At 63.1% G+C, this 114,701-nt stretch carries 106 protein-coding genes, 1 tRNA gene and 1 riboswitch (1 of these 108 running past the window's edge); of the genes, 64 read left to right on the plus strand and 43 right to left on the minus strand.

Annotation, left to right across the window (positions count from 1 at the left end; genetic code table 11):
• From EKH49_RS13030 to EKH49_RS13040, 3 genes are all read left to right on the plus strand, one after another.
• Nucleotides 1-301, plus strand: a 301-nt coding sequence (locus EKH49_RS13030; RefSeq protein WP_128471174.1) for an LPXTG cell wall anchor domain-containing protein, incomplete at its 5' end; no start/stop codon positions are given.
• Nucleotides 302-372: 71 nt separating this feature from the next.
• Entirely contained in the window at nt 373-1,173 is an 801-nt protein-coding gene (locus EKH49_RS13035; protein WP_128471175.1) for a DUF5819 family protein, read from the plus strand.
• Nucleotides 1,164-2,240: an HTTM domain-containing protein gene (locus tag EKH49_RS13040; RefSeq protein ID WP_128471176.1), complete on the plus strand. Its 1,077-nt coding sequence runs from the start codon at nt 1,164-1,166 to the stop codon at nt 2,238-2,240. The genes EKH49_RS13035 and EKH49_RS13040 overlap by 10 nt, the downstream gene beginning before the upstream one ends.
• A gap of 88 nt (nt 2,241-2,328) precedes the next feature.
• Here the strand turns inward: EKH49_RS13040 and EKH49_RS13045 are convergent, their stop codons facing one another.
• The 3 genes from EKH49_RS13045 to EKH49_RS16725 all read right to left on the minus strand — a co-directional run bounded on the left by EKH49_RS13045 (nt 2,329) and on the right by EKH49_RS16725 (nt 5,502).
• A complete protein-coding gene (locus EKH49_RS13045; protein ID WP_038993725.1) occupies nt 2,329-3,711 on the minus strand; it encodes an NAD-dependent succinate-semialdehyde dehydrogenase in 1,383 nt (460 codons plus the stop codon).
• Nucleotides 3,712-3,984: 273 nt separating this feature from the next.
• On the minus strand, nt 3,985-5,046 hold the full coding sequence (mgrA, locus tag EKH49_RS13050) for an L-glyceraldehyde 3-phosphate reductase (protein WP_128471177.1): 1,062 nt from the start codon (nt 5,044-5,046) through the stop codon (nt 3,985-3,987).
• A 294-nt stretch (nt 5,047-5,340) separates the two neighbouring features.
• Nucleotides 5,341-5,502, minus strand: coding sequence for a hypothetical protein (locus EKH49_RS16725; RefSeq protein ID WP_162989337.1), 162 nt, complete (start codon nt 5,500-5,502; stop codon nt 5,341-5,343).
• 144 nt (nt 5,503-5,646) lie between these two features.
• On the opposite strand from EKH49_RS16725, the gene EKH49_RS13055 reads away from it, so the two are divergent.
• On the plus strand, nt 5,647-6,438 hold the full coding sequence (locus EKH49_RS13055) for an alpha/beta fold hydrolase (protein WP_236641156.1): 792 nt from the start codon (nt 5,647-5,649) through the stop codon (nt 6,436-6,438).
• Entirely contained in the window at nt 6,435-8,993 is a 2,559-nt protein-coding gene (gene hrpB / locus EKH49_RS13060) for an ATP-dependent helicase HrpB (RefSeq protein WP_128471178.1), read from the plus strand. The genes EKH49_RS13055 and hrpB overlap by 4 nt, the downstream gene beginning before the upstream one ends.
• Before the next feature lie 66 nt (nt 8,994-9,059).
• Here the strand turns inward: hrpB and EKH49_RS13065 are convergent, their stop codons facing one another.
• Nucleotides 9,060-10,292 (minus strand): acyl-CoA dehydrogenase family protein, encoded by a 1,233-nt coding sequence (locus tag EKH49_RS13065; protein ID WP_128471179.1) that lies wholly within the window; start codon nt 10,290-10,292, stop codon nt 9,060-9,062.
• Between the two features lie 100 nt (nt 10,293-10,392).
• Nucleotides 10,393-11,082 carry a TetR/AcrR family transcriptional regulator gene (locus EKH49_RS13070; protein WP_073707925.1) on the minus strand — a complete coding sequence of 230 codons (690 nt, stop codon included), beginning with the start codon at nt 11,080-11,082 and terminating at the stop codon, nt 10,393-10,395.
• A gap of 161 nt (nt 11,083-11,243) precedes the next feature.
• Here EKH49_RS13070 and EKH49_RS13075 point away from each other — a divergent pair, with 161 nt between their 5' ends.
• Entirely contained in the window at nt 11,244-11,675 is a 432-nt protein-coding gene (locus EKH49_RS13075; RefSeq protein ID WP_100339263.1) for a DoxX family membrane protein, read from the plus strand.
• Nucleotides 11,676-11,769: 94 nt separating this feature from the next.
• Nucleotides 11,770-11,952, plus strand: a complete 183-nt coding sequence (locus EKH49_RS13080; RefSeq protein WP_066141310.1) for a hypothetical protein — start codon at nt 11,770-11,772, stop codon at nt 11,950-11,952.
• Nucleotides 11,953-12,023: 71 nt separating this feature from the next.
• On the opposite strand, the gene EKH49_RS13085 is transcribed toward EKH49_RS13080, so the two are convergent.
• The 3 genes from EKH49_RS13085 to EKH49_RS13095 all read right to left on the minus strand — a co-directional run bounded on the left by EKH49_RS13085 (nt 12,024) and on the right by EKH49_RS13095 (nt 15,175).
• On the minus strand, nt 12,024-13,475 hold the full coding sequence (locus EKH49_RS13085) for a DHA2 family efflux MFS transporter permease subunit (RefSeq protein ID WP_128471180.1): 1,452 nt from the start codon (nt 13,473-13,475) through the stop codon (nt 12,024-12,026).
• A 60-nt stretch (nt 13,476-13,535) separates the two neighbouring features.
• Nucleotides 13,536-14,534 carry a PhzF family phenazine biosynthesis protein gene (locus EKH49_RS13090; RefSeq protein WP_236641157.1) on the minus strand — a complete coding sequence of 333 codons (999 nt, stop codon included), beginning with the start codon at nt 14,532-14,534 and terminating at the stop codon, nt 13,536-13,538.
• 95 nt (nt 14,535-14,629) lie between these two features.
• Nucleotides 14,630-15,175, minus strand: a complete 546-nt coding sequence (locus EKH49_RS13095; RefSeq protein ID WP_128471181.1) for an AMIN-like domain-containing (lipo)protein — start codon at nt 15,173-15,175, stop codon at nt 14,630-14,632.
• 211 nt (nt 15,176-15,386) lie between these two features.
• Between EKH49_RS13095 and EKH49_RS13100 the strand changes: the two genes are divergently transcribed.
• Nucleotides 15,387-16,481 carry a mechanosensitive ion channel family protein gene (locus tag EKH49_RS13100; RefSeq protein ID WP_128471182.1) on the plus strand — a complete coding sequence of 365 codons (1,095 nt, stop codon included), beginning with the start codon at nt 15,387-15,389 and terminating at the stop codon, nt 16,479-16,481.
• A 71-nt stretch (nt 16,482-16,552) separates the two neighbouring features.
• On the opposite strand, the gene EKH49_RS13105 is transcribed toward EKH49_RS13100, so the two are convergent.
• Nucleotides 16,553-17,197, minus strand: coding sequence for a YqaJ viral recombinase family protein (locus EKH49_RS13105; protein ID WP_233125401.1), 645 nt, complete (start codon nt 17,195-17,197; stop codon nt 16,553-16,555).
• 64 nt (nt 17,198-17,261) lie between these two features.
• A complete protein-coding gene (locus EKH49_RS13110; protein ID WP_128471183.1) occupies nt 17,262-17,522 on the minus strand; it encodes a glutaredoxin family protein in 261 nt (86 codons plus the stop codon).
• 132 nt (nt 17,523-17,654) lie between these two features.
• Here EKH49_RS13110 and EKH49_RS13115 point away from each other — a divergent pair, with 132 nt between their 5' ends.
• The 3 genes from EKH49_RS13115 to EKH49_RS13125 all read left to right on the plus strand — a co-directional run bounded on the left by EKH49_RS13115 (nt 17,655) and on the right by EKH49_RS13125 (nt 20,969).
• Nucleotides 17,655-18,398 carry an ABC transporter ATP-binding protein gene (locus EKH49_RS13115; RefSeq protein ID WP_128471184.1) on the plus strand — a complete coding sequence of 248 codons (744 nt, stop codon included), beginning with the start codon at nt 17,655-17,657 and terminating at the stop codon, nt 18,396-18,398.
• Nucleotides 18,395-19,720 (plus strand): FtsX-like permease family protein, encoded by a 1,326-nt coding sequence (locus tag EKH49_RS13120; protein ID WP_128471185.1) that lies wholly within the window; start codon nt 18,395-18,397, stop codon nt 19,718-19,720. Before EKH49_RS13115 ends, EKH49_RS13120 begins: the two co-directional genes overlap by 4 nt.
• A gap of 190 nt (nt 19,721-19,910) precedes the next feature.
• Nucleotides 19,911-20,969: an ABC transporter substrate-binding protein gene (locus tag EKH49_RS13125; protein ID WP_128471186.1), complete on the plus strand. Its 1,059-nt coding sequence runs from the start codon at nt 19,911-19,913 to the stop codon at nt 20,967-20,969.
• A 7-nt stretch (nt 20,970-20,976) separates the two neighbouring features.
• Here the strand turns inward: EKH49_RS13125 and EKH49_RS13130 are convergent, their stop codons facing one another.
• Nucleotides 20,977-21,777, minus strand: a complete 801-nt coding sequence (locus EKH49_RS13130; protein WP_128471187.1) for an MBL fold metallo-hydrolase — start codon at nt 21,775-21,777, stop codon at nt 20,977-20,979.
• Between the two features lie 20 nt (nt 21,778-21,797).
• Here EKH49_RS13130 and EKH49_RS13135 point away from each other — a divergent pair, with 20 nt between their 5' ends.
• Genes EKH49_RS13135 through EKH49_RS13145 form a run of 3 tightly spaced genes read left to right on the plus strand, consistent with a single transcriptional unit; the run spans nt 21,798 to nt 25,864 of the window.
• Nucleotides 21,798-22,847, plus strand: a complete 1,050-nt coding sequence (locus EKH49_RS13135; protein ID WP_128471188.1) for a FecCD family ABC transporter permease — start codon at nt 21,798-21,800, stop codon at nt 22,845-22,847.
• The gene (locus EKH49_RS13140) at nt 22,844-23,953 is read left to right on the plus strand and encodes a FecCD family ABC transporter permease (protein ID WP_236641158.1); all 1,110 of its coding nucleotides are present in this window, start codon (nt 22,844-22,846) and stop codon (nt 23,951-23,953) included. The genes EKH49_RS13135 and EKH49_RS13140 overlap by 4 nt, the downstream gene beginning before the upstream one ends.
• 3 nt (nt 23,954-23,956) lie before the next feature.
• Entirely contained in the window at nt 23,957-25,864 is a 1,908-nt protein-coding gene (locus tag EKH49_RS13145; RefSeq protein ID WP_128471189.1) for an SIP domain-containing protein, read from the plus strand.
• 72 nt (nt 25,865-25,936) lie between these two features.
• Here the strand turns inward: EKH49_RS13145 and EKH49_RS13150 are convergent, their stop codons facing one another.
• Nucleotides 25,937-26,413 carry a MarR family winged helix-turn-helix transcriptional regulator gene (locus EKH49_RS13150; RefSeq protein ID WP_073707932.1) on the minus strand — a complete coding sequence of 159 codons (477 nt, stop codon included), beginning with the start codon at nt 26,411-26,413 and terminating at the stop codon, nt 25,937-25,939.
• Nucleotides 26,414-26,519: 106 nt separating this feature from the next.
• Between EKH49_RS13150 and EKH49_RS13155 the strand changes: the two genes are divergently transcribed.
• Nucleotides 26,520-28,364 (plus strand): ABC transporter ATP-binding protein, encoded by a 1,845-nt coding sequence (locus EKH49_RS13155; RefSeq protein ID WP_128471190.1) that lies wholly within the window; start codon nt 26,520-26,522, stop codon nt 28,362-28,364.
• On the opposite strand, the gene EKH49_RS13160 is transcribed toward EKH49_RS13155, so the two are convergent.
• The gene (locus tag EKH49_RS13160) at nt 28,361-28,846 is read right to left on the minus strand and encodes a MarR family winged helix-turn-helix transcriptional regulator (protein WP_128471191.1); all 486 of its coding nucleotides are present in this window, start codon (nt 28,844-28,846) and stop codon (nt 28,361-28,363) included. The two genes, EKH49_RS13155 and EKH49_RS13160, sit on opposite strands and share 4 nt — an antisense overlap.
• A 140-nt stretch (nt 28,847-28,986) precedes the next feature.
• Here EKH49_RS13160 and EKH49_RS13165 point away from each other — a divergent pair, with 140 nt between their 5' ends.
• Nucleotides 28,987-29,562, plus strand: coding sequence for an NADPH-dependent FMN reductase (locus EKH49_RS13165; RefSeq protein ID WP_128471192.1), 576 nt, complete (start codon nt 28,987-28,989; stop codon nt 29,560-29,562).
• A 124-nt stretch (nt 29,563-29,686) separates the two neighbouring features.
• Nucleotides 29,687-30,796, plus strand: coding sequence for a glutathione S-transferase C-terminal domain-containing protein (locus EKH49_RS13170; RefSeq protein ID WP_128471193.1), 1,110 nt, complete (start codon nt 29,687-29,689; stop codon nt 30,794-30,796).
• A 71-nt stretch (nt 30,797-30,867) separates the two neighbouring features.
• Here EKH49_RS13170 and EKH49_RS13175 read toward each other — a convergent pair whose 3' ends face one another.
• Nucleotides 30,868-31,176 carry a hypothetical protein gene (locus tag EKH49_RS13175; RefSeq protein ID WP_128471194.1) on the minus strand — a complete coding sequence of 103 codons (309 nt, stop codon included), beginning with the start codon at nt 31,174-31,176 and terminating at the stop codon, nt 30,868-30,870.
• A gap of 117 nt (nt 31,177-31,293) precedes the next feature.
• Between EKH49_RS13175 and EKH49_RS13180 the strand changes: the two genes are divergently transcribed.
• On the plus strand, nt 31,294-32,202 hold the full coding sequence (locus EKH49_RS13180; protein WP_128471195.1) for an RNase H family protein: 909 nt from the start codon (nt 31,294-31,296) through the stop codon (nt 32,200-32,202).
• A 68-nt stretch (nt 32,203-32,270) separates the two neighbouring features.
• On the opposite strand, the gene EKH49_RS13185 is transcribed toward EKH49_RS13180, so the two are convergent.
• Nucleotides 32,271-33,554: an APC family permease gene (locus EKH49_RS13185; RefSeq protein ID WP_330857442.1), complete on the minus strand. Its 1,284-nt coding sequence runs from the start codon at nt 33,552-33,554 to the stop codon at nt 32,271-32,273.
• Entirely contained in the window at nt 33,555-33,719 is a 165-nt protein-coding gene (locus tag EKH49_RS17120; RefSeq protein WP_330857438.1) for a hypothetical protein, read from the minus strand.
• A gap of 263 nt (nt 33,720-33,982) precedes the next feature.
• On the opposite strand from EKH49_RS17120, the gene EKH49_RS13190 reads away from it, so the two are divergent.
• From EKH49_RS13190 to EKH49_RS13235, 10 genes are all read left to right on the plus strand, one after another.
• The gene (locus EKH49_RS13190) at nt 33,983-35,155 is read left to right on the plus strand and encodes a serine hydrolase domain-containing protein (protein WP_128471196.1); all 1,173 of its coding nucleotides are present in this window, start codon (nt 33,983-33,985) and stop codon (nt 35,153-35,155) included.
• A gap of 35 nt (nt 35,156-35,190) precedes the next feature.
• Nucleotides 35,191-35,979 (plus strand): SGNH/GDSL hydrolase family protein, encoded by a 789-nt coding sequence (locus EKH49_RS13195; RefSeq protein ID WP_223308767.1) that lies wholly within the window; start codon nt 35,191-35,193, stop codon nt 35,977-35,979.
• A gap of 102 nt (nt 35,980-36,081) precedes the next feature.
• Nucleotides 36,082-36,179, plus strand: a riboswitch (glycine riboswitch).
• 164 nt (nt 36,180-36,343) lie between these two features.
• A complete protein-coding gene (gene gcvP / locus EKH49_RS13200; RefSeq protein WP_128471197.1) occupies nt 36,344-39,190 on the plus strand; it encodes an aminomethyl-transferring glycine dehydrogenase in 2,847 nt (948 codons plus the stop codon).
• A 13-nt stretch (nt 39,191-39,203) separates the two neighbouring features.
• The gene (gene gcvT, locus EKH49_RS13205; RefSeq protein ID WP_128471198.1) at nt 39,204-40,331 is read left to right on the plus strand and encodes a glycine cleavage system aminomethyltransferase GcvT; all 1,128 of its coding nucleotides are present in this window, start codon (nt 39,204-39,206) and stop codon (nt 40,329-40,331) included.
• Between the two features lie 60 nt (nt 40,332-40,391).
• On the plus strand, nt 40,392-40,772 hold the full coding sequence (gene gcvH / locus EKH49_RS13210) for a glycine cleavage system protein GcvH (protein ID WP_128471199.1): 381 nt from the start codon (nt 40,392-40,394) through the stop codon (nt 40,770-40,772).
• Nucleotides 40,772-42,094, plus strand: a complete 1,323-nt coding sequence (glyA, locus tag EKH49_RS13215; protein ID WP_128471200.1) for a serine hydroxymethyltransferase — start codon at nt 40,772-40,774, stop codon at nt 42,092-42,094. Before gcvH ends, glyA begins: the two co-directional genes overlap by 1 nt.
• Nucleotides 42,095-42,281: 187 nt before the next feature.
• Nucleotides 42,282-43,691 (plus strand): L-serine ammonia-lyase, encoded by a 1,410-nt coding sequence (locus EKH49_RS13220; protein ID WP_128471201.1) that lies wholly within the window; start codon nt 42,282-42,284, stop codon nt 43,689-43,691.
• 416 nt (nt 43,692-44,107) lie between these two features.
• The gene (mgtE, locus tag EKH49_RS13225) at nt 44,108-45,463 is read left to right on the plus strand and encodes a magnesium transporter (protein WP_128471202.1); all 1,356 of its coding nucleotides are present in this window, start codon (nt 44,108-44,110) and stop codon (nt 45,461-45,463) included.
• Between the two features lie 59 nt (nt 45,464-45,522).
• On the plus strand, nt 45,523-46,632 hold the full coding sequence (locus EKH49_RS13230) for an NADH:flavin oxidoreductase/NADH oxidase (RefSeq protein WP_128471203.1): 1,110 nt from the start codon (nt 45,523-45,525) through the stop codon (nt 46,630-46,632).
• Nucleotides 46,633-46,772: 140 nt separating this feature from the next.
• A complete protein-coding gene (locus tag EKH49_RS13235; RefSeq protein WP_236641159.1) occupies nt 46,773-47,903 on the plus strand; it encodes a baeRF2 domain-containing protein in 1,131 nt (376 codons plus the stop codon).
• Nucleotides 47,904-47,993: 90 nt separating this feature from the next.
• Here the strand turns inward: EKH49_RS13235 and EKH49_RS13240 are convergent, their stop codons facing one another.
• Nucleotides 47,994-49,136 (minus strand): CPBP family intramembrane glutamic endopeptidase, encoded by a 1,143-nt coding sequence (locus EKH49_RS13240; RefSeq protein ID WP_128471204.1) that lies wholly within the window; start codon nt 49,134-49,136, stop codon nt 47,994-47,996.
• Nucleotides 49,137-49,320: 184 nt separating this feature from the next.
• Between EKH49_RS13240 and EKH49_RS13245 the strand changes: the two genes are divergently transcribed.
• The 3 genes from EKH49_RS13245 (at nt 49,321) to EKH49_RS13255 (ending at nt 52,836) form a co-directional block, all read left to right on the plus strand.
• Entirely contained in the window at nt 49,321-50,574 is a 1,254-nt protein-coding gene (locus tag EKH49_RS13245; protein ID WP_128471205.1) for a YibE/F family protein, read from the plus strand.
• Between the two features lie 68 nt (nt 50,575-50,642).
• Complete coding sequence (locus EKH49_RS13250; RefSeq protein ID WP_161567524.1) at nt 50,643-51,698, plus strand: metal ABC transporter solute-binding protein, Zn/Mn family; 1,056 nt, start codon at nt 50,643-50,645, stop codon at nt 51,696-51,698.
• 109 nt (nt 51,699-51,807) lie between these two features.
• The gene (locus EKH49_RS13255; RefSeq protein WP_161567525.1) at nt 51,808-52,836 is read left to right on the plus strand and encodes a CDP-glycerol glycerophosphotransferase family protein; all 1,029 of its coding nucleotides are present in this window, start codon (nt 51,808-51,810) and stop codon (nt 52,834-52,836) included.
• 10 nt (nt 52,837-52,846) lie between these two features.
• Here the strand turns inward: EKH49_RS13255 and EKH49_RS13260 are convergent, their stop codons facing one another.
• From EKH49_RS13260 to EKH49_RS13280, 5 genes are all read right to left on the minus strand, one after another.
• Nucleotides 52,847-54,337, minus strand: coding sequence for a gamma-aminobutyraldehyde dehydrogenase (locus EKH49_RS13260; protein ID WP_128471208.1), 1,491 nt, complete (start codon nt 54,335-54,337; stop codon nt 52,847-52,849).
• Between the two features lie 20 nt (nt 54,338-54,357).
• Nucleotides 54,358-54,726, minus strand: coding sequence for a cupin domain-containing protein (locus tag EKH49_RS13265; RefSeq protein WP_128471209.1), 369 nt, complete (start codon nt 54,724-54,726; stop codon nt 54,358-54,360).
• A complete protein-coding gene (locus EKH49_RS13270; RefSeq protein WP_128471210.1) occupies nt 54,726-56,171 on the minus strand; it encodes an NAD(P)/FAD-dependent oxidoreductase in 1,446 nt (481 codons plus the stop codon). The genes EKH49_RS13265 and EKH49_RS13270 overlap by 1 nt, the downstream gene beginning before the upstream one ends.
• A gap of 276 nt (nt 56,172-56,447) precedes the next feature.
• Complete coding sequence (locus EKH49_RS13275) at nt 56,448-56,900, minus strand: hypothetical protein (protein ID WP_128471211.1); 453 nt, start codon at nt 56,898-56,900, stop codon at nt 56,448-56,450.
• The gene (locus EKH49_RS13280) at nt 56,884-58,806 is read right to left on the minus strand and encodes a primary-amine oxidase (RefSeq protein ID WP_128471212.1); all 1,923 of its coding nucleotides are present in this window, start codon (nt 58,804-58,806) and stop codon (nt 56,884-56,886) included. Before EKH49_RS13280 ends, EKH49_RS13275 begins: the two co-directional genes overlap by 17 nt.
• 130 nt (nt 58,807-58,936) lie before the next feature.
• Between EKH49_RS13280 and EKH49_RS13285 the strand changes: the two genes are divergently transcribed.
• The 5 genes from EKH49_RS13285 to EKH49_RS13300 all read left to right on the plus strand — a co-directional run bounded on the left by EKH49_RS13285 (nt 58,937) and on the right by EKH49_RS13300 (nt 63,536).
• Entirely contained in the window at nt 58,937-59,530 is a 594-nt protein-coding gene (locus tag EKH49_RS13285) for a TetR/AcrR family transcriptional regulator (protein ID WP_038990269.1), read from the plus strand.
• A gap of 105 nt (nt 59,531-59,635) precedes the next feature.
• On the plus strand, nt 59,636-60,559 hold the full coding sequence (locus tag EKH49_RS13290) for a helix-turn-helix domain-containing protein (RefSeq protein ID WP_128471213.1): 924 nt from the start codon (nt 59,636-59,638) through the stop codon (nt 60,557-60,559).
• 108 nt (nt 60,560-60,667) lie between these two features.
• On the plus strand, nt 60,668-60,961 hold the full coding sequence (locus EKH49_RS16910) for a hypothetical protein (protein WP_236641160.1): 294 nt from the start codon (nt 60,668-60,670) through the stop codon (nt 60,959-60,961).
• Between the two features lie 6 nt (nt 60,962-60,967).
• Complete coding sequence (locus EKH49_RS13295) at nt 60,968-62,098, plus strand: APC family permease (protein WP_236641161.1); 1,131 nt, start codon at nt 60,968-60,970, stop codon at nt 62,096-62,098.
• A 25-nt stretch (nt 62,099-62,123) separates the two neighbouring features.
• A complete protein-coding gene (locus EKH49_RS13300; protein WP_128471214.1) occupies nt 62,124-63,536 on the plus strand; it encodes an aldehyde dehydrogenase family protein in 1,413 nt (470 codons plus the stop codon).
• Between the two features lie 74 nt (nt 63,537-63,610).
• On the opposite strand, the gene arr is transcribed toward EKH49_RS13300, so the two are convergent.
• The gene (gene arr / locus EKH49_RS13305) at nt 63,611-64,021 is read right to left on the minus strand and encodes an NAD(+)--rifampin ADP-ribosyltransferase (protein ID WP_128471215.1); all 411 of its coding nucleotides are present in this window, start codon (nt 64,019-64,021) and stop codon (nt 63,611-63,613) included.
• A gap of 141 nt (nt 64,022-64,162) precedes the next feature.
• Here arr and EKH49_RS13310 point away from each other — a divergent pair, with 141 nt between their 5' ends.
• Nucleotides 64,163-64,978 carry a shikimate 5-dehydrogenase gene (locus tag EKH49_RS13310; RefSeq protein ID WP_128471216.1) on the plus strand — a complete coding sequence of 272 codons (816 nt, stop codon included), beginning with the start codon at nt 64,163-64,165 and terminating at the stop codon, nt 64,976-64,978.
• A 92-nt stretch (nt 64,979-65,070) separates the two neighbouring features.
• On the opposite strand, the gene EKH49_RS13315 is transcribed toward EKH49_RS13310, so the two are convergent.
• The 5 genes from EKH49_RS13315 to EKH49_RS13335 form a co-directional block, all read right to left on the minus strand.
• Nucleotides 65,071-65,547 carry an HtaA domain-containing protein gene (locus tag EKH49_RS13315; RefSeq protein WP_066141200.1) on the minus strand — a complete coding sequence of 159 codons (477 nt, stop codon included), beginning with the start codon at nt 65,545-65,547 and terminating at the stop codon, nt 65,071-65,073.
• A 92-nt stretch (nt 65,548-65,639) separates the two neighbouring features.
• The gene (locus EKH49_RS13320; RefSeq protein WP_128471217.1) at nt 65,640-66,077 is read right to left on the minus strand and encodes a hypothetical protein; all 438 of its coding nucleotides are present in this window, start codon (nt 66,075-66,077) and stop codon (nt 65,640-65,642) included.
• A 38-nt stretch (nt 66,078-66,115) separates the two neighbouring features.
• Nucleotides 66,116-67,027, minus strand: coding sequence for an FAD-binding oxidoreductase (locus EKH49_RS13325; protein ID WP_201739615.1), 912 nt, complete (start codon nt 67,025-67,027; stop codon nt 66,116-66,118).
• 204 nt (nt 67,028-67,231) lie between these two features.
• Nucleotides 67,232-68,596, minus strand: coding sequence for an aspartate aminotransferase family protein (locus tag EKH49_RS13330; RefSeq protein WP_128471218.1), 1,365 nt, complete (start codon nt 68,594-68,596; stop codon nt 67,232-67,234).
• Between the two features lie 5 nt (nt 68,597-68,601).
• On the minus strand, nt 68,602-70,104 hold the full coding sequence (locus EKH49_RS13335) for a CoA-acylating methylmalonate-semialdehyde dehydrogenase (RefSeq protein ID WP_128471219.1): 1,503 nt from the start codon (nt 70,102-70,104) through the stop codon (nt 68,602-68,604).
• A 111-nt stretch (nt 70,105-70,215) separates the two neighbouring features.
• On the opposite strand from EKH49_RS13335, the gene EKH49_RS13340 reads away from it, so the two are divergent.
• Both EKH49_RS13340 and EKH49_RS13345 read left to right on the plus strand, forming a co-directional pair.
• Nucleotides 70,216-71,742, plus strand: coding sequence for a PucR family transcriptional regulator (locus tag EKH49_RS13340; protein ID WP_128471220.1), 1,527 nt, complete (start codon nt 70,216-70,218; stop codon nt 71,740-71,742).
• A gap of 62 nt (nt 71,743-71,804) precedes the next feature.
• Nucleotides 71,805-73,550, plus strand: coding sequence for an HNH endonuclease signature motif containing protein (locus EKH49_RS13345; RefSeq protein ID WP_128471221.1), 1,746 nt, complete (start codon nt 71,805-71,807; stop codon nt 73,548-73,550).
• On the opposite strand, the gene EKH49_RS13350 is transcribed toward EKH49_RS13345, so the two are convergent.
• From EKH49_RS13350 to EKH49_RS13365, 4 genes are all read right to left on the minus strand, one after another.
• Entirely contained in the window at nt 73,547-75,469 is a 1,923-nt protein-coding gene (locus EKH49_RS13350; RefSeq protein ID WP_128471222.1) for an acyl-CoA dehydrogenase family protein, read from the minus strand. The two genes, EKH49_RS13345 and EKH49_RS13350, sit on opposite strands and share 4 nt — an antisense overlap.
• Before the next feature lie 80 nt (nt 75,470-75,549).
• Complete coding sequence (locus tag EKH49_RS13355; protein ID WP_038990281.1) at nt 75,550-76,608, minus strand: ImmA/IrrE family metallo-endopeptidase; 1,059 nt, start codon at nt 76,606-76,608, stop codon at nt 75,550-75,552.
• Nucleotides 76,609-76,765: 157 nt separating this feature from the next.
• Entirely contained in the window at nt 76,766-78,145 is a 1,380-nt protein-coding gene (locus EKH49_RS13360; protein ID WP_128471223.1) for an aspartate aminotransferase family protein, read from the minus strand.
• On the minus strand, nt 78,142-78,609 hold the full coding sequence (locus tag EKH49_RS13365) for an Lrp/AsnC family transcriptional regulator (protein ID WP_038990283.1): 468 nt from the start codon (nt 78,607-78,609) through the stop codon (nt 78,142-78,144). Before EKH49_RS13365 ends, EKH49_RS13360 begins: the two co-directional genes overlap by 4 nt.
• Nucleotides 78,610-78,819: 210 nt before the next feature.
• Between EKH49_RS13365 and EKH49_RS13370 the strand changes: the two genes are divergently transcribed.
• The 8 genes from EKH49_RS13370 (at nt 78,820) to rpsN (ending at nt 84,899) form a co-directional block, all read left to right on the plus strand.
• Complete coding sequence (locus EKH49_RS13370) at nt 78,820-80,043, plus strand: ABC transporter substrate-binding protein (protein ID WP_128471224.1); 1,224 nt, start codon at nt 78,820-78,822, stop codon at nt 80,041-80,043.
• A 118-nt stretch (nt 80,044-80,161) separates the two neighbouring features.
• Complete coding sequence (locus EKH49_RS13375; RefSeq protein ID WP_128471225.1) at nt 80,162-81,295, plus strand: ABC transporter ATP-binding protein; 1,134 nt, start codon at nt 80,162-80,164, stop codon at nt 81,293-81,295.
• Complete coding sequence (locus EKH49_RS13380; RefSeq protein ID WP_128471226.1) at nt 81,292-82,212, plus strand: ABC transporter permease; 921 nt, start codon at nt 81,292-81,294, stop codon at nt 82,210-82,212. The genes EKH49_RS13375 and EKH49_RS13380 overlap by 4 nt, the downstream gene beginning before the upstream one ends.
• Before the next feature lies 1 nt (nt 82,213).
• Nucleotides 82,214-83,011 carry an ABC transporter permease gene (locus tag EKH49_RS13385; RefSeq protein ID WP_128471227.1) on the plus strand — a complete coding sequence of 266 codons (798 nt, stop codon included), beginning with the start codon at nt 82,214-82,216 and terminating at the stop codon, nt 83,009-83,011.
• Nucleotides 83,012-83,351: 340 nt separating this feature from the next.
• Nucleotides 83,352-83,852, plus strand: a complete 501-nt coding sequence (locus EKH49_RS13390) for a MarR family winged helix-turn-helix transcriptional regulator (protein ID WP_128471228.1) — start codon at nt 83,352-83,354, stop codon at nt 83,850-83,852.
• A gap of 328 nt (nt 83,853-84,180) precedes the next feature.
• Complete coding sequence (gene rpmB, locus EKH49_RS13395; RefSeq protein ID WP_013349911.1) at nt 84,181-84,417, plus strand: 50S ribosomal protein L28; 237 nt, start codon at nt 84,181-84,183, stop codon at nt 84,415-84,417.
• A gap of 2 nt (nt 84,418-84,419) precedes the next feature.
• A complete protein-coding gene (gene rpmG, locus EKH49_RS13400; RefSeq protein WP_013349910.1) occupies nt 84,420-84,590 on the plus strand; it encodes a 50S ribosomal protein L33 in 171 nt (56 codons plus the stop codon).
• Between the two features lie 3 nt (nt 84,591-84,593).
• On the plus strand, nt 84,594-84,899 hold the full coding sequence (gene rpsN / locus EKH49_RS13405; protein WP_038990287.1) for a 30S ribosomal protein S14: 306 nt from the start codon (nt 84,594-84,596) through the stop codon (nt 84,897-84,899).
• Between the two features lie 61 nt (nt 84,900-84,960).
• On the opposite strand, the gene EKH49_RS16600 is transcribed toward rpsN, so the two are convergent.
• The gene (locus EKH49_RS16600) at nt 84,961-85,539 is read right to left on the minus strand and encodes a J-domain-containing protein (protein WP_161567526.1); all 579 of its coding nucleotides are present in this window, start codon (nt 85,537-85,539) and stop codon (nt 84,961-84,963) included.
• A 219-nt stretch (nt 85,540-85,758) separates the two neighbouring features.
• Here EKH49_RS16600 and EKH49_RS13415 point away from each other — a divergent pair, with 219 nt between their 5' ends.
• The 11 genes from EKH49_RS13415 to EKH49_RS13465 all read left to right on the plus strand — a co-directional run bounded on the left by EKH49_RS13415 (nt 85,759) and on the right by EKH49_RS13465 (nt 97,178).
• Nucleotides 85,759-86,727, plus strand: a complete 969-nt coding sequence (locus tag EKH49_RS13415; RefSeq protein ID WP_128471230.1) for an SDR family NAD(P)-dependent oxidoreductase — start codon at nt 85,759-85,761, stop codon at nt 86,725-86,727.
• Nucleotides 86,728-86,901: 174 nt separating this feature from the next.
• Nucleotides 86,902-87,186 (plus strand): HU family DNA-binding protein, encoded by a 285-nt coding sequence (locus EKH49_RS13420; RefSeq protein WP_013349906.1) that lies wholly within the window; start codon nt 86,902-86,904, stop codon nt 87,184-87,186.
• Nucleotides 87,187-87,460: 274 nt separating this feature from the next.
• Entirely contained in the window at nt 87,461-87,745 is a 285-nt protein-coding gene (locus EKH49_RS13425) for an HU family DNA-binding protein (protein WP_013349906.1), read from the plus strand.
• 168 nt (nt 87,746-87,913) lie between these two features.
• Nucleotides 87,914-88,522: a hypothetical protein gene (locus tag EKH49_RS13430; protein WP_128471231.1), complete on the plus strand. Its 609-nt coding sequence runs from the start codon at nt 87,914-87,916 to the stop codon at nt 88,520-88,522.
• A 43-nt stretch (nt 88,523-88,565) separates the two neighbouring features.
• Nucleotides 88,566-89,156, plus strand: a complete 591-nt coding sequence (locus EKH49_RS13435) for a copper resistance CopC family protein (RefSeq protein ID WP_128471232.1) — start codon at nt 88,566-88,568, stop codon at nt 89,154-89,156.
• A gap of 77 nt (nt 89,157-89,233) precedes the next feature.
• Nucleotides 89,234-89,743, plus strand: a complete 510-nt coding sequence (locus EKH49_RS13440; protein WP_128471233.1) for a copper chaperone PCu(A)C — start codon at nt 89,234-89,236, stop codon at nt 89,741-89,743.
• Complete coding sequence (locus EKH49_RS13445; RefSeq protein WP_128471234.1) at nt 89,730-90,866, plus strand: Dyp-type peroxidase; 1,137 nt, start codon at nt 89,730-89,732, stop codon at nt 90,864-90,866. The genes EKH49_RS13440 and EKH49_RS13445 overlap by 14 nt, the downstream gene beginning before the upstream one ends.
• A gap of 65 nt (nt 90,867-90,931) precedes the next feature.
• Nucleotides 90,932-92,983 carry a cytochrome c oxidase assembly protein gene (locus tag EKH49_RS13450; RefSeq protein ID WP_128471235.1) on the plus strand — a complete coding sequence of 684 codons (2,052 nt, stop codon included), beginning with the start codon at nt 90,932-90,934 and terminating at the stop codon, nt 92,981-92,983.
• Nucleotides 92,976-93,731 (plus strand): hypothetical protein, encoded by a 756-nt coding sequence (locus tag EKH49_RS13455; protein ID WP_128471236.1) that lies wholly within the window; start codon nt 92,976-92,978, stop codon nt 93,729-93,731. The genes EKH49_RS13450 and EKH49_RS13455 overlap by 8 nt, the downstream gene beginning before the upstream one ends.
• A gap of 149 nt (nt 93,732-93,880) precedes the next feature.
• On the plus strand, nt 93,881-95,785 hold the full coding sequence (locus EKH49_RS13460; RefSeq protein WP_128471237.1) for an NHL domain-containing thioredoxin family protein: 1,905 nt from the start codon (nt 93,881-93,883) through the stop codon (nt 95,783-95,785).
• Between the two features lie 154 nt (nt 95,786-95,939).
• Nucleotides 95,940-97,178, plus strand: a complete 1,239-nt coding sequence (locus tag EKH49_RS13465) for an MFS transporter (protein ID WP_128471238.1) — start codon at nt 95,940-95,942, stop codon at nt 97,176-97,178.
• Here EKH49_RS13465 and EKH49_RS13470 read toward each other — a convergent pair.
• From EKH49_RS13470 to EKH49_RS13505, 8 genes are all read right to left on the minus strand, one after another.
• The gene (locus EKH49_RS13470) at nt 97,175-98,197 is read right to left on the minus strand and encodes a hypothetical protein (RefSeq protein WP_128471239.1); all 1,023 of its coding nucleotides are present in this window, start codon (nt 98,195-98,197) and stop codon (nt 97,175-97,177) included. The genes EKH49_RS13465 and EKH49_RS13470 overlap by 4 nt on opposite strands.
• Nucleotides 98,198-98,262: 65 nt before the next feature.
• Entirely contained in the window at nt 98,263-99,792 is a 1,530-nt protein-coding gene (locus tag EKH49_RS13475) for a helicase HerA-like domain-containing protein (RefSeq protein ID WP_128471240.1), read from the minus strand.
• A gap of 18 nt (nt 99,793-99,810) precedes the next feature.
• Nucleotides 99,811-100,578, minus strand: a complete 768-nt coding sequence (locus tag EKH49_RS13480; protein WP_128471241.1) for an amino acid ABC transporter ATP-binding protein — start codon at nt 100,576-100,578, stop codon at nt 99,811-99,813.
• Nucleotides 100,565-101,230, minus strand: coding sequence for an ABC transporter permease subunit (locus tag EKH49_RS13485; protein WP_128471242.1), 666 nt, complete (start codon nt 101,228-101,230; stop codon nt 100,565-100,567). The genes EKH49_RS13480 and EKH49_RS13485 overlap by 14 nt, the downstream gene beginning before the upstream one ends.
• A gap of 73 nt (nt 101,231-101,303) precedes the next feature.
• Nucleotides 101,304-102,125, minus strand: coding sequence for an amino acid ABC transporter substrate-binding protein (locus EKH49_RS13490; RefSeq protein WP_128471243.1), 822 nt, complete (start codon nt 102,123-102,125; stop codon nt 101,304-101,306).
• An 86-nt stretch (nt 102,126-102,211) separates the two neighbouring features.
• Entirely contained in the window at nt 102,212-103,141 is a 930-nt protein-coding gene (locus tag EKH49_RS13495; RefSeq protein WP_128471244.1) for an AEC family transporter, read from the minus strand.
• 66 nt (nt 103,142-103,207) lie between these two features.
• Nucleotides 103,208-103,278: transfer RNA gene (locus EKH49_RS13500), tRNA-Gly, on the minus strand.
• Between the two features lie 104 nt (nt 103,279-103,382).
• Entirely contained in the window at nt 103,383-103,868 is a 486-nt protein-coding gene (locus EKH49_RS13505) for an SseB family protein (RefSeq protein ID WP_128471245.1), read from the minus strand.
• A 111-nt stretch (nt 103,869-103,979) separates the two neighbouring features.
• Here EKH49_RS13505 and EKH49_RS13510 point away from each other — a divergent pair, with 111 nt between their 5' ends.
• Nucleotides 103,980-105,686 (plus strand): fumarate hydratase, encoded by a 1,707-nt coding sequence (locus EKH49_RS13510; protein WP_128471246.1) that lies wholly within the window; start codon nt 103,980-103,982, stop codon nt 105,684-105,686.
• 120 nt (nt 105,687-105,806) lie between these two features.
• On the opposite strand, the gene EKH49_RS13515 is transcribed toward EKH49_RS13510, so the two are convergent.
• Nucleotides 105,807-106,667 carry a M15 family metallopeptidase gene (locus tag EKH49_RS13515; protein WP_161567527.1) on the minus strand — a complete coding sequence of 287 codons (861 nt, stop codon included), beginning with the start codon at nt 106,665-106,667 and terminating at the stop codon, nt 105,807-105,809.
• A 189-nt stretch (nt 106,668-106,856) separates the two neighbouring features.
• Here EKH49_RS13515 and dcd point away from each other — a divergent pair, with 189 nt between their 5' ends.
• Complete coding sequence (gene dcd / locus EKH49_RS13520; RefSeq protein WP_128471248.1) at nt 106,857-107,438, plus strand: dCTP deaminase; 582 nt, start codon at nt 106,857-106,859, stop codon at nt 107,436-107,438.
• An 82-nt stretch (nt 107,439-107,520) separates the two neighbouring features.
• On the opposite strand, the gene EKH49_RS13525 is transcribed toward dcd, so the two are convergent.
• Complete coding sequence (locus EKH49_RS13525) at nt 107,521-108,840, minus strand: MFS transporter (protein ID WP_128471249.1); 1,320 nt, start codon at nt 108,838-108,840, stop codon at nt 107,521-107,523.
• 226 nt (nt 108,841-109,066) lie between these two features.
• On the opposite strand from EKH49_RS13525, the gene EKH49_RS13530 reads away from it, so the two are divergent.
• The 4 genes in view from EKH49_RS13530 to EKH49_RS13545 are tightly spaced (at most 11 nt apart) and all read left to right on the plus strand, a layout consistent with a single transcriptional unit that may run on beyond the window.
• Nucleotides 109,067-112,033, plus strand: coding sequence for a Na+/H+ antiporter subunit A (locus EKH49_RS13530; RefSeq protein ID WP_128471250.1), 2,967 nt, complete (start codon nt 109,067-109,069; stop codon nt 112,031-112,033).
• On the plus strand, nt 112,030-112,479 hold the full coding sequence (locus EKH49_RS13535) for a Na(+)/H(+) antiporter subunit C (RefSeq protein WP_128471251.1): 450 nt from the start codon (nt 112,030-112,032) through the stop codon (nt 112,477-112,479). Before EKH49_RS13530 ends, EKH49_RS13535 begins: the two co-directional genes overlap by 4 nt.
• The gene (locus EKH49_RS13540) at nt 112,476-114,077 is read left to right on the plus strand and encodes a Na+/H+ antiporter subunit D (RefSeq protein WP_128471252.1); all 1,602 of its coding nucleotides are present in this window, start codon (nt 112,476-112,478) and stop codon (nt 114,075-114,077) included. Before EKH49_RS13535 ends, EKH49_RS13540 begins: the two co-directional genes overlap by 4 nt.
• Nucleotides 114,078-114,088: 11 nt before the next feature.
• Nucleotides 114,089-114,701, plus strand: the 5' portion of a protein-coding gene (locus tag EKH49_RS13545) for a Na+/H+ antiporter subunit E (RefSeq protein WP_330857440.1). 14 nt of this gene lie beyond the right edge of the window; only the first 613 of its 627 coding nucleotides appear in the window; the start codon lies at nt 114,089-114,091; its stop codon lies off the right edge, out of view.

Genomic DNA, 114,701 nt, shown 5'->3' on the forward strand with positions numbered 1-114,701 from the left:
CGCGGATGCGAACACTGCGGATAACGCGGATGCGAACACCGATGCGAACACTGCGGATAACGCGGATGCGAACACCGATGCGAACACTGCGGATAACGCGGATGCGAACACCGACGCGAACACCTCGGATAACTCGGACTCTAAGTCGGATGACTCCGATGGATCCCAGAAGGACGATTCCAAGAAGGATCGCTTGGCAGATACCGGTTCTACCGGAGCTCTTTGGATTAGTGCAGGTGCGCTGGCACTTGTACTGCTCGGAGCCGGTGCGACTGTGTTCGCGCGAAAGCGTTCAGCATAGTCGAACTGCAGTAATCTGAAGTAGGAGGGGCATCTAAACGATGCCCCTCCCATTTCGCTTTCTGTAAGTCTTTGCAACAAATCACGGGTGTCGAAGAATTTGGAGACAATAGCCTGATGAGGCAACAAAAAACGAAGCCAAAACTGTTCACGGTTTTGACGCTCATAATTGCGGGTGCGGCCGCGTTGGGACACATTGGTGCCACCCTGGCATTTACAGGTCCTTCCACACCTATAAAATCGTCACTGCAACCTGAATTGAATCGATATTTCCTTGGTCCCCTCGATCAAGGATGGAGCCTTTTCGCGCCAGGCCCTTATTCGCAAGATGAATACTTCACGATGCGTGCTTGCCTTTCCAGCGCTGAAATTTGCGCAGGGGGCAGCGAAAAGGGGGCACAATTTTCTGAATGGCGTGACATTACGGCTGAAGAAATGGCAAGCCGTGCCGGTAACATGTTTGCCAATCGTGAATACAAGCAGTCCAAATCGATTCACGGAAGATTGTGGAGTGCTGCCTCGCGACTCAGCGCTGATTCCCGTGATCTGATCGCCAACCCGTATGTATTGGGTAATCCAGTCTTTGGTGTTGAACTCGATTCTTCCAAGGCTCGTGAGAAATATTCTGCGTCGGAGTTGAGTAATCTTCGTTCTTATAAACGGATCGAAGACACTGCCATTGGGTTTGCCTCGCTTTATGCCATCGAACAATGGGGTGGAGCTTCAATGGTGGAGATCAAGCTTCGACGTGAGCCCGTCATTCCTTTCGCCCAGCGCGGGGACGATGGAGCAACGACCAAGTCTCGTGAAACTTACATCGGTTGGCGGGACACTAAAGAATTTAGTCAAGAGGCGGTGTCGGTATGGAGCTGAGACAAGAAGCGACAACTGCGCCGTCGATTCGAACGTGGGTATCCAAGAATAGAAATTTTGTCCCCAATGCCTTGAACTGGACCTATCGTTGGTTTAGCGAGACCCGGCACGCACCCTATGGTCTTGCCGTCATGCGTATCGCATCAGGTCTCTTCATCTTGGGCTGGTTATTGGCCAATATTCCTGTAGCGGCAAAAGTCTGGGGACCAGGTTCTGCCTACCTAGAACCGTATCGATCGGTGCTTGGGTATCAGTGGCCCTTGGATATTCTGCGTGATGCCGGCCTAGGGTTCTTTATCGCCTGGTACGTGGTAGCAATTCTCTTAGCGATAGCTTTCGTAGTGGGATGGCGAACTCGGATCATCACGCCACTTTTCTTCATTTTCTACACAGCTATCAACGCTCAGAACACGCCGATTTCTGACGGCGGAAACTATTTCATCCGCATCATGCTGATCTACTTGATCTTTGCTGATCTCTCCAAGTATTGGTCAGTGGATTCTTGGCTGATTAAGCGTTCAGGTAAAACCCGAAATGAATTTGAAGCTGTCACTGTCCTGCACAACTTGGCCCTGTGCCTGGTTGTCGCTCAGCTTTGCTTGGTGTACCTGGAAGCCGGTCTATACAAGGTCCAAGGAAAACTTTGGCAAAATGGCACCGCGATGTACTACCCGGTTAGTTCGGAGGCATACGGCGTCTTCCCGTGGCTTAGCGAACTGATAACGGCAAACTCGTGGGTGGTCGCTCTAATCACCTATGTGACGGTGATTGCCCAGATTGCATTCCCTTTCATGCTGTTCCACAAGATCAGTCGGAGGATCGCACTAGTAACGATTCTTGGCATGCATGTCGGGATCGCCGTTGTCATGGGGCTTCCGTTCTTCTCCGGAATCATGGCGTCAGCTGATGCGGTTCTAGTGTCAAGCGCTACCTGGGTGACCATCCAAATTTGGCTGGCTGGTCTATGGCGTAAAGTCTTCCGTTCTAGGAAAACACCGGACGCGACGTCAGATGCGGACGAGCCCGAGGTCATTGAAGAGGCCGAAAAGGCTTCCTCAACCGTATAGTGCCTGATAAAGCCTTGAGGGCGAACCACAACAAGTGGTTCGCCCTCAAGCATTTCGTCAGGCCGAACAATAGCCGCTGACTGAATAACTACTCGCCTACGTAGAACAGGCGCTTGTTCACGAACTCGTCCATGCCCAGCGGGCCAAGTTCGCGGCCGAAGCCTGAACGCTTCACGCCGCCGAATGGCATTTCTGCACCCTCGGCGCTGGCTGCGTTCACGTTGGTCATGCCGGACTGCAGCTTCTGCGCCACCTTGGAAGCGCGCTCGACGTCGGTGGAGTGCACCGAACCTCCCAATCCGTAGATGGTGTCGTTAGCCAGCTCGGTGGCTTCCTCGTCGCTGGATACCTTGTAGACCACGGCTACCGGGCCGAACAGCTCCTCGTAGTAGGCACGCATGTCCTTGGTGACGCCGCTCAGCACCGCAGGGGAGTAGTACGCGGAAGGGCCGTCGTGCAGCACGCCGCCGGCATGCAGGGTCGCGCCCTTGGAGACCGCATCCTGCACCTGTGCGTGCAGATCCTCGGCGGCCTTGCGCGAGGACATCGGGGCGAACGTGCCTTCCTCTTCCTTCATCGGGTCGCCGGCCTTCAAGCCCGACGCACGCTGGGTCAGCTCGGCAACGAAATCATCGAAGATGTCCTCCATGACGATCATGCGCTTGTTCGAGTTGCAAGCCTGTCCGGTGTTGTCGATGCGGAAGCCCCACGCAGTCTCGGCAATGCCGGCGACGTCGTCGGAGTCGAGCACGACGAATGGATCCGATCCGCCCAGCTCCAGCACTGCCTTCTTCAGATTCCGGCCTGCCTGCTCGCCGATGATAGCGCCCGCGCGTTCCGAACCGGTCAGCGAAACGCCCTGGATGCGGGGATCAGCGATGATGGTCGAGATCTGATCGTGGGTGGCGAACAGGTTGTTGTAGACGCCTGCAGGCACGCCGGCCTCATCCATGATTTCCTGGATGGCCAGAGCCGAGCGCGGGCAGGACTCCGCATGCTTCAAGATGATGGTGTTGCCCAGCATCAGGTTAGGCGCCGCGAAGCGGGCCACCTGGTACAGCGGGAAGTTCCACGGCATGATGCCCAGCAATGGGCCCACCGGGCGCTTCTGCACGATGGCCTTGCCGCCGGAGAAGGACTTGATCTCCTGGTCCGCAGCCAATGCAGGGCCCTCGGTGGCGAAGTACTCGAAGATCTCCTGGCAGAATTCTGCCTCGCCCACGGCCTCGGACAGCGGCTTGCCCATCTCGGTGGTCATGATCTTGCCGAGCTCGGCAGCGCGCTCGGCGAAGAGCGCTCCGACCTTCGAGACAATCTTGGCGCGTTCGTTGATGTCGACGTCCTGCCATGATTCGTAGGCGGTCTGCGCTGCAGCCAATGCCTGCTCGACTTGCTCGTCGGTTGCTGCGTCGAACTCCTCGACAACTTCACCGGTAGCCGGGTTCAAGACTTTGTAGGTTGGGGCGCTCATCAATGCTCCTGTCGTTTGCACAAAAAGTGGCCAGCGAAAGCCGCGTGGCCCTAACGTTAGCGGACTCCACATAATAAATGAATGTAATTCACTTCATATTGCGTCTACTCCGAGCTTATCCGCAGAAACAAGTTTCAGCCACCAAGGAACAGCAGGAACTTCGCTTGCGATAAAGATGCAGACAGAAGCGAGCGAAAAAGCCGTGGTTTCCAGGTCATGTCTTGGAAACCACGGCTTGAGAGCACAGATAATTACGCTGTGATCAGTGGATCGCTAGCTGATAGCGGAAGTTCGCCACCAATCGATTCCTGCATCGCCCTGGGCAATCGTGGCAATCTGGGCCAATTCAGCCTCGGAGAAGTCGAGGTTCTCCAGCGCACCAAGGTTCTCGTCCAGCTGCCTGGTGGACGAAGCGCCAATCAACACCGAGGTTGCCGCACCATCGCGCAGCAGCCAAGCCAAGGCCAACTGCGCCAGCGACTGCCCGCGCTTCTTGGCGACCTCGTTCAGGTTGCGGATCTTGGCGAGGTTCTCATCGGTCAGCTGGGCTTCGAGCGAGCGGCGTCCTCCCTGGCGCACCACATCGGTGGTTTCCAGATACTTGTCGGTGAGCAGGCCTTGGGCCAGCGGGGTGAAGGCAATGGTGCCCATGCGTTCCTTTTCCAAGGTCTGCAGCAGGCCGTGCTCCACCCAAGGGTTCAGGATGTTGTACGACGGCTGGTGGATGACCAGAGGGGTCCCCAGGTCCTTGGCGATGGCGGCGGCTTCAGCAGTGCGTTCTGCCGAGTACGAGGAGATGCCCACATAGGTGGCCTTGCCTTGGCGAACCAGGGCATCCAACGCGCCGATGGTTTCGTGCAGGGGAGTCTTCGGATCGAAACGGTGCGAATAGAAGATGTCCACGTAGTCCAGATTCATCTTCTTCAGCGAAGCCTCGCAGGAGGCCAGCAGGTATTTGCGCGATCCGAAGGTGCCGTACGGGCCTGGCCACATGTCGTAGCCGGCCTTGGACGAAATGACCAGCTCGTTGCGGTAGGGCTTGAAGTCCTTGAGCATCATGCGGCCGAAGTTCTCTTCGGCTGAGCCTGCCGGAGGGCCGTAGTTGTTGGCCAGGTCGAAGTGGTTGATGCCGTGGTCGAAGGCATGGCGCAGGATCTCGCGCTGGGTGTCGAAGGGGCGGTTGTCGCCGAAGTTCCACCACAGTCCCAATGACAGCGGCGGCAAGCGCAGGCCGGATTCGCCCACGCGGCGGTAGCCGAAATGCTCATAGCGGTCTGCGGCAGCGGTGTAGGGGCGGTGCAGTTCAGGGATGGACGGGAGGCGTTCGTATTCCACGAGGCACCTTTCTGCCAGGCCAAGCGCTGGCGTGCGGAAATCGATGTGAAGTCAATTTCCACAATAGGCCAGAGCCTGAACTAAACAAATAGAGCCCAGGTAAATCCGCTGTGTGCGTAAAGGATTAGCGGATCGCGTTAAATGATGAACCGACCCGCCAGGCCAAGGAGGTAACGCCTGTGCGGATCGGTTCATCTAGATCACTCGCACCTTGAGAAGGTATTAACCACACTAGGAGTTGATTCTTGTAAAAAGCTGAACACTACGTGTGCGGTCTCTCAGGAAAAGTTGTTGCTAGTAATTCGAGGGCGGATCCGAAGCGGGGAATGATTCGTCTTCCCACTCTTCGACGAGCGCTTCATCGTGCTCGTCATGGTGCTTCTTTTCCTCTTCGGCAAGCCGCAGCTTTTCCTCTTCAACGCCATCGGGCTGCCCAGCAGCTGATTGTTCAGGCATGCTCTTCCTCCCAACTTCCGTGGGCCACCCCCAGCGGGTGGCCTGACCCTGTGTCTTCAGTGTTCACCTATTCGACGCGGTTGTCGAGGGCGGGACGGAACTCTGATTTCGACTTCACCGCCGCTACAGGATTTAATCGGAGGCATGCCGATGATCAATAATCCCGCAGACGGTTCCGAAATCTTCTTTGACGATGACGGCGCCGCCGGGGAACCGATTCTGTTCCTCCACGGCTCCGCCCTGTCCCGCTCCATCTGGAGAGGGCTCGGCTACACCAAGGCGCTCGGCGAGAACCACCGCACCATCCGCATGGACCTGCGCGGACATGGGAAATCAGCCAAATCCCACGACGTAGCCGATTACACCATGGACAAGGTGGTCAGCGACATCCACGCCGTCATGGACCACCTGGGCATCGAACGCATCCATATTGTCGGCTACTCCTTCGGCGCACGTACCGGCCTGCACATGGCCATGCACCATCCCGAGCAGGTGATTTCGCTGATCATGCTCGGCGGCACCTATGAAATCACCCCCGGCGAAATCGGGAAGCTCTTCTTTCCTGGTTACCTTGATGTCCTCCGCAACGGCGATATCGAAGGTTTCGTCACCGGGCAGGAAAAGAATGGGCGTCTGGATCCAGCCACCCGACTGGCCTTCAAGTCCAACGACCCGCTGGCGCTGGCCGCCTACTACGAAGCTGCCGAGACCCTGCAGAACATCGAGGTGTCCGAGCTGGCGAAGATCAGGATCCCGACCCTGCTGCTGATCGGCACCAGGGACCAGCCGCGCTTCGACCAGAACAAGATCATGGTCCGCACCTTGCCCAATGCGCGCATGGTGGCCTTGCCAGGCCGGACCCACGGCAGCACCCTGTACCCGATTGAACCGGTAGTGAGCGCCATCAAGTCCTTCTGGTCAGGTCGCCAGGCATGAGTTTTGCCCCCTTCGACCTGAACCGGATCTCTTCCGGCCTGGCCTTCGGGCCCAGCAGGGAAGAGCTCTTCGCATCCATCGCGGCCAATCCCGCGCAGCCGCTGGTGATCCAGGCTCCGCCGGGATCCGGCAAGACGACCATCGTTCCGCCCACGGTAGCCAACGCGCTGCATCAGGCCGGGTTGGGCGGCAAGGTCATCGTGACCCAGCCGCGCCGTGTCGCCGCCCGCGCGGCAGCCCGCCGCCTCGCCCAGCTGGATGGATCGGCGGTAGGGCAGCGCGTCGGCTTCGCCGTGCGAGGGGAACGCAAAGCGTCGGCGCAGACCCGCGTGGAATTCGTGACAGCCGGCCTCATGCTGCGCCGGCTGCTGGCGGATCCGGATCTTGACGGTGTCAGTGCGGTGATCATTGATGAGGTCCATGAGCGGTCGATTGATACCGATTTGCTGCTGGCCATGGTCAACCAGGTCAGTGAATTGCGCGATGACTTCTCGCTGATCGTGATGAGTGCTACCTTGCATGCCAGCGAGCTTTCGGAGCTGATGGTGCGCGATACGGCAGCACCGGTGCTCAGCGCGCAGACCGCCCAGTTCGAGGTGGAAGAAGCCTTCGACAGTTTCGCGGGGATCAGGAATACCGAACGCGGGCTGAACGACGACTACTTGCGCCATGTAGCGTCCGTCGCGGTACGCCATGCGGCGGAAGCCAATGCGGCCAGCGACACCCCGGTGGACACGCTGGTCTTCGTGCCCGGCGTTCGGGAAGTCGAACGCGTCTGCTCGCAGATCGCAGCCGCAGGCGTGCCGGTCTTTGCCTTGCACTCGCAGATTTCTTCCAAGGAACAGGACCGGATCCTGGGCGAACCGGAACCCGGCAGCGACCCGCGGATCATCGTCTCCACCTCCATTGCCGAATCATCGGTCACGGTGCCGCGGGTGCACCTGGTCATCGATACCGGCTACGCCCGCGAGCCGCGCCGAGACAGCTCGCGCGGCTTCTCCGGGTTGATGACCGTGGTGGCCAGCCGTTCCGCAGCCACCCAGCGGGCGGGCCGTGCAGGGCGCCTTGGGCCGGGCAAGGTGGTGCGCACCCTGGATCCGAAATCCTTCGCCGCCGCACCAGCGCACTCCACGCCGGAAATCCGAACCGGAGATCTGGTGGCCGCGGGCTTGTCGCTGGCGGCGTGGGGGACCCCGCGTGGCGAGGGGCTTGCCATGTGGGAGGCTCCGCCGACTGGCGCCATGGCCAGCGACGAACAGGTCCTGCGCAACCTGGACGCGGTGGATGAGGCAGGCCAGATCACCTCGCTGGGCGAGCAGATGATGAAGATTCCAGCGGACCCGCGTGCCGCCCGCGCGCTGCTGGAGGGAAGCCGGATCTTCGGTGCCCGGGCTGCTGCGGATGCTGTTGCCTTGCTGGCCAGCTCCGAGCGCATCGCCAGCGCGGACCTGAACGAGCTGCTGGCCGCGGTGGCCCGGATTTCGCATCCGGCGCACCGCGCCTGGAAGCATGAAGCGCAGCGCCTGGAAAAGCTCGTGGGAGCTGCGGGGCCGAGCACCGGAAGGCAGGCTGGATCGGCAGCCACGGCATTGGCAGGGGTGTGCGCGTTGGCGTACCCGCAATGGATTGCCCGCAAGACCGGGCCGGACGAGTACCTCCTGGCCTCGGGAACCCGGGCCACGCTGCCTCGGGGCAGCGCGCTGATGCATGAAGAATTTCTCGCGGTCGCCGAGGTGTCCCGCACCGGATCCAAGGCCATGATCCGGCGGGCTATCGGCATTGACTTGGAGACGGCCATAGACCTGCTGCCGCAGATGCACCAGATGCGTGAGGTGGCAGAAATGTCCGACGGCAGGATCACCGCCCGCCGGATCGAAAGTTTCGGCGAGATCGAGCTTGCAGCCCATCCGATCAAGGCCACCGAGGAACTGGGGATGCAGGCTGTGGCCAGCGCCCTTGCCACGCAGGGCATGCGCTTCTTCGGTACCCACGAGAAATTCGATGCCTTGCGTCGGCGCATGGCAGTGGCCCGCCGTTTGCTCGGGGAACCTTTTGTCCGGGTTGACGACCAGAGCCTGGTTGACGCTGCAGATCATTGGCTGCAGCCGGTACTGCGGAAGATTGCTTCCGGCACGAATGCGGCCAAGGTCGACCTGTATTCGGCATTGCGGACATTGCTGCCCTGGGAGCATGCCCATGATTTCGATTCCCTGGTGCCCGAGCGGCTCCAGGTTCCTTCGGGATCGAGAATTTCTGTGGCCTACCCCGAGATCGGTGAATCTGGTCCTGCGGTTGTCGCGGTGAAACTGCAGGAATGCTTCGGGCTGGAGGACTCGCCCCGCCTGGTCAATGGCAAGATGCCGGTGCAATTCCATCTGCTGTCGCCGGGTGGCAGGCCACTGGCGGTGACCGATGACTTGGTGAGTTTCTTCAATGGACCCTATGCCCAGGTGCGTGCTGAAATGCGCGGGCGCTACCCGAAGCATCCCTGGCCGGAGAATCCGTGGGATCACGTGGCCACCGCAAAGACGAAGAAGCGCTTGGGCGAGCAATAGAAAAAGCACGCCCGGACCGCGGCTCAGATTGAGCCAGGTCCCGGCGTGCTTTCCTGCGTCCTGGTACTAAGCGAAGGCGGAGAAGCCGGTGATGTCGCGGCCCATGATCAAAGCCTGCACGGTTTCGGTGCCTTCATAGGTGTGGATCGCTTCCACATCGGCGAAGTGGCGGGCCACGCGGTTGCTGGTCAGGATGCCGTTGCCGCCGAGCAGGTCGCGGGCATTCGCCGCGATGGAGCGTGCGGTGCGGGTGGCGGTGTACTTGGCCAGCGAAGCCTGCGGCCCGGTCAGCTCACCGGAGGTTTCGCGCTTGGCCGCCTGCATCACCAGAACCTGGATGGTGGCCAGCTCGGACTGCATGCGCGCCAGCCGTTCCTGGACGATCTGGCTGGCAGCCAGCGGGCGGCCGAACTGCACGCGCTGCTTGGCATAGTTCACTGCCGACTCGTAGCATGCGGTCGCGTGGCCTACGGCAGACCAGGCGACGCCCAGGCGGGTGGCGAAGAGGACACGGGAGGTGTCCTTGAAGCTCTTGGCTTCCGGCATCACATCCTCATCCGGAACGAAGACGTTGTCCATGCGGATATGCGCCTGCCAGATGGCGCGAAGGGACAGCTTGTTCTCGATGGTGGTGGCCTTGTAGCCCTCGGCATCCTGGTGGACGATGAAGCCGCGGACCTTGCCCTCGTCATCACGAGCCCAGACGATGCTCACGCCGCCGATGGAGCCGTTGCCGATCCATTTCTTCTCGCCGCTCAGACGGTAGCCGCCCTCGACCTTGGTTGCGCGGGTTTCCAGCGATACCGAGTCGGAACCGTGGGTGGGCTCGGTCAGGGCGAAGGAGCCTGGGAGCTCGCCACGCAGCATGGGGATGGCGTACTTCTGGATCTGCTCTTCGTTGCCGCAGTACAGCACCGAGCGGAGGGCCAGGCCGCCCTGGACGCCGACAATAGTGGAGACGGAGCCGTCGCCACGGGCCATTTCCATGTTGACTAGGCCGGCAGCCAGCGGACTCATTTCCTCGTAGCCTTCGAGATTCAGGCCATCGCGCAGGAGATCTGCATCGCCTAGCTTCTTGACCAGGTGCAGCGGGTAGTCGGCCTTGTCCCAGTACTCGTGGATGTCGTGCTTGACCTCATCGAGGATGAACTTGCGGGCCTTGGCACGCCAAGCATTGTCCGCTTCGCCGACTTCGGCAAAGACTCCAGTCGGGTCGATGTTGACGTCCTCCGACCACAAGTCGTATTCGGGTTCGACAACGCCTGCGGGAAATTCGAATTCGGTCTCCAGCTGGGACATTTCGGGTGCTCCTAATAGCTAGGGTGAAAAAGTTTCACTCACTAGACTAGTGGAACGCAGTGCCATGTCAAGAAACTAGGTTTCAAGGTGTGGGGACAGATTACTTTCCGTGCTCTTTAAGTGCGCGGGAGACCGCTTGGAGAATATCCTTCTCCTCGGCGGCGGCGTCCAGCACCGAGACCACCACGCTGGGGGCTGCGGGCTTGGCAGGGGTTGCCTTCTGGTCCGGGTCGAGCAGATCTGCGAAGCGGTTCAGGAACTGGCGTACGTCGTTGGCCAGCTTGGTGCGGTCAGTGCTGTGCGCATCCTTCAGCCAGCTGCGCAGATGGTCATTATGGATGGCCACCAGCCCGGCGCTGACGCCTAGGCACAGCGACTTCTCCGATGCGGTCTTCGCCAAGTCGCGGCGCTTCAGGAATCCATAGAAAGCGCGTTCGTATCGGTGGGTGGAAACCAGCTCGCGCTCGCGCAACGATGGCACCGAGGAGAGCAGCTTGTGGCGCAGCGCTGCTCCTTCGGGATTGACCGTGTACTGGTCGAAAACTACATGCGCTGCATCGATGAGCGTAGTGATCGCATCAACCGACGAGGCTGCCAGCGTGGTCTCGACGTGCGCAATGATCATTTCCTGGTCGGCAAAGACCATGTTCTCTTTCGAACCGAAACGGCGGAAGAAGGTGGAACGGGAAATACCGGCGGCAGCTGCCAGCTCGTCGACGCTGGTGGCATCGAAGCCCTGGGTAATGAGCAGATCTAAGGCTGCTGGGGGAACTGCGGAAGAAGCGATCATGATTCACGAATTTAGCATGATTCAAACTGGGAGATTCTTGGGTTCAGCTTTGCGCGCCGCCCAAATGATTGTGAACTACTGCGCCCATGACTACGCTGAACATCAGGGCGTTCTATAGAAGATCGCCATTTCTGGACTAAAAGAAAGAGAAGTTAGGGCCCATGGGAATCTCGATTGCAAACGCCGCGCTACGTTTGGTCAGTGGCGCGTTCATTCTCAACAGCGGCATCAACAAGTTGCGCATCGATGAAGCGAGCGCGGCAGGCCTGCAGCAGATGGCAGCCAACGGCGTGCCGCAGCTGGCCGAGCTGGAACCAGCAGTTTTCGGTAAGGCTGTCTCCATCAGCGAGATCTCGCTGGGCAGCGCCCTGCTGCTTCCCTTGATTCCATCGCGTCTTGCGGGCTTGGGCCTGGGCGCCTTCTCCGGCGTGCTGCTGGCTTCCTACCTGCGCACCCCGGGCATGACGGAATCCGATGGCATCCGTCCGACCGCGGACGGCACCGCCCTGGCCAAGGATGTCTGGCTGGCAGGTATTGCTGTGGCCTTGATCTTTGGCCGTAAGGCAGCCAAGAAGATCAAGAAAGCGAAATAAACGCTTGAGCAAAGCGCTCAGCTGGCCTTAAGTTGATCTTGAAGACTGCGGTTTTCAGCGGCCATATTTGAACCACAAGCTAAGAGGAGAACCAATGGGTTTCTTAGATGATGCAAAGAAGAAGCTGGGCGAGGCAGTCGAAAACGCGAAGGAATTCGCCGGAGACGCCAGCGAGAACATCAAGAGCTTCGCAGCTGATGCCCAGGAGAAAATCGGCGAGAAGGTCGACGAGTTCAAGCACGGCGACAACGAAGAAGATCCTGAAGACAAGGTCTAAGGGCCATAAGGCAAGCGCCTGATCCACCGACATTCACGTCATGGATCAGGCGTTTGCCTTTGACGCGTTGCCTAGCGCCGGGCCTTCTGGCCGTCGCTGAGGAACGCAACAACCAGCACGGCGGCCACGGCGATGAAGCCTGGCAGCATCAACGCCTGCCCCAAGCCGAGCGACATGGCTTCCATGATCACCGCAGGATCCTTGGAGTCCGCCTGCGCGATCTGCGCCGAAACACGGGCATCCATCATCACCGCGATCAGCGCCGACCCAAGGACCGAACCGATTTGCCGGGTGGTGTTGTAGATTCCCGAACCGGCACCGGCATCACGCGCGGTCAGGTCCTTGGTGGCCGCCAGCGACAGGGACGGCCAGATCATGGCTGAACCGACACCTTGGACCGCCGAAGGGATCAGCAGGGCCCACAGCGGGATATCGGCGTGCATCAGGAAGGCATAGGCCACCGTGGCACCGCCAAACAGGAAGAACCCGGGCACTGCCAGAATCCGCGGACTGAGCTGATTGACCTTCTTGCCCAGCTGCGGAGCGATGAAGATCGCCACCAGGGCCATTGGGGAAATCATCAATGCGGACTCGGTCGGACTCAGACCGCGCACGTTCTGCAGGAAGAACACCATAGGCAGGGCGATGGTCGCGATCGTCAGGCCCATGAACGTGATCGCGACATTGGCCAGCGAGAAATTGCGCACCGTGAACAAGCGCAGCGGAACCAGCGGCTCGGACTTGGTCTTCGACTGCCACCAGACGAAGACTCCCATCAGCACAATGCCGATGATGATCAGATGCCACGAATTCAGCGGGCCGATGAATGCTTCCCAGTTGGTGGCGTCGCCTTCCTGGATGCCGAAGACCAGGCAGAACATGGCCAGCGCCGAGAGGAAGACTCCGAACCAGTCGAAGGAATGCGCATGGGCTTCAAGCGCGGGAACGAACTTGAAGACCATGGCCAGGCTGAGAACCGCGATGGGCAGGTTGATGAAGAAGATCCACTCCCAACCAACGGAGTCCACCAGCAAGCCGCCGGCAATCGGTCCAATCAGCGAGGCGATGCCCGCCACCGCACCCCACAATCCCATGGCCGCGCCGCGGTGCTGGTACGGGAAGAGCCGGGTAATCAGCGTCATGGCCTGCGGGGAAATCATCGACGCGCCCAGGCCCTGGACGGCGCGTGCTGCCACCAGCGAACCGAGGGAATCGGACAGGCCGCACCACAGCGAGGCCAGCGAGAAGACCACCATGCCGATGAGGTAGATGTTGCGCGGACCAAAGCGGTCGCCGAGCCTTCCGGTGACCAGCAGCGGCACGGCGAAGGTGAGCAGGTAGGCGCTGTTGACCCACAGGATGCTGGAGATGTCGGCATCCAGCGACTTCATGATGGCAGGCATCGCGGTGGACACGATGGTGGTGTCCAGCAGGATCATGAAGAAGCCGATGACCAATGCCCAGAGGGCTCGCCACGCGGCTTTTCTGTCGAAGTGTGATTCGGGATTCGCAGTATCAGGCACCGCTCAAGGCTATTCCCTATTCGCCGGATGCGGAACCGATAGCGAACCTATGAAGGTTAATCAGTCGAAGCTCACATCACCGGAGATGCGGGTGGCGACATCACCGCTGACCCAAACACCACGTTCGGTCGCTTCGATATGCAAGATTGCTTCACGGCCCAGGCGGGTGCCCTGGCGTACCGTATAGCGTTGCGGCGCATACCCGGATTGCGTCAGCCAGGTGCCGAACGCCGCGTTCAGCGAACCAGTGGCTGGGTCTTCAGGAACGGCCTCGCCGGGGATGAAGGCACGGACCTCATAGTCGGCGGGAGGCTGGAGCACTACATTGCGGAAACGCTCCTCGGAACGCTCGAAATCAGAAAAGTCCAAGGGACGCAGTTCTTCACGCGTCCCGGAAACCCGCGGGATGACCGATCCGCGCGGTTGCCACACGCTCTGCGAGACGCTGGAGGCCGTGTAGGGGCCGATGACGCCGACTTCCAACCCCTGGAGCGCCACGTAGTCCGGTTCGATACCCAGCACGATATCGGCGTCACGCAGCACCAGGCCGGCAGGATGCGGGCCGTTGACCAGCCACTGGTGGTCCACCACGTCTTCCTCGCGAATGCCCAGACCGGCAATCGCCCATTGCAGGACATCCGGCTCCAAAGGACCGGAGCGGGTCAGCGGGGGAGCGAGGAAAGCCAAGCGCCGCGAGTGCCGGTCGCTGCTCTCGCGCTCCACGCGCACCGGGATCAAGCCGGCGCCGCACTGCTGGATCAGATGGCCGGCCGGTCCGGCTTCCCCACCGGATTCCAACCAGGCATGGGCAGCGCCAAGGGTCGGATGGCCGGCAAAGGGAAGCTCGGTGCTCGGGGTAAAAATGCGGATGGCATAGTCGGCTTCCTCGTCGGTCGGTTCGACGAAGAATACGGTTTCAGCAAGATTCATCCACTGCGCAAAGTGCTGCATCTGGTCATCGCTCAGGCTGTCAGCATTGAACACGACTCCCAGGCCATTGCCGTTGAAAGCAGTGGGTGCAAAGACGTCAACCTGCTGATAAGAGAATGTGCGCGACATACTTAGCATGGTGGCACATTAACCAGCAGGTTGACCCGGTGTTACGTGGTACGTCACGCAAAAAGTTGCGAACGCATCATGCAAGCGAACCTTCCTTACCAATGGTGCGCAACATCGATGACCAAGCGTGAACCGTCGCCAGGTCCAGCCAGGGTGAACACGCGCATCGGAAGCCGGGCCCTGGTGGAGATCCCCACCTTGGTCTGGCCTTCAAAGCTGCCCAGCCAGACCAACTGGCGGAACGTCGTATAGCCCAGATTCTTCACCTTCTCTCCGGGATTGAACCCCGGGGCTGTTGACGCCTGCACCAGGATTTCCAAGTTGGCTCCGCCCGTCGTGGCCACCGGCAGGCCGGAACCGATTCCAGTCAGTTCGCTGACATACCTGGCTGAATAGCTGGCAGCCGGCCCTGCCAGATCAATGACCAGCCGGTCAAAACACAAATGGCGTCCGGTACGCAGATCCTGAACCGTGGAATGCGTGGACAAGGAACTGGTTTTGGCCAAAGAACCCCAATAGACCGTTGGACAGGAAGTGGATGCCTGCGCGGCCGGCGCCGGAGCCGCCGCGGAAGCCGGCGTCACCACGAGCAAGGCCGCCGCCACCGCGCCCAGCGCGATTCCAATTTTTCCGTGGCGCATAGGGATCACCGTCTTTCTTGGTTTGCGCCTGCTGGCAGAGCATACTGCCAGTGAATCTACTAAAGGCCTGGACCATGTGAAGCACAAGGGCAAAAAGGAATTGGAACCACACTGAGACGGTTCTGCAATGGTGCTGGAAACCTCCCGAACCATATGGTGGGACGAAGGTTCCGCACAGCATTTATTTAGCGCCATATGACATGCTTAAAGCATGTCTCCTACCCCCGTTGAACCTCTAGACGAAACCGTCGAGGACGTCATTACCGCATCAAGCTTCCTCCCCGAATCGTTGCAATTCTGGGTTGTCCTGCTGATTGGTGCGCTCGTAGCCGCAATCTTGGCATTCGTTTTCAGCGGCGTGGCACGCCGCGTGCTGCGCCGGATCGGCGTGGATGAAGCCGATGTGAAAGCCACCAGATTCCCGTTCTTCGGCATGGTCACATCGATCATCGCGAAGTCGGCCTTCGCGGTTTTCTATAGCGATCGTCCCTGGTACAACCCCTGGCAGTTCGCCATCCTGATCGTTCTGGTTTTCTTCCTCACCTGGTTCATCATCAAGGTGGTGCGCGTGATTGAAGCCGGCATGATGGCACGCTTCGAGTCGAGATTCGGCCCAGGACGCAGGCTTGCCAAGGTCCAGACGCAGGTCGGCCTGATGCGCCGCGTGCTGATTGCGGTGCTGTGCATCCTTGCCGTCGCCGCGGTGCTGCTGACAATCGAGCAGGTCAGGGCGCTGGGCGCCGGCCTGTTGGCTTCGGCCGGTCTGGCATCTGTGGTTGTCGGCTTGGCCGTGCAATCAACCTTGGCCAACGTCTTCGCCGGCTTGCAGGTCGCGTTTACCGACTCCATTCGCGTGGATGACACGGTGGTGGTCGAAGGGGAGCGCGGCACCGTCGAGGAAATCACCCTCTCCTATGTCGTCGTGCATCTGATCGATGGGCGCCGGATGATCCTGCCATCGACCTACTTCACCACCACGCCGTTCGAGAACTGGTCGCGGCGCAGCACCGAGATTTCCGGAAATGTTGCGCTGCAGCTGAAGCTCAATGCGCCGATTGCCTACTTGCGCCAGCGCAGCACCGAACTGCTTGAGTCCTCCGACTGGTGGGACGGCCGGGATAATGAGCTACTCGTGACGGATGCCCAAAATGGCTTGCAGACAGTGACCATTTATTTATCTGCGCGCAACGCCGGGGACCTGTGGAACCTGCGCAACATGCTGCGCGAGAAGCTGCTGGCCGAGCTGGTGGAAAACTACCCTGACTGCCTGCCAGATCCCCGGATGATCCCGAGCAACCCAGTCTGATGGCATAGAGATAGCCACTGATTCCAGTCCTTCGAACTGGTTTCAGTGGCTATTTCCGTTTCCCGGTGAAATCAGAGCCGCAACGCCGCAGGTCCGTAGTCGTTGTAGCGCTCCTGGCGGGCCGTCGCCTCGCGCAATGCGTCGATCAGCGACTCGGCCTTGCCAATCAGATCGCTGATCAAATCATCGTCCCGTTCCACCCAGAGGTATTCGGGAACCGCGCGCACCGGCACGAAATTGTCGTGTTCTTCCCAGACGAACAGCGTGCGTTCGGCACCGATCACGTGCTGCTGCCACAGGATCTGGCGCAGATAGTTCTTCGGGATTTTCTTGAACGGCTTATTGGTGGTCTTGATTTCAGCCAATACCGGAACCCCCGAAGCGTCAAAGCCAAGGCCATCGGGAGTTGCCAGATGCAGTTTCGATTGTTGCGAGTGGAAGAGCTGGGTGGAAGGGAAGATATTGAAATTCTCTTGGACCCAGGCGGCAATGACCGGTTCGCGCTTGCGTCCATGGTCGGTGTAGGGATTGCCGGAGAAGCCATTGCCGTACAGCTTGTCCCATGCGGCGTTCTTGATGGACTTCTCGGTGGACAGCTTGGCCACGTCCGTTGCCGTGATGCCCTGCGCTCGTGCCCGCAGCCACTCGATGCGGTTGGAAGAGTCAGCTAAAACACGTTCGAAGCATTCATGGTGGACGCCGGGCACAGTAATCACTTGATCTATTCTTCCCCATGAAGGGGCAAGAATCGTGCACCTTGGCCTCGCCGCCGGCGTGAGACTAGTCGCTGGCTCCGGCGATAGCGGTCAACAGCTGATTGATAGTCGGCGTCTCACTGGCACGGAATTTCTCTGTGCCGTCCTGCAATAGCCGGATGACCGGGGTGCTGGTGATTCCCAGTTCCTTGCCACGGGCCACCTGCTCCACGACGTTGATCTCTTCGACCTCCAACGCGGGCAGCAATTCCTGCACTCGGGCCACGGTTTGCCGGGTGCGGACGCATGGCGCGCAAAATGGCTGCGTATACAATTCCAGCTTCATGTGCCGCTGACTGCTCCTGCTGTAGTTGTGAACAAGGTGCCGGCAACTACTACCGGGGGATGAGCCCGGCCGGAGGCTACTTGGCCCCCTGCGCCGATGCGCGCGAGGACCCATGATTGAAAACATTGGGTCATGCTTGAAAATTCCCTTGGCCATCCACCCGTTTTCGACGCTCACGGACTCTACCGCAGCTTCGGCTCCACCACCGCACTGAACGGCATCGACCTGCAGATCGCACTGGGCCAATCGCTGGCCATCATGGGTCCCTCGGGGTCCGGCAAATCCACGCTGCTGCAGGCACTGGCCGGTATCGAACTTCCAGACGCCGGCAGCATCATGCTGAACCTCCCGGGCCGGGCACCGGTGGATATCCAAGGGCTCAAGGACAAGGCGCGCACCAAGCTGCGCCGCGAATCCTTCGGCTTCGTCTTCCAATCCGGATTGCTGATTCCCGAGCTGACCGCCGAGGAGAACGTGGCCATGGCTCTGATGATCAACGGGGTGCCACGCAACGCCGCCATTGCCAGCGCCGGATCAGCGTTGGCCGAACTGGGCCTGGCGGGGATGGAGCAACGCCGCATCGGCCAGCTCTCCGGCGGGCAGCAGCAACGCGTTGCCATAGCCCGCGCACAGGTCACCGGGGCCATGGTGGTCTTCGCCGATGAACCCACCGGCGCCCTGGACTCGACCACGGGATTCGAAGTGCTCGATACCTTGCTGCGCTGCACCGTCGGCGCCGGCAAATCACTGGTGATGGTGACCCACGATCCCAACGTAGCCGCACGCTGCGACCGCATTGTGCAGCTGCAGGACGGCCAGCTGACCAGCGACAGCCTACACCCGTCGAACGTCGCGAAGGACGGTGTCCGGCAGTGAATATCCTGCACCTTTCATGGATGCTCGACCGGCCGGCGAAATCCCGGCTGGCACCGCAGATCCTGACCGCCAGCGCCTACGCCATGGTCAGCGCGATCCTGCTGATCGTGCTTGGCGGTGCCTACTCCTTCACCAGCTTCGAGCTCGAAGCCCAGGGAACCTATCTGCCACTGGCCATCTTCGCCGTGGTGCTGCTGGTGGTCCCGCTGCTGGTGCTCGGCTCGGCCGCGGCCCGGCTTTCCGCACGCTCCAATGACCGGGCCCTGTCATCCTTGCGCTTGCTCGGCGCCACCGGTGCGCAGATCAGCCTCGTGGCAGTGCTCCAGGCAGCAGGCACGGCACTGGCCGGTGCGCTCGCCGGTATCGCACTGTACTTCCTGGCAGCCCCGTTGGCTTCCTTGATTCCGTTCCAAGGTGCGCCGATCGGCTCAGCCATCTACTTGCCGCTGTGGGTGCTGGCGGTAGCGGTAGCCGCTATCGTGCTCCTCTCGGCGGGCAGTGCAGCTGCCGGCCTGCGCAAATTGGTGATCACCCCGCTGGCGGTGGCAACCCGCAGCACGGTGCCCACCCCCAGCTGGCTGCGCGCGGTGATCTGTATCGGCGGCATCCTGCTGCTGTACGCGCTGTTCTCGAATATGGGCCAGTTCATGCAGTCCATCGCCGCGATCATCGCAGTGATAGCGGGCGGATTCGGCCTGGGATTGCTGGTGATGAACCTTCTCGGCCCGTACCTGGTGGCCAAGGTGGGCAAGGGCAAGCTGCGCAAGGCCGGAACTGCGCAAGAGCTGCTGGCCGCCCGCATGATCCTGGAAAGCCCTGCCGAGTCCTGGCGCCAGGTCTCCGGGGTGGCCATGGCTTCCTTCGTCGCGGTGGTGGGCGGCAGCGGTGCCGCCCTGATGGCATCGCCCGGCAATGAATTCGGCCAGGGCACCTGGATGGAGCATGTGCCGGCGGATATCGTCACCGGCGTGCTGGTGACCCTTGCCATCAGCTTCATCTGCGTGGCCGCCTCGGCAGCGATTTCGCAAAGCGCCAGCACCTTGGACCGTGCCCCGCTGTATCGCGGGCTGAACCGCTTGGGCATGCCCTACACGACGATGAACGCCGCGCGCACCAAGTCGATCATGATCCCGGCGCTGACTGCCTCGATCGGTTTCGCCATCGCCTCCACAATCCTCGTGCTGCCCCTGGCCGGGGCCGCCGTCCTGCTCCAGCCGCTGACAGTTATCACCGTCATCGCCTGTGTCGTGCTCGGATTGCTGCTGGTGCGAACGGCAATTTCGGTTGCCGATCCGCAGAAGTTGCTAGCAACTAGAGAATAAATTCTCTGGTCAGCACACCGAAATAATGGCCCGATTTGGTTAGGGTCACTTCCGGGCCGGTGATTAGAGACGTTTCGTGTTGCGTAATGCCGATAAAAACGCGTATTGTGGCATACGGTCCGGATAGGCTTGCCTAACCTTGCTGACCGATACGCTTACAGTACCTCGCATAGTCTGGAATCACCGACCCATGAACATTTCACGTCGCGCCGGAATTTTCGCCGCATCATCCGTCATCCTCGCCCTTGGTCTGACCGCCTGCGGCGCGTCGAGCAACTCGGCGGATCCATCGGCTGACACCTCTGCCAAGGCTGCAGAAGACTTCACCCCGGTCACCATCGAGAACATCTATGGCGAGACCACCATCGAAGAAGTCCCAGAACGCATTGCGACCATCTCGTGGGTCAACGCCGACACCCTGCTGGCACTGGATACCGTGCCGGTAGGCATGGACACCGACACCTACGGCATGAACGAGAACAACTCCACCGCGTGGAAGGACGCCGCGCTTCAAGAGCAGGGCGCCGCCATCGGCTCCGAGAACGCTCCCGTGCAGTACAAGGTGGGCGACGACATCGACTACACCGGCATCGCCGCCAGCAAGCCGGATGTCATCTTCGCCCCATACTCGGGCCTGAAGAAGGAGCAGTACGAGAAGCTGCAGGAAATTGCTCCGGTGGTTGGCCCGATTGAGCCGAACTACCTGACCAGCTGGGAGCAGGTTACCGAAGCTGCCGGCCAGATGCTGGGCAAGGAAGAAGAAGCCGACGCCCTGATCGAAGAGATCGAAGGCAAGCTGGCCAAGGTCGGCGAAGACAACCTAGTGCTGAAGGACACCACCTTCATCGCCGCCGACCTGTCCGCTCCGGACACCGCCTACGTCTACTCCGAGGGCGACACCCGCCCGCGCTTCCTGAGCGCGCTGGGCATGACCCAGGCCGAGTACGTGCAGGAGAACGCCGCCAAGGACACCTTCTTCTTCACCGTTTCCCCTGAAAAGGTCAACGAGTGGGATTCGGACATCGTCTTCGCCTCGGCAGTTGCGGGCAACACCATGGACGACATCATCAAGGGCCAGCCGCTGTACGCCCAGATCCCTGCCGCGAAGAACGATGCAGTGGCACTGCCAGGCACCGACGAGGCAACCCTGGCCATCTCCGCGGCATCGCCGCTGTCCATCGAATGGGCACTGGAGAACGTGGTTCCAGGCATCGTGAAGGCTGCCGAAAACGCGGCTGCTGCGAAGTAGCTTCGGGCTAGGGATTCACTGACAGATAGTGCAATTGCGCTTCCAGGGAATGGGTAGCCGCGCCCACCAGGCGCGCATCGAGGTCGGGGTAGACGTGCTCCAGCAATTCTGCTGGCTGCGTGTCGGCCCCGGCCTTGCCGAGTTTCCGCAGCGCCGCACGCACCTGGTCCAGCCGGGACTGGCGGTGCTCGATGTACATCTGCAGCAGCGGATGCGAGGACTCATGCTGTTCGCCGTGCGCCGGATGCAATGCCATATCGGGCAGCGCCAGCAGACGCTGCAGGGAATCCAGGTAATCGGCCAGAGTGCCATCGGGATGCTCCAGGATGGTGGTGCCGCGGCCCAGCACCGTATCCCCGGTGAACAGGTGGGCGCGGTCGCCCTGGCGGATGAAGCACACCGAGTCCGAGGTGTGTCCCGGGGTGGAGAGCACCTGGATGCTGGCCCCGGCCGCATGGATCACCTCGCCATCGGCGAGGACCGGCGCATCCCGGCAGTACTCGGGGAGCTTGGCACGCACCGGCGCACCGGCCATCCGGTAAAGCGCATCGATGCCTCCGGTGTGATCGGCATGCCGATGGGTAATGAGCACCAGCTGGATGTCGAACACCTCCAAGGCCTGCAGATGCTCTTCGAGCTCGGGGCCCGGGTCGATCAGCACCACCGGTGTTCCCGGCGCGAGTTCGCCCGCAGCCGGGTCGAACAGCAGATACGAATTAGTCCCGTCCAAAGTCATTTCAGAAGGATTCGGCGCGCACAGCACGCCGATCCCCGGGGCGATAATAGTGGGCAAGGGAAGAAGAGCCATAGCAATGAGTGTAGGAACCAATGACCGCGACTGAAAGCGTGACGCGCCAATCACCGGGGACCGGGCCGGCGAAAACCACCCGGAAGCTCGGCGCCGTGCTGCTGCTGATCGCGCTGCTCGCACTTGCGCTGTTCGCCTCGCTGCTGCTCGGTGCGCGCAGCGTCTCGATCGGCACCGTCATCGATGCCATCTGGAATTTCGACCCGTCCAATGGAGACCAGGGCGTGGTCGCCTCGCGCTTCGCCCGCACCGTCGGGGCCATCGTGGTTGGCGCCGCCCTGGGCTTGGCCGGGGCCGGCCTGCAGGGGCTGACCCGCAACCCGCTGGCCGATACCGGCATCCTCGGACTGAACGCCGGATCCTCCATGGCAGTGGTGCTGGCGATCGCCTTCCTCGGTGTCAGCTCGCTGGGCGGAATCATGGTCGCCGCCTTCGCTGGCGCCGCCGGGGTGATGGCGCTGGTCTACCTCGTGGCGAATGTGGGCCGCGACGGCGCCACCCCGATCAAGCTGGCTTTGGGCGGCGCCGCCATGGCGGTGGGCGTCGGCGCGATCACCAATGCGATCCTGATGATTTCCGATGCCACCGTGGACCGCTTCCGCATGTGGCAGGTGGGCACGCTGTCCAGCAGCGGCATCGACACCTTCCTCGGCGCCATTCCGGTGGTAGCCGCCGGCGCGCTGATCGTGCTGTCCACCGCCAGGGTCTCCAACGCGGTGTCCATGGGCGATGACACCGCGATCGCCCTGGGCTTCAACCTGAACCGCGCCCGGCTGATCGGCTCCATCGGCGTGGTCATTCTCGCCGGCACAGCTACCGCTGTGGCGGGGCCGATCGCCTTCGTCGGCCTGATGATCCCGCATGCGGTGCGCCTGCTGGTCGGTTCCGACTACCGCTGGCTGATGCCGGCATGCCTGGTCGCCGGACCGATCCTGCTGCTGGTCGCTGATACGGTGGGACGGGTCATCGCCCCGCCCAGCGAGATCCAGGTAGGCGTCATGTGCGCCATGCTCGGCGGACCGATCTTCATCATCATGATGCGCAGCGGCATGAAGTCGGTGAGCCTGTGAGCACGAGCGAAATGGAAGCAACCACCATGGCCCAGCCGACCAGTACCGGGGAAGCGGACGTGCCGGCGAAGCCGCCGGCTGCCGCCCAGTCCGGCACGACGCTGGCGGCCCGGCGCCGCTCCCGCGTGCGCCGCACCGCCCTGTGGATGGTCGTGGCGCTGGTGCTCACCATCGCCGCCTACCTGTTCTGGGGACGGGACCGACTTCCGGCGGCCGAGGTGTTCCAGGTGCTTGGCGGCGAGAAGGTGCCGGGCACCAGCTTCATCATCATGTCCGACCGCCTGCCGCGCATCGCCGTGGGCGTGCTCGCCGGTGCTGGCCTGGGCATTTCCGGTGCGCTGTTCCAGCGCTGGCTGGGCAACCCGCTGGCCAGCCCCGACGTGATCGGCGTGGGCTACGGCGCCTCGGCGGCCGCCGTCTTCGCCATGATCATCCTCGGCTACACCGACTGGAAGCTCAACGCCTTCTCGCTGGCCGGCGGGCTGCTGGTCGCCGCGCTGATCTATTGGCTCTCGGCCGCGGGCAAGCGCACCGGGTCCCGGCTGATCCTGGCCGGCTTGGCCATCGGCGCAATGCTGCAGGCGCTGATTCAGTACCTGCTCACCCAGGCGCAGGTGAACACCGCCAGCGATGTCATGCACTGGTTGACCGGTTCACTGGCCAGCAGCAACTGGGAGAACGCGCTGCTGCTGCTGGTCTCCCTCGGCGCCATCGGCATCTTGCTGCTGCCGCTGGTGCTGCGCCAGCTGAAGATGCTGGAGCTGGGCGAGGACGCCGCGGCGGCCCTGGGCCTGCATGTCGGCTGGGCCCGTGCCCTGCTGGTCTTCGTGGCCGTGGCCATGGGCGCCCTGCCGATCGCCGTCACCGGGCCGATGGCGTTCGTCGCCTTCCTGGCCGGCCCGATTACCGCCGCGCTGACCCGCGGACCGATCAACATCCTGCTGGCCGGCCTAACCGGTGCCACGCTGGTGACCATCGCCAATTTCTTTGCCGCGAACTTGTTCGCGGACCTGTCGCTGCCGGTGGGCGTTATCACCGGCGCATTCGGTGCACCCTTCCTGATTTGGATTCTGGTGCGCGCCAACTCAACTGGAAGCGGGGCATAACCCATGGCCACTTTGCAGGCTAGCGATCTGACCTTGGCCTATGACAAGGTCACCATCGTCGACGAGCTGTCGCTGGATATCCCCACCGGGCAGGTGAGCATCGTCGTCGGAGCCAACGGCTGCGGCAAGTCCACCCTGCTGCGCGCCCTCTCCAGGCTGCTGAAGCCGGCCGGGGGGCAGGTGCTCCTGGACGGCGCGGATATCCACTCGAAGCCGGCCAAGGAGGTCGCCAAGACCCTGGGCCTGCTGCCGCAGTCGCCGACGGCCCCGGATGGCATTACCGCCCGCGAGCTGATCAGCCGCGGCCGCTACCCGCACCAGGGCCTGTTCAAGCGCTTCTCCGCCGAGGACGAGGCGGCGGTGAACCGCGCCATGGAACTGACCGGCACCACCGAGCTGGCCGACCGCTCGGTGGACGAGCTTTCCGGCGGGCAGCGCCAGCGCGTCTGGATCGCCATGGCCCTGGCCCAGGAGACCGACCTGCTGCTGCTCGATGAGCCGACCACCTTCCTGGACGTGGCGCACCAGCTCGAAGTCCTGGATGTGGTCAGCGAGCTGAACCGCAGCCGCGGGATCACCGTGGTGATCGTGCTGCACGATCTGAACCTGGCTGCCCGCTACGCCGACTACCTGGTGGCCCTGCGCCACGGCAAGATCTACGCCGCCGGCCACCCCAACGACGTGGTCACCGAAAAGACTGTCAAGGATGTCTTCGGCATGCCAAGCCGCGTGATCCCGGACCCGGTGGGCGGCACCCCGCTGGTGCTGCCCATTGGCCGGCACCGCGTGCTGCGCACCGAACAGGTCCTGGCCACCAAGGGCATCTACCGCAGCGAAGCGTCGGCGCGGGACACCGCGGCGAAGCAGGCCGCCGGCGTGAAGGAAGCCGCCGAAACCGCGGCCCAGCTCGATCCGCAGGCCATGCGCCCGGCCCATGAGCATGTGCCGACCCTGGCCTTCGACACCACGGTCGTCAAGAGCCAGCAGCTGGCCCCGTCCTTCCGCCGGCTCACCGTCAGCGGCGAGGACCTGGAATACTTCGGCACCAACAGCCACCCTTTGGATATGCGCATCAAGCTGCTGCTGCCGCCGGCCGGCGGAACCGCGCTGACGGACGAGATCGCCTCTATGCGCCCGGAGGCGCTGACCAGCGCGGCCGAGCAGCAGGGCTGGTACAAGCGCTGGCTGTCCATTGATCCGGACACCCGAGGCTACATGCGCACCTATACGGTGCGGGCCTTCCGCGAAGCAGGGCACCGGGACAACATCGGGGCCACCGCTGAGCTGGACATCGACTTCGTGATGCACGGCGACATCGTTGACGGCCAACTGCAGGGCGGACCTGCGACGGAATTCGGCGACCGGGCCAAGGTCGGCGACCAGCTCTTGCTGCTGGGCCCGAACAAGACCCTGAACGACTCCACCTACGGCGGCATCGAGTTCCGCCGCGGCGAGGCAACCCGCGTGGTGCTGGCCGGCGACGAAACCGCCGCCCCGGCGATCTGCGCGATCCTCGAAGCGCTGCCGTCGAACGTCACCGGCCATGCGCTGATCGAGGTTCCGGAGACCACCGACATCCTCGGTGCTTCCACCCGCTCGGGTGTCTCGGTGCAGTGGCTGACCCGCGGCAGCCACGAGCATGGAGAATTGCTGCTGGCCGCCTTGCGCCAGGTGGTCGCGATTCCGGCCGCCGGAGTGGTGCATACCAATGCCGAGCCGGAAGATATCGATGTGGATGCCGACATCCTGTGGGAGACCGGCCAAGCGAACACCGCGCCGTTCTACGCATGGATTGCCGGCGAGGCCGGCACGGTCAAGGAAATGCGCCGTTATCTGGTGCGCGATGCCGGTGTGGACCGCAAACAGGTGGCCTTCATGGGATACTGGCGCCGCGGAAAGACCGAGAACTAGGCGGCAGCGTCAACCAGAACCAGGGCCCCGGCACACTGTGCCGGGGCCCTGGTTCGTTCTGGCAGCGGTCGGCTATTTTTCTTTGGCCGGGTTCTGGCACGCGCCGCGTGCAGGCCGCGGGTTTTCGCGGTCGAGGATTGCCAGAAGCCGGGTGAGCTCGGCGCGATCCTCGTCGCCGAGTTTGTCGAAGTAGCCATCCATGCTGGAACGGCGCAGCTCGGCAAGCTCCCCGAGCTGGGCGCGGCCCGTGGCGCTGAGCGCGATCAGCGTGGCCCGGCGGTCCGCTGGATCCGGGGTGCGCACGACCAATTTCTTGGCCTCCAGCTGGTCGACCACCTCAGTGGTCGAGCGGGCGGCAATATGCAATCGTTCTGCAAGCTGCGAGTTGCGCAGCCCTGCGTCTTCGGCGCGAGCCAACAGGGTCAGCACCCGTGATTGGTGCGGGGTGATTCCCAGGGGAATCAAGCTGTCCCTCCACCTGCCGCGAAGCATGCGCGAAGCGTGGAGGAAAAGATCTGCCAAGTCAGGCTTGGACTCGTCGTTCTGCATGTTTTCAAGAATAGTGTGTTTCTGCGGACATTTTCAAGATGCAACCACATAGTGAGGTTCCCTCTGTTATTCTGGACTTGGGAAATCCAGGACAAGGAGAGGGCTTATGAGCGCTATGGGAATGCCAGGTCCGCATCCAGGCGGTGGCGGACGGGGCCGGTCCGCGGATGCCGCAAAGGACAAGCAGTGGCTCTCCGAGCATCCGGTGTCGCTCGCACGCATCGCCGGGCTCTTCCGTCCTCATCTGGGATCGGTGATTGCCGTCATGCTGCTGATCGTGGCATCCTCGATCATCGGCTTGGCCCAGCCGTTCATCATCCGGGAACTCATTGACGACGCCATTCCCCACAGCAACGTCCGATTGCTGCTCTGGGGCGCCGGGGGACTGGTGCTGATCGCCTTGGCCACCGCGATCCTGGAAGTCCTCCAGACCTGGCGGGCAACCCTGATGGGCCAACGCGTGATGCATGGACTGCGGACCGGGCTGTTCACGCACCTGCAGAAGCAATCCCTGGGTTTCTTCACCAACTCCCGCTCCGGGGACGTGCAGTCCCGCCTGGTCAACGATGTGGGGCAGATGCAATCGGTGATCACCAATTCGGCCACGAGCATTGCCTCGAACCTGACTACGGTCGTTGCCACCGCCTGCGCGATGGTGGCGATTTCGTGGAAGCTGAGCCTGATCTCCCTGGTCGTCCTGCCGCCAGCAGTGCTGCTGGCCAAGCAAACCGCGAAGCTGCGCCGCGCAGTGACAGGAAAGCGCCAGCGCGAGATGTCCAACTTGACCTCGCTGATCGAAGAACGCCTGAGCATCTCCGGGGTCCGGCTCTCCAAGATCATGGGCACCGGCACCGCCGATGCCCAAGCTTTCGGAGACTCCAGCCGCAAGCTCATCGACCTGGAAATGAAAAGCGCCTTGGCCGGGCGATGGCGCATGGCCACGATGAGCATCATCTTCGCTGCCATCCCCGCGGTGCTCTACATCGTGGCAGGTCTGCCCGTGACCGGGCAGGGCATGAGCATCGGCACCCTGGTGGCCTTCACCGGGTTGCAGGCCGGGATCTTCCGCCCGGTCATGGGCCTGATGCAGATTTCGGTCCAGTGGATCTCGGCCATGGCCCTGTTCAGCCGCGTCTTCGAATACCTCGATACCGACCAGGCGCTGCCGGTAGCCGAGCATCCGCGGGCGGTTGAACCCGCGAAGCTGCGCGGCGAAGTGCAGTTGCGCAATGTCAGTTTCCGCTACCCCGAAGCTGATCGCGCCACCCTGGATCAGCTGAATTTGGAGCTGGAAGCCGGGACCATGACCGCGGTGGTTGGCGCTACCGGCTCGGGCAAATCCACCCTGGGATCCTTGCTGCCCCGGTTGCTTGATCCCACCGAGGGCCAGGTGCTGCTCGACGGCATTGACCTGAAGGAATTCGAACCCGAGGGGATCGCGCAGGCGGTCTCCGTGGTGGCTCAGGAAAGCTACCTGCTGCATGCCTCGATTCGCGAGAACCTCTTGTGGGCGGCGCCGGAGTCAACGGAAGAAGAGCTCTGGGATGCATTGGAAGCCGCGCAGATTGCGCCACTGATCCGCAGCCTGCCGCACGGCCTGGAAACCCAGGTGGGGCAGCGCGGGCACCGCTTCTCCGGTGGCGAGCAGCAGCGACTGGCCATTGCCCGCACCATGCTGCGCAAGCCGAAGGTGCTGGTGCTCGATGAGGCCACCAGTGCTCTGGATACCGTCACCGAGGCACTGGTGCAGCGGGCGCTGGATGAGCTGGCGGTGGGGCGCACCACCTTGCTCATCGCGCACCGGTTGAGCACGGTGATGCGGGCGGACCGCATCGTGGTGCTGGAGGATGGCCGGATTGCCGAATCCGGTACCTTTGACGAACTGGTCCAACGCGGGGGCCAGTTCGCCCAGCTGGTAGCCAAGAGCGAACTAGCCCAGAGGGCCAGCTAGCACCCGTCCGGCTTCAGGCCCTGCTGCTCCAGGGAAGCCAGGATCTTGGGCAGCGCCGATTCGAAGGCGGTGCGCTCGGATGGGTCCAGCGAGTCGAAGATGGTTTCACGCACGAAGCTCACGTGGCTTGGCGCGGCCTCTTCGATGGTTTGGCGCCCTTGGGCGGTCAGCGTGATCTGGTGCCCGCGGCGGTCGGTTTCATCCGAGCAGCGGCTGATCAGGCCCTTGGCTTCCATGCGGCGCAGCAGGTGGGAGAGGCGGGAGCGATCCCAGCGCAATGCGGTCGCCACGTCGGCCGGGCGCAGGCTCGGCTCGGCCGTTTCCGAGAGTACGGCCAGCACCGAGTATTCGCCGGACTGCATATTCGAATCGCGGAGCATCTGGCGGTCCATGGCGCTGGGAAACTGCCAGAGGAATTCGCGCAGGGTTCGCCAGAGGTCCTGCTCGCTATCGGTGAGCCAGCGGGTCTCTTCGCTCTTCATTCTCTTTCCTAACCATGTTCTGCCCAATGGGATGCTGAAATTTTGTTGACGCATCAATTATCTCCTGTATAGTGGGATTTGGCAAGAGATGATGACGTGTCAACTAACGTGGTTGGCCGCAGAGCTCCAAGGAGATTGAATTGTCGAAGATCGCTATCGTTACCGGTTCCACCCGTCCAGGCCGCGTCAACCAGTCTGTCGCGCAATGGGTGCTGGCCAAGGCCGAGGAATTCGGCGGTGCCGACTATGAGCTGGTGGACATCGTGGATTTCAACCTGCCGATTCTCGATGAGCCCTTCCCGGCCGCCTACCAGAACTACCAGAACGACCACACCAAGGCCTTCGCCGCCAAGATGAGTGAATTCGACGGCTACATTTTCATTGTTGGCGAGTACAACCACTCTGTCCAGCCTGCCTTGGCCAACGCGCTGAGCTACCTGAATGCCGAGCTGAACAACAAGGCCGCAGGCATGGTCGGCTACGGCTCCGCCATGGGTTCGCGCGCGGTGGAGCACCTGCGTGGAATCCTCTCCGAACTGCAGATCGCCCATGTGCAGAAGACCGGCATGTTCTCGCTGTTCACCGACTTCGAGAACTTCTCCACCTTCGCACCGACCGGGCAGTCCGCTGGCAGCGTGCAGCCGATGTTCGAGCAGCTTCTGGCCTGGAGCAAGGCCATGGCGACCGTGCGCGACAGCGCCTCGGTCAACGCCTAAGGAAGATCGAATATGGCGGGGTACTGGCAATCGGCACCCTGCCATTTCCAAACCTGTCCAACTGCCATAGTCTCGGCATGAATGGTTTATGCACGGGACCGCAAAATTCTTTGGAAGGAATGCGATGAGCGACGAATACTCGACCAAGGGCTCCTACGTCACCGGCGGAGAATTCACCCGGGACACCAACTACATCCAGGACCGCATCGTCGCTGATGCCAGCGCCGAGCACTATGGGCACAAGGACAGCCACAGCAAGATCGGGCATCCCGATGCAGGGCTGTCCGAAGGCGCCCAGCTCTGGCCGGTGGAGGCCGGCCGCTACCATCTGGTGGCCGCCCGCGCGTGCCCATGGGCCAACCGGACCCTGATAGTCCGCCGCCTGCTGGGCCTGGAAGACGCGCTGTCCATCGGACTGCCCGGTCCCACCCACGATGCGCGCAGCTGGACCTTCGACCTGGACCCGGAGGGCAAGGATCCGGTGCTGGGCACCGAGCGGGTCCAGGAAAACTACTTCAAGCGCTTTGCCGATTATCCACGCGGGATCACCGTTCCGGCCATTGTCGATATCCCCACCGGCGCGGTTGTCACCAACGACTACCCGCAAATCACCTGGGACATGTCCACGCAGTGGAAGGAATTCCATCGTGAAGGCGCACCGGATCTCATTGCCCATGACCAGCTCGATGAGATGCTGCCGCTGATCAAGCGGATTTTCACCGAGGTGAATAACGGCGTCTACCGTGCCGGGTTCGCGGGGGACCAGAAGTCCTACGACGATGCCTACGACAGGCTATTCACCACGTTGGACTACCTCGAAGAACGACTATCCACCCGCCGCTTCCTCATGGGCGATTACATCACCGAGGCCGACGTGCGGTTGTTCACCACCCTGGCGCGATTCGACCCGGTCTACCACGGCCACTTCAAGGCCAATCGCAACAAGCTCATCGACATGCCCAACCTCTGGGGGTACGCCCGGGATCTGTTCCAAACCCCAGGCTTTGGCGACACCATCGACTTCGAGCAGATCAAGGCCCACTACTATGTGGTCCACGAAGACATCAACCCGACCGGGATCATTCCGAAGGGACCGGATCTGGTGAACTGGCTCGAAGCCCCGGACCGAGAAGAACTGGCAGAGCACGGCCCGTTCCTGAACGGCACGGCACCGGGCGAAGTCCGTGCCGAGGAACGCGTCCAGGCAGGACACAACCCGCTGTACCCTGCCTAGGCTCCGGAAGAACCAGCCTGGCGGCCCAGGAGCAGCTCCATCCCATGGAGCGGATCCCGGGCCGCTGCGCTTTATTCGAAGTCGAAGCCCTGGCCCTCGCACGCCTCCTGGAATGCTTCCAAGTCGGTGATCTTCGGCGTGCCGGCATCATCGGTGGCCACGGCAGCGCTGATTTCTCCGGTGGTTGCCTTCGCCCCGTGCTCAGCGGCTTTCGCCATGTTCGTTGCGCCCATGCCCTCGGGGTCAACCATGCCCCCGCCAAAGTGCACGCACGCGGTATGGCCCTGCGGATCCTGCTCGCGCAACTCTTCGATCGACGGGCCGCCGCAAGCGGTGAGCGCCAAGGCTAGGGTGGCCAGTACAGGCAGAATTTTCTTCACAACCCAATCTTAGGCATGGATCCGCTGGGATGCTGTGTTCCGCTCTGCAGGAATTCGCTGGCGACATGGCCCTATGCCTGGAACCCTGAGGCGCGGTGAACGTGGCAGGATTAAACCATGACAATCATTGCAGCGGCGGATGGATCAGCCCTAGGGAATCCCGGACCAGCAGGTTGGGCCTGGTACGTGGACCAGGACAACTGGGCCGCTGGCGGTTGGGACCACGGAACCAACAACATGGGCGAGCTCCAGGCGGTGCTCGAGCTCTTCCGGGCTACCGAGCACCTGCCAGACGAAGAACTGAAGATCCTGTGCGACTCGCAGTACGCGATCAACTGCATCAGCAAATGGATGCCAGGGTGGAAGAAAAAGGGCTGGAAGAAGGCCGACGGCAAACCGGTACTGAACCAGGACATCCTCAAGGAACTGGATCAGGCCATTTCCGGACGCAAATACACTTTTGAATGGGTCAAGGGCCATGCCGGCCATGAGCTGAACGAGGCAGCAGACGGACACGCCCGCGCGGCTGCCACCGCGCACCAGCAGGGCACGGCAGTAGAGGCTGGACCCGGCTACACTGCCGGTGGATCAGCCTCGTCCTGCTCTCCGGCTGAGACGGAGGCGGCACCAGCACCGGCGGAAGAAACCGCTGCCACGCCAGAACCCGGCATGGACATCGCGGCCGCCGCCTATGAGCTGGAGCAGGGTTTTCTCGACCCGCAGATCCGCGCCAGCTTCGCCGAGCTGAACGACTTCCTGCACCCCGGCTATCAGGAAGTGACCCGGCATGGGGGCCTGCTGGACGTGGCCACGGTCCGATCCATGCTGGAATCCGGGGCGGCACTGCCAAGCTCCGGTGCGGTGCAGGTGCTTGCGGCGCGCGAAGTGGATGCGCAGATGGTGCTGCTCGCCTACCGCATGAAGCCCGCGGATTCCCCGGTGCTCGTGGTCTCGTCGTGGTGGCAACGCACCGAACGCGGCCTCAAGCTTCGTTTCCGCCAGGAAACCGTCGAGCAGGCGGCGTAGAAAACGCGCTTAACGCAGCAATGCCCGCCGAATCAATCGGCGGGCATCGCTGCATTAAGAACTAGGGATCAGTACTGGCCCGGGCGGGTTTCAATGACGCCCTTCTTGTAATTGATCCGGTTGATCAGCCAGGTGACTGCCCACAGCACGATGCCGATCACCAGCAGCAGGCCGGCAATCTCGTACTGTACCCAGTCCTCGCGGGAACGAGCCCAAGGGCCGGCAAGGAACAGGCAGAAGACCACGCCGAGGATCGGGATGATCGTTGGCGCGCGGAACGCGCCGGGCTCCGGCTTGTCGCGGCGCAGCACCAGCAGGGCGACGTTCACGACGGCGAATACGCACAGCAGCAGCAGTGCGGTGGTGCCGCCCAGTGAGCCGACGATGCTGCTGCCGGTATCCAGGTTCACGTAGGCAACCAGTGCGATGGCCAGCGCGGTGCTGAACAGGATCGCAACCCATGGGGAGCGCCGGGTCGAGTGCACCTTGCCCAGGAACTGCGGAAGCACGCCCTGGCGGGCCATGCCGTAGAGCAGGCGGCTGGCCATCATCATGTTCATCAGCGCCGTGTTGACCACCGCGAAGACGGTCAGGAACGGGAAGATCGCGTCCACCGGCAGATTCGGCAGGCCAATGCGCACCACATCCAGCAGGATGCCGGCATCCGGGTTCTTCGGATTCAGCAGGTCACCGGTGGGGATCACCATGATGACGGTGACGGCCACCAGCATGTAGATCACGGCGCAGATGCCCAGGCCGATGAGCATGATCTTCGGGAAGACCTTCTTCGGGTTCTTGGTTTCCTCCACCAGGTTCAGCGAGTCCTCGAAGCCCACCATGGCGAAGAATGCAATGGCGGTGCCCATGGTCACGGCGGCGAAGACGCTGCGGTCGGTCGGGGTCTCGAAGACCACCAGGGGGGAGATGTCTCCGTGGCCCGAAGCGATCACGGCGAAGCCGATGCCGATGATCGCGGCCATGATGGCCAGCGACACGACGGTCAGGAAGAGGTTGAACTTCACGCTCTCGCCGACGCCGCGGAAGTTGATGATCGCGAGGATGACGATCACCGCAATAGCCGCCCACATGCCCGCTTCAGGCGTGTTGGGAACGCCCTCGACGAACTGGCCGATGCCAATCAGCAGGTTCCGCCCGACCAGGGTGGCCGAGGTGGCGGCGCTGGTAATGCCGGAGCGGGCAACGGTGAAGGCCACCAGGAAGGTCACGAAGTGGATGCCGAACGCCTTGTGGATGTACAGGGCGGCACCTGCTGCGTGCGGGTACTTGGTGACCAGTTCGAGGTAGCTGAAGGCGGTGGGGGTCGCGATCGCGAAGGCGATCAGGAACGGCAGCTACGCGGCTCCACCCACCTGGCCGGCAACCTTGCCGGTAATGGCGAAAATGCCGGCGCCGATGATATCGCCCATGATGAGGAATAGCAGCAGCTTCGGGCCAATCACCCGGTGGAGTTCTGTTTCTTTGCCGTCGGTAACGGCCGTGTCACTGTTCACAGTCATGCGATCAAGATCATCTCCTTCAAATTTGTAGGCAAACCTTACAACTTTAGGGTCAGCGCATGAAGTGGGCAAACCGGGCTCTGAGCTGGCTCGCAGAATCGCGGGACGAATGGCATTATTACGTCGGCGAGTGGCTTAATCGCTTCAAAGGTGTGAGCTGACCTACCTATATGCTGGGTGGTGGACAGCATGTGGAACCTTCGGGAAATGGGAGCACTGCGGTTAGGGTTGGTTGTTGAGGAACAAGCACTTTAAGGATTTAGATGCAATCGGTGATCACTGAGGATTTCGCGCCCCTGGCCCAGGCTTTGGAAGCGCGTGCCGCTGAGGAAGAAGGCTACTCGGCGCAGCTGGCCGTATACCACCGCGGAGAACTGGTGCTCAGCCACACCGTCGGAGAGCACCTCTCGGGCGACGCGTTGACCTGTGTTTTCTCCTGTACCAAGGGCCTGGGCGCGCTGGTCGTGGCACTGCTCGTGCAAGATGGCCTGATTGATCCGAATGCGCCCATGGCCACCTACTGGCCTGAATTCGGCGAGAACGGGAAATCCAGGCTCACCGTCGGCGAGGTGCTCAGCCACCAGGCCGGCGTGCTGGGCGTTCCCGGGGGCGTGCCCAGCAAGATCCTCCTGGACTCCGCCGAGTACGCCAAGGTGCTCGCTTCCATGCCCAGTGTCTGGCCGCTGGGGCAGAATATCGTCGGCTACCACGCGATCACCATGGGCGTGCTCATGGAAGAACTGGTCCGCCGGGTCACCGGCAAGGAGCTCAAGGAGGTCTTCGAGGAGCGCATCCGCAAGCCGCTGGGCGCCGAGGCCTACATCGGCCAGGACCCAGCGCTGGAATCGCGCTACCGCGATGTGCTGCCAGCTGCCGAAGCTGCCACCGGATTCTTCGACCCGTTTTCCCCGGCCGGACTGGCGGTGAATTCGGCCTCCGGGTTCGCGCTGGAAACTGGCCCGGTCTACAACTGGCACGAACTGGCCAATGCGCCGCAGGTGCGCGAACTGGGCCCGGCATCCATGGGAGCGGTGGCCAACGCCCACGGCCTGGCCGCCATCTATGCCGCCTCCTTCGGTGCAGTTCCGGCACTGGGAACCACGCGCGGATTCCTTTCCGCCGACACCTGGTCCCAGGTATCCACCGAACTGGTCTACGGCCATGACCGGACCAATGGACTGTTGCAGGCCTTCGCCCTCGGATTCATGAAGGCCACTGCGCGCAATAATTACGGCTCGATTTTCGCCTACGGCCATGACGGTGCGAACTCCTCGCTGGCCTTCGCCGATCCGGCCCACCAGCTGGGCTTCGGATTCATCCCCTCGCGCAATGAAGGTCTCAAGGAGACCTCCACCGGGGTGAAGCTCAGCCAGCTGGCGCGCCAGCTGATCATGCAGAAGAACATGGCGGCCCAGGCTGCCGGCAACAACGCATAGCCGCCCCACCGGGCAAGGAACGAAGCAGGAGCGAAGTGAAGAAGTTTGTGGCACTGGGTGACTCGTTCACCGAAGGCGTTGGCGACGCGGATCCGGTCCGCCCTAACCAGGTGCGCGGCTGGGCGGACCGGGTGGCCGAGGTGCTCTGCGCCGAAGGAGAATGGGAATACGCCAATCTGGCCGTGCGCGGCAAGAAGATCGGCCAGGTGATCAACCAGCAGCTGGACCAGGCCCTTGCGTTGGCCCCGGATCTGGTCTCCATCTACGCCGGCGGCAACGACATCCTGCGGCCCAAGGCCGACCTGGATGCGCTGATGCGCGGCTATGCCGGCATGGTGCGCCGCTTTTCCGAAGCCGGAAGCACGGTGTTGCTGTTCACCGGTTTCGACACCGTGGACTCGCCGCTGTTCTCCAAGACCCGTCCGCGCACTGCCATCTACAACGAGAAGGTCCGCGAAATCGCGGACGAATACGGTGCGCTGATCGCCGACTACTGGCGATGGCGCGAATTCTCTGACCTGCGCTACTGGGCGCCGGACCGGCTGCACATGAACGAGCTGGGCCACACGCTGATGGCCTCCAAGGTCCTGGACGTGCTCGGCGCCGGGCAGATCACCAAGGAGAACTGGTCTGCGAAGATCCAGCAGCCGTCGCTGCCGGAGCTGGCGGTGAACTCGCGCGGCGAGAAACTGAAGCAGGAATTGGGCTGGGCCAGGGAGCATTTGGCTCCGTGGATCAAGCGACGGCTCACCGGCACCTCATCGGGAGATTCCTTATCAGCGAAGTATCCCGATTACATCCGTTTAACTGCAGGCGCAAACTGAACGCGTTTATGACTTTTCCTGCCACCGTTCCTGTTTGACGTTGGGGGCGAGGCGGGTAACATGGTGGTGTGCTGCAGGTCTCCGGCCGGCAGCACACGCCATAGACGGATGGCGGGAGAGTCCCGTTCACACCATGGACGGGCGCCGTAGGAGCAATTCCTCCCCAGGAAACTCTCAGGCACCCGTACCGCCATCATGAGGCAACTCTGGAAAGAAACCGGCCCGTTCCGGTTCACCGAAGGTGCAAGTACCCGGCTTGGTTTGCTGGATGCGTAAAACTCTCAGGTTATGCAACAGGGATGGGGAGGTAAAAAGACCTTCCTTTGGCATGCGCCAAGACAGATCCCATGGAGATACCCGCACCATGACCATCACGCAGACTTCGGCACCAGCGAATACTGAATTCGTCTCCCGCCATATCGGCCCGCGTCCTTCCGACGTTGCCACCATGCTTCAGAGCCTGGGCTACGACAGCCTGGAAGCACTGATCGACACCGCCGTTCCGGCAGATATCCGCCAGGACTCCGCACTGGATATCCCTGATGCGCTGAGCGAAACCGAAGCCTTGGCCCACCTGCGTGCGCTTGCCTCGAAGAACGTCATGAAGACCCAGATGATCGGCCAGGGCTTCTACGACACCATCACCCCAGCCGTAATCCGCCGCAACATCGTGGAAAATCCTGCCTGGTACACCGCCTACACCCCGTACCAGCCGGAAATCTCCCAGGGCCGCCTCGAAGCCCTGCTGAACTTCCAGACCATGGTCATGGACCTGACCGGCCTGCCGATCGCCAACGCTTCGCTGCTGGACGAATCCTCGGCCGCCGCCGAAGCAGTGCTGATGATGCGCCGCGCCAACAAGAAGAAGGCCAAGGGCAAGACCGTCCTGGACTCCAAGATCTTCCCGCAGACCTTGAAGGTCGTGCAGGGCCGCGCCGACGCGCTGGGCTTCGAGATCGAGGTCGCCGACCTGTCCGCAGGCCTGCCCGAGGGCGACATCTCCGGCATCGTGCTGCAGCAGCCGGGCAATGACGGCTCGATCGCCGACCACGCCTCGATCATCGCCGCCGCCAAGGAAGCCGGCGCCATGGTGACCGTGATCGCCGACCTGCTGTCGCTGACCATGATCACCCCTCCGGGCGAGCAGGGCGCCGACATCGCCGTGGGCAACACCCAGCGCTTCGGCGTGCCGCTGTTCTTCGGCGGACCGCACGCAGCCTACATGGCTGTTGCCGATGGCCTGACCCGCTCCATGCCAGGCCGCCTGGTGGGCGTCTCGGCCGATGACGCTGGCGTTCCCGCCTACCGCCTGGCGCTGCAGACCCGCGAGCAGCACATCCGCCGCGAGAAGGCCACCTCCAACATCTGCACCGCGCAGGCCCTGCTGGCCATCTGCGCATCGATGTACGCCGTCTACCACGGCCCAGCCGGCCTGAAGCAGATCGCAACCCGTGCCAACAACCACGCCCGCGTGATCGCCAGCTCGCTGGTCGCAGGCGGCTTCACCCTGGCCTCGGATACCTTCTTCGACACCGTTGTGGTGAACGTCGAGAACGCCGATGCCATCATCGCCAAGGCCGTCGAAGCAGGCATCAACCTGCGCAAGGTCGGCGAAACCCAAGTGGGCATCTCCACCGACGAAACCACCACCTCCGCCGTGGTCAAGACCCTGCTTGAGGTCTTCGGTGCGGAACTCTCGGCTCCGGAAGGCTTCGAGCTGCCCGAGTCGATGGTGCGCACCAGCGACTTCATGACCCACCCGATCTTCAACTCGATCTCCTCCGAGACCCAGATGATGCGCTACCTGCGCCGCCTCTCGGATCGCGACCTGGCGCTGGACCGCACCATGATCCCGCTGGGCTCGTGCACCATGAAGCTGAACTCGGCCGCCGAGATGGAATCCATCACCTGGCCTGAATTCGCATCCATCCACCCCTACGCACCTGCCGCGCAGACCGCCGGCTGGCGCGAGCTGATCACCGACCTGGAAGGCCGCCTGACCGCCATCACCGGCTACGCAGGCGTCTCCATCCAGCCGAACGCCGGCTCGCAGGGCGAGTACGCCGGCCTGCTGGCCATCTCGGACTACCACCGTTCGCGCGGCGAAAGCCAGCGCGACCTGTGCCTGATCCCTGCATCGGCGCACGGCACCAATGCCGCTTCGGCGGTGCTGGCAGGCATGCGCGTGGTCGTCGTGAAGACCGCGGCCGATGGCACCATCGACGCCAATGACCTGGATGCCAAGATCGAGGCCAACAAGGACGTCCTTGCCGCCATCATGATCACCTACCCATCCACCCACGGTGTCTACGACGCCGACGTGCGCGAGGTCTGCGACAAGGTCCACGCCGCCGGCGGCCAGGTGTACATCGACGGCGCGAACATGAACGCCATGGTGGGCCTGGCCCAGCCGGGCAAGTTCGGCGGCGACGTGTCGCACCTGAACCTGCACAAGACCTTCTGCATCCCGCACGGCGGCGGCGGTCCGGGCGTTGGCCCGATCGGCGTAGGCGAGCACCTGCTGCCGTTCCTGCCAGGCGACGCCTCCGGCACCTACTCCGAGCGCGACGGCGTGCCGGTCGTGGCAACCGCCTTCGGCTCGGCCGGCGTGCTGCCGATCTCCTGGGCCTACATCGCGATGATGGGCGGCGACGGACTGACCGAAGCCACCAAGCACGCGATCCTGAACGCGAACTACATCGCCAAGCGCCTCGGCGAGCACTTCCCGATCCTGTTCACCGGCAACCAGAACCTGGTCGCCCACGAATGCATCCTGGACCTGCGCGAACTGACCGCCAAGACCGGGGTCACCGCCGAGGACGTGGCCAAGCGCCTGATCGACTTCGGCTTCCACGCGCCAACCCTGTCCTTCCCGGTCGCCGGGACCCTGATGGTGGAGCCGACCGAGTCCGAGGACCTGGCCGAGATCGAGCGCTTCATCGAAGCCATGATCACCATCCGCCAGGAAATGGACGAGGTGCTCTCCGGTGCGTACAGCATCGAGGAATCCCCGCTGCGCAACGCTCCGCACACGGTCTCGGCAGTGGTCAACAGCAACTGGGACCGCAAGTACTCGGTGGAGCAGGCAGCCTTCCCGGTAGCCAGCCTGAAGTTCGACAAGTACTTCCCAACCGTGGGCCGCATCGACGGCGCCGGCGGCGACCGCAACCTGATCTGCTCCTGCCCGGCTCCTGAAGCCTTCGAAGACTAAGGAAGAGTTAGAGATGACTGAGACTACCCAAGCACTCAAGCACACCGCACTGCACGCCCAGCATGAAGCTTTGGGCGCGAACTTCACCGACTTCGGCGGCTGGGACATGCCGCTGAAGTACGGCTCGGAACTGGCAGAGCACAAGGCCGTGCGCTCCACCGCCGGCCTGTTCGACCTGTCCCACATGGGCGAGGTCTACCTCACCGGACCGGAAGCCGGCGTCGCGCTGAACACCGCGCTGGCAGGCAACCTGAGCATCATGAAGGTCGGCAAGGCGAAGTACTCGCTGATCCTGAACGCCGAGGGCAAGATCATCGACGATTTGATCGTCTACCGCCTGGAAGAGGAGAAGTTCCTCGTCGTGCCGAACGCCGGCAATGCCCCGGTGGTCGCCGCCGAGCTGGCAGCCCGCGCCGCTGATTTCGACGTTGTCGTCGATGACGCATCGGGCCGCCAGTCGCTGATCGCGGTCCAGGGCCCGAACGCCGAGGCGATCGTGAGCAAGCTGGCCGCCGACGAGGCAACCGCCCAGGCCGTCGCAGAGCTGAAGTATTACGCGGCTGTGAAGCTGGTGCTCGGCGGCATCGACGTGCTGCTGGCCCGCACCGGCTACACCGGCGAGGACGGCTTCGAGCTGATCATCGAGAACGAGGATGCGGCAGCCCTCTGGGAGAAGACCGTTGAAGCCGGCAAGGACCATGAACTGGTTCCTTGCGGCCTGGCCGCCCGCGACTCGCTGCGCCTGGAAGCCGGCATGCCGCTGTACGGCAACGAGCTGTCCCTGGAACGCACCCCGTTCGATGCGGGCTTCGGCCCGGTGGTTTCCTTCAAAAAGGAAGAGAACTTCGTGGGCCGCGAGGCACTTGAAGCGCTGCGCGGCACCACCCCGCCACGCAAGCTCGTGGGCCTCAAGGGCCTGGGCAAGCGCGCCGGCCGCGGAGGCTACTCCATCGTCAAGGACGGCACCGTCATTGGCGAAATCACCTCCGGACAGCCATCGCCAACGCTCGGCTACCCGGTGGCACTGGGCTACGTCGATGCCGAGTTCGGCGCAACCGGAACCGAGCTGGAGGTCGATCTGCGCGGTAAGACTTTGCCATTTGTCGTAGTCGAACTGCCGTTCTACACCCGAGCCAAGTAACGTTAAACATCAGTAGGGCTAAGCTAAGCGCCCGCTAATTCCCTTGGGAGAGGAAATACCGTGAGTAAAGTTCTTTCGTCATTGCGCTACTCGGCTGAGCACGAGTGGATCGATGCATCGTCCCCAGCAAAGATCGGCATCACCCAGGTTGCCGCTGACGCCCTGGGCGACGTGGTCTACGTCGACCTGCCAGAGGTTGGCGACACCGTGACCGCAGGCGAGACCTGCGGCGAGGTCGAGTCCACCAAGTCGGTCTCCGACCTGTACTCGCCAGTGACCGGCACCATCGTTGAGGTTAACCAGGAAGCCGTGGACAACCCGGCCATCCTGAACGAGGACCCATACGGTGCCGGCTGGCTGTTCACCGTTGAGGTCACCGAAGAAGGACCGCTACTCTCGGCAGCAGACTACGCAAGCGCGAACGGTGGAGACGTCCAGTAATGAGCAACCAGACTTTTGAATCCCTAGCACCAGCATCCCTGACCCAGTCGCTGGCAGCCCTCGATCCAGAGGTGGCGCAGCGCATCGACGCTGAGTTGGCTCGCCAGCAGCGCGGTCTGGAAATGATCGCGTCGGAGAACCACACCGCCCAGGCCGTCATGCAGGCGCAGGGTTCGGTGCTGACCAACAAGTACGCCGAGGGCTACCCGGGCCGCCGCTACTACGGTGGCTGCGAAGAAGTCGACGTCATCGAGACGTTGGCGATTGAGCGCCTCAAGGAGTTGTTCGGCGCGAAGTTCGCGAACGTGCAGCCGCACTCCGGTGCGCAGGCCAACGCCTCGGTGTACCACGCGCTGGTGCGCCCGGGCGATACCGTCCTCGGGTTGAACCTGAACCACGGTGGCCATTTGACCCACGGCATGAAGCTGAACTTCTCGGGCCGCCTGTTCAACATCGTGCCTTACGGCGTGGATGAGGAAACCTACCAGGTGGACATGGATGAGGTGGAGCGCCTTGCGGTCGAGCACCAGCCGAAGATGATTGTTGCCGGCTGGTCGGCTTACCCACGCCAGCTGGACTTCAAGCGCTTCCGCGAGATTGCCGACAAGGTTGGCGCGTACCTGTTCGTGGACATGGCGCACTTCGCTGGCTTGGTGGCCGCTGGGTTGCACCCGTCGCCGGTGCCTCATGCCCACGTGGTGACCTCCACGACGCACAAGACGTTGGCTGGTCCGCGTGGCGGCATTATTCTGTCGAATGATGCGGAGATCGCGAAGAAGCTGAATTCGGCGGTGTTCCCTGGCCAGCAGGGTGGTCCGTTGGAGCATGTGATTGCTGGCAAGGCTGTGGCGTTCAAGATTGCTGGGTCGCCGGAGTTCAAGGAGCGCCAGGAGCGTACCTTGGCTGGGTCGAAGATCTTGGCTGAGCGTTTGACCCGGGAAGACGTTGTTGCCAAGGGCATCAGCGTGCTGACTGGTGGCACCGATGTGCACCTGGTGCTGGTGGATCTGCGCAACAGCGAGTTGGACGGCCAGCAGGCTGAAGACCTCTTGGCGCAGGTGGAGATCACTGTGAATCGTAATTCGGTTCCGTTTGATCCGCGTCCGCCGATGGTCACCTCGGGCCTGCGCATTGGTACTCCGGCGTTGGCGACGCGTGGTTTCTCCGAGGCTGCGTTTGCTGAGGTTGCGGAGATCATTGCGCAGACCCTGATCGCTGGTGCCGACGGCAATACGGCTGCACTGCCAGAGCTGAAGGAACGTGTTCTGGCGTTGGCTGAAGCCCACCCACTGTACCCGGACCTGCCAAAGGTTTCCGAGTAGCAGCAAGCTAGTGAAGATGCGGGCCCGGAAGGTGGAATTAGGCGCTTTTCGGGCCCGCAGTCTCTCACCATCCAAAGTTCCACCAGCCGCCGCAATACCTGCGGCGGCCCGGGGGAGTTTGGAACCACACTTCATGGATCCGGAGCCCAAGCTCTCGGATTACCCAAGTTCTAAGGATGTGACCCGCATGGCGGTTAGCGTATTCGATCTTTTCTCGGTTGGCATCGGACCATCTTCCAGCCATACCGTGGGACCAATGCGTGCAGCGCACGCATTCATTGCCCAAGTAATCCGAGAAGGCCAACTGGACGCACTGGAAAATATCCGTGTGGACGTCTATGGATCCCTGGCCGCTACCGGCCGTGGCCACGGTACCTTCACCGCCATCATGCTCGGGCTCGAAGGCTTCGAACCTGAAACGGTGCTGCCAGCACAGGTCGATGAGCGCCTGGCAGACATGGAAGCCACCGGCGTGCTGCGCTTGGCCGAACAGCTGGGCCAGCGCAAGGACCTGGACTACAAGGTCGAGGACATGATCCAGCACCCGCTGACCGTGCTGCCGCGCCACACCAACGGGGTAAAGTTCATTGCCCTGGATGCCGAAGGCAATGAAATCGCCAACGAGACATTCTTCTCCGTTGGTGGCGGCTTCATCGTGCGCGAAGGCGCCGAAGACCGCATCGAGAAGAACCTCGAGGAGAAGCTGAACAAGCAGCCCTATCCGTTCACGACAGCAGCCGCACTGCTGGAGCATGTGAAGGAAACCGGCCTGTCCATTGCCGAGATCATGATGGCCAACGAGGAAACCTATCGCAGCCGCGAGGAAATCCGATCAGGCCTCATCCACATCTACGAAGTGATGGAAGGCTGCAAGGACTCCGCGCTGGAACGCACCGGCGTGCTGCCCGGCGGCCTGAAAGTCCGCCGTCGCGCGCCGGAATGGCATGAACGCCTGCGCAAGGAAGACAAGGACCGCGATCCGGTCTACTGGCAGGAATGGATCAACCTCGTCGCACTGGCAGTCAATGAGGAGAACGCCTCCGGCGGACGGGTTGTCACCGCCCCCACCAACGGCGCCGCCGGCATCATCCCGGCAGTGCTGTTCTACGCCACCCACTACGCGCCAGGCGCGAAGTACTGGAACGAGGACGAAAAGCACGACGCAGTCGTACGCTTCCTGCTCACTGCAGGCGCCGTCGGCGTGCTGTACAAGGAACAGGCATCGATTTCCGGAGCGGAAGTCGGCTGCCAGGGCGAAGTCGGTTCGGCCTCCTCGATGGCCGCCGGTGGCCTGGCCGAAATCCTTGGCGGCACCCCAGCCCAGGTGGAGAACGCCGCGGAAATCGCAATGGAACACAACCTGGGACTGACCTGCGATCCAATCGGCGGCTTGGTCCAGATCCCATGCATCGAACGCAACGCCATTGCCGCTTCGAAGGCAGTGAATGCGGCGAAGATGGCACTGATGGGCGACGGCGATCACCACGTCACCTTGGACGAAGTCATCATCACCATGCGCGAAACCGGCAAGGACATGAGCGACAAGTACAAGGAAACTGCCATGGGCGGCTTGGCCGTGAACGTGGTGGAATGCTGATTTCATAGCACCGCGAGAACCAAGTCCAGGAGGCCTGCACCGCAGGCCTCTGGACCATTTAAACGTGATATCGATCCCCAAAGCGGGCATTTCCCAGCCGTTGCTGATAGAACTTGGTCAAGGCCCGATGCGCGTGAGCGCAAACCGATTTCGAGGAGGTGAGCGTCGTGGACGACAGTTCAAGTCGATCTATGCCCACGAACTCACCTGGGCGCTCATAGCCGAATCTGCCGAATAGGGCTGCATCCTGCCATGGGATTCCCATGAGTTCGTGACACCTGCACATGTCACCGGCGCAGAAACCTGCACGCAAATACTGACTGATTTATCTCCCTGTCTTCACGGGGTGCTCAATCGGTGAGAAGTTGCTGGCAGGCTTGTATTCCTGCGCCAAATGAACCATTTGGACCCACATCATGATTTCTCCAGAAAAGGTAGACTTCTCTACTATTTCGCGCTCCTTGAGCTCCCACCTCAACCACGGCGAATTCCAGCAAGCAGCACGGCTGCTGGGGGAGCTGCATACCGCTGAGGCTATCGAGCACCTTGAAGCGCTGGATGCCACCGAAGCAGCCTTGGCCTACCGCCTGCTCGACAAGCAGGCCGCCGTGCTTCTCTTCAAGGACCTCGACGCTGAGGTGCAAGCCGAACTGATTCGGGCGCTGCAGTCAGAAGCAGTGGTCGATGCCTTCTCCCAGCTCTCCGCCGCACAACGGGCAGCACTGCTCGTTGAGTTGCCAGCCATCGTGGCAACGAAACTGCTGGCAGGTACATCGAAGGCCAAACGCCAAGACATCGGAGCCCTGCTGGGCTATCCCGAAGCAAGCGCCGGCAGGGCGATGTCCCCGGACTTCATCGCCACTCATCCGCAGCTAACCGTGGCAGAATCCCTGGCACGCATCAGCAAGCGTTTCGCGCATTGCAAGGACGCGCAGCACATCTTGGTGATCGATGATGAACGCAGGCTGCTTGGCACCATCACGCTCAGCGAGCTGCTCGCCGAACCGGGTACGATGACGGTCGCAGAATTGTGCACCCCTGGCCCCAGCGTCCAAGCCTGCGAGCCGGAGGCAAGCGCAGCACGATTGGCCGTGCAGCGGAAGGCAGGGGTGCTCCCGGTACTTGATCGGGAATACCGTCTGCTGGGAGTGATGACCTTGCCCATGGCGCTCGGGATCCTGGAGGATGCCGAGGAGCGACGCACCGCGTACGGTGCCGGGGCGGAATCGCTCGTCCGCCCGTACCTGGGTACGCCGCTGCGCCAACTGGTGAAGGCGCGGATCATCTGGTTGCTGGTCCTTGCGATTGGTGCCACCTTGACCGTCAAGGTCCTCGCCAGTTTCGAGCAGACGCTTGAATCGATGGTGGTGCTCAGCTTGTTCATCCCGCTGATAGTGGGCATTGGCGGGAATACCGGCAACCAGGCGGCGACTACCGTTACGCGTGCACTGGCCATGGGGGAGGTGCGGGGCCGCGACTTTTGGCGGGTGCTGATGCGTGAGGTGCGTATCGGGGCGATCTTGGGCTTGAGCCTTGGCCTTGTCGCACTGGTCTTGGCCGGGCTCATTTTCGAACCCAGCATCGGATTGGTGATTGGCACCAGCCTCGTGGCACTATGCAGCATTGCGGCCGCTGTCGGCGGGGTGATGCCGATCATCGGAAAATTCTTCAAGGTCGACCCTGCGGTATTCTCCAATCCCTTTATTTCAACGTTCGTGGATGCCGCTGGGCTGATTGTCTACCTCTCTGTAGCGGTACTGATTCTCGGCTAGTTTGACCTGGCACTTGGGGTGCGCGGAATATATTCGCGCACGCCAGCGTCGTAACTGGTATGCCTCAAAGCAAGCTATTTACTGAAATTACCGTTCCAACCCGTAGCGGCGAAGGCCTGAAGCTGCGCAACCGCGTGGTCCTCCCGCCGATGTGCCAATACTCCGTGGAAAAACACGACGGCGTTCCAACGACCTGGCACCTGGCTCATCTGGGCTCCATGGCGCATGGCGGATACTCGCTGGTTATCGCCGAAGCAACAGCGGTGGCAGCTGAAGGCAGGATCTCGGACCGCGACACCGGTTTGTGGAATGACGAGCAGGCCGAAGCCTGGAAGCCGATTACAAAGTACATCCGCTCACATGGTGCAGCCGCTGGCGTGCAGCTGGCGCATGCCGGCGCGAAAGCCTCGACCTATGGTTGGCTCAAGGAGTTCGAAGAGGCCGGAAAACTTGGCAGCATCAGCGATGAAGAAGGCGGCTGGGAAACCTTCACTTCCACTCCAAGCGAGCTCTATGGCCTGAAGGCGGCTACCGAGATGTCCGTTGAGCAGATCCGGGACTCGGTTCAGGATTGGGCCGACGCGGCCAAGCGCGCAGACGAGGCAGGATTCGACCTGATCCAGATCCATGCGGCCCACGGCTACCTGGTGCACCAGTTCCTCTCGCCGCTGTCCAACAAGCGCACGGATGAATACGGCGGCAGCTTCGAGAACCGCACACGGTACCTGCGTGAAATCATCGAGGCGGTGGCAGCCGTGTGGCCGGAAAACAAGGTCTTGGGCATCCGCTTCTCGGGGGAAGACTGGGTTGACGACGGTTGGGGTATCGCCGACACGACTCGGATCGCCAAGGAGCTCTACGGCCACGGCGTGCGCCATTTCGACCTGTCCAGCGCCGGCATCGGCAAGTTCAATGGTCCCTCTGGTCCCGGGTACCAGGTGCCGTTGGCCCAAGCAGTGAAAGACGCACTGCCGCAGGACGCCTTCGTCACCGCGGTGGGCGTGATCACCGAACCGGTGCAAGCAGAGCACATCGTCGTGACCGGGCAAGCCGACGGCGTGAGCATCGGACGCGCCGCTCTGGGCGACCCGCAGTGGGCAAACCGTGCGGCGAAAGAACTCGGAGCGCCGATGGCATCCCCTGCCCAATATTGGCGTGGCCGCTGGTAAACACTTGCTGTCATGCTGATTTCATCCAAACAACGACATAGTTTCTGGTTACCTCTTCCAGCCACTGAATAGTGATGTTAGGTTAGTGCCACGGATCTAGTCGCACCGCGGCCAAGGCTCGCGTGCGGAAGGGAGTCAGCATGGCACTACGCGCGGATTCTAACGGAATCGACGCTTCGCTCTATCGGAGAAACGGCTCGTGGAGCACCGCCCTCGTGGATGCATCGTTGGGAACCACTGCCGCCCAAGAAGCCGCAGATCGGCTTCCGGACGACGTAGCCAAGCTGCTCAAGAGCCAGCAGGCACAGCCGGACGATGTCCAAGCACTGATCGGCGCACTGGAACCAGCCGAGGGCCTGCGAGCACCCGTAGCAAGATTCGTCGCCGTTCATGACGGCGAAGTCGTGCTCAACGAAATCATTCCAGGACTCAAGGTCCAAACTCCATCGGTGGATGTGGGTCCATTCCCGAACTTCACGGCGCTGGCTCGCGCTCGTGGCGGATCGTTCTCCTACCTCGTAGCCGAAGTCAGCAGGGACGGAGGTGAAGTGCACCTCTATAACACGGCGTCCCCTGAACGCCTCGGCAGCCGTGGCATAGTCGGATTGCCCGAGGAAATCCACCATGCGCGCAAGGTGCCCGGCGAATATGACCAGCCGAAGGCTCAGGCAGCCGCCGATGAGATGGTACGTCGAAATGCTGATGAGGTCGCCGGCCTGATCAGCGAGATGTCCGCCGAGAACTACGTTCGTCTGGTCATTCTTTCCGGCGATATCAAGGCTCGTGAAATAGTGCTCGGGGCACTTCCGGTGGCACTGAAGGAATACGTAGAAGTGATCGACTCGCATACGCGTACCGGCGGTGCGGACGCCAAGCAGGTCGATGCCCAGATCACCAAGCTGGTGGAGGAGGTCAAAGCCAAGGATCTGGCTGAATTGGAGTCGAAGGTTGCCGCCCAGTCCGGCAACGGCCGAGCTCAATTGGCGGTCGGACTGAATGAAGTCGTCACTGCACTCCAATCGGCGCAAGCCGAAATGGTGCTGGTTGGGCAATACCAAAGCGAGCATACCCTGCGCGCCTTGAGCGCAGAACCGTGGATTGCCCATCAAGATGGAGATGACCATGCAGAATTGGTGGTCGGCGAGTGGCCAGCGCCGGAAGTGCTCTTGCGCGCGACCGCGCTGACGGACGCCAGCATCCGATACGTACCGGAATCGATGATCCCTGACGGAGCAGGAATCGCGGCCTTGCTGCGCTGGGCCAAGTCCTGAAGAAGCACACTAGATGAAATTGCAGGAAACGAAACGATCCGCACAGGAGCTCCTGTGCGGATCGTTTTTTGCGCTTGAGCTGCGTGATGCCTAGCGGTCCGATGGGTCGGGTGACCGAGGCGCTGGTGGGGAATCCACCGACGGGTTGCCGGCGTTCGGCTGCTGCTCTGGCTGATATGCCGGGGGAGCCCAGTATGGCTGGTTAGGGTGAAGCGACGGCTGGTTCATTTGCCATGGCTGCAGCATCGGACGGCGGTCTGCTACCGGGATCGGGCCCGCCGTGCGGGCAATGCCCTGCCTGTCGGCAAGCTTGACAAGCATGAAGGTCAACAGGGCCATGAAGCACACCGAGAAGACTAATGAAACCGGGTTGGATTCCGTGGCGTTCAGATCGACAACGCCCACTGCGCCGAGCAGGAACAAGAAGGTGTTGTTGATGATGTGCATGGCCATCGCCGCTTCCAGGCCGCCGGTGCGCCACGTCAGATAGCCTGCTGCGATAGCGAAGGCTGCCACATCGAGAAGCCCCCAGATGTCGTAGAGGTGGCCGATGGTGAACAGCGGCACCGGAAGCAGGATGGCGAACAAAGGATGCTTCAGCCAGCTGCCGATGACCTGCATGAACGCACCGCGGAAGACGAGCTCTTCGGCTGCGCACTGGAACGGCGTCAAGAGGATAACCAGCAGGGCATAGAACAGCGGATCCGTGGGCAGGCTGCTGGCAGGCACGGGCTCGGACGCGCCAATTCCCGCTGCGCCCAGCCCGAAGTTCACCCCGAAATACAAGGCGAACGAAACGGCGCTGGCAGCCAACGCCAGGCCGAACCATCGCCAGCGCAATTTGCCGGTGACCGAAATCAACAGGCCGACAGGCTTCGGCCCGATAAGCAAATAAGCGAAAAAGACCGCAGGGATCATGATGATCAATGAGGCCATGGTCATCGAGAAGTCCGTCGCCGATGCCATATTCAGCATTGGATCCATGAGGAATTGGCCGGGGGCCTCTTCCGGATTATCGGCAGCCCACGTCATCGGGTTCATGAGCAGTGCGGCGAACATCGCCAGCATTGCAATGAGCAAAGCTGCGAGGTAGAAGCCAATGCCGACGCCGGAGAACGCCAGCGGACGCCACCAGCGATAGTTCGCACTGCGTCTCATCAGGCGATGGAACGGATAGCTCATTTCACCTTCGGCGCCCTGCGGCGAGGGTGGCAAATTCATTGGCAAGCTCATGGCTCAATTCTCTCGTTCCGCGATGCTGGAAAGCATGAACCTTGGGGAGGATCTATCGCGTCATCCTTTTGAGCGTCCACGCACAGCGCGGGAAGACGCGGACTGCGTCCATATGAAACTCCCAGGGGCCAGCTCTTAGACTTGGTAAGGACGATTCGCCTTTATTGATTTGGAGCAGCGCCACGTGGGCCATCATCACCATGACGAACCGATTTTGCAGGATCCCAAGCGCCGACGGCGTGCCTCGATCATCCTTTGGGCTCTGCTTGCGCCCATAGGTGCTTTGGCCATGGTCATGGTCATCCTGTTGTGGCCGCAAGGCAACTACGACAAGTTCGCCCTCAACGGAGCCATGGATACTACCGGCGGAGCGACGATGGAAGTTGGCACCGTTACGCGCAGCGCCGTCCAGGATTGCCCTTCCTCCCAAGGGTTGGAAGAAGTAGGCGGCAAGGTGCTCGAATGCCAGGTCACCTATGTGATGCCCGAATCCGGTGGCGCTGAAATCCAGTTGGAGATCCCGCCGGAAATGCTGCAATCACGGGATGCGCGCGCGGGCGACAGCATTCGCTACCTAGATCTTTCCGCGGTCGACACCACCAGCGGTAGCCCGTACGTGTTCGTTGACTTCGTCCGGACATTGCCCATGGCCCTGCTGGCTATCGCCTATGGCGTGGTGGTGGTGCTCGTCGCTGGTTGGCGCGGCACCCGGGCCATGATCGGACTGATCGGCGGCATCGCCTTCATGATCGTCTTCATGGTTCCGGCCTTGCTTGAAGGCGGCAATCCGGTCTTGGTGGGACTCACGGGCTCCACCGCCATCATGTTCGTCGCGCTGTATTTCGCCCATGGACTTAACGCGAAGACATCCACAGCGCTGCTGGGAACGCTCTTCGGTCTTGCGGTGACGGCAGGGATGGTGCTCTGGTTGACCGATGCGGCCGCGTTGACCGGGGCCAATGATGAATCGGCAATCACCTTGTCGACGGTGGCCCCGCAAATATCCTTGCCCGGCTTGCTGATCTGCGGTGTCCTGGTCGGCGGCATGGGTGTGCTCAATGACGTGACGATCACCCAGTCGGCCACCGTGTGGGAATTGGCCGAGAGCTCGCCCAAGGCTTCTGCCAGGGAATTGTTCTTCCGGGGCATGCGCATAGGCCGCGATCATATCGCTTCGACTGTTTACACGATTGCTTTCGCCTATGCTGGTGCGGCCCTGCCAGTCCTGGCCATTGCCGCATTGAGCAACCAGAGTTTCGGGGTCACCCTGGGCTCCGGCGCCATGGCCGAAGAAGTCATCCGCATTCTGATCGGCTCCATTGGATTGGTCCTGGCAATTCCGGTAACGACCGCAATTGCGGTCATGGTCGTGAAGGCGACCGGCACCGGCGGTGCCCACGGCAAACGCTCCTTGCAACGCGTGGGTTCCGACTCCTAGGTGCGAACCATTCTCATATGTAATGTAGAATAGTTCTCAATAGCGATCCGATTTAGATGGAGACACCCATGAAGAACCACCGCTCGCTGCTCGCAGCAGCTGTCGCCCTGCCTGCTGCTGGACTGATCCTCGCCGGATGCGGTAGCAGCACGGCCAGCGAATCAACGGAAGCGGATTCTGCTGCGATCAGCGTAGTGGCCACGACGAACGTCTACGGACAGATCGCCCGTGCCATTGGCGGAGAGAGCGTGGAGGTCAGCGAGATCATCACCTCGGCTGCGCAGGATCCGCATTCCTACGAGCCAACAGCCCGAGATAAGCTGGCGATCTCCAATGCCACGCTGGTGCTGGCCAATGGCGGAGGATATGACCAGTTCATGGACTCCCTGGTTTCCTCGATTCCAGAAGGCAAGGCTGGCGAGATCACGCTCGTGCACGCAGTGGATTCCTCGCCGGTAGCTGAGGAATCGGAAGCAGCCGGGCATGAGGGCGAAAGCGCTGAAGAACATGCGCAGCACGCCGAAGAGGATTCGCATGAGGGCGAGAGCGCCGAAGAGCATGCGCAGCACGCCGAAGAGGATTCGCATGAGGGCCACGACCACGCGGCCTACAACGAGCACATCTGGTATGACCTGGAATCCATGGGCGACCTGGCTGATGCGCTGGCTGAATCCTTCGGAAAGGCCGATAGCGCCAACGCCGAGCAGTACCAACGGAATGCGGTTTCCTTTAACGAAGAAATCGACAAGCTGGAGCAACAGCTCGAAACCGCGAAGCTGGATGGCAAGAGCTTCGTGATGACCGAGCCTGTACCGTTCCACCTGCTGCATGCTGCAGGCATGGAAGATGCCACGCCTGAAGGGCTGAGTGAAGCCATTGAAGAGGGCGAAGGCATTGCACCGATGACCATGAAGAAGGCCGAAGACCTACTTTCCGCAGGCGATGCTGACATACTTGCCTACAACGTGCAGACTGAAGGCAGTGAAACCAAGGCGCTGAAGAAGAGCGCAGAGCAGGGGCAGATCCCCGTGGTTGACTTTGCAGAAACCATCCAGGATGACTCCAGCTACCTTGAATGGATGGAATCCAACATTTCCGACTTGGCTTCCGCGATCAACGGCTAAACCTACGTAGACTAAATGCATGGCATTGTTCTCTTCCCAGATAACTCAAGCGACAGGCAAAGCACGCTCCCTCCTCGCGGAGCGGTCTGTCCGAGCAGAAATCGCCCACTTGGACCGGGGAATCGAACAAGCCGACCATGTGCTGTTCTTCGCCGAAGGCCCCGGCCAGTTCTACCAGCTCGGAGTCTGGCTGGGGACCTTTGAACGGTTGGCTGCCCAGGGCCTGAGCATCGGAGTGGTGCTCATGGATGCCCTGAGCGCACGCCATGCGCTGGAAGCGACGACTCTGCCGATCATGTTCTCGCGTTCCATGGAACAGATCGAGAACAAGCTGCGCGAGTGGGATGCCAAATCCATCAACTACGTGAATAACGCCCAGCGGAACTTCACGATGCTGCGTTTCAATGGGCCAGCGCACATTCACCTGAACCACGGTGAAAGTGAAAAGACGTCGATGGTCTCCAACCAGCTCAAGGCCTACGACTTCGCCTGCGTGGCCGGTGCCGCTGCGGTCGAGCGCATCACCGAAAGCATTGCCCGTTTCGACCCAACGCATCTGGTGCAGATCGGGCGCCCGCAGCTGGACAACCTGGAATGGCCCGAGCCATCCGAAAAGATCCGGGTGCTCTACGCGCCGACGTGGGAAGGCGATTCCCAGGCCATGGCCTACTCCTCGGTGGCGACCCTGGGGGAGCGGATTCTCGCCCAGTTGAGCAACGATGAGCGCTTCGACGTGCGTTTCCGACCTCATCCGAAGACCGGAGATGTCTCCGCTGAAGCGAAGAAGGCAGTTCTGGGCCTGAAGAGCAATTATGCCGCCACGCTGGACCCGATCAGCGATGCGGCGCAATCATTGGTGTGGGCGGACGTGGCCATCTGCGACACCTCGGCGATGGCCTATGACGCGGTAGCGCTGAACATCCCGCTGCTGTTGTCGGGGGATCCCGAAAGCAAGCTCCATGCCGGGCTGCCATTGAACCAGCGGCTGGGCAACGCGAACGGCCTGGCCCAGAAGGTAGCTGACCTTGCCGCCTCGCCCGTGGCCGGGGCGCAAAAACAGCTGGCCCAGTACTTCTTTGCCACCACCGAACCAGGGGTGGCAACCAAGAAGCTGAACCAGCTGCTTTCCAGTCTCTAGTATTTCGCGCCTAGCGGTGCTTGAAGACCGTGTCCTGCCATTCACGGTGGGCAGCGGGATCATGGGAGATCATCACGTGCTTGACGTTGGTGTACTCATCGAAAGAGTACTGGCTCATGTCCTTGCCCATGCCGGAAGCCTTGTAGCCTCCATGCGGCATGTCGGAAACGATCAGGATATGCTCGTTGATCCACACGCAGCCGGCCTGGATCTCGGCGCTGGCACGCATCGCCCGGTCCACGTTCTTGGTCCATGCGCTCGCCGCCAGCCCATACGGGGTATCGTTGGCCAGTTCGATGGCCTCATCGTCAGTGTTGAATGGCAGGGCCACCAGAACCGGTCCGAACACTTCCTGCTGCACGATCTCCGAATCCTGGGCAGCTCCAACCACCAAGGTGGGACGGTAGAAGAAGCCATCGCCCTCAAGCTGATGGCCGCCCGCCAGCACCTGAGCTCCTTGATCCTTGGCCCGCTGGACCATCGAGGAGACCTTCTGCAGGTGCTCCTGGCTGATCATCGAGCCCATGTCGGTTTCGGGGTCGGTGGGATCTCCCACCACCATGGCCTCCATCAGCTCGGCCACACGGCTGGTGAACCGCTCGAAAACCGAGGAATGCACGTAGGCGCGGGTGGCCGCGGTGCAATCCTGGCCTGAATTGATCGTCGAGCCGGCTACTGCACCGTGCGCGGCGGCTTCGATATCCGCATCATCGAAGACCACCAACGGTGCCTTCCCGCCGAGCTCCAGATGCACCCGGGTACCGCTCTCGGCGGCCATGGACATGATCTTCAGGCCCACCGTGGTGGAGCCGGTGAACGAGGTCATCTTCACCAGCTGGTGGCGCACTAACGGCGCACCGACGCTGGGACCGTCGCCAACCACAATATTGACCACCCCGTCAGGCAATCCTGCATCCTTGGCAGCCCGGGCAAAGAGCACAGAGGTGCCCGGGGTCAGCTCGCTGGGCTTGAGCACAATCGTGTTGCCGGCGGCGATCGCGGGCAGGATCTTCCACGCAGCCATCTGCAACGGGTAGTTCCAGGGGCTGATCGAGCCGATTACGCCGATGGCTTCGCGGCGAATCATCGAGGTGGTGTTTCCGGCATAGTCCCCGGTGGCCAAGCCCTGCAAGTTGCGTGCGGCGCCAGCAAAGAAGTTCACGTTGTCGATGGAACCGGGCACATCGAACTGGGTGGACATGCGGATGCTCTTGCCGGTCTGCGCGGTCTCCACGGCGGCGATCTCATCAGCATGCTTCTCAAGTTCGCGGGCGAAGGCCAGCAGGTGGTCGGCGCGCTCGCCCGGGGTGAGCTTGGACCAGGTTGTGAAGGCCTCGGCGGCCGCGTGCACCGCCTGGTCAACCTGTTCGAGGCTTGCGGTATCGACGTCCAGCAGCTTCTTCCCGGTGGCAGGGTTCACGCGTTCCAGCACCGGGCCGAGCCCGCGGACCTGCTGGCCGTTGATGAACTGGTGTCCGAGGGAACTATCGTAGTAGGCCATGTGGATTCTCCTAGGGATGCTCAGAGGGTGAAGTAGATCTTGCGCAGGGTTTCGGTGACGGTCCAGAGCGTGCTCATGCCAGCATGAAGCCTGGCAACGCTGCCCGGAACCAGCCGGAGTTCCTGGGCGCCGAAGCCGTCGGCTTCCAGGATCTGCACGGTGGCGCGGCCGGAAAGCACAACAAAATATTCGTCGGATTCGATATCCCGCATGGCGCCGCCAGACATTTCCCAGATGCCGACTTCCGCATCCCCGAGGGTGCCCAGTTCCGCATAGCCTGTGGTCGCGGGTGCCTGTCCGTCAGCCCGCTGGTCTTCGCCGATCGGTTCGTGGCTCAGCTCCGCATCGCCGGCCTGGACGATACTGGCTCGAAGATCTTTGGACGGCATCAGGAATCGAACCCCATTCCGATCTTGTCCATCAGCTTCAAGAAGGCCGAGCGCTCGCCGTGATTGCGGTCGGCCTTGGCCAGCTGGCTGGTCATGAGCTTCACGCCCACCCAGGCGGCAGGCTCGGGCGGGAAAGGAATCGGCTTGGTGCGCACCAGTTCCAATTCGGTCAGCCCCGTTTTCTTCCCCGAGAGCAGATCCAGCATGACCTTGGCACCGAAACGCGTGGCACCCACACCCAGGCCGGTGAAGCCTGCGCAGTAGGCGACCTTGCCGCCATAGGCCAGATCGAAGAACGAGAAGAAGCGCGAGCAGGTATCGATAGCGCCACCCCATGCGTGGGAGAACTTCACATCCATCAGGTCCGGGAAGCTGCCGAAGAAATGCGCGGCCAGCTTTTCGAAGGTCCGCTGGTTGGTGTCGTAGCTGGAGCGCACCTTGCCGCCGAAATGGTAGACCGCGTCGTAGCCGCCGTAGAGAATGCGGAAGTTCCCCTCGGCATCGATGGTGGGGCGGGCATAGTGGAAGCGGTTGTTCAGATCTGCCAGGCCCACCATGTCCGCCCAGCCGATGGCTGTGCGCTGCTGGGCTGTGAGTGGTTCGGTCATCAGCGCGTAATCGTAGACCGGGATGATGCGTGCGCGGTGGCGCTTGAGCAGCGAGGGGAAGACATTGGTGGCCAGGGCTACGCGCTGGGCGGTGATCTGGCCGTCGGCGGTGAGCACCTGGACCTGCGTGCCGGTATTCTCCATCTCCAAGGCGTGGGTGTGCTCGTAGAATTCAACGCCCAGTTCGCGGCACACGCGGGCCAGTTCCCAGACGAGCTTGGCCGGGTGGATCAGCGCGGTGGAATGATTGTCGCGGGCGCCGGCCAAGAAATCCGGGGAGTTGATCAGCTGCTTGACCGTATCGGCGTCCAGGTAATCGACGCCCGGGGCTTCAGCTTCCTCGGCCACCCAGGCGATCTGATGCTGCTCGGTGGCCACGTTGATCGATCCTTGGCGGATGAAGTCCACGTCCATGTCGTAGCGCTGCACCGTTGCTTCGAACTCGTCGAGGTTCTGCGCCCCGAGCTCGGCGAGGAGCTCGTTTTCTTCCGGCAGGTGGTTTGCGCCATTTGCTTCGCCGTGGACCAGCGATGCTTCGCAGAATCCGCCATTGCGACCTGACGCGGCCCAGCCCAAGCGCTGCCCCTCGATCAGCACCACCTTGCGGGAAGGATCCCGTTCCTTGGCTTGCAGCGCGGTCCATAATCCGGTGTAGCCGCCACCGATAACCAGCAGGTCGGTGGCGATTGACCCGTGCAGTGCCGGGTGGGGCGCGGGGCGCTGGACGTTGTCCAGCCAGTAGCTGGTGCGCTTGGCATCTGCCAGTGCCCGGGCGACCAAGGCGGGGGAGACTTCGGCTTCATGCCTGTCAAACGTCAGTTCATTGGTGGTGGCCATTGGTACTTTCCTCGAAGATAGCTGGTTCGGTGGACGCTATCGATGCAGGGGAACGACCAATGGTCCTTGCGGCTTTGTGGTCTGCTGGGCACCGAGGATGCCAGATGAGTGCCTGTCGGCGGTCAAGGCTATCCCTCTTCTCGGAAAAGTTGAACACAAATTGAATGTGATTCATTACTCATCTAAGCCGGTGCATCTCGGGGTTGTCAAGATCCGGGAGCAGGCAGAAACCCGGCCTTGAGAACAGCGGAGCGTTGCATTCAAGACCGGGTCTGGCTAGGCGGGAAGAGCCGCGGGTTCTGAGCTATCCGGTTGATCGGCACGGCGTGGGACGCTGCCTGCGGTGTGGCGGCTGAGCCAAGCGGCGCCGAACATCACGAGGAATTCGGCAGCCGCGATGCCCAGCATCACCGGCGCATGGTGCGTGCCATGCGCGGCGTGCGCGCCGTGATGGCCGGTGAACCATGGCATTCCGATCACCATCGCCACGTGCGAAGCGCCCATCAGTGCGCTCATCGCCAGCAAGCTCAGGGGAGAGCTGCCGCGCAGCACGCACCAGGAGCATTTGACGCACCATAACGCCATTGCCAGCAAGGCCAGGGTCCACCACAGCGTGTGCGGCAGCACTGCCAGCACCAGCAGGTGGGCCGCCGCCAGGCACAGCGAGGCGATGCCCAACGCGCGGTGCCCGGCAGAGGCCCTTGTTGTTTGCCTAGTTGCCGCTGCCACAGCAGCCGTCGGATTCCGTGGTGGCGCAGCAGCCGTGCTGGACCGGTGCCGGGACATCAAGCACAGGGGAGCGGTCGAAGAACCCTTCGGGGCGGATGGTGAATCCGACCTTGTCCACGGGCATCATCGGCCAGTCCTCGGTGCGCGGGAAGTGGGTCAGCGCGAAGGTGTGCCACAGGCTGATCTGCTCGCCATCGATGTTCTTGTCGTCCTCGATCCACGAGCCGATGCCGTCAACGCCAGGGTTCTGGTTCACGAAGTCGCCGGTCGGGTAGCGCTGGCTCTCATTGCGCTTGGTCACCCACAGGGCCTTGGAAGCGAATTCCGCGCGGCGGTGGATGGAGGATCCCTCGGCGGCCAGCAGGGTCGGGAGTCCCTGGGACATCAGCTTGTAGCCGACCGGCTTGCCCAGGTAGTTCTGCTTCTCGGGGTTGGTGACCACCCAGGTGCGACCGGCCGTCGGGTTGTTATCGCGCACCGCCTGCTTTTCCGTGGCAAGCACAGTGTGGCTGCGGGTAAAGGCGTTGCCGCGCGGATTCTCCTTGCTGATCGGCAGGCGGACTGCTTCTTCCTCGATGACGCGGCTCGGACCGCCATCCAGCGCGAAGTCCAGGCGGGCGCCGAAGATGTGCTGGTGGAACGGCGCGGTCAGCCCCGGAGCCATCTCGGATGAGAAGCGCTCGTCGCCCATGGTCGAGGTGAACACGATGCCGGTGGCCTTGGCCTCGAATTTGATGGCGCCATCTAGGTAGAGGTACCAGTAGAAGCCGTAGTCGTAGTTGCCCACGGTGGTGAAGAAGCTGATCACCAGGCGGCGGTTGCGCCGGGTGTACTTCACTCCGGACCAGTCATCGGCATGCTTGGAGAGGATCGAGGCGTCCTCCTCATGCATGCAGATGCCGTTGGCGATCGTCTGCGCATTGCCGTCGGCATCGGTGACCACCGGGGAGATGTAGTGGATTTCACCCAGGCAGTCGCAGCCGAGCTCCAGTGAGTTGGCCAGGCGCCCGATGAGGTATTCGCCGGTGTCGAAGTAATTCTGCCAGCTGCGTACCGGGGACGGATCCCCGTAGGGCACGACCATTTCCGCGATGGAGGCGCGGTCCAGGATCCGGCGTTCCACGCCCTTGTCGTTGAAGGCGATGTTGTAGAGCACCAGGCCCTCGCGCATGTCGAAGCCGATGTCCAGCGACCATTTCTCCCACACGACATGGTTGCCGGCGCTCACCGTGAAACTTGGGCCTTCGGGCTGGGTGATCTCGATGGGCTTCTGGGTGGTGCGAATCGGGCCGGTGAGTTCCGGGTCCGTGTAGTTGCCGTGGGTTTCGGGCACCGGAACGATGCCCAGATCCAGCAGCTGGTCGATTTTCCCGGCGATGGTGTCGATGTAGACCACGAGCCCGTCAACCGGGTGGGCCCATGCGGAGTCTTCGGCGAAGTCCTGGCGGAAGGCCAGCCCACGCAGGATGCGGCGCCCTGATTCCTGCGGGTACTCGTCGTCGTACACACCTGCGGACAGCGGGGCCACGCGCACCTGTTCCGGTTTCAGCCCGCGCTTGGCCAATGCGGCCGCCCACTGCGGATCGTCAATCAGGATGGACTCGACCTTTTCGAATTCCTCCAGCAGCACCGGCATCTGCCCCACCTTGGCAGGATCCAGATCGACGCTTGAGTGCACGCTCTGGGCGCCTAAGTCCAGGACGACATCCTTGGGGGAGTTCGCCAGCTTGTCCATGAGCATCACGCGGACGAAGCGGCCGGGGCGGTCGGCGCGCGGGTCTTCCAGGCCCATGTACGCGATGCGGGTGTTCTCGGTGAACAGCTGGTTGCTGACCAGCAGGTCCTTGGCGGCGGCGACCTCTGCTTCGCTGAGCAGGGTGAAATCCGTGGCGGTGGTGGTTGGCATGTGACCGGCTCCTTTAGTGCTGAAATGTGATCTGCAGCATTTATTATTCTCTGGTTGTAGAGAATACGGGCGGACCCGCAAAGGCGCAAGCCTTTGGTGGAGATAAATGATTTGTCGCTAATCTTGAGGTATGCCGAAAATCGTGGACCATGATCAGCGTCGCCGGGAGATTGTCGAGGTCACGTGGAGATTCATTGCCCGGGAGGGGATCGAGAAACTCAACCTGCGCGACCTGGCCGCGGCCGCCGGATATTCCAACGGCGCCTTCAAGCCCTACTTCCCAACCCGCGATGCGCTGCTGGTCGCGACCTTCCGCTATGTCGCCGAGGCGACCGACAAGCGCATTGCCCGCAAGTGCCAGGGGCAAACGGGAATCGCGGCCATCGAGGCATTTGCCCGGGAAGTGCTTCCGCTCGATGAGCTGCGGCGAAATGAAGCACGCATCGCGGTGCACTTCTGGCATCTGGCCCTCGGGGATCGGGCGCTGGCAGCGGTCAATGCGGGAACCATGGACCGCTGGCGCACGCTGGTTGACCAATGGCTTGAGCAGCTCCTCGGCCCCGACCACCCCACGGCACCCGTGGCGCGCGACTCGATGATCAATTTCCTGATGGGTGCGCAAACCAGCAGCGTGCTCGACGAAGCAGTCAATACCGCCGACGCGCTCGAAGCGCAGCTGCAGTACCGCCTGGAGGCCTTGCGCAGCCTGCGCGCTGCGGAGTAGCTGGATATTCTCCGCACGACGAAAAAAGTGACTTTTCGGCGCGCTCGGCGTACTCTCATTCGTGATGCCCGACACAGTTCCTTGGGCTTCGATGGGGAGGCAGGCATGTATCAACTTCAGCACGTCGATTCGTTCACCGCATGGTCGCGGCTCATTTCCGACGCCTTCGTGAAGCTGCGCAGCGAGCAGATTTCCAGCGGCCATTTCACCGCCACGCTGGGCGCCAACATGCTCGGCGAGATCGGCTTGATGCGCATCCATGCCAAACCCCACGCGGTGAAGCGAACCGAGGACCTGAGCGCCAGCGGCGACGGGGATTTCTACAAGATCTCCTACCAGCTCGATGGTTATGGGCTGCTGATCCAAGACGGCCGCGAAACCTTGCTGGCACCCGGGGACCTGGCGATCTACGATACCCAGCGCCCGTACACGCTGGCCTTCGAGAAACCTGCATCGGTGCTGGTCACCCTGGTTCCGCATGATCTTTTCCGCTTGTCGCAGCAGCAGGTCGGCCAGCTGACCGCGGTTGCGCTCAAGGAATCGCACCCGTTGTCGGGAACCGTCGCACCGCTGCTGCGCCACCTCGGATCCAACCTTTCCCAGTGGGATGAATTCGGCGGCTACCAGCTGGCCCGCAACACCGTGGATCTGCTGGCCACCGCACTGGGCGGCGCGCTCGGCGCCGAATGCCATGGGGACGCCAAGGTGCGCCAACGCGAATTGGTCACCGGCTACATCAACGCGCACCTGGACGACGCCGATTTGGGACCGGCCCGCATCGCGGCCGCCCACTTCATGTCCGTACGCAGCCTGCACGCGCTGTTCGAGCATCAGCCGCTCAGCGTCGCCGCGCTGATCCGCAATCTCAGAATGCACGAAGCAGCGCGCCTGCTGCGCGACCCGCTCATGGCCGACCTGCCAGTGCAGGCCATCGGATCCCGGGTGGGGATTGCCGATGCCGCGGGCTTCAGCCGCATGTTCTCCAAAGAATTCGGTTCCACCCCGGGCAAGTACCGGGACGCCGCCTGAGACGCAGCGGAAGTGCACGCGGTGCCAATGGTCCTGCGCTCAATGCCAACGAAAAGTTCGAGGACTCCGGGATGCTGATATCCAAGAACTCGGATAATGGGGGATCGAATGGGACTCGAACAACGCACGCTCACGGTGCCGGCTCTGGTCGTGATGATCATTGCCGCCAGCGCACCGCTCACCGCCGTGGCTGGCGGCGTGACGACCAACTACGCGGTGACCGGCATGGAATCGGTGCCGCTGTCCTTCCTCATCATCGGTGCCATACTGCTGGTCTTCAGCATCGGCTACACCGCGATGAGCCGCTACATACCAAACGCCGGAGCCTTCTACGCCTACATCGCCCAAGGCCTGGGCGGAGCAGCGGGCGTCGGCGCCGCGATGGTCGCGCTGGTCAGCTAGAACCTCATGCAGATCGGCATCTACGGAATGTTCGGGTTCGCCGCCGCATCCTTCGCCAACGCCTCCTTCGGCACCGCCATCCCGTGGTGGGCCATGGCGCTGGTGGCTTGGGCAGTGGTCGGCTTCCTCGGCATGAACCGGGTCGACTTCTCGGTCAAGGTGCTGGGCATCGTCGTCGCCGCTGAATTCCTCGTCGTAATCATCTACAACATCATGGCCTTCGCCTTCGCTCCCGAGGTGCCGCAGCCGGCCGCATCCTTCAACGTGGCCGACGCCGTCGCGCCGGGCATGGGCGCGGTCATGGCCTTCACCATCGCGGCGTTCATGGGCTTCGAATCCGGAACCATCTACAACGAAGAGGTGAAGGATCCGGCGCGCACCGCCCGGCGCGCCACGATGATCGCGGTCGTCATCATCGCCTGCTTCTACGCGTTTTCGGCCTTCGCCGTAGCCGTCGGCGAAGGTGCCTCGAACGTCATCGGCGCTTCGGCGGAACTCGGCCCTGACCTGATCTTCGCTTTCTTCGGCGCCAACGCCCCAGCATGGTTCGTCGATTTGGCCAACATCCTGTTCATCACCAGTTTGTTCGCCGCGCTGCTGGCCTTCCACAACGTCATTGCCCGCTACTTCTATGCCATGGGCCGCGGCGGGGCCCTGCCGAAGTTCCTTGCCATCACCTCGCGCACCACCCACGCGCCGGTGGCCGGCTCGCTGGCGCAGTCAACCCTCGGCCTAGTTGTCATCGCCGTCTTCGCGGTGATCTCGCAAGGCAAGGACCCGATGTACGTCGTGTTCACGATGTTCACCTGGATGACCAACTCGGCGGCCTATGGCCTGGTGCTGCTGATGGCACTGACCTCCTTTGCCGTCATCGGATACTTCAAGCGCAACCAATCCTCTGAATCCCTGGCGACCCGGGTGATCGCCCCGCTGGTCTCCGGCATTGCGCTGGCCTACGTCTTCGCGCAAATCGTCATCAACTTCGACATATTGCTTGGCATGGAAGAACCGGGAATGCTCGGTTATGTCCTGCAAGGCATCGTGATCCTGCCCGGCGTCATCGCCTGGGTACTGGCAATGGTCGTCCGCTCGTCCAAACGGCGTGCGCCCATGGCCGATGAACTTCCCGTCAGCTAACCACCTAGAACCAAGGAGCTCAAAGATGGCTTACGCAAACGCCCAAGAACTGCTGGACGCGATCCAGCCGGCAACCGGTGGCACCGAAATCCTGGACCCGGCAACCGGTGAACTGGTTGGCCGTGTCGCCGAGCAAAGCGCCGCGGACCTCGACGCCGCGGTCGCCGCGGCAAAGGCCGCCCAACCGGCATGGGATGCCCTGGGGCATGAGGAGCGCAAGCGCCTGCTGAACGCCGCGGCCGACAACATTGAAGCCAACGCCGAGGCACTGGCCGAACTGCTCTCCCGCGAGCAGGGCAAGCCGCTGAACGGCCCGAACGCCCGCTTCGAAGTCGGCGGAGCGGCCGCCTGGCTGCGCGCCGCCACCGCCTATGAGGTCGAGCCGGAGGTCGTCGTGGACGACGGCGAAACCTACGCCGCCAAGCACTACCGCGCACTGGGCGTCGTCGGCGCCATCGGTCCGTGGAACTGGCCAATGATGATCTCCATCTGGCAGCTGGCCCCGAGCCTGCGCATGGGCAACACCGTGGTGATGAAGCCCAGCGAATACACCCCGCTCTCGGTCCTCGCGCTGGTCCACGTGCTCAACGAAGTGCTGCCGGCCGACGTGCTGAACATCGTCGCCGGCGGACGCGAGGTTGGCGAGAAGCTCTCGGGGCATCCGGACATCGCCAAGATCATGTTCACCGGTTCCACTCCTACCGGCAAGGCCATCATCCGCTCCTCGGCCGATACCGTGAAGCGGCTGACCATGGAATTGGGCGGCAACGACGCCGGCATCGTGCTGGAAGACGCCGACCCGCAGGCCATTGCCGAAGACCTGTTCTGGGGTGCCTTCATCAACACCGGCCAGACCTGCGCTGCGCTCAAGCGCCTGTACGTGCCGGAATCGATCTACGATGCGGTATGCGAAGCGCTGGCCAACGTCGCCGCGAAGATGCCGATGGGTGTGGGCCTCGATGAGAACAACGTCCTCGGCCCGCTGCAGAACAAGGCCCAGTACGACATCGTTGCTTCCCTGGTCAAGGACGCCGTGGATTCCGGGGCGAAGGTGCTGCTCGGTGCCAACCCGGACGAGAACGCCGCCGGCTACTTCTACCCGACCACGCTGATTGCCGACATCGACCCGTCCAACCGCCTCGTGGTCGAGGAGCAGTTCGGCCCGGCCCTGCCGATCATCAAGGTCAAGGACACGGCCGAAGCGATCAAGCATGCCAACGCCCTGGAAGTAGGCCTCGGCGCCTCGGTGTGGGGCAGCAACCGCGAGAAGGCACTGGAAGTTGCCGCGCAGATCCAGGCGGGCACCGTATGGATCAACTCCCACGGCACCATTGATCCGCGTATTCCGTTTGGCGGCGCCAAGCAGTCCGGCTATGGCCTGGAATTCGGCCTGGACGGCTTGAAGTCGCTGGCCCAGCCGCAGATCATCAAGGGATGATATAGGCCAGCCGATCCAATGTCCATGGGCGGTGCCCGGCGCCGATCAGGCATCGGGCACCGCCCATCGACTGGCTAATTGATGATCGCGGCTGTTGGATCATTCGTGATCCGTGCGATGCGTTCACGCCAGTCCTGCAACGCTTCGGGCGACAAGCGCGTCCAGCCATGGACCTCACGGATGACACGGACCGGATGCGCACTGCGGTAGGACCGGGTGGGATTGCCCGGAAATTTCTTATCCGTGACATTCGGGTCATTTTCAAATGGCCCGGTCGGCTCCACCTCATACACATGCGCAGTGCCGTCCAATGCAGCGATTTCGGCTGCCAATCCTGCGCCATCGGCTAATGCGGTGAAGTAGATGTGGTTCATGATGACTTCGGGCCGATAGTTCGAGGGGAAACCGGGCGATAGCAGATCCCCGGGGCGCAATGCTGCCTTGGTGCCGTGGAAAAAAGGTCCCTGGTCAAGATCCTGGCTCATGCGCACTGAGCTTAGCCGATGCGCCTGCACAGCGAAAGAACAACCCAAACGTGCTCTGGTTGCCAATCAGGCTTTGCGGGATGCGGCAGTCAGTGCACGTATATTGGAGGTGAACCGGCCACCACCACTGGAGATCCCCGCGTGCCCATTTTGAACAAAGACATGTCCCTCTGCATTTCGCTCTCCGGGCGTCCATCGAATATCGGGACGCGTTTCCACAACTACCTGTATGACGAGCTCGGCCTGAGCTTCATCTACAAGGCCTTCGCCACCGAGGACCTGCCAGGAGCAATCGCCGGGGTACGTGCCCTGGGCATTCGCGGCTGCTCGGTCTCGATGCCGTTCAAGGAAGAAGTCATGGAACTGGTCGACGAAATCGAGCCTTCTGCAGCTGCCATCGATTCGGTCAACACGATTGTGAATCACGATGGCCGGCTCGTGGCATCGAATACCGACTTCGAAGCGATCGCCGCCCTGATTGACCGCCATGGATTGAATGCGCGAAGCAGCGTCCTGGTGCGCGGTTCCGGCGGCATGGCCAAGGCAGTGGTTGCCGCTTTCCGCGAGGCCGGATTCAGCGACGTGACGGTGCTGGCACGCAATGCGCACGCAGGCAAAGCGCTGGCCGACAAGTACGGCTACCGCCACGCCTCGGCAGATCCAGTTCCAGGCCACCAGATCCTGGTCAACGTCACTCCATTGGGCATGGATGGGGAGAATGCCGAAACGCTGTCGTTCACCGCTGAGCATATTGCTTCGGCCCAAAGCATCTTCGACGTGGTCGCCTTCCCCAGCCAGACGCCGCTGATCCGTGCCGCGCGAGACGCCGGCAAGCAGGTCATCACCGGGGCCGAGGTCATTGCGCTGCAAGCCGCGGCGCAGTTCGAAAAGTACACCGGGCACCCGCTGACCGAAGAACAAGTCCTGCGCGCGTCGGAGTTCTCGCGCGAATCCTGAATCAGCGGGTGACCAGCCACTTGGCTGGCGCGGCAACCCAACACAGTGAAGGCCCGGCGCTTGCGCGCCGGGCCTTCACTGCTGGTCAGCTGCTAACCGCGCAGCACAACCTCAACTTCTTCCATCTGCTGTCCGGCAGGATATTGGCCGTTGAACAGCTTCGAGCCAGCCTCGGTGAGCACCGCCGAGAAACGGGTCTTGACCAAGCCAAAAGCGTTCGAAACGCTGGTTTCGGTAAGCTCGGCAATGGCTACGCGCTCGCCGGCCTCGTCAATGGTGAGGGTGATGCGGTCATCGTGGTTCACGATGCGCGGCTCAATGAGATCCAGCTTCATCATGCCTCCGTGCCCGGAGAAGGAAACACGGCCGTTGAACCAGATTTCATTCTCCGGAACCTCGGTAGCGGGGGAGACAGGGAACGCCAACGCGTTGCCTGCCTGCCACACCCCGTTGGCGGCCTCGATGCGTCCGTCGGCGAGGGAAGAAATGTAGCTCACGAACGAAGCCTTCAGGCCCCATTCAAGATGCGGCTGGAACGGATCGCCTGCTGGCGCGCCACTTCCGATCATGGTCTTTTCCCTCCACAGGATATTGGCGTGAATAAATGCTGTGGCCAGTATTTCACACTGAAGTCAGATCCTGGTTCGCAGTTCTCTGCCAGCTAATCCTTCGTCATCTTGGGCTCGACGAGCGGGCGGTATTCGGCCTGCATGGAGATCTGGGCGTCCTCGTAGCTGGTGCCATCGGGGAGGGTGATGTCCGCCGTGGCCCACGACCCGTTCCAGTACTTGATGTCCAGTTCGGTCGGCGAGTATTCCTTGTGGATGTTCGCTTCGAGATTGCTCATCGCGGTGCTGTAGCCGGTGATCCCCATGACCAGGAAGACTGCTGTTGCGACTGAGGCAAGTCCGGCTGAAATGAATTCGGTGCGAATGGATGAGCGCCGGGCATAGGTCTGCTCCCCGTCACGCAGGCTGGCGAACGCCCTGCGGCGGATCAGCGCGTGGACAGCCAAGGGTACCGCGATCAGCAGGAGGACCACGGACAACGCCACGGACATGAGCGGAAGGCCGAAGGCTACTGGTAGATACTCATCCATGTACTTACCCTACCCATGTCAGCATCGGACTTCTAGAGCTAAATCGCCTTCCCCGGGTTCAAGATGCCCTGCGGATCGAACACCGCGCGCAGCCGCCGTTGCAATGCCAGCGAGGTCTCGCCCAGCTCCTCGGCCAGCCAATCCTGCTTGAGCAGGCCGATGCCGTGCTCTCCGGTCAGCGTGCCGCCCAGCAACTGGGCAAGGTGGAACATGTCGCCCAGCGCCGCTTTCGGCGCACCACTGGTGATCGACTGCCCTTCGGGCACCACGATGATCGGATGCAGGTTGCCGTCGGCGGCATGGGCAATGGTGAAGATCGAAACTCCGCGCTCGTTCTCGATGCGCTGCAGGCCGGCGAACGCCTCGGCCAAACGGTGCCGCGGCACGCCGATATCGCAGATCGAGGCGGTGCCCAGCAGCTCCATGCTCGGGATGGCCTGGCGCCTCGCTTCGATGAGCGCCTGGGCTTGTGCCTCATCGCGGGCAATCTCGATATGCCCGGCCAGCGGGGCAATCGCCTCCTGCAGCGCCTGCATTTCCAGGTGCGCGCCGTAGCCATCGGTCTGCGCGAGCAGCAAGGCGCCGCCGCGCGACTGGTGATCCGTTCCCAGCGCCGCATCCACCGCCTTCAAGGTCTTGCCGCACATCAGCTCCAGCACCGAGGGAGTCAGCCGTTCGGCGATCACCGCCGAGGCGGCCTTTGCCGCGGCATTTTCATCGGGGAAATAGGCGACCAGGGTGGAAGTATGCTTGGGCTTGGGGCGTAGCCGCAGCAGCGCCTCGACCACGATGCCCAGCGTGCCTTCCGAACCGATCATCAGCGCATTCATGTCGTAGCCGGCCACGCCCTTGATGGTCCGCCGCCCGGTGCGCAGCAGCTGCCCGTCGGGCAGCACCACCAGCAAGCTGAGCACCGACTCGCGGGTCACCCCGTACTTGGCGCACCACATCGTCGATGTCCTGCGCGAAGATCACCCCGTCGGCATAGGTTTCGGGCACATAGCCCGAGCGGTCCACGCTGGCCTGCCTGCGATCCTGCTCATCGATCGAGGCCCGGGGATGGGCGTCAAGCACGGGACTCGTTGCGAGGGTGGTCATCTCGATCTCCTTGCTAATGCGCAACTGGCAGGACAGCTGGGCTGTCCTGCCAGGTGCTATTGGACGAACGTGTCGGCGACGGCCAAGGCCTGCTCGAGGCGATCCAGCGCCTCGATGAGTACCGCATCCTCGATGTTCATCGCAGGCACCACGTGCAGCCGGTTGAAGTTCGCGAAGGGCAGCAGCCCTGCGGCCTTCGCGGCGGCAACCACCTGGTTCATCTCCGGGCTGCTGCCCCCGTAGGCGGCCAGCGGCTCGCGGGTCTCCCGGTTCTTCACCAGCTCGATCGCCCAGAACACGCCGGTTCCGCGCACCTCGCCCACGGAAGGATGCTCGGCGGCGAACTGCGCCAGGCGCGGCCCGATGATCTCTTCTCCCAGCCGCTTGGCGTTTTCCACCATGCCCTCGTCCTCCATCGCGGTGATGGTGGCGACCGCGGCCGCGCAGGCCAGCGGGTGGCCCGAGTAGGTCAGCCCGCCCGGGTAGGCCCGCTCGCGGAAGGTCTCGAAGATTTCCGGGCTGATCGCCACGCCGCCCAGCGGCACGTAGCCGGAGTTCACGCCCTTGGCGAAGGTGAGCAGGTCCGGGACGATGTCCCAGTGGTCGACCGCGAACCATTCGCCCGAGCGGCCGAAGCCCGCCATGACCTCGTCGGCGATGTACACGATGCCGTACTTGCGGGTCAACTCGCGCACCCCGGCCATGTAGCCGGCCGGCGGCACGTAGATGCCTGCGGTGCCCGGGATGGACTCCAGGATCAGCGCGGCGATGTTCGACGGGCCCTCCAGGATGATCGTGTCTTCCAGGTGCTTCAGCGCGCGCTCGGTCTCTTCCGCCTCGGTGGTGGAGTTGAAGTACGAGCGGTACGGGTAGGCGGGGAAGAAGTGCACCACGCCATCGCTGGCATGATCCGAGGCGAAGCGCCGCGGGTCGCCGGTGATGTTCACCGCCAGGTGGGTGCCGCCGTGGTAGGAGCGGTACGCAGAGAGCACCTTGTGCCTGCCGGTGTGCAGCCGCGCCATGCGCACCGCATGCTCCACCGCATCCGCCCCGCCGTTGGTGAAGAAGATCTTGTCCAGCTGCCCCGGGGTGTGCTGGGCGATCAGCCTGGCCGCCTCGGAGCGCGCGTCGTTCACATGCTGCGGGGCGATCGTGGCGATCCTGCCCGCCTGCTCGACGATCGCGGCGATCACCTTCGGGTGCTGGTGGCCGATGTTCGTGTTCACCAGCTGGCTGGAGAGGTCGATGAGCTTGTTGCCCTGTCCGTCCCACACGTACGAGCCCTCGGTCTTGAGGATCGTCATCGGGGTGAACGGGCCCTGGGCCTGCCAGGAGTGGAAGACGTGCTCGCGGTCCAGCTCGTAGGCGCGCTGGCCGGCAGCGATCTGGTCGCTGGTGATGTCGCTGATTTCGGTAGTCATGGGTCCTAGTCGTTCTGCGGGAAGCCGAGGTTGATGCCGCCGTGGCTCGGGTCGAGCCAGCGCTTGGTGATCACCTTGTTGCGGGTGAAGAACTTGAAGCCCTCCGGGCCGTAGGCGTGCTGGTCGCCGAACAGCGAGGCCTTCCAGCCGCCGAAGGAGTGGTAGCCCACGGGGACCGGGATCGGCACGTTGACCCCGACCATGCCCACCTGGATCTCGTCCTCGAAGCGGCGGGCCGCGCCGCCGTCATTGGTGAAGATCGCGGTGCCGTTGCCGTACGGCGAGGAGTTGATCAGCTCGATGCCCTCGTTGAAGCTGTCCACGCGGACCACCGACAGCACCGGGCCGAAGATCTCCTCGGTGTAGATGGACATGTCCGTGCCGACCTTGTCGAACATCGTCGGGTGCAGGAAGAAGCCCTCGCCGTCGGCGTCCACCGTGCCGGTGCGGCCATCGAGCACCAGCTCGGCGCCGGCAGCGACACCTGCATCGATGTAGCCGGCCACCTTCGCCTTGTGATCGCCGGTGATCAGCGGGCCCATGTCGCAGCCGCGGGTGCCATCGCCCACGCGCAGCGTCTTGGCGCGTTCGGCGATCTTGGCGACCAGCTCATCGGCGATGGTGTCGAGCGCGACGACCACGGAGATCGCCATGCAGCGCTCGCCGGCCGCGCCGAAGCCTGCGTTGACGGCCATGTCGGCGGCCAGGTCCAGGTCGGCATCCGGCAGCACCAGCATGTGGTTCTTCGCGCCGCCGAAGGCCTGCACCCGCTTGTTGTGGGCGGTTCCGGTGGAGTAGACGTACTGCGCGATCGGGGTGGAGCCCACGAAGGACACCGAGTTCACCCGCGGATCGGTCAGCAGCGTGTCCACCGCTTCCTTGTCGCCGTGCACCACGTTCAGCACGCCCTCGGGCAGACCGGCCTCGGTGAACAGCTCGGCCAGCCAGTTGGCGGCCGACGGGTCCTTCTCCGATGGCTTGAGCACCACGGTGTTGCCGGCGGCGATGGCTACCGGGAAGAACCACAGCGGCACCATGGCCGGGAAGTTGAAGGGGGAGATGATGGCCGCGACGCCGACCGGCTGGCGCAGGGACTGCACGTCGATGCCGGTTGAGGCGTTCTGCGAGAACTCGCCCTTGAGCAGGTAGGGGGCGTTGCAGCACAGCTCGACGACCTCCAGGCCGCGGGCCACCTCGCCCAGCGCGTCATCGAGCACCTTGCCGTGCTCGGCGGTGATGATCGCCGCCAGCTCGCCCTTGCGCTCGGCCAGCAGCTGGCGGAAGTTGAACATGATCGCGGTGCGGCGGGCCAGCGAGGTGTCGCGCCAGCCCGGGAAGGCTGCCGCGGCGGCGGCGATCGCATGCTCGGTGGTGGCTTTCGAGGCCAGCGCCACGTGGCGGGAGACCTCGCCGGTGGCGGGGTTGTAGACCTTGCCGGTGCGGTCATCGGCGGAGTAGCTGGCGTTGTTGATCCAGTGCTGCAAGGTGTCGGTCAGCGTTGCGGTCATCGTATCGGCCTTTCGAAGTTGGGTGCCTGCATTCATCATGGGTCATGGATGTGAGGGGCAACACCATCACTGTGTCATGATTTAAGCACTATCGATGACGGAGTGTAAAAAATGCTGACGGTGAACGACGTGCTGCACCTGCCGGTGGTGCAGGCCGCCGACCCGCAGGTGCTCTGCGCCGCCGGGATGGACGCGCAGCTGCGCTGGGTGCACGTCACCGAATCCACCGAGAACATCGACCTGCTGCTGGGCCGCGAGCTGATCCTCACCACCCTGCGCAACGTGAACGATGTGCGCGCCTTCATTACCGCGCTGAGCGAGGCCGGAGCGGTCGGGGTGATCATCGAGGACTTGTCCGGCGCCGAGCTGGATGTCGCCGACCTGGGCCTGCCGGTCATCGCCCTGCGCACCACCACCCGTTTCGTGTCGATCACCGAGGTCATCCACCAGAAGCTCGTGGCCGAGCAGCTCGAGGCCGTGCAGTTCTCCCGCACGGTGCACGAAATCTACACCGGGCTCTCGCTGACCGAGGCCGACGAGGCGCAGATCGTGGCCCGCACCGCGCAGCTGCTCTCGGCCCCCGTGGTGCTCGAAGATGTCCGCCACCATGTGCTCGCCGAGTCCGGCGCGCAACTGGAAGACTGGATCACCCGCTCCCGTTTCGTCGGCTACCTGGAGCACACCGGGCGCGCCACCGGCGCCGAGAACTGGCTGCAGACCCCGGTCGGGGCGGTGCGCAGCCGGTGGGGCCGGCTGATCGTCCCGGCCGTGCTGGATGACGACGACCGCGCCGCCCTGGTCCTGGAACGTGCCGGCCAGGCGCTGACCATCGCCCGGCTTTCCGGCCGCGACCAGCGCGAACTGCTCTACCAGGCCCGAACCTCCACGCTGCACGAACTGCAGTCGGGGCACAGCTACAGCGACAAGGACATCGCCATCCGCACCCAGGCCCTGGGCCTGGCCGCCGCCCCCTACTACGTCCCGGTGGTCATCTCGCTGGCCGGATCCGGCACGCCCACCGAAACCCAGCTGGCCGACCGCGCCCTGCTCGAAGTGCTCGACCAGCTCGCCGACGCCCAGCACCTGGGCATCCTGGCCGGCTCGCTCAAGCCCGGGTATCTGGGGCTGATCCTGCCGCTGCGTGCCCGCGAACTGGTGGACTCCACCCTGCAGGGCTTCACCCGGCGGCTGGCCGAGCAGCTCACCGCCCCGGTGGCCATCGGGGTGGGCCCCGAAGGTACGCTGGCCACCAGCATCGCCGGGCTGGAGGAGGCCGCGCACGTCGCGCAGATCGTCCCGCACCTGCCCACCCGCGCCCAGCCCTATTACCGCTTCGCCGACCTGCGCCTGCGCGGGGTGCTTTCGGCCATGGGCGGCGACCCGCGGATGCGTTCCTTCGCGCAGGCCGAGCTCGCCGGCCTGCTCAACCCGGTCGATCACCAGGGACTCGACCTGCTCGATCTCTACCTGGCCCACGGCGGGAACAAGACCGCACTGGCCAAGGCCGGCTACCTTTCGCGGCCGACCCTGTATTCCCGGCTGGCCAAGCTCGAAGCAAAGCTGGGGGTGCAGCTGGACTCCGCCGAATCCCGGGCCTCGCTGCAGGTCGCGCTGCTTTGGTACCGCATGCACGGCTGAGGTTTTCCACATTCCGCCCCGGCGTACCAGCGGCATGGCGTTTCGGGCGCAAGCTGGTTCCCATGAGCACAGACATCGCGCAAGCACTGAAGGATCTGGCCAACGCCAAAGCGTTGGCCGCTTCAGCGACCCGGCGCCTGGCCCACAGCGGTCTCACCGCTGGGCAGGCCGCCTATTTCGCGCTGCTCACCGAAGACTTGGCCCAAGAACTCTCCCGGACCCAGGTCCACGCGGCCGCCGCCCTGCGGACTACCGGTGCCCACAAGCTCGACCAGGAATCCTTCCAGGCCATCACCGATCTCGGACCCGACCCCACCATCGAAGAGATCGAAGCAGTGAAGGGCAGCACCATCACGGGGCGCACGCATTTCAAGGATGCTAAAGGGTTGATGACCGGCTGGCTGGATATCCCGCGCAGCACCGCCACCGCCAGGCTGGTGCAGGCCGACTGCCTGCTCGGCGGCGTGGACGAAGCAGGAGAACCAACCGAACCATGGCTGCCCGAGCTCGCCGTGCAGTTCGGGGACCCGAGTATCGATCCGCGGCTGGTCGCCTCGGCGGCCATGAAGCTGCATTCGGTGCGCAAGGACCTGGGCGAAGGCAAAGCGGCCGAAGCGAAGAAGCAGCAGCTGCAGGCCGAGTCCGCGGCGTTCCTGCGGTCGGAGCCGAAATCGGCGCGCAAGCACATCAACGACCTGGTCGCTCAGGTCAAGGCCGGCAAGCGCCCGCTCAAGGCCTTGCTGGATGGGATCGGGATCTTCAAGCGCGGCATGCGCAAAGGCCTGGTGGAATACCTCTTCCGTGTTCTTCCTTCGCATTCGGCTTATATCGAGGCGTATTTCGCGAATCTGGATAATCCTTCCACGGTTGCCGGCAACCGGCAGGGCTTGAAGGACGTGGATGCCCAGTTCACCGGTGAGGAAACCAGCGGCTGGGATGATGAGGGCAGCAAGCCGGACTGGGCGAAAGACAGACCCGGCGACGAGGACGTCGAGGATGACCCGCCGGAAGAAGGACTCAATCCAGACGCAGAGGATCCCCCTTCCCAAGCGGACGATCATCGGCCAGAAGGCGAAGACGAGGATCACCAACCAGAAGGTGATAGTTCCGAACCGGAGCCGGCAAGCGGTGAATGGGAAGATCTGAAACCCGAGCGGCGGCGGCTTGTCGGTTTCATGGCTTTGCTGATGAGCGAACGGAAACCGAACGGCAGCCCGCCGGACCAACAGGCTGGGCTTGCCGGTGCTCAGGTGAGCGTCATCCTGGATTGGGACAAACTGCAGCAGCAAGCCGAGGATTTCGCAGTGACGTCTTCGGGGATCCTGCTTTCCCCGGGCGAGGCCAGGACAGCATTGTGCACTGCGGGGATTCTCCCGGTGGTGCTCAACGGCAAGAGCCTGCCGTTGGATCTGGGGCGGACACAGCGGTTGTTCTCGAAGGCGCAAGTCCGTGCTTTGCGGGCAGCCTATCGGGGGTGTTCGTATCCTGGGTGCAGCATGCCTGCACAAAGATGCGAAGCGGATCATCTGGATCCGTGGGAGAAGGGCGGGCGCACTGATATCAACTCTGCGGTGTTGAATTGCTTGATCCACCATACGGCCCGGCATTGCGGGCTGTTCCACGCGGTGAAGATCCCGGGCAGCCGGCCGATGGTGCTGCTGCCGCCGGAATTGGATCCGGAGCAGAAATTACGGATCAACACGTATTTCATGACTCCGGCTGAAGCGTTGGAGGCTGAGGCGTTAGCGGAGGAGACCACAATGCGGTGGCGTGCGGGATTGCTGGACGTCGAAATCGCCGAGCCTTAAGGCTCCTTCCCATACGGCCAGCGCACATCCTCGCCAACCTCATCGGACCACTGGGCGATCCAGACACCGGTGCCTTCAGAGGCATCGCGGACCCCTTCTTCCAGCCACTGGAACTTGCCGTCCAGCAGGTCGGCGGCGAGCTGCCCGTCGGAATGCGTCGTGTTGTTCCAGAGCTTCTCGAAGTGCTCCTCGCAGCGCTGCGCAGCCTGCTCGCAGAAGGCCAGGGCAAGGCGCTGCGCCGAGTCGCGCTGTGCAGCAGGAGACTGCGGCAGCGCGGTGGTCTTGGCAATCACGGCGGACATGGCGAACAGCTCCGCGCCGATATCCACGATATGGCCGAGGAAAACCTGCTGCTTTTCCATGCCTGCCTGCCAGCGTGCCATGCCGGCGAACGTCTGGCGAGCGAGCCGGCGCGAGGTCCGTTCCACATAGCGCAGATGCTTCGCCAAGGGGCCATGCCCGGAATAGGACGTCGGCACCGAGCCTGCGCCCACGGCGAGCTTGGGCAGCCAGCGGGCATAGAATCCCGACGCGGATGCCGCGGCTCGAGCCTTTTCCTCCATGCTCGCCCCGGCACGAGCCAGGTCTCCCGCGGCCTGCAGGTGGGTATCCACCGCCTCGCGGGCAATCAGCAGGTGCATGATTTCGGTGGAGCCCTCGAAGATGCGGTTGATCCGCAGATCGCGCAACAGCTGCTCCACCGGCACCGCCCGTTCGCCGCGCGCCGCTTGGGACCGGGCGGTCTCGAAGCCGCGGCCGCCACGGATCTGCAACAGCTCATCGGCGATCGTGCACGCGACCTCCGAAGCCCAGAGCTTGGCCAGGGCCGCTTCGATGCGGATATCTTTCGTGCCGGCATCGGCCAGCCGGGCCGAAACCTCGAAAACCGCTTCCAGCGCATAGCTGCTGGCAGCAATGTAGGCGAGCTTGCCGGCGACGGCCTGGTGCTTGCCGACCGGCTTGCCCCACTGCACTCGCGCCGCGGACCATTCGCGGGCAATCTTCGTGGACCATTTGCCGGCCCCGGCGCACATCGCCGGAATGGACAGGCGCCCGGTATTCAAGGTGCTCAGCGCGATCTTCAGTCCCGAGCCTTCCTTGCCCAGCCGGTTGGCCACCGGGACGCGAACCTCGCGGAAGCGTGTCACCCCGTTCTCGATGCCGCGCAGGCCCATGAACTGGTTGCGGTTCTCCACGACGATGCCCTCGGTATCAGCCTCGACGATGAAGGCGGTGATTCCTCCGCGGCCCGCCGGCTCTTCACCCGCGGCCTCGTGCGGCTGCACCGCGGCCATCACCACCAGCAGCTCGGCGACCACCCCGTTGGTGGTCCACAGCTTTGCGCCGTCCAGGAGATAGTGGGTGCCGTCGTCGCTGAGCCGGGCCGTGGTGCCCAACCGGGCAGGGTCCGAACCGACATCATTCTCGGTGAGCAGGAAGGCGCTGATTGCTCCGGCCGCGCAGCGCGGCAGGTATTCGCGTTTTTGCTCCTCGGTGCCGAAGGACTTCACCGGCTCGGGGACGCCAATGGACTGATGGGCCGAAAGCAGCGCGCCGAGCGCGGGGCACACCACGCCGACCCGCATGAGCGCCCGGCCGTAGTCCAGCAGGCTCAGCCCCAGCCCGCCGTATTCAATCGGGATCTTCATGCCGAAGGCGCCGACGCGGCGCAGCTGGGCAATGTACTCATCGGGGATGCGTGCCTCGGCTTCGATGCGTTCCGGGTCGATGGAATCGAGCACCGCTTCGAGCTGCGGCAGGAAGGCCTGGCCGCGTTCCGGGTGCACGGCTCCCGGCAGCGGTTCGATCAGCGAGAAGTCCACGGCCCCCATGTACAGGCCCTTGGCGAAGCTGGGGCGGTTGAACTGCTCGCGGGATTCCTCGGCGATTTGCCGGGACGTGTCGGCGTTGGCTTGCATGGCGATCCCCTTTTGGCTCGGCGATCGGCCGCGGCGCCATCGCCTGGTGGCACCAGCGTAGCCCCGAATCCGCGGGGTTGCTAGAGCGCGCGCAGGTGGCCGCGGATTCCCTCGCCGGCTTGATGCAGGTTCCCGCCGTCGAGCACCACGTAGGCCTGCCCGAAGGTGAGCTCATGGATCTGCGCTGCGGTCTGCCCCAATTCGCGGGCGATCCGTGCGGTGCTGGCCCGATGATCGAGCTGCAGCGAGGGGAAGACCAGCGAGAACACCCGGGAGACGAGTTGCTGGTGCCCTGCGGCCGGTTCCAGAGCCAGCTCCTGGGACAGCCAGCGGTAGGTGCCGTCGCCCAGCAGGCCGCAGGCCCTGGCGTGCGCCAGGATCGCCGTGGCAGGTGCCCCGAAGTGCTCTTCGAGAACCAGCAGCTGCGGGATCTGCAGCGAGTCCGAAACCCTGACCTGCAGGGACAAGGAAGGCAGCAGCAGGCGTGCGGCGAATTCATCGGCCTCGCGCTCGGCGGTGGCCATCTGCTCGCGGTTCTCGCCCAGCGAGGAGTGCATCAGCAGATGCCCCAGCTCGTGGGCCATGTCCAGGCGTTGCGCATTGCGGCTGCCGGCGGCCAGGAAGATGAAGGCCTGTCCGTCTTCCCAGAAGCTGAAGGTCTTGACCGCGTCCAGCGAGGCAGGCAGGCTTAGCACCCGCACCCCGTGGGATTCGAGCAGGTGCAGCAGATCGGGCAGCGCGCCGCAGCCCAGATCCCATTCGGTGCGCAGCTGCGCTGCCGCATCTTCCGGGGTGAAGCCGCACAGCTCGGGGATCTCGGTTTGCGGGAGCCGGAAGTTCCGCGTGATCAGGTGGTAGAGCTCCACGCCGTTGCGGCCCAGGGCGGCGGCTGCCACCTTCTGCGCGGTGCTCGTGCGGCGAGGGGAGCGGAAGAAGATCCGTTCGGTGTCGATGCCCCGGGTGGCGGGAAGCCGGAAGTACTGCGGCGCGCAGTCCAGCGCATCGGCCAGCGCAAGGGAAAGATCCTCGGGAGCACGAGCTAGTTCGCGCTCGCAAATGCCCAGCGAGGCGGCCAAGGCGGACCGGCTCAGCGCCGCACGTTCGCGTGCCAGCCTGATTCTGGTCGGTTCCAAAGTCATGAGGTTCCTGCAATCTTCCAAAAGGCGATCTTAATCGTCTAATGACCTCAGACTAGTGGCCTATGCCACAAAGTACCAATTGGGCGTAGCTTCGTGAAGTAACACGCTCTGACTAGTGCAAAAGGCCCGCAGGCGACGCCTGCGGGCCTTGCCGCACCTAGATCTTGCTGGCCGCTTCCTGCAGCACGGTGCGCAGGATTGATTCGATCTGGTCGAACTCCGGCTGCCCGATGGTGATCGGCGGAGCCAGCTGGATGACCGGGTCGCCACGGTCATCTGCGCGGCAGTACAGTCCGGCCTCCCATAGCGCCGGGCTCAGGTACCCGCGCAGCAGGCGTTCGGACTCGGCGTCGTTGAAGGTTTCCTTGGTCGCCTTGTCCTTGACCAGCTCGATCCCGTAGAAGTACCCGGCACCGCGCACGTCGCCGACGATATCCAGGTCGGTGAGCTTGGAGAGCGTGGACTTGAACGCGTCGGCATTGTTCTTGACGTTCTCGTTCAGGCCCTCGCGTTCGAAGATGTCCAGATTCGCCATCGCCACCGCTGCGGCCACCGGATGCCCGCCGAAGGTGTAGCCGTGGTAGAACGTGGTGTCGCCCTTGGTGAACGGCTCGAACAGCTTGTCGGAAACGACCATTACGCCCAGCGGGGCATAGCCGCTGGTCAGCGCCTTGGCCGAGGTGATGATGTCCGGGACGTAGCCGAAGTCATTGCAGGCGAACATCGATCCGATGCGGCCGAACGCGCAGATGGTCTCATCGGAGACCAGCAGCACGTCGTGCTCGTCGCAGATTTCGCGGACCCGGTCGAAGTATCCAAGAGGCGGCGGGAAGCAGCCGCCGGAGTTCTGCACCGGTTCCAGGAAGACCGCGGCCACCGTGTCGGGGCCTTCGAACTCGATGGCTTCGCGGATGCGCTCTGCGGCCCACAGCCCGAAGTCCTTCTCGTTGTCGGCGAACATCTCCGGGGCCCGGTAGAAGTTCGTGTTCGGCACGCGGAAGGTGCCGGGAACCAGCGGTTCGAACGGGGTCTTCATATCCGGCAGCGAGGTGATGGCCAGGGCGCCCTGCGGGGTGCCGTGGTAGGCCAACGCGCGTGAAATGACCTTGGTCTTGCCCGGCTTGCCCTTCATCTTGAAATGCTGCTTGGCCAGCTTGAAGGCGGATTCGACGGCTTCGCCGCCGCCGGTGGTGAAGAAGACGCGGTTCAGGTCGCCCGGCGCATAGCTGGCCAGCCGTTCGGCCAGGTCGATCGCCGGTTCATGGGCGTAGGACCACAGCGGCATGAAGGCCAGCTTCTCAGCCTGCTTGGCCATGGCCTCTGCCAGTTCGGCACGACCATGCCCGGCGTTGACCACGAACAGCCCGGCCAGGCCGTCGAAGTATTCGCGTCCGGCATCGTCGTAGATCTTGTGCCCCTCGCCGCGCGAGATGATCGGCACCTGCGCGCCGTTGGAAATTCCGGAGTGCCGGGCCATATGCATCCATAGGTGATCGCGAGCGGCCTGCTGGCGATCGGTACCACGTGGTGTGTTCATCGTGTTCCCCAGTTGTATTCCTGTTTTTTGAGTGAAAGGTAGGTGTACGTATTGGTGCTGACCACGCCTTCGAGCCCGCGGATCGTTCCGATCACGCGCAACAGGTCTTCATCGTTCGAGCAGATGACCTCGGCGAGGATGTCCGAGCTGCCGGCGGTGACCACGCAGTAGTCGACCTCCGGCAGTTCAGCGATCCGGTCGGCGGTGCCGCTGATATCGCTGGCGGCGACGATGCCGATCATGGCCTGGCGGGTGAAGCCCAATTCCAGTGGATTGGTGACTGCGACGATTTGCACGACGCGGCTCTCGACCAGCTTCTGCACGCGCTGGCGCACAGCCGCTTCGCTCAGGCCGACTGCCTTGCCGATGGCGGCATAGGAGCGCCGGCCATCTTCCTGCAGCTGCTCGATGATCTCCTTGGAAATTTCATCAATGGCCTGCGCGGTATGCGAGGGCAGCGTCATATCGACCTCCTAGGTCTAAGGGACTTTCCACAGACCCTACCTTCACTGAATCAGTTGCGAAAGAGGTATTTTCAAAAGATTTCAGTTTTCGTAACGTAATTTTTACAAGGAAACTTGCGTTCAGGTCTTGTTGCACCTGCGCATTGCTGGCAGGATGAACGTCAACACTTTCACGTGTGTCCGATCACATTCGTCGTTAGGATTCCAGCCATGTCGCACTCGCAACGCCGACTTCCGCAAGACCCGCAGATCCGCGCACTCGTCCAGGCCATGGGCCAGCGCAGCTACTCCCGCCGCTCGGTGCTTTCCGCCGCCGGCGCCCTGGGCCTGACCGGGCTGCTCGCGGCCTGCGGCACTGGTGGCAGCAGCACGCAAGCAGCCCCGTCGATCAAGGACATTTCCGAAACCGATCCGACGGTCAATTGGGCCAACTGGACCCTGTACCTGGATTACGACGATGAGAAGAAGACCTATCCGACTCTCGATGCCTTCACCAAGAAGACCGGCATCGCGGTGAACTACCGCGAGGACATCGACGGCAACGACACCTACTACGGCAAGGTGCAGGGCCAGCTCAAGGCCGGCCAGGACATCGGCCAGGACATCATCACGCTGACCGACTGGATGGCCGGGCGCATCATCCGCCAGGGCTACGTCCAGGAACTGAACCTGGCGAACATCCCCAACTCCGCCAACCTGCTGCCGAGCCTGAAGGAAGTCGACTTCGACCCGGGGCGCAAGCACTCGCTGACCTGGCAGTCCGGATATGCCGGCATCGCCTGGAACAAGAAGGCGTTCCCGAAGGGCCTGAAGTCCGTCGAGGACCTCTGGGATCCGAAGCTCAAGGGCCGTGTCACCGTGCTCGACGAAATGCGCGACACCATCGGCCTGCTGATGATGCAGAACGGCGTGGACATCGCCGGCCAGTGGGGCGAAAGCGAATTCGGTGCCGCGACCGACGTGCTGCGCGAGAACATCGACAATGGCCAGATCCGCCAGGTCAAGGGCAACTCCTACAAGGAGGACTTCGTCTCCGGCGATGCGATCGCCGGCATTGTCTGGTCAGGGGACATCGTGCAGATGAACTTCGAGAACGACGACCAGTGGGAGTTCGTGCTCCCCGAAGCCGGCGGCACCCTGTGGAGCGACAACCTGATGGTTCCGGTCGCGTCGCCGCGCAAGGCCAACGCCGAGAAGCTCATGGACTTCTACTACGACCCGGCCGTGGCCGCAGAGGTCGCGGCCTACGTGAACTACATCTGCCCGGTGGCCGGCGCCAAGGAAGAGATGGAGAAGATCGACCCGGAACTGGTCAGCAACCCGCTGATCTTCCCGACCGACGCCGATCTGGCCAAGGCGCACGTCTTCCGCTCGCTGGAGGCGGATGAAGAGACCACGTTGAACTCTGAATTCCAGAGTGCCATCGGCGCCTAGAAGCGGGGAATTCCATGCGACATCGAGCCGATATCCGCACGCGCAGAGGCGCAGTCCAGGCGCCTCGCCGTTCGGCGCCAACCGTTGACCAGAACCAGTTCCAGGAAGTGATAGGGGCATGACAATCTTGGCACCGCGTACTGAAACCACTGCCACGGGTGCGGACCTGCACCTGTCCGGGATCACCAAGCGCTTTTCCAGCTTCGTGGCGGTCAAGGAGCTCGACCTGGTGGTCCCTTCGGGCACCTTCTTCGCCCTGCTCGGTCCGTCGGGCTGCGGCAAGTCGACCACCCTGCGCATGATCGCCGGCCTGGAAGCGCCCAGCGAGGGCAGCATTTCGATCGGCGGGCAGGACGTGACCGGGTTGGCCAGCCACCAGCGTCCGGTGAACACCGTGTTCCAGTCCTATGCGCTGTTCCCGCACATGAGCGTGCTGGAGAACGTGGCCTTCGGGCTCAAGCGCAAGAAGGACAAGCAGGCAATGGAAAAGGCGAAGGCCGGGCTGGAGCTGGTGGAGCTGGGGCATCTTGCAAACCGCAAGCCGATCCAGCTCTCCGGCGGCCAGCAGCAGCGTGTGGCACTGGCCCGCGCGCTGGTCAACCGCCCGCAGGTGCTGCTGCTCGATGAGCCGCTGGGAGCGCTGGACATGAAGCTGCGCCGGCAGATGCAGCTGGAGCTGAAGAACATCCAGACCGAGGTGGGCTTGACCTTCATCCACGTCACCCACGACCAGGAAGAGGCCATGACCATGGCCGATGTTGTCGCGGTGATGAATGGCGGACGGATCGAGCAGATGGGCCCGCCGCGCGAACTGTATGAATTGCCCAAGACCGCATTCGTCGCGAACTTCCTGGGCAAGTCCAACCTGATGCGCGGCACGGTCACAGGCCAGGAGGCCGGGATGCTCAGCGTGCTGGTCAATGGGCAGAGCATCTTGCTGCCGGCCGACCGCGCGGTGCAGACTTCAGGCGAAGTGGTGGTCGGGGTTCGCCCGGAGAAGATCACGATCTCGCGCGACGGGTATGCGGGGGAGAACCGCCTATCCGGCACCGTGATCGACGTGTCCTTCACCGGCACCACCACCGAATACTTGGTCGAGGTGGACGGGATCGGCACCATCGGGACCTTCGCGCAGAACCGCGGCCAGCAGCCGGCCGCCGAAGGCGACACCGTGCACCTGTCCTGGGATGCCCAGCATTCCTTCGGCCTGGCCGGCGCCGAGCACGAGGATGCCGGGGTGGAACAGCCATGACGGTGGTGCCCAAGGGGAACGCGGACCTGCGCAGCCGCGAGGAGATCCGGGCGGAGCGGCGCAAGGGGCGTACCGGCGTCTACCTGATCGCCCCGGGCATGCTGGTGCTGGCCCTGTTCTTCGCGCTGCCGGTGGTCGTGCTGCTGGCGATGAGCCTGTATGTGAAGCCCGAAGGCGCGGAAATCGGCGAGTTCGTGCCGGGCTTCGAAATCGGCAACTACGCCACGGTGCTCGCCGCCTACTGGCCCGAGCTGCTGCGTTCCTTTGGCTTCGCGCTGATCGCCACCGTGCTGGCCCTGCTCATCGGCTTCCCGATGGCCTACCTGGTGGCGGTCCGCCTGCGCGAGAAATCGCTGCTGCAGGGCATCTTGCTGGTGCTGCTGATCGCCCCGTTCTTCTCCAGCTTCATCCTGCGCACCCAGGCCTGGAAGCAGATCCTGGCCGACGAGGGGTTCATCGCGCAGACACTGAAGTTCCTCGCGATCCTGCCGGCCGACGGGCACCTGACCGCCACGCCGATCGCGGTGGTCGCCGGCTTGACCTATAACTTCCTGCCGTTCATGGTGCTGCCGATCTACGCGAACCTGGGCCGGCTGGACACCCGCCTGCTCGAAGCCTCGGGGGATTTGTACGCCAGCCCGATCACCTCGTTCTTCAAGGTGACCCTGCCGATGAGCGCCCCGGGCGTCTTTGCCGGCACCCTGCTGACCTTCATCCCGGCCGCCGGCGACTACGTCAATGCGGCCTTGCTGGGCAATAACCGCAATACGACAATGATCGGCCAGGTGATCGACTCCAGGTTCTTCAAGGTCATCGATTACCCCGGCGCCTCGGCCCTGAGCTTCGTGCTGATGGTCTCGATCCTGATCCTGGTCACGATCTATATCCGCCGCTTCGGCACCAAGGAGCTGATGTAGCATGAAGCAGAAAATTGGACGCTGGTTCATTCCTGCTGTCGGCGGGCTGGCCTTCATCTACCTCCTGGTCCCGATTGCCTACATCTTCGTGTTCTCCTTCAACGATGCGGGCCGCACCAACCTGGAATGGCGCGGCTTCACCCTGGCGAATTGGCAGAACCCCTGCGGCGCGCCGGCAGTGTGCGAGTCGCTGGTGCACTCGCTGCAGGTCGGCACGGTGGCCACCATCGTCGCCACCGCCCTGGGCACGCTGATCGCCATCGGCCTGGTCCGCTACAAGTTCCGTTTTCGCAAGCTCACCGATGTGCTGATCATCCTGCCGCTGGCGACGCCGGAAGTGGTGCTCGGCGCGTCGCTGCTGGCGCAGTTCCTGAACCTCGGTTGGGAACTGGGCTACACCACCATCGTGATCGCCCACATCGTGTTCTGCATGTCCTTCGTGATCGTCACGGTCAGGGCGCGGGTTTCCTCGCTGGACCCGCGATTGGAGGAAGCCGCCGCCGACCTCTATGCCTCGCCGCGCACGGCCTTCTGGAAGGTAACCTTCCCGTTGCTGCTGCCGGGCATCGTGGCCGCTGCGCTGTTGTCCTTCGCGATGAGCTTCGACGATTTCATCATCACGAACTTCAACTCCGGCACTTTCCAGACCTTCCCGAAGTTCATCTATGTGGCAGCGACCCGTGGCATTCCAGCCCAGGCGAATGTCATCGGCTCGGCGATGTTCATCCTCGCCCTGCTCGTGGTGGTCATCGGGCAGGTGATCAGCTACCGCAAGAAGAAGCAGCTGGAAAATTCCTAGCTGCCCCGGAATCCGTGCCCAGGTCCGCGCTCCAGGAGCGCGGGCCTTTGGCATGCCCCGCGTGCCGGTCCGCCAAGTCCATCGGGAGATCCTGGCCTGGTACGGAGTGTGGGCATGCGCATCGGCCGGTGGCAGTTCTTCCGCTTCAACGCAGGAAGCGTGCCAGCGGAAAGCGTCCGAGACGAGAGCCCATTAGGATGGCTAGCGGAAGGAAATATTGGCACAGAGCTGAATTATGGGCATCTGACATATAGTAAATACTTAGCTTTACGGTATGTACCCTACTGTTTGATACATTCCCGGCCCGATAATTGCAGTTCTCGAAACGATTGGAAACTTCATGAGTGATAAGCCAGTTTGGCTCTCTCAGCCTGAACGCGACGCCTGGCTTGGACTACATGCGGTCATGACTTTGCTGCCGGCTGCCCTGGATTCCGATCTGCAGGGACTGGAAGGCATCACGCTTTTCGACTATCACATGCTCGCCATGCTCTCCGAGGCCAAGGACCACCAGCTGACGATGACGACACTGGCCTCGCATACCAGCGCCTCGCTGTCACGGCTGTCGCATGTGGTGAAGAAGCTGGAGAAGCGCGGCTGGGTAATCCGCGAGCAGTCTGCGGAAGACGCCCGTGTGAAAATCGCCTCATTAACGCAAGAAGGGTGGGAAGCTGTGCGGCACATGGCGCCTCATCACGTCGCCTCGGTGCGCGGGCTGCTCTTCGATACCCTTGATGACAAGGATGTTAAGGATCTTACGCGGATCACGCGCAAGATCACGACATCGCTCGATGCTGATCATTGGATCCTGAACTCAGAGAATTCCGATTTGGAACACTGAGAAATTCTCGATAAGCTAATCAGGCGTTAATCGCGTGTGTTGCTATGCCGTCTGACGGCAGAACGACTGCGCGTTGCCCGTAATACCGAATATCGTGGCCAACTGAGTACGGGGAAATTGCTCGACCGGTTGCGAAGTTCACCGACTTACATACTTTAAGGCTCTTCGGTTGGTTCTCACCCAGCCTGGTTACCTTCCTAGTGTGCAGTATTAACGGTGTTTCACTGGTTGGCGGGACTCATAACGCATCAAGCCGTGTCGATATTTAGGTATGGGCACTGTGCGCGAGTACCGCCGAATTTTACTACTAACTAACTGAGGAGTGATCATGGCAGCTGTTTGCCAGGTAACCGGTACTACTCCGGCCTTCGGACATAGCATCTCCCACTCGCACCGTCGCAACAAGCGTCGTTTCGATCCGAACATCCAGAAGAAGACCTACTACGTGCCTTCGCTGCGCCGTAAGGTGACCCTGACCCTGTCGGTCAAGGGCATCAAGGTAATCGATGCTCGCGGTATCGACGCTGTTATTGCTGACCTGATTGCGAAGGGTGTGAAGCTCTAAACATGGCAAAGAAGGATAAGGACGTACGTCCGATCATCAAGCTGAAGTCCACCGCTGGAACCGGTTTCACTTACGTAACCCGTAAGAACCGTCGTAACAACCCTGACCGCATGGTCATGAAGAAGTACGACCCGGTAGTCCGCAAGCACGTAGAATTCCGAGAGGAGCGCTAAGACATGGCCAAGAAGTCCAAGATCGCAAAGAACGAACAGCGCAAGGTCATTGTCGAGCGTTACGCTGCAAAGCGCCTCGAACTGAAGAAGACCCTGGTTGATCCAAACGCAACCGACGAAGCTCGTGAAGCTGCACGCGTAGGCCTGCAGAAGCTTCCACGCAACGCTTCCCCAGTGCGCGTCCGCAACCGCGACGCCATCGACGGTCGCCCACGCGGTACCTTCCAGAAGTTCGGCATCTCCCGTGTTCGCTTCCGCGACATGGCACACCGTGGTGAGCTTCCGGGCATCACCAAGTCTTCCTGGTAAGACCTGCAAGTCTTTTGACTTAGCAAGCCGCCTTCCCGTTTCGGGAGGGCGGCTTCGCCTTTTAACGCCGCCACCACCGGCGTTTCGGAGGCGCTTGCTCTTCCTGCGGTGCAGGTTTCTCCGCGCGGCGCTGTTGCCAGCCAAGCACCTCGGCAGTGGAATTGCGCATGGCGGTGATCACCGGCGGTCCGCCCAGCAGCTGGCGCCGTGCCTCAATGATGCGGGCATTGAAATCCTCGATATGCTCCCGCACCGCACGCTCAGTGGGCAAGCGGTCCAGGGTTTGCTCCATCTGCTCATCTTCAACCCGCAAGGTCAGCGCAGGTGGCCCCAGGCCGGTGAGCTGCTCGCGGCGCATCATCGACTTCAGCCACCAGTCGGGATCATCGTTGCTGGTGATGTGGTCGATCTTCTGTCCGGCGAGAGCCAGATTGTCGAAGTCGCCGCGGGCGAAGGCCTCATCGAGCACCGAGTTGGCCACCTCCCAGGCCTCGTTCTCGGCATGCAGCTGCAGGGGAGTCTTCTGCTTCTCAACGGGAGCCATCCCGGTGGCCTGCGCATACTCATCCACCGGCAGCGGCTTGCTGTCCTGCTTCATCTTGTACCGGGCCGCATTCAGCGCGGCATCGTCATGCTCCATCTTCCAATGATCCCACCGCGGGCTGGAACCCGGCAATGCGCCTGCAGGCTTTCCAGAGCCATCCACGCAGGAGCTGGGCGAATAAAACCAATCCTCGAGGGTCCGGGCGGATCGCCGAAGACCATGGGCACCACATGCTGCTGCGAGGTCGCTGGGGGTTTGGCTCAACTGCCATGTCCCACCGGCATTCGAGCGCCGGCCCTGTAGTAGCGTGTAACCATGAAGCCAGCGACCCCCTATCCGCAACCCGCAGCCGACATCTACGCGAACCGGAAGCGGTGGGCGCCACTGGGCCACGGCAAGACCGTCGTAGTGACCGGCGCGAATAGCGGCCTCGGCTTCTTCGCCAGCCTCGGCCTGGCGCAGGCCGGTGCCCAGGTCATTCTTGCCTGCCGCAACCAGAGCCGCGCAGAACATGCGATGGAGCAGATCCGGCGGCGCGTGCCGGGGGCCCGCGTCGAATTCATGCAGTATGACTCCTCGCGCATTGAATCTGCCATGGGACTGGCGGCCGAGCTGCGCAATCGGCCACTGGACGCGCTGATCGCCAACGCCGGGATCATCAGGGCGCCGCGGGAACGCCAAGCGGGCCTGCTCGGTTACGAGCTGACCATGAGCACCAACTTCATCGGGCACGCACGATTGGCCGGCGAACTCGCCGACCGCTTCAGCCAGCCGATGCGGTTCATCGGCCTGGGGTCGATGTCCACCCGAATGCTGGCCACCGATCCGCAGAATCTGGCCTTGGCCCGCGATTATCATCCCTACCGCGCCTATGTGCAGTCCAAGGCGGCAGTGCAGGCGTTCACCCTGGCCCTGGACCACCGGCTGCGCCAGCTGGAACTGCCGGCCCGTGCGCTGGCGATCCATCCGGGATATGCGCTCTCCGGGCTGTCCCCGCAGGTGCCCAGCATCAATGATCCGGACTACACCAAGCGGCTGATCGGCCAATTGCAGGCCGGTTTCGCGCAGGGCAAACATGAAGGAGCCGTGGCCTTGGTCGAAGCGGCCTTGGCACCTGAATTGGATGCCGCGCCACGAGGCTGCTACCTGGGTCCGAAATACCTGATGAAGGGCCCAACGGTACTGGCCAGCCCGGCGAAAGAGACCCGCGGCAAAGAGCTGCAAGGCAAAGCCTGGGAGCTGTTCGTGAAGGCAAATGAGGGACTCGATCCGTTCGCGCTGTAGGTCCCGGGTGAACTTTCACACCTTCGATTTGGCTAAAAATTCAGCAGAATCCGCATGATGATGCACTTTTTGTCGCCGCCAGCTGGTAAGTTCAACTCTTGATAAGTCCGTGCGACCGCGCGGCGTCCGGGCCCGGAACAGGGTCTTGGATCACTAGTCCAGGAGGACCATACATTGGCTATGAACCGTAGCGAACTTGTTGCTGCTGTTGCAGCGAAGACCGAAAACTCCCAGGTTGCCGTCAACGGTGTTCTGGATGCAGTCTTCGAGGTTTTCGTCGACCAGATTTCCAAGGGTGAGAAGGTGTCGATCCCAGGTTGGTTGGCTGTAGAGCGCACCGATCGTGCAGCTCGTACCGGCCGCAACCCGCAGACCGGTGAAGCAATCCAGATTCCTGCTGGCCACTCGGTCAAGCTGACCGCTGGTTCGAAGCTGAAGGCTGCTGTAGCCAAGAAGTAAGCTTCCTGTAGAGCTTTGCGCAAGGCCCGCCATCCGTCCTCGGTTTGGCGGGCCTTGCCGCGTTAAGCAGCGTTGCAAAAGCTTTCATTCAGCTCGAAAATGGTGCCGTTGAGCCAAGAAATCTGCAATTAGTTGAAAAAATCCCGGTTTTCCGCCCGTTTTCCGGCGTTTCAGGGCAAAACGTTTGATATGTTCTCACTGATAAGTCCGTGCGACCGCGCGGCGTCCGGGCCCGGCAGAGGGCCTTGGATCACTAGTCCAGGAGGACCATACATTGGCTATGAACCGTAGCGAACTTGTTGCTGCTGTTGCAGCGAAGACCGAAAACTCCCAGGTTGCCGTCAACGGTGTTCTGGATGCAGTCTTCGAGGTTTTCGTCGACCAGATTTCCAAGGGTGAGAAGGTGTCGATCCCAGGTTGGTTGGCTGTAGAGCGCACCGATCGTGCAGCTCGTACCGGCCGCAACCCGCAGACCGGTGAAGCAATCCAGATTCCTGCTGGCCACTCGGTCAAGCTGACCGCTGGTTCGAAGCTGAAGGCTGCTGTAGCCAAGAAGTAAGCTTCCTGTAGAGCTTTGCGCAAGGCCCGACCCGCTCCGGAGAAATCCAGGAGTCAGGGACGGGCCTTTCGCTTTATCTGATGCCATTTGGGCAGCGTTTGAGACATACTTCTACTTCGCGTAGAATCAGCCATGATTGAAGATTTCCACTAAGAATGGCTGCCCACCGTGTCACAGAAACCCGCTGCCCGCGTGCTGCGCGGCTGGTTAGCGGCAAGCGTGTGCACCTGGACAGCCTTTGCCGCCCATGCCCACAGCGCACCGACCGCGCTGTCGGTCGTGGCCATGGTGCTGATCACCTGCGTTTCCGCGGCGATCAGCGTTGTGCTGGTTGGCCGCAAATTCTCCCTGTGGGCGACCAGCTTGGTTGTGCTGCTCAGCCAAGGGCTCTACCACCTGAGCCTGTCGGTGATGAGCCACCCGAGCGGCGATCTTTCCGGCATGGAGCACGTCCATCATGCGGGACGAAATCTGGAGCTGGCGCAGAACATCACTGCGCAGTACGCCAACGTGCATACCGAATCGATGCTCTACGCCCACGTGCTGGCCGCGTTCGCCAGCATTGTGGTGCTCAACGGCGGTGAACGCCTGCTCAAGGTCTTGGGCGGCTGCCTCACCCTGTCAACGGCTCGGCGGATCCTCGCGCGCATTCGCGTGCAGGCTCCTGCTGCCCGGCCGCTTCGCGCCTACTTCCCCTTGCGCTTCCAACCCAAGCTGGCGCAACTGGGAAGGCTGCCGGAGCGCCGTGGTCCTCCCTGCTTCATTCTTGCCGCCTGAGTAAAGAATCGAAGCGCCCCGACAGGGGCTTGGAAGGAAAACCATGACCGTAGCAACCAAGAAGTTCTCGCGCGTGATCGCCGTACTGGCGCTCTCCCTGCTGGCCTTTGCCAGCTCGATTAGCGCGGCCAACGCCCACGACCAGCTGATCGGCTCCACCCCGAAGGACGGCGCCACCGTCAAGCAGGCCCCGGAAGACATCACCCTGGAATTCTCCGGTGTGCTCCAGAGCCTATCCGGCGTGGACTCCACGGTGGTCTCGCTGACCCTGGATGGGGAAAAGATCGACACCGAAGCGCAGACCAAGGGCACCAAGGTCACCGTCACCCCTGCACAGGAACTGGCCAACGGGGAGTACCAGCTGACCTACCGCGTGGTGTCCTCTGACGGGCACCCGATCGAGAACAAGATCGGCTTCAGCATCGACGCGCCGCAGGCCGAACCGACCCTGGTCAGCTCCAGCGAGCCAGCCGCTCCAAGCGAGACTGCCGGCTCCGCTGACGAGGAACGAGGCCAGAACCCGGTCCAGGAACTGGGCAGCTCGGTGAGCCCGGTCATCTGGGTGATCATCGGCGTGGTCATCCTCGGCGGTGCGCTGGGCGTGCTAGCCAAGTTCATGCGCCAGTCCAAGTAACCCCCCACTCTTCCGGTGCGCCAGAGGCCACCGCTGCCTTTGGCGCGCCTGCACACCGATTTTGAAAGCTTGAGAACATGAAATTCCTAAAGACTTCTGCACTGGCCTTGGGCCTCACACTGCTGCTGGCCGGCTGCGCGCAGGGCGCTGGCTCACCCGCACCGGGCAGCGAGCAGCAACCCGTCCGGCAGGCTGAAGCGCTGACTACGAGCGAGACCTGGGCAAAGGCCGCCGAATCCGGCATGAGCGCGGCGTTCGGCATCCTGCATAACACGTCGGCCACGCCGATTGCGCTGCACCAGATCAGCAACGCGCAGGGCGACGAGATCCAGATCCACGAAATGCGCGGCACCGGCAAGACGATGGCGCAGCTCGAAGGGGACCTGGTGATCGAACCCGGGAAGGACGCGGTGCTGGCACCGGGCGGCAACCACCTGATGTTCATGGACCTGCAACAGCCGCTGGTGGCCGCCCAGACGGCGAGGCTTACGCTGGAGTTCGCCGACGGGTCGAGCACCGAGGTCGATTTCCCGATCCGCAACTTCGACGGAGCCAAGGAAAGCTACGACGAGCATGCCGGGCATTAGCGTGGACCGCCGGGCGCTGCTGGGCACCACTGCGGCCGCCGCGCTGGGCGGGATGCTCACCGGGTTCGGCACCGGCAAGCTCAGCGTGCCAGCGGCCAGCGCCGCTGAGCCTGGCTACCGCCCGTTCTACGGCAAGTACCAGTCGGGGATCCTCGATCGCCAGCAGGCCCACGCGGTGTTCGCCGGATGGGATCTGCACTGGCGCGAAGGGTCGAAGAAGGACCAGCTGCGCGCGATCCTGCAGATGATCACCGATGATGCGGCCAGGCTGGCCAGCGGCCGCGGAGTGCTGGCCGACACCGAACCGGAAATGGCGCAGCCCGGATGCGAGCTGACGCTCACCGTGGGGCTGGGCCAGAGCCTGCTCGATGTGGCCGGGCACGGGCAGATCGGCACGTTGCCGCATTTCGCCGGCGACCAGCTCGAACAGCAGTACGGGCAGTGCGATCTGCTGATCCAGTTCTGCGCGCAGGATCCCACGGTGCTGCAGCATGCAGTGCGGGCGGTATCCAAGAACCTGCGCGGCCTGGCCTCCCGGCGCTTCGCCCAAACCGGGTTCGCAAGCCCTGGCGTGCACGGGTTCCGCAACCTGTTCGGCCAGCTGGACGGCGTCAACAACCCCGAGGGGGAGGTGCGCGCGGAAGCGGTGTTCGGCCAGCCGGGCTGGATCGAGAACGGGACCACGCTGGCGCTGCGCAGGTTCGAAATGGACCTGGACGGCTGGGACGAGGTGGACGCCGCAGGACGCGACCACGCGCTGGGCCGGCGGCAGGCCGACGGCTCGCCGCTGTCCGGCGGCAGCGTCGATGACCCGGTGGACCTCGCAGCAGTCAATGGGCTCGGGCTGCCGGCGATCGCGGCCAACGCCCACGTGGCGCTGGCCAGGCCGGGCAGCGCCGATGAAGTCATGCACCGGCGGGGCTACAACTTCGCCGGGCAGGCTTCGGGCCTGCTGTTCGCCAGCTACCAGCGCGACCCGGCAACCAGCTTCATCCCGGTGCAGCACCGGCTGGCGGCCGCGGATGCGCTGAACACCTGGCTGAAGCCGGTGGGATCAGGGCTGTATGCGATCCTGCCCGGGGTGGCTGAAGGCGGCTATCTGGGGGAGCAGCTTCAAATGTGAGATGCGCCCAACCCGCCCGGCCGCACGGTGACCGGCCGGGCGAAGAATGAGATGATGAGAAGGTTATGGATACACAGCGTACGGTTTCAGTTGCCCGCTTCATCCTGCCCGGAATCCTCGCCGCGGCGGTGGCCTTCCTGGCGGCGGTGTTGTTCACCGGGATCGCCCGGCCGGCGGAATTGGCCGATCCCGGGGCGTTCGTGCGCTGGTCGCTGCCCATCGCCCGGGCCATCCACCACGCCTCGATGGCGCTGAGCATCGCAGCACTGGTGTTCGCCGCGGCGATCATCCCGCGGGCCGCCAAGGTGACCCGCGATACCGAAGGGGACGCCCATCCGGCATTCACCCGCACGATGAATATCGCCGCCGGGGCGGCGGTGGTGTGGACGCTGTCCGCGGCCACCGTCATGCTGCTGACCTTCTGGGACCTGGCAGGCATCCCGATGAGCATGGACCCGCAGTACTCGGCAGCGATCCTGGACTACATCCTGTCGATCACCACCGGCCGGGCCTGGGCCTGGATGGTGGTGATCGCCGCGATCACCAGCTCGCTGGCGCTGGCCGTGCGCTCCAAGACCACGGTGGGGCTCAGCGCCCTCTTCTCGCTGTTCGGCATCCTGCCGCTGGCGTTCATCGGCCACGCGGCCGGGGGAGACGACCACTTCGCCGCGGTGAACTCCATCGGCCTGCACCTGCTCGCCGTGGTCCTCTGGTTCGGCGGCATCATGGTGCTGGCCCTGCTCGCCCCGACGCTGGGAGGCGAAGCGCCAGGCCGGGTCCGCGGGCAGGTGCTGGCCGGGGTGGTGCTCAAGCGCTATTCGGCGCTGGCTACCTTCGCGGTATTCCTGATGATCGGCTCCGGGCTGGCCTCCGCGGTCATCCGTATCACCGACTGGGACCAGTGGCTGACCCCGTATGGAACCCTGGTGATCGTGAAGCTGCTGATCACCCTGGCACTGGGCATGCTGGGCCTGTGGCATCGGCGGATGGTGATCCCGAAGCTGCTGGAGGGCAAGTTCACCGCGCTGCGCGCGGCCTGGCAGGTCGTGGCCGCGGAGGTCGTCCTGATGGCCGCAGTGATGTCGGTGGCCACCGTGCTGGCGCGCACCGCTCCGCCGACTTCCGACGCCCCGCCGGCCGAAGCGACCCCGGCGCGACTGCTCACCGGCTATGACCTGCCACCGGCTCCGGACACGGCCGCCTGGTTCACCACCTGGCGGATGGACTGGATCTGGGTGGCGGTCTGCCTGTTCGGCCTGGCCGTGTACCTGTGGGCGTTCATCAAGCTCGCCCGCCGCGGGGACAAGCCCAGCGTGCTGCGCCTGGCAAGCTGGATCGTCGGCCTGTTCGCGCTGTTCTACGTGACCAGCGGCGCGGTGGCGGTGTACGGCAAGATCCAGTTCTCCACCCATATGGTCGACCACATGTCGCTGACCATGATCGTGCCGATCTTCCTGGTCCTGGGCACGCCGGTCACGCTGCTGCTGCAGGTGCTGCCTTCGCGCGCCGATGGCACCCGCGGCCCGCGCGAATGGATCCTCTACCTGGTGCACTCGCGCTACTCGAGGGTGATCACCCACCCGATCTTCGCGGCCGTGAACTTCGCCGGGTCGATTGTGGTCTTCTACTTCACCCCGCTGCTCGAACCGGCCATGCGCTACCACGCCGGCCACGAGCTGATGAACCTGCACTTCCTGCTCACCGGCTACCTGTTCGCCCTGTCGCTGGTGGACGCCGACCCGGTTCCCAAGCGCTACCCGTACCCGATGCGCCTGGTGGTGCTGCTGGCCACCGTCGCCTTCCACGCCTTCTTCGGCGTGGCGCTGATGAGCACCGAAACCCTGCTGGCCCCCGACTACTTCGGGAACATGGGCCGCACCTGGGGCGGCACCGCGCTGGAGGACCAGGTGGTGGGCGCCGGGGCGATGTGGGCGATCGGCGAGGTGCCGACGCTGGTGCTGGCGATTTTCGTGGTCATCTCCTGGCTGCGCCAAGACAAGAAGGACACCAAGCGCTACGACCGCCAGGCCGAGCGCGACAACGATGCCGAGCTGGCTGCCTACAACGAAATGTTCGCCCGCTACAAGCAGGCCGACCGAAGGGACCCCCGTGCCTAGCATCAAGAAGATCCTCGCCTCCTCGCTGATGGCCTGCGCGCTGCTCGCTGCCACCGCCTGCTCCGCGGAGCAGGAGATGCCGCAGGACGAGACCCACAAGATCGCCGTGCAGGGCACCGCGACGCCCAGCGCCTCCGAGCAGGCTGAAGAGCCTGCGGAAATGACCACCGCGCAGGTGGCCACCACCGCCGGGGCCGTGATGGCCGCCGAGCTCGGCTTCCCGGCCAGCGCGAAGATCCAGGGAAAGGACCTCGAATCCCTGGCCACGCCGCCCACCGACACGCTCAAGGACATCGTGGTGCTGCCGGCCCAGTGCTCGGCCCCGATCGAGGATTTGAACTGGTCGCCGGTGCAGCTGGGCACCGAGGCGGCGCGCACCGACTTCACCAACGAGAACCAGTCGATCACCGGTTCGGTGGAGGTCGCCAAGCTCGGCGATAAGGCGGCCAAGGTCGCGGCGCACAACAAGAACGTAGCCACCATCCTGGACGAATGCAAAACCGTGAAGCTCAACGGCCTGGATTACCGCGAGACCCTGAAGTTCTCGGATCCCGGCGTGCCGGAAGCCGACTCGGCCCTGTACTACAGCCGCGACGGGCAGTATGCGCAGGATTCGCTGGTGCTGATCAAGAGCACCGATCGGTACGCGGTGATGGTTTCCTTCATGTCCACCACCTCGCTGCAGGATGCCACCTTCAACAAGGTGGCCACCAGCATCATGGACACCGTGCTCGCGCAGCTGCCCTAGCGGGAATACCCGGCCCGGGCCGGTGGTTGCACCAGCAAGAACTTCACACTTTTCTCAATGTTGCTTAACACCGTTCGCCCGTTCGGGCGGCGGTGGCAGATAATTGAGGTTCGAATTGCCGCAGCCGCGGCGACAGCGAAAGGACCACCATGAGCACTTCCGAATCCGTCCGCGCCAATTACAAGGTGCGCGCCAGCGAGCTGCTGGGCCGGAACTGGCTGAATACCGGCGGCAAGCAGCTGGATCTGGATGCCTTGCGCGGCAAGATCGTGATCCTGGACTTCTGGACCTTCTGCTGCATCAACTGCCTGCACGTGCTCGACGAGCTGCGCCCGCTGGAGGCGAAGTACTCGGATGTGCTGGTCACCGTCGGCGTGCATTCGCCGAAGTTCGAGCACGAAGCGGACCCGGATGCGTTGGCCGCAGCCGTGGAACGCTATGAGATCCACCACCCGGTGCTCGATGACCCGGAGCTGGTCACCTGGCAGGCCTATGGGGCGCGCGCCTGGCCAACCCTGGTGGTGCTGGACCCCGAAGGCTACATCGTCGCCCACCTCTCCGGCGAAGGCCACGCCCAGGGCCTGGGCTCGCTGATCGAGGAACTGGTGGCTGAGCACGAAGCCAAGGGCACGCTGCACCGCGGCAACGGGCCGTACGTGGCTCCCGAGGCCCGCGAAGGCGACCTGCGCTTCCCGGGCAAGGCCATCGCCCTGGCCAACGGCAACTTCCTGGTGGGCGACTCGGGCCACCACCGGCTCGTCGAGCTGGCCGCGGATCTGTCCGTGGTGCGCACCATCGGCTCCGGGGTGAAGGGCTACGCCGATGGCGACGCGCAGACCGCCCAGTTCAACGAGCTGCAGGGGCTGGCCGCGCTGCCGGCCGAGCTGGCCGCGGAACTCGGCTATGACGTGGTCGTCGCCGACACCGTCAACCACCGCCTGCGTTCGGTCAACCTCGCCACCGGGCAGGTGGGCACCCTGGCCGGCAACGGCGTGCAGCGCCTGCTGGACTCGGAGAACGCCCGCCAGGAAGTCCAGCCAACCGAGCTGGGCACCGACGCGCTGAACATTTCGCTGTCCTCCCCATGGGATGTGCTCTACCACCCTTCGGGCAAGATCATCATCGCGATGGCCGGCACCCACCAGATCTTCGCCTTCGACCCGCGCACTTCGGCGGTGTCGGTCTTCGCCGGCACCGGCCTGGAAGGGCTGGCCGACGGGGCGCCGGACCAGGCCTGGTTCGCCCAGTCCTCGGGCCTGGCCCTGGATGGCGAGAACGTGTGGATCGCCGATTCGGAAACCAGCGCCCTGCGCTGGATCGAGGTCGAGGACGGCCAGGCCCAGTCGGTGCACACCGCGGTGGGCACCGGGCTGTTCGACTTCGGATTCCGCGACGGCGACGCCGAGGCGGCGCGCCTGCAGCACCCGCTGGGCGTTGCGGTGCTGCCTGACCACTCGATCGCGATCGCCGACTCGTACAACGGGGCGGTGCGCCGCTTCGACCCGGCCACCAAGACCGTTTCCACCCTGGCCAAGGGGCTGAAGGAGCCGGCCGACGTGCTGGTGGACACCACCGTGGACGGCGACCCGGTGCTGCTGGTCGTGGAGACCAACACCCACCAGCTGGTGCGCATCCCGATTCCTGCCGAGGCCCTGGTGGTGGATGAAGGCGCCAGCCAGACCCAGCGCCCCAAGACCCGCGTGCAGGCCGGAAAGCACGAGATCCTCGTGCGCTTCGCCGCGCCGAAGGGGCAGAAGCTCGATGACCGCTGGGGCGATCCGACCCAGCTGAAGATTTCGGCCAGCCCGGAGGAGCTGCTCCTCGACGGGGCCGGCACCTCGGTGGGCCTGACCCGCACCCTGGAGCTGAACCCGGAGGTGGCCGACGGCGTGCTGCACATTACCGCCCGCGCGGCGGCCTGCGACGGCGAGCCGGGCGGCGAGATCCCGGATCACGCGGCCTGCCACCTGTACCAGCAGGACTGGGGCATCCCGGTGATGCTGGACGCGGACGGCGAGAACAAGCTGCTGCTGGACCTGCGTGGCGTGAACTAGAAAAAGGCGCACCCGAGGGTGCGCCTTTTTCATGCCCGGCGAAAGATGGCATCACAGCGATAATCTGAGGAAACCTCAGCATTTTCCTGCCCAAGTAGCTAGACTGGAGGGCGGGAGGAGTCGGAGGGATCCGGCGATATGTATGGCGTCGAAAATGTTCCGTGCACTGGAAATACCAAACTACCGGTTGTGGGTGATCGGCGCGCTGGTCTCCAATATCGGAACCTGGATGCAGCGCGTGGCCCAGGACTGGCTGGTGCTCACCGAGCTCACGGACCACGATGCGGTGGCCACCGGCATCACCACAGGCCTGCAATTCCTGCCGGTGCTGCTGCTGGGCCCCTATGCCGGACTGATCGCCGACCGCTTCAACAAGCGCCGGCTGCTGATCTTCACCCAAAGCTTCATGGGAGCCTGCGCCCTGATCCTCGGCCTGCTGGTAGTCACCGGCACCGCGCAGCTCTGGCATGTCTATGTGCTGGCCACCCTGCTGGGCATCGGGTCCTCCTTCGACGCGCCGGCACGCCAGGCATTCGTCTCCGAAGTGGTCCCCGGCTCCCATCTGGCCAACGCGGTGGCGTTGAACAGCGCGAACTTCAACCTGGCCCGGCTGGCCGGTCCAGGCGTGGCCGGCGCGGTCATCGCCCTGGTCGGCACCGGTCCGGCCTTCCTGCTCAATGGCGCTTCCTTCCTTGCGGTGATCTCCTCGCTGGTGTTCATGCGCAAGGACGCGCTGAACCCCTCCAAGCCGGTAGAGCGGGCCAAGGGGCAGGTGCGCGAAGGCATGGCCTATGTGAAGAATCGCAAGGACCTGCTGCTGATCTTCTTCCTGGCCGGGGTAATCGGCACCTTCGGGCTGAACTTCCAGATGACCAACGCGCTGATGGCCACCGAGGTTTATGGGGTGGGAGCCGGGGAGTACGGGATCCTGGGCTCCATCATGGCAGTGGGCACCTTCGGCGGAGCGCTGCTGGCGGCGCGGCGGTCGGCTCCGCGCTGGCGCTACTTGATCGGCGGGGGCGTGTTCTTCGGCATCGCCGGGGTCGCCAGCGCGTGGATGCCCAACTACATCGCGTTCGCGCTGGTGCTGATCCCGGTGGGACTGGGGTCGCTGACCTTCCTGAACAGCTGCAACACCATGGTGCAGACCTCGGTGCCGCCGCAGTACCGGGCGCGCGTGCTGGCGCTGTACCTGATGGTGGTGATGGGTGGAACGCCTATCGGCTCGCCGCTGATCGGCTGGTTCGCTGAACTCTTCGGGATCCAGATCGCCGTGACCATCGGGGCCGGGCTGTCGTTGGCCGCCAGCCTGGCGGCGCTGCTGGTCTGGCAGAAGTTCAAGACCAACGCGGTGCCGCTGCGCAATCAGTTCCGCGAACTGCTCGGGCGCTAGCCGGCCACCTGTTCGCCGCCGGCCACCGGAACCACCGACACCTCGGTGGTGCTGGTAGTCAGCTGTGCGGTGAAGGAGTAGTCCTCCTTGACGGTCTTCTTCGCCTTGGCGCCGGTGCGCAGATCCTGCTCGGTCAAGGTCAAGGTGGCGGTGGTCTTCAGCGGGGAGAGCACCCAGGCGCCGTTGTAGTAGTTCACTTCAATGGCCGGGTACTTCGAAATGGACCAGTCGATAGTTGCCGGGTCCACGCGCGCGGAGGTGTTGTAGGCGAACGGGCAGCCCGAGGGCATCAGAACCTGCTCTTCGGCGCAGTCGTTGAGGTACTTCTTCACCTTCGTGTTGATGGCGGCGATGAATTCCTTGGTCGGCTCCGTCTTCAGCGCGATCTCCACCGGTTCCGCGGCAGGCTTGGTGACCACTATGCCTCGGGTGTCGGCCGTGAAGTTCTTGGTGCTGAAACTCGCGTCGAGGATCGCAGGGTAGAACACCGGCAGGGTGCTCACGCCGGCGGACAGCGGGATCTTCTGCTCGTTGACCGTGACCTCGTTGACGGTGTTGGCCTTGATCTTCACGCTGGGCAGCGTGCTCGGCTCGAAGGCCCACTTGTCGAACAGCAGCCAGGATTTGCCGGCATGGCGCAGCGTGTAGGTGGATTCCTTCTCCACGCCGTGGGCCTTGTAATGCGCGGTGACGGTGCGCAGCTGCTCGTCGCCGTCGACCGGCTGGGCCTTGTGCGTGGTGAATTCCGTAATCCCGGCCTGGGAGCTCTTGAGCACATCCCCGTCCAGGGCGACCGCATCGCCCTCCGGGATCTGGGCCTGCATCAGGCCCAAGGCCTCGGCGCCTTCGCCCTTGGCCAAATGCTGCTGCAGCGCCTTCACCTGGTGCTGCGGGGAGAAGAGCGTGAGGTTGGCGGCGATCGATCCGGCAATGACCAGAACGATGACTGCCACTGCGGCCAAGGCCCAGCGAAGGGCCAGGCGGACAGCGGAGATCGGCATGGAATTACGAGTGTTCATCAGTAGCTAGGCTATCTGGTTTCCGGGCGCAGTGAGTAAACGGCGTGCTGGAATGGCGGGTAATACTACCGGCGGCGGCGCTTGCGGTTGCCGAAGAAGCCGCGGATCAGCTCCCGGCCAATTACCTTCGCGGCATCCATCGCGATGTCCATCATCGGGTTCTCCTCCTGCCGTGGCCGGCTCTGGCGTGGGGCGCTTTCCCTGCGCGGTTCCGGCCCCGCCTCGGGAACAGCTGGCACCGGCTGCGCGGCCTGTGCTTCGAGCATTTCACGGGCGGAATCGCGATCCACCGCGGCGGAATACTCCGCGGCCAGCGTCGAGCTGCCGCGGACCTGCGCCATCCGCTCCGGGGAGGCTGGCCCGATGGTGGATCCCGGCGAGGACATCCTGGTCCAGCCGACCGGGGTCGGCGCACCCTTCTCGCCGAGCACGGTGACTACCGCTTCGCCGACACCAGCCTGGGTCAGCGCCTCCTGCAGGTCCAGCTCGCCGGAGGGGAAGGTCTTGATGATCTGCTTCAGCGAGCTCTGGTCCTTGGCCGTGAACACGCGCACCGCATGCTGGATGCGGTTGCCCAGCTGGCCGAGCACCTCATCGGGCAGGTCGGTCGGGGACTGGGTAATGAAGAACAGGCCCACGCCCTTGGATCGGATCAGCCGCACGGTGCTGATGATCGCGTCGGTGAACGCCTTGGTCGCATCCTTGAAGAGCAGATGGGCTTCGTCGAGGAAGAACACCAGCTTGGGTTTGTCCAGGTCGCCGGCTTCTGGCAGGTCCTCGAACAGGTCGGCCAGCAGCCACATGAGGAAGGTGGAGAAAAGCATGGGCTGGGAGCTGACCGAGGGCAGTTCCAGGATGTTGATGACCCCAGCGCCGTCGCGCACCTGCAGGAAGTCGGCGGTATCGAACTCGGGCTGGCCGAAGAACTGGTCCAGGCCCTGGGTCTGCATGATGGTGATGCCGCGCTGGATCACCGAGGCGGTGGACGAGGAAACCCCGCCGAGGCCCGCCAGCGCCTTGGCGCCGTCGTCGCTGAGCAGGAAGCTGATGACCGCCTTCAGGTCGCTCAGGTCATCGAGCGGAAGCTTGTTGGAATCGGCGTAGTGGAAGATCAGCTGCAGGCATTCTTCCTGGGTCTCGTTCAGTTCCAGGACGCGGGCCAGCAGGATCGGTCCGAAAGCGTCCACGCTGGCGCGTACCGGAACGCCCTCGCCCTTGCCGCCGAGGCTGAGGAATTCGACCGGGTTGGTGCGGGCGGTGAATTCGTGGCCCAATTCGGCCAGCCGGGCAGTGAGCTTGTCCGACGGTTCGGCAGGCTGCGCGAGACCGGTCAGATCGCCCTTGACGTCGGCCAGGAATACCGGAACGCCGGCTACCGAGAGCTGTTCTGCCATGGTCTGCAGGGTGACGGTCTTGCCGGTGCCCGTGGCGCCGGCGATCAGGCCGTGGCGGTTGAGCATCTTCAATGGCAGGCGGACCTGCGCAGTCGGCTCCGGCTTGCCGTCGATCAGTGCGGCCCCGAGCTCCAGGCACGCGGATTCGAAGGCATATCCTTCAACGAGGCTGGTCAGCAGGGTATTCGATTCCTGTGTCATGGCTTCACTCTATTGCTTTTAGAACGGGTGCAAAAGACGCTGGACGAAACTTTGAGTCCGCGGGTTCCTCGGCGTGCCGAGCACCTGTGCGGCTGGGCCGGTCTCCACGACCACCCCGCCATCCATGAACACCACGGTGTCGGCCACATCCCGGGCGAACGCCAGCTCGTGGGTCACCAGCACCATGGACCAGCCTTCCTGGGCCAATTCCTTGATGACAGTGAGCACTTCGCCGACCAGCTCCGGATCCAGCGCGCTGGTGGGCTCGTCGAAGAGCAGCAAATCAGGCTGCTGCATCAGCGCGCGCACGATTCCTACGCGCTGCTGCTGTCCGCCGGACAGCGAATTCGGGTAGTCATCGGCCTTGGCTTCCAGGCCCACGCGGGCCAGCAGCTTCTTCGCCTCGGCCAGCACCTGGTCCCTGGGACGCTTCTGCACCTCGATCGGACCGATGCTCACGTTCTGCAGGACCGTCAGATGCGGGAACAGGTGGTGCCCCTGGAACACCATCGCAGAGCGATTGCGCAGGATCTGCGCGGACTTGGGCTTCATCCCGGCGCTGAAGGACACTTCCGGGCCGCCGGCGAATCCGACGGAACCGGCATCTGCGATTTCCAGGCCGTTCAGGCAACGCAGGGCGGTGGTCTTACCGGAGCCTGACGGGCCGATCAGGGCCAGCACCTCGCCGGAATGCACGGTGAAGTCGATGCCCTTGAGCACCTGGTTCGCCCCGAACGCCTTGTGCAGGCCGGTGACCGCCAGCAGCGGGGAATTACTTGGCGACATACTTTTCAAGCCTTCCTTCAACAGAGTTTTGCAGGGCCGAAAGCACCAGGCAGATCACCCAGTAGATGGCCGCTGCTTCGCAATAGAGCAGCAGGAACTCATAGGTGGAAGCCGTGATCTCCTGGGCCTTGCGGAACATTTCGGTGACCAGGATGGTGGAGGCCAGCGAGGTGTCCTTGACCAGCGAGATGAACGAGTTCGACAGCGGTGGCACGGCCACCCGGGTTGCCTGCGGCAGGATCAGCCGGTAAAGGGTGCGCGTGCGCGACATGCCAAGGGTGTAGCCGGCTTCCCATTGGCCCCGGGGGACCGAGAGGATTGCCGCACGGATGATCTCAGCGGCGTAGCCGCCGATATTCAGGCTGAAGGCGATGATGGCGCTGGGCCACGGGTCGATGACCAGGCCCACCGAGGGCATGCCGTAGAAGATGACGAACAGCTGCACCAGCAGCGGCGTGCCGCGGATGATGGAGATGTAGATCCGGGCGATCGAGGAGACCACCGGGTTCTTGCTGATCCGCATCAGCGCCATCAGCAAGGCGATGACCAGGCCCAGGGCCATGCTGATCAGGGCCAGCGGAATGGTTGCGGTGATCGCACCGAGGGCCAACGGCCCGAGCGAGTCGAGGAATAATTGCCATTTCGGATCCATGGGCTACCTTTTGCGCAAATGAGACTGGCTCCACGCGTTCTCACGTGTGGAGCCAGTCTACTGATAGTGCTTGCTACTTGCTGACGTCTTCGCCGAAGTACTTCTCGGAGATCTTCGTCAGTTCCCCGTCGGCGCGCAGCTCGTCCAGGGCGGTGTCGATGGCCTTGGCCAGTTCGGTGGAATCCTTTCGCAGGGCGACAGCGGATTCGCTCTTCTGATCGGATTCGGCGGCGATCTTGATGCTGTCATCCGGGTTGGTCTTCTGCGCGTCCAGGAAGGTCAGCTTGTCGTTCACGGTGGCATCGACGCGGCCCTGCTTGAGCAGGGTGATCGACTGGGCCCAGCCTTCAACCGGTTCGACATTCGCACCGGCATCCTTGGCGGTCTCGTAGAAGTTGCTGGTCAGCGACTGCGCGGTGGTCTTGCCCTTGAGCGTGTCGAAGTACGTGATGTCGGTATTGTCGCTCTTGGTCACCACCACGCCGGTGGAGACGGTGTAGGGCTGGGTGAACAGGTACTTCTCTTCGCGTTCAGGGTTGATCGAGACCTGGTTGGCGATGACATCGAAACGGCCGGCATCCAGGCCGGCGAAGATCGCGTCCCACTGGGTCTCCTGGAACTTGACCTCGACGCCCATCTTCTCGCCGACGGCTTCGATCACCTCGACGTCGTAGCCGGTCAGCTCGCTGCCCTCATGGTAGGAAAAGGGGCGGTACGTGCCTTCGGTGCCCACGGTCAGCACGCCGGAATCCTTGACCTTCTTCAAGGTGTCGCCGGTTGCGGCCGTGGTGCCACCCGATGCGCTGGGGGAGGTCGGCGAGCCGGAGGACCCGCAGGCGCTCAATGACAGGGCGATGATTGTGGCGGCAGCCAGCAGGGGTGCAGTGCGCTTCATGATGACCTCACTAGGGGAGCGGATAGAACCAGTAGTCCATACAACACTCTAGTGATGATCGCTTATTCCTGCGGTGCGAAGTTACCTCAGATTCCGAGGATGATCGCCAGCAGCATCATCAGGGGGATCGCGCAGATGGTGGTGACCAGCACCGTGTCCTTCGCGACGACCACCCCGTGGTCGTAGCGCATGGCCGTCACGAAAATGTTCTGCGCGGTGGGCAGGCCGGCCATGATGACCGAGGCCACCAGCAGCTCTCCACGCAATCCGAACACCCAGTAGGCCAGCACCCAGGCCAGGAACGGGTGCAGGAGCAGCTTGGCTGCCGCGGCGATCAGCACGTCGGCGCGGCGGCCGGATTTCTTCTCCAGCGGCTTGGAGCCCACCAGCGAAATGCCGAAAGCCATGAGCATGGCGGGAATCGAGGCACCGGCAATCAGATCGATGGGTTCAAGCACCATCGAAGGCAGCTCGACGCCGGTCAGGGCCACGACCAGGCCGAGCAGCGACCCGATGATCATCGGGTTCTTCGCGGTAGCCAGCAGCAAGGCGATCGGGGTGGTGCGGTGCCGAGAGGTGGTGGCATCCAGCATCGCCAGATTGACCGGCTGGTAGAGGGCCAGCTGGAAGAGGATGATCGGGGCCGCATAGGACATGTCGCCGAGCACGTACAACGCGATGGGCAGCCCCAGGTTCGCGGAGTTCACCGTGGAGGCGGACATCGCGGCGATGATGCTCTCCGATGCCGGACGCTTCAGCGTCCGCACCGTCGCCAGGTAGTAGATCGCCGCGGTCAAGGCCGCGGACAGCGCAGCCACCCAGAGCAGCGGCCCGAGCACGGAGACCGGATCGGAGTCGGCCAGGGTGGTGAACAGCAGGGCCGGGCTGGCCACGAAGAAGGTGACCCGGCTGAGCACGTGGCGGCCCTGGTCGCCGAGGACCCCGGTGCGGCCCACCAGATAGCCGACGAGAATGACGACCCAGATGATGGAGAAGCCTTCGAGGACTCCGGTCATCGTGCTCCTTCGCTGGCTGCAGGGACAGAAACGCCGGAGCACCATTGGTGCCCCGGCGTTCGCTTGAGCGGGCGACGGGAATCGAACCCGCGTATCGAGCTTGGGAAGCTAGCGCTCTACCATTGAGCTACGCCCGCAGTGCTCCGAGCGGCCTATTGACGGCCCGGGCATCAAAAGCATATCCCACGAATCTTGCGCACCGGCAAACGGCACGGGAAATCGTGGCAAAAGTTACGAAATGCTATTCCGGACGCTTCTGGTTGAGCAGCTGTTCGCGCAAAATCGCCACCCCATCAGCAGGGACTTCGAAGCTGAGCTCGTCGCCTGGGTTCACCACGAAGCCGGTGTTCTCCAATGCGCGCACCACGGTGGCGCCCTGGACCTTCACGCCGTAGGGTGCCATGTCGATGTACGAGGAAGGGATGCGCTCCAGGGTGGTGAAGACCGCTACCACCGCTTCGCCCGAAGGGTTGGTGAGCATCATCGGCTGGGCGTTCTTGTTCTCGCCGGTGACCTCTTCGCGGGAGAGGAAGTACACCTCTGCACTCATGAACGCGCCGATGACCGAACCGGAGAGCTCGGGTTTGTTAAGCCCGGCCTGCAGCATCATCTCGAAGTGCGTTTTGGGCTGAGCCCGCTGCTTGTCCATCGGGGTTTCAATGACCGCATCTGGGCCCTGGGCAGGCTTTTGGTTCTCGTGCGCTTCGGAGGCGTTCTCGTTGCTCATGCATTACAGCATGTCGCGATAAACCCTCAGGTGCAAACGGCGAATGCGGTTAATTCGGGGTAAAGGCATAAAATGGCAGGTGAGCACCCACGATTGAATCAAGGACTGAGCATGCCTGAATTCCGTTATGAGGATCTTCTGCCCATCGGCGAAGACACCACCAAATACCGCAAGATTTCCTCCGAAGGCGTCGAGGTTGTCGCCGGCCCGGACGGGAAGAACTTCCTGAAGGTCGCACCGGAAGCGTTGGAGCAGCTGGCCGAGACCGCGCTGCACGACATCTCGCACTACCTGCGCCCGGCCCATCTGCAGCAGCTGCGCAACATCCTCGACGATGAGGAAGCCAGCCCGAACGACAAGTTCGTGGCCTTGGACCTGCTGAAGAACGCGAACATCGCCGCCGGCGGCATCTTGCCGATGTGCCAGGACACCGGCACCGCGATCGTGATGGGCAAGCGCGGCCAGCGTGTGCTCACCGAAGAGCAGGACGAGATCTCGCTCTCGCGCGGCATCTACAACGCCTATACCCGGCTGAACCTGCGCTACTCGCAGCTGGCCCCGATCACCACCTGGGAAGAGAAGGCCACCGGCAACAACCTCCCGGCGCAGATCGACCTGTACGCCAACACCAAGGACGGCGCTGACACCAGCTACAAGTTCCTGTTCATGGCCAAGGGCGGCGGATCGGCCAACAAGTCCTTCCTGTACCAAGAGACCAAGGCGATCCTCAACGAGAACTCGATGCTGAAGTTCCTCGACGAGAAGCTGCGCTCGCTGGGCACCGCTGCGTGCCCTCCGTACCACCTGTCCATCGTCATCGGCGGCACTAGCGCCGAGATGGCGTTGAAGACCGCCAAGTACGGTTCGGCCAAGTACCTGGACTCGCTGCCCACCGAGGGCGCGATGACCGGCCGCGGCTTCCGCGACACCGAGCTGGAAGACAAGGTCCTGGAGCTGACCCGCCACTTCGGCATCGGCGCCCAGTTCGGCGGCAAGTACTTCTGCCATGACGTGCGCGTGGTGCGCCTGCCGCGCCACGGCGCCTCGATGCCGGTGGCCATCGCCGTATCCTGCTCGGCCGACCGCCAGATGCTGGCCAAGATCACCGAGGAAGGCCTGTTCGTCGAGCAGCTGGAAACCGATCCGGCCCGCTTCATGCCGGACGAATCCCACCCTGCCATCGCGGCCCACGACCACGAGACCGATGGCGTCACCGGCACCGGCGGATCGTCCGTGGTGAAGATCGACCTGAACAAGCCGATGGACCAGATCCTGGCCGAGCTGACCAAGTACCCGGTCAAGACCCGCCTGTCGCTGACCGGCCCGCTGGTTGTGGCCCGCGACATCGCGCACGCCAAGATCAAGGAGCGCCTGGACGCCGGCGAAGAGATGCCGCAGTATCTCAAGGACCACCCGGTGTACTACGCAGGTCCTGCCAAGACCCCTGAGGGCATGCCGTCGGGTTCCTTCGGCCCGACCACCGCAGGCCGCATGGACTCCTATGTCGACCAGTTCCAGGCTGCCGGCGGCTCGATGGTCATGCTGGCTAAGGGCAACCGCTCCAAGCAGGTCACCGATGCCTGCAACACCCACGGCGGCTTCTACCTGGGCTCCATCGGCGGCCCGGCTGCACGACTGGCCCAGGATTGCATCAAGAAGGTCGAGGTGCTCGAATACGAGGAGCTGGGCATGGAAGCGATCTGGAAGATCGAGGTCGAGGACTTCCCTGCCTTCATCGTCGTCGATGACAAGGGCGAGGACTTCTTTGCCGAGACGCTGAAGCCGACCTTCACCGGCATCCCAGTGCGCGCGAAGTAGGACTTCAAGCTGCTAGGAGCCGCCAGCGAAAAGCTGGCGGCTCCTTTTCCAGTTCCGGCTGCTTTATCCCGTCGCCGGGAACCAGGTCCGGGCTTGGCAGCGAATCCTGCCCCGGGGTGGCTACTGTGTGAAGCCGAAGCCCCAGTCGCGGTACGGCGGAAGGAAACGCAGGACCAGCAAGTCCTCGTCCACGACAACATCTTCGCCAGCCTTCTGGGATTCTTCCTTCGGCTTTTCGTCCTTGGCCTTTGCCGGTTCCTTCTCGATGGCAACCTCGGCTTCGCTTTGCTTGGCGCTCTCCATCGAGTCGGCGAGCATCTGGTGGTACTCTTCGAAGGTTTCTGCGCCGGAGGCCAACATTGCTTCGGCGTGCTCGGTTCCGATGTAGCGCACATGCCACGGCTCGTACTTGTAGCCGGTGATCTCTTCCTTGCCCTGCGGATAGCGGATGACCAGGCCGTACTCCACCGCGTGCTCGGCGATCCACAAACCGGCCGGAGTCTGGCCGAACTCTGCCTTCAATTCGGCATGGCTGTTGGTGTAGCCCAGATCCGCGGCCAAACCTAGCTGGTGCTCGCTGGTCCCGGGGCGTGCAGAAATGCGCTCGGCATAGGCAGTGCCGTACTTGGCTTGGTACTGGCTGAACAGCACCGCCTGGCGCTCGTAGGAACGGTAGGCGCTGAGCAGCTTGATCGAGTGGCCAGCCGCGCGTGCGTCGGCAATGAGCGCTTCGACCGCCTTGGCTGCCTCGGGTCGCAGGGTCATCGAGCTGCCGGCAACACTCACCAGCTTGCCTGGAACGTAGTCTTCTGGCGAAAGCTTCGTGCTGGGGTTGATCAGGGCCAAGGGGCTCGATGCCTTCGTCAGCTGCGAGCTCTCTACCGCAGGCAGATCCTCAGCCGGCGCAGCGAATGCGGCGGTGCCGGAGAGCAACAGTGCCGAAGCGAGAACGGTGCCAGTCAGCGCGGAGGCTAGACGCATCTTGAATAAACCCTTGTGTTGCGGAGCGATGATGGGAAAACCCAACTTAACGATAGCTGGAAACACTGGGTATTTGGTGAGAAATCCGCCACCAGCGGGTGAACAGGAAGCGCCCGCGGGAATCGACTCACCGTACATATTTGGCCCAATAGTTCGGCTGCCGGGGAAAGTCAGGATAAATTTATATCCGTGTTGTATTCAGATGGTGATATTCGTCGAGAAATAGCGTCAGGTGAGATCGGGCTGGAGCCCTTCGAGCCGGCGATGGTCCAGCCCGCATCCGTGGATGTTCGACTTGACCGGTTCTTCCGGCTTTTCGACAACCACAAGTATGCGCACATCGACCCTTCTGTGGAGCAAGACGAGCTCACCCGCCTGGTCGAGGTCGACTCCGATGAGCCATTCATCCTGCACCCGGGCGAATTCGTGCTCGGCTCGACCTATGAAGTGGTGACCTTGGGCCACGGCGTGGCGGCCCGCCTGGAGGGCAAGAGCTCCCTGGGACGGCTCGGACTGTTAACCCACTCCACCGCAGGCTTCATCGATCCGGGCTTCTCCGGCCACGTCACCTTGGAACTGTCCAACATGGCAACCCTGCCCATCAAGCTGTGGCCCGGTTCGAAGATCGGCCAGCTGTGCTTCTTCAAGCTGACCTCGGACACCGAGCACCCTTATGGTTCCGGCCCCTACGGCAACCGCTACCAGGGCCAGCGCGGCCCAACGGCTTCACGCAGTCACCTGAACTTCCACCGGACGAGCATCGAGAACTAGCGACAGCGCGCCTGGTCCTCTCGCAAACGGCGCTGGCTCCCAACGATTGTCGGGAGCCAGCGCCGTTTGCACTCGGGTTCGCTCAGGAGGCCTTCTTCGGCGCGCGGATCGGCAGGAGCAGCAGCAGGCCGAGAGCCAGGACCACCAGGATGCCCAGGATGCCGTAGCGCTGAGCTTCACCGGATGCCACCAGCGGGGTGGCGATGGCGATGGCCCCGGCGAACAGTGCAGGTGCCAGGAAGGACACAGCGCGGCCGGTCGTCGCGTACAAGCCGAAGAGTTCCCCTTCGCGCCCTTCGGGAATCAAGCGCGAGAGGTAGGAACGTGAAGCTGCCTGTGCCGGTCCGACGAACAGGCACAGCAGCAGGCCGAAGATCCAGAAACCTGTGGCTTCGGGCGAGAAGAAGACGCCGGCGCCGGACAGCAGCAGGCCGATGAGCGAACCGACAATGACAGCCTTCGGTCCCGCCCAGTCATCGACCTGGCCGCCAAGCACGGCACCTAGGGCGGCAACCACGTTGCCGACGATCGCGAAGATGATCACTTCGGTCAATTCGAAACCGAAGGTGCCGGCGGCAATGACTCCGCCGAAGGTGAAGATCGCTGCCAGCCCGTCGCGGAAGACGGCCGACGAGCACAGGAAGAACAGCAGGTTGCGGTCGCTGCGCCACAGTTCCTTGATGTTATTGAACAGCACCTTGTAGGTCTGCGCCAAAGGGATCTTCGTTGAAATGCTCGGCGGTGCTTCAGGGATCACGAAGAACAGCGGCAGCGCGAAGAGCAGGCACCATGCGGCGGAGAATATTGCCACCCAGCGCAGGTTCAGTGATTCGTCGGTATTGGCACCCGGCCATTCCACAATGGGCTGCACGAACAGGAAGAGCACCAAGGCGAGGGCGAGGATGCCGCCGACATAGCCCATGCCCCAGCCGAAGCCGGAGACCTTGCCGACCGTTGCCTTGGTGGAAATCTGGTTCAGCACCGCGTTGTAGTTCACGCCGGCGAATTCGCCGACGACAGACATGCCTGCGATGAGAATAGCGCCGAACCAGAGGTAGGAAGGGTCGGGGTAGACGAAGAAGCAGGCCGCGCAGATCACCACGAGAATCAGCGTGTTGACCACGATCCACAGCTTGCGCCGTCCGGCAACATCGGCCCGGAGCCCGGTAACTGGCACCAGCAGGGCGATGGCCAAACCGCCGACGGCCAGTGCCTGCGAGAGCACCAGTGAAGCATGATCGGTATCGCCAAAAAGCTCGCTGGTCAGATAGACGGTGAAGACGAAGGTAATCATTACCGCGTTGATCGCGGCTTGGCCCCAGTCCCAGCTGGCCCAGGCCCAGGTGTACTTGTTAAGCCACTTTTCACGAATCGCTGACGGTTCGACCTGATTGATTCCCATGCTGGCATCGTACCGGCAACTGGTAATCAGGGAATGAATAGGAACGACTTTTTAGAAAAAATCGAGCGATTCAGAAAATCAGCTGGTTGCGGAAAACGCGGGGAATATTCCTTAAATGACACATTCCTGCAATGGCAGGCAGCTGCTGGCTGATAAAATTACAGATGCAGACGCTTTTTGCGGCGTTCTGGATACTCTGCCCACCACCAGCCGACAGAGGAAATGCGTGCTAATAATTCTCACTGCGCTGTTTGTGACCGCTCTTTTATGCCCACTGATATTCAGGGCCCTGAAGCGTAACGGTTTCTACGTTGTGGCGGTCGTGCCGGCAGTGGGATTCATTTGGTTGCTGACCCGCATGCCTACGGTGCTTTCCGCCGACAATTCCCTGGCCAATGGTGCGCCGAATGCTCCGCCATCGGTTCAGATGGAATGGATTCCCGGGCTGAACATCGCCCTGAACTTCCGCATGGATTCCTTGGCCGCGACAATCCTGTTGCTGATCCTGGGCGTGGGCGCGCTGGTGCTGTTCTATTGCGCCCGCTACTTCAAGAATGATGATCCGCAGATCGGCGGCTTCGCGGCGAAGATGGTAGCTTTCGCCGGGGCCATGACCGGACTGGTGACGGCAGATGACATCATCATCATGTTCATCTTCTGGGAAATCACCAGTGTCCTTTCCTACTTGCTGATCGGTTTCAGCCAGGCTCTGATCACCGCGCGCCGTTCGGCCATGAACGCCCTGATCATCACGACCCTCGGCGGTCTGGTGATGCTCGGCGGCATCCTGATGCTTGGTGCGGCGGCCGGCAGCTACCAGCTGTCGGAAATCATGGCGTCGGCCGATGCACTGGTGGCGATGGGGACCTTCACCGATGTTGCGGTGGCGCTGATCATCGTCGGGGCGATCTCCAAGTCGGCCCTGGTGCCCTTCCACTTCTGGCTGCCTGGTGCCATGGCGGCCCCGACTCCGGTCTCCGCGTACCTGCACGCGGCGGCCATGGTCAAGGCCGGCGTCTACCTGATCGCGCGCCTGGCCCCCGGCTTTGCCGAGACCGCGCTGTGGGCACCCATGACCGTGGGCATCGGCATTCTGACCATGCTCATCGGCGGCTACCGGGCGCTCAAGCAATACGACCTCAAGCTGATCCTCGCGTTCGGCACGGTCTCGCAGCTGGGCTTCATCATCGCGGTCTTCGGCTTCGGCACCCCCGAAGCCGCCTTCGCGGCACTGGCCATGACCCTGGCGCACGGCCTGTTCAAGGCGACGCTGTTCTTGAGCGTGGGCATCATCGACCACAACACCGGTACGCGTGATATCCGCAAACTCACCGGTTTGGGCCGGGCCATGCCGATCCTGGCCACGACCACCGGCATTGCCGCCGCCTCCATGGCTGGCGTGCCGCTGCTGTTCGGCTTTGTCGCCAAGGAAGCTGTCTACGAGGCAGCCCTGCACCTGGATACCGGGTGGTCGCTGGCGGCGCTCATCGGCATCCTGCTCGGCGCGGCGCTGACCATGGCCTATTCGCTGCGCTTCTTCTTCGGCGCGTTCGGCGTGAAGAAGAAGCTGCCTGCGCTGCAGTGCAAGGCCCCGACGCTGATCTTCCTGGCCCCCTTGCTGGTTCTGTCGGCGGCAACGCTGTTCCTGGGGCTCTACCCGCAGCTGGTGGAGCCGTTGGCCATCCACTGGTCGGCCGCGCAGGGCGGACCGGGCAAGATGCACTTGCTGCCCTTCGCCGGCTTCAACGCGGCCCTCGGGCTGAGTGCCGTTTCCGTGGCCCTGGGCCTGTGCTTCTTCTGGCTGCGCCACCGCACCGACACCGGCGCCCCGCTGCGCCGGATGGTCACCTCAGCCGAGGAGATCTATCGCATGTCGGTGAACGTACTGGACAAGGCGGCCATTTGGATCACCGGCCGCACCCAGCGCGGTTCGCTGTCCTTCTACCTGGGTGTCATCCTGGTCGTGGTACTGGTGATTCCGCTGGCCATCGCGCTGACCGTCTACACCCCGTGGCCGACGAACTGGATCATTGCCGACCATCCGGCGCAGCTGCTGATCGGTGCGGTGATCATCGCCGGTGCGGTGGTTGCCATTACCGCGCCGAAGCGCTTCATGGCGGTGCTGATGGTTTCGGTAACCGGCTATGGCATGGTCGCGATCTTCGCCCTGCAAGGTGCCCCCGACCTGGCACTGACCCAGCTGCTGGTGGAGACCATCGTGCTGGTCTCCTTCGTGCTCGCCCTGCGTGCCTTGCCCAAGCGGCTGTGGGTCGGACTGACCAAGATCAAATGGGGCCGGGCGATCCTGGCGATCTCACTGGCCTTGATGGTCGTCTACATCGCCATCGCGATGATGGCCGCGCGCACCGAGGCACGCATTTCCCTGGCTTGGCCCGATCTGGCCTACTACGACGGATTCGGCAAGAACATCGTCAACGTGGCCCTGGTGGATATGCGCGTGTGGGATACCTTCGGCGAAATTACCGTGCTGGCGGCGGCAGCCACCGGTGTGGCGTCGCTGATCTTCGCCGGACGAAGCTTCGGCAACCGGGTACGCGCCCACCACGTGGCTCCGGGCAGCATCGACGCCGGCTCCGAAGCCATCGGCACCAAGGACTCGAAGGAAACCGAACTGCGCATCGCCCGGCGTTTCGCTTCCAGCTCCAACCAGGACTGGCTGATGGCCGGCAACACGCTCGTCGCTGAACGCCGCTCGATCATTTTCGAAGTTGTCACCCGGCTGATGTTCCACACCGTGCTGATCATGTCGGTGTACACGCTGCTGACCGGTCACAACACCCCGGGCGGTGGCTTTGCGGGCGGGCTGATTGCGGGCTTGGCGCTGACCATCCGCTACCTGGCCGGAGGCCGCGTGGAACTGTCCGAGTCAATGCGCATCGCTCCGGGCATGCTGATTGGCGGTGGCATTGCGCTGGCCGGCTTGGCCGGCATCGTGCCGCTGCTGCTGGGCGATGGCATCTTCACCACTTATGCCCTGGAATTCTGGTTCTTCGGCGAGCACAAGTTCGTTTCCTCAACGATTTTCGATATTGGAGTGTATCTGGTGGTCCTTGGCCTCGTGCAGGATGTGCTGCGTTCCCTGGGCAGCGAAATCGATTCGCTGTCCGAGGGCCGCAGCCCGGTGGACCGCCACGATGAAATCCAGGCATCACGGACAGGAGTTGGCCGATGAGCGTGAATATCACCTTCCTCGTCGTCACCGGCGTGCTGCTGGCCGCCGGCTTCTACCTGGTGCTCGAACGCACCCTGACCCGTGTGCTGCTGGGCATCATGCTGCTGGGCAACGGCATCAACCTGCTGCTCCTCACCAGTGGCGGCCGCAAGGGAGTGGCACCGCTGTTCAACCCCGAGGTGCCCGCGGACGAGTATTCCGATCCGCTGCCGCAGGCGCTGATCCTCACAGCGATCGTGATCACCTTCGCAGTGACCGCGTTCCTGCTCGCGATGATCTACCGGTCCTGGACCTTGACCAGCGCCGATGAGCTCACCGATGACACCGAAGATATCAAGGTGTCCCAGAAGACCGCCTACGACGAGGAAGAGGACTCGCCGGTGGCTGAGGACACGACCGAATTCGTCGATGAAGAAGGCCGCCCAGTGCGCGAGGGGGAAGAGTGAATTTCCTGGATCTAGCCCCGTTGGCTGTGGTGCTGCCGATCTTCGGCGCCGGTGCCGCGTTCCTGGCCCGCCGCCAGGTCCGCATGCAGCGCCTGATCACTATCGGCATCCTCACCCTGACCCTGGTGCTCGAAGCCGGGATGCTCGCCGCCGTGTGGGGCGGGGAAAGCTACGCCATCCACATTGGCGGCTGGGACTCGCCTTTCGGCATCGCGCTGATGGTCGACGGGTTCAGCTCGTTCATGCTGCTGGTCTCCACGGTTGTTTCGCTCGCCGTGCTGCTCTTCGCCACCAGCCAGGGCCTGGCCGATGGCGATGAGCCCGGACCGGTGTCGATTTTCCATCCGGCCTACCTGATCCTGCTCGCCGGCGTGTCCAACGCCTTCCTGGCAGCCGACCTCTTCAACCTGTATGTCGGATTCGAAATCCTGCTCACCGCCAGCTATGTGCTGCTGACTCTGGGCGGCACCGCTGAACGCATCCGCGCCGGCACCACCTATGTGGTGGTATCGGTGGTCTCCTCGGTGATCTTCCTGATGGCCATCGCGATGATCTACGCGGCCACCGGCACGGTGAACATGGCAGACCTTGCGGTGAAGCTGCCTGAATTGGGCCAGGGCCCGCAGCTGATCCTGCATGTGCTGCTGCTGATCGCCTTCGGCATCAAGGCCGCGGTCTTCCCGCTGTCGCTGTGGCTTCCGGACTCCTACCCGACCGCGCCGGCACCGGTCACCGCTGTGTTCGCCGGGCTGCTGACCAAGGTGGGCGTCTACGCGATAGTCCGCACCGAAACCCTGCTCTTCCCGGGCGGCTCGGTCAACGCCGGCCTGCTGGTGGTGTCCGCGCTGACCATGGTCATCGGCATTCTCGGTGCGCTGGCGCAGACGGACTTCAAGCGCATGCTCTCCTTCACGCTGACCAGCCACATCGGCTACCTGATCTTCGGCGTGGCAGTGGGCGGGCCGCTGGCCATCGCCGCGACCATCTACTATGTCGGCCACCACATCATCGTGCAGACCTCGCTGTTCATGGTGGCGGGCCTGATCGAACGCCGTGCCGGCAGCTCGAATGTCACCCGGCTCGGTTCGCTGGCCAAGCTGTCCCCGGCGCTCTCCCTGCTCTTCTTCATCCCGGCCATCAACCTGGGCGGCATCCCGCCATTCTCCGGGTTCCTGGGCAAGTTCGGGTTGCTGCATGCTGCCGCGCAGGACGCCGACCCGCTGACCTGGGTAGTGATCGGCGCCGGGCTGCTGACCAGCCTGCTGACCCTGCTGGCGATCATCCGCGTGTGGGCCCGCGTGTTCTGGCGCCGTGCCGCCGATGCCGAGGTGCCCAACCAGGAGCTGGTGGCCGAAGCGACGCAGGTCGCCGACGAGACGCTGGCCGGCGGTGCGCAGAACCCGCGCCTGGGCTTGAAGCTGGCCAAGCGGCTGGAAGCCGACTCCTTGCCCTGGGGCATGCGCTATGCCACCGGTTCGCTGGTGCTGGCGGGCATCGCCCTGACCGTCTTTGCCGGGCCGATCTTCGAATTCTGCGAGCGGGTGGCCGCTGAGCTGATCGCCCGCGAACCATATATCAGCTCGATCTTGCCATTCTGATTGGAGGGATGATGCCGAACAAGAACTTTGAACCGCGCGACCAGCGCATCGATGATGCGCTGGATACCTCCGGCGTGCGCCACCGTGCGACACTCAGGCAGGAGTGGCCGCTCCTGCTGCTGCTGCTCTTCGTCTGGGGCGCCCTCTGGCAGGACTTCTCGCTGGCGAACATGATCTTCGGGGCGGTCATTGCGCTGGTGATCGTGAACCTGTTCCCGCTGCCGCCGGTGGTCCTTTCGGGCCGGATCAACCTCTGGTACTGCGTGAAGCTGTTCATCTGGTTCCTCGGTCAGGTTGTCGCGGCCAGCGTCCACGTGGCCTGGCTGGCAGTGGCCCGCGGGAAGAGCACCCGCAGCGCGATCATCGCCGTCCCGCTGCGCACCGGCTCGGACCTGATCGTGATGACCGTGGGCCACGTGCTCACGCTGATCCCGGGATCCTTCGTGATCGACGTGGACCGCAGCTCGTCGACCCTGTACCTGCACTACATCGACATCCAGTCGCCGGAGGATGTGGAGACGGCACGGGCAGCTATCCGGGACATCGAACGCCGGCTGATCATGGCCATCGGCAGCCGTGACGAGTACGAGGCGATCAAGAGCGAATGCGGACCGGACTTCGCTG

The sequence above is a fragment of the Glutamicibacter sp. HZAU genome, from assembly GCF_004100365.1.
Classification (GTDB): Bacteria; Actinomycetota; Actinomycetes; order Actinomycetales; family Micrococcaceae; genus Glutamicibacter; species Glutamicibacter nicotianae.

Bases quoted from the DNA above. Each gene is read 5' to 3' on its own strand.
- EKH49_RS13040 (WP_128471176.1), top strand. From the start codon at position 1,164: ATGGAGCTGAGACAAGAAGCGACAACTGCGCCGTCGATTCGAACGTGG.
- EKH49_RS13045 (WP_038993725.1), bottom strand. From the start codon at position 3,711: ATGAGCGCCCCAACCTACAAAGTCTTGAACCCGGCTACCGGTGAAGTT.
- EKH49_RS16725 (WP_162989337.1), bottom strand. From the start codon at position 5,502: ATGCCTGAACAATCAGCTGCTGGGCAGCCCGATGGCGTTGAAGAGGAA.
- EKH49_RS13055 (WP_236641156.1), top strand. From the start codon at position 5,647: ATGCCGATGATCAATAATCCCGCAGACGGTTCCGAAATCTTCTTTGAC.
- hrpB (WP_128471178.1), top strand. From the start codon at position 6,435: ATGAGTTTTGCCCCCTTCGACCTGAACCGGATCTCTTCCGGCCTGGCC.
- EKH49_RS13065 (WP_128471179.1), bottom strand. From the start codon at position 10,292: ATGTCCCAGCTGGAGACCGAATTCGAATTTCCCGCAGGCGTTGTCGAA.
- EKH49_RS13070 (WP_073707925.1), bottom strand. From the start codon at position 11,082: ATGATCGCTTCTTCCGCAGTTCCCCCAGCAGCCTTAGATCTGCTCATT.
- EKH49_RS13075 (WP_100339263.1), top strand. From the start codon at position 11,244: ATGGGAATCTCGATTGCAAACGCCGCGCTACGTTTGGTCAGTGGCGCG.
- EKH49_RS13080 (WP_066141310.1), top strand. From the start codon at position 11,770: ATGGGTTTCTTAGATGATGCAAAGAAGAAGCTGGGCGAGGCAGTCGAA.
- EKH49_RS13090 (WP_236641157.1), bottom strand. From the start codon at position 14,534: ATGTCGCGCACATTCTCTTATCAGCAGGTTGACGTCTTTGCACCCACT.
- EKH49_RS13095 (WP_128471181.1), bottom strand. From the start codon at position 15,175: ATGCGCCACGGAAAAATTGGAATCGCGCTGGGCGCGGTGGCGGCGGCC.
- EKH49_RS13100 (WP_128471182.1), top strand. From the start codon at position 15,387: ATGTCTCCTACCCCCGTTGAACCTCTAGACGAAACCGTCGAGGACGTC.
- EKH49_RS13110 (WP_128471183.1), bottom strand. From the start codon at position 17,522: ATGAAGCTGGAATTGTATACGCAGCCATTTTGCGCGCCATGCGTCCGC.
- EKH49_RS13115 (WP_128471184.1), top strand. From the start codon at position 17,655: ATGCTTGAAAATTCCCTTGGCCATCCACCCGTTTTCGACGCTCACGGA.
- EKH49_RS13125 (WP_128471186.1), top strand. From the start codon at position 19,911: ATGAACATTTCACGTCGCGCCGGAATTTTCGCCGCATCATCCGTCATC.
- EKH49_RS13130 (WP_128471187.1), bottom strand. From the start codon at position 21,777: ATGGCTCTTCTTCCCTTGCCCACTATTATCGCCCCGGGGATCGGCGTG.
- EKH49_RS13135 (WP_128471188.1), top strand. From the start codon at position 21,798: ATGACCGCGACTGAAAGCGTGACGCGCCAATCACCGGGGACCGGGCCG.
- EKH49_RS13145 (WP_128471189.1), top strand. From the start codon at position 23,957: ATGGCCACTTTGCAGGCTAGCGATCTGACCTTGGCCTATGACAAGGTC.
- EKH49_RS13150 (WP_073707932.1), bottom strand. From the start codon at position 26,413: ATGCAGAACGACGAGTCCAAGCCTGACTTGGCAGATCTTTTCCTCCAC.
- EKH49_RS13155 (WP_128471190.1), top strand. From the start codon at position 26,520: ATGAGCGCTATGGGAATGCCAGGTCCGCATCCAGGCGGTGGCGGACGG.
- EKH49_RS13160 (WP_128471191.1), bottom strand. From the start codon at position 28,846: ATGAAGAGCGAAGAGACCCGCTGGCTCACCGATAGCGAGCAGGACCTC.
- EKH49_RS13170 (WP_128471193.1), top strand. From the start codon at position 29,687: ATGAGCGACGAATACTCGACCAAGGGCTCCTACGTCACCGGCGGAGAA.
- EKH49_RS13180 (WP_128471195.1), top strand. From the start codon at position 31,294: ATGACAATCATTGCAGCGGCGGATGGATCAGCCCTAGGGAATCCCGGA.
- EKH49_RS17120 (WP_330857438.1), bottom strand. From the start codon at position 33,719: ATGACTGTGAACAGTGACACGGCCGTTACCGACGGCAAAGAAACAGAA.
- EKH49_RS13190 (WP_128471196.1), top strand. From the start codon at position 33,983: ATGCAATCGGTGATCACTGAGGATTTCGCGCCCCTGGCCCAGGCTTTG.
- gcvP (WP_128471197.1), top strand. From the start codon at position 36,344: ATGACCATCACGCAGACTTCGGCACCAGCGAATACTGAATTCGTCTCC.
- gcvT (WP_128471198.1), top strand. From the start codon at position 39,204: ATGACTGAGACTACCCAAGCACTCAAGCACACCGCACTGCACGCCCAG.
- glyA (WP_128471200.1), top strand. From the start codon at position 40,772: ATGAGCAACCAGACTTTTGAATCCCTAGCACCAGCATCCCTGACCCAG.
- EKH49_RS13220 (WP_128471201.1), top strand. From the start codon at position 42,282: ATGGCGGTTAGCGTATTCGATCTTTTCTCGGTTGGCATCGGACCATCT.
- mgtE (WP_128471202.1), top strand. From the start codon at position 44,108: ATGATTTCTCCAGAAAAGGTAGACTTCTCTACTATTTCGCGCTCCTTG.
- EKH49_RS13230 (WP_128471203.1), top strand. From the start codon at position 45,523: ATGCCTCAAAGCAAGCTATTTACTGAAATTACCGTTCCAACCCGTAGC.
- EKH49_RS13235 (WP_236641159.1), top strand. From the start codon at position 46,773: ATGGCACTACGCGCGGATTCTAACGGAATCGACGCTTCGCTCTATCGG.
- EKH49_RS13240 (WP_128471204.1), bottom strand. From the start codon at position 49,136: ATGAGCTTGCCAATGAATTTGCCACCCTCGCCGCAGGGCGCCGAAGGT.
- EKH49_RS13250 (WP_161567524.1), top strand. From the start codon at position 50,643: ATGAAGAACCACCGCTCGCTGCTCGCAGCAGCTGTCGCCCTGCCTGCT.
- EKH49_RS13260 (WP_128471208.1), bottom strand. From the start codon at position 54,337: ATGGCCTACTACGATAGTTCCCTCGGACACCAGTTCATCAACGGCCAG.
- EKH49_RS13265 (WP_128471209.1), bottom strand. From the start codon at position 54,726: ATGCCGTCCAAAGATCTTCGAGCCAGTATCGTCCAGGCCGGCGATGCG.
- EKH49_RS13270 (WP_128471210.1), bottom strand. From the start codon at position 56,171: ATGGCCACCACCAATGAACTGACGTTTGACAGGCATGAAGCCGAAGTC.
- EKH49_RS13280 (WP_128471212.1), bottom strand. From the start codon at position 58,806: ATGCCAACCACCACCGCCACGGATTTCACCCTGCTCAGCGAAGCAGAG.
- EKH49_RS13285 (WP_038990269.1), top strand. From the start codon at position 58,937: ATGCCGAAAATCGTGGACCATGATCAGCGTCGCCGGGAGATTGTCGAG.
- EKH49_RS13290 (WP_128471213.1), top strand. From the start codon at position 59,636: ATGTATCAACTTCAGCACGTCGATTCGTTCACCGCATGGTCGCGGCTC.
- EKH49_RS16910 (WP_236641160.1), top strand. From the start codon at position 60,668: ATGGGACTCGAACAACGCACGCTCACGGTGCCGGCTCTGGTCGTGATG.
- EKH49_RS13295 (WP_236641161.1), top strand. From the start codon at position 60,968: ATGCAGATCGGCATCTACGGAATGTTCGGGTTCGCCGCCGCATCCTTC.
- EKH49_RS13300 (WP_128471214.1), top strand. From the start codon at position 62,124: ATGGCTTACGCAAACGCCCAAGAACTGCTGGACGCGATCCAGCCGGCA.
- arr (WP_128471215.1), bottom strand. From the start codon at position 64,021: ATGAGCCAGGATCTTGACCAGGGACCTTTTTTCCACGGCACCAAGGCA.
- EKH49_RS13315 (WP_066141200.1), bottom strand. From the start codon at position 65,547: ATGATCGGAAGTGGCGCGCCAGCAGGCGATCCGTTCCAGCCGCATCTT.
- EKH49_RS13320 (WP_128471217.1), bottom strand. From the start codon at position 66,077: ATGGATGAGTATCTACCAGTAGCCTTCGGCCTTCCGCTCATGTCCGTG.
- EKH49_RS13325 (WP_201739615.1), bottom strand. From the start codon at position 67,027: ATGTGGTGCGCCAAGTACGGGGTGACCCGCGAGTCGGTGCTCAGCTTG.
- EKH49_RS13330 (WP_128471218.1), bottom strand. From the start codon at position 68,596: ATGACTACCGAAATCAGCGACATCACCAGCGACCAGATCGCTGCCGGC.
- EKH49_RS13335 (WP_128471219.1), bottom strand. From the start codon at position 70,104: ATGACCGCAACGCTGACCGACACCTTGCAGCACTGGATCAACAACGCC.
- EKH49_RS13340 (WP_128471220.1), top strand. From the start codon at position 70,216: ATGCTGACGGTGAACGACGTGCTGCACCTGCCGGTGGTGCAGGCCGCC.
- EKH49_RS13345 (WP_128471221.1), top strand. From the start codon at position 71,805: ATGAGCACAGACATCGCGCAAGCACTGAAGGATCTGGCCAACGCCAAA.
- EKH49_RS13350 (WP_128471222.1), bottom strand. From the start codon at position 75,469: ATGCAAGCCAACGCCGACACGTCCCGGCAAATCGCCGAGGAATCCCGC.
- EKH49_RS13355 (WP_038990281.1), bottom strand. From the start codon at position 76,608: ATGACTTTGGAACCGACCAGAATCAGGCTGGCACGCGAACGTGCGGCG.
- EKH49_RS13360 (WP_128471223.1), bottom strand. From the start codon at position 78,145: ATGAACACACCACGTGGTACCGATCGCCAGCAGGCCGCTCGCGATCAC.
- EKH49_RS13365 (WP_038990283.1), bottom strand. From the start codon at position 78,609: ATGACGCTGCCCTCGCATACCGCGCAGGCCATTGATGAAATTTCCAAG.
- EKH49_RS13370 (WP_128471224.1), top strand. From the start codon at position 78,820: ATGTCGCACTCGCAACGCCGACTTCCGCAAGACCCGCAGATCCGCGCA.
- EKH49_RS13375 (WP_128471225.1), top strand. From the start codon at position 80,162: ATGACAATCTTGGCACCGCGTACTGAAACCACTGCCACGGGTGCGGAC.
- EKH49_RS13380 (WP_128471226.1), top strand. From the start codon at position 81,292: ATGACGGTGGTGCCCAAGGGGAACGCGGACCTGCGCAGCCGCGAGGAG.
- EKH49_RS13385 (WP_128471227.1), top strand. From the start codon at position 82,214: ATGAAGCAGAAAATTGGACGCTGGTTCATTCCTGCTGTCGGCGGGCTG.
- EKH49_RS13390 (WP_128471228.1), top strand. From the start codon at position 83,352: ATGAGTGATAAGCCAGTTTGGCTCTCTCAGCCTGAACGCGACGCCTGG.
- rpmB (WP_013349911.1), top strand. From the start codon at position 84,181: ATGGCAGCTGTTTGCCAGGTAACCGGTACTACTCCGGCCTTCGGACAT.
- rpmG (WP_013349910.1), top strand. From the start codon at position 84,420: ATGGCAAAGAAGGATAAGGACGTACGTCCGATCATCAAGCTGAAGTCC.
- rpsN (WP_038990287.1), top strand. From the start codon at position 84,594: ATGGCCAAGAAGTCCAAGATCGCAAAGAACGAACAGCGCAAGGTCATT.
- EKH49_RS16600 (WP_161567526.1), bottom strand. From the start codon at position 85,539: ATGGAGCATGACGATGCCGCGCTGAATGCGGCCCGGTACAAGATGAAG.
- EKH49_RS13415 (WP_128471230.1), top strand. From the start codon at position 85,759: ATGAAGCCAGCGACCCCCTATCCGCAACCCGCAGCCGACATCTACGCG.
- EKH49_RS13435 (WP_128471232.1), top strand. From the start codon at position 88,566: ATGACCGTAGCAACCAAGAAGTTCTCGCGCGTGATCGCCGTACTGGCG.
- EKH49_RS13440 (WP_128471233.1), top strand. From the start codon at position 89,234: ATGAAATTCCTAAAGACTTCTGCACTGGCCTTGGGCCTCACACTGCTG.
- EKH49_RS13445 (WP_128471234.1), top strand. From the start codon at position 89,730: ATGCCGGGCATTAGCGTGGACCGCCGGGCGCTGCTGGGCACCACTGCG.
- EKH49_RS13450 (WP_128471235.1), top strand. From the start codon at position 90,932: ATGGATACACAGCGTACGGTTTCAGTTGCCCGCTTCATCCTGCCCGGA.
- EKH49_RS13460 (WP_128471237.1), top strand. From the start codon at position 93,881: ATGAGCACTTCCGAATCCGTCCGCGCCAATTACAAGGTGCGCGCCAGC.
- EKH49_RS13465 (WP_128471238.1), top strand. From the start codon at position 95,940: ATGTTCCGTGCACTGGAAATACCAAACTACCGGTTGTGGGTGATCGGC.
- EKH49_RS13470 (WP_128471239.1), bottom strand. From the start codon at position 98,197: ATGAACACTCGTAATTCCATGCCGATCTCCGCTGTCCGCCTGGCCCTT.
- EKH49_RS13475 (WP_128471240.1), bottom strand. From the start codon at position 99,792: ATGACACAGGAATCGAATACCCTGCTGACCAGCCTCGTTGAAGGATAT.
- EKH49_RS13480 (WP_128471241.1), bottom strand. From the start codon at position 100,578: ATGTCGCCAAGTAATTCCCCGCTGCTGGCGGTCACCGGCCTGCACAAG.
- EKH49_RS13485 (WP_128471242.1), bottom strand. From the start codon at position 101,230: ATGGATCCGAAATGGCAATTATTCCTCGACTCGCTCGGGCCGTTGGCC.
- EKH49_RS13490 (WP_128471243.1), bottom strand. From the start codon at position 102,125: ATGAAGCGCACTGCACCCCTGCTGGCTGCCGCCACAATCATCGCCCTG.
- EKH49_RS13495 (WP_128471244.1), bottom strand. From the start codon at position 103,141: ATGACCGGAGTCCTCGAAGGCTTCTCCATCATCTGGGTCGTCATTCTC.
- EKH49_RS13505 (WP_128471245.1), bottom strand. From the start codon at position 103,868: ATGAGCAACGAGAACGCCTCCGAAGCGCACGAGAACCAAAAGCCTGCC.
- EKH49_RS13510 (WP_128471246.1), top strand. From the start codon at position 103,980: ATGCCTGAATTCCGTTATGAGGATCTTCTGCCCATCGGCGAAGACACC.
- EKH49_RS13515 (WP_161567527.1), bottom strand. From the start codon at position 106,667: ATGCGTCTAGCCTCCGCGCTGACTGGCACCGTTCTCGCTTCGGCACTG.
- EKH49_RS13525 (WP_128471249.1), bottom strand. From the start codon at position 108,840: ATGGGAATCAATCAGGTCGAACCGTCAGCGATTCGTGAAAAGTGGCTT.
- EKH49_RS13535 (WP_128471251.1), top strand. From the start codon at position 112,030: ATGAGCGTGAATATCACCTTCCTCGTCGTCACCGGCGTGCTGCTGGCC.